Consider the following 115,343-nt stretch of genomic DNA (forward strand, 5'->3'; position numbering starts at 1 on the left):
GCGGGCGAAGACGAAATCTGGCTCTATTATACGGGCTGGAACAAAAGCGAAACTGCCAGCTACCGGCTGGGTATCGGTCTGGCCATCAGCCGCGATGGTGGGCTGACCTTTGACCGCAAATATACCGGGCCGCTGCTCGACCGGTCTATTTACGACCAGGTGTGGGTGGCGCAGCCCTGCGTGATCCGCGAAGGCGACACATGGCGCATGTGGTACCTGTCGTGCACCAAAATTGAAGTGATCGACGGGCATCCCGAGCCGTTCTACGACGTTAAATACGCCGAATCGAAAGACGGTCTCAAGTGGGAACGCACCGGGCATGTCTGCGTGGGGTACGATGACTTCACCGACGCCATTGGCCGGCCCACGGTATTTCGCGACGGCGACCTCTACCGCATGTACTTCTCCTACCGCAGCGCCACCAACTACCGGACCGACGTGCAGCGCAGCTACCGGATTGGCTGTGCCGAATCGAAAGACGGGCTGACCTGGACCCGTACCGACGATCAGGCCGGTATTGAACGCTCGGCCGAGGGCTGGGACTCGCTGATGATGGACTACTGTCACATCTTCCCGCACCGCGATCAGCTGGTTATGCTGTATAACGGCAACGGCTTCGGCGCGTCCGGATTTGGTTATGCGGTTAATCAGCCCGAACCATGAGCAGGATCAGCGCGTTAACCCAACTGGTCAGAATAGTTTTGCACGTCTCCATTGGCTAAGAAACCGCCCAGAGTCTGGGTTTTCGACAAGTTGACCGTTAAATTGCTTACAACATCCTAATACACTATGCAGGAAGTAGCTAAATACATCATCAAGGTAAACGCCGAAGTTAAGGACGGACAGATCGTACCCGAAATTCCGTTCGACGAAGTGATGCGGCTGGTGAACGAACCAAACATCGTCATCATTAAGACAGGCCTTCCAGAAGCAGCCTTATCGGCCGTTATCGAGCAAACCCGCCAGTGGGCCGCTCAGACGCCCCTGGCCGAAGGTCCTGATACGTTTGACAACAACCAGCACAAACAGCGGCTGCATATTGCCAAGATCCAAAAGGCTCCGCAGCTGTTCCACGACCATACGTTCGATGCCATTCTGGACCTCGAAGCGCCGTTCAAAGAAACCCTGCTGAACGTATTCGATCCGGTTCGTGGCTTCTGGAACGACATGACCGGCAACAACGAAGCGTTCGGCATCCGGCGCGGACAGCCCTATTTCCACCCGCAGGTTACCCACTACCCGCTGGGCGGCAGCTTCTTTGGTCGGCACTGGCACCCGCTCAACCCGCAGAAAGTTGGTATGATCCTGGCGCTGAACCAGTACGGTAAGGATTATACCTCGGGCGGTACGGGTTACGTGATCAACGACCATATCGTGGAAACCGAAGGGTACCAGGACATGGGCGATATGATCCTGTTCCGGTACGACCTGCCCCACTGGGTTAGCCCGTCGAGCTTTGCCGACCGGTTTAGCTGGGAAGATCCGGCCGGGCGCTGGGTGGCCATCCTGCCTTTCTACGATCCATGGGGTACGCCTGCCGATAACGAGGAGCCGCAGGGCTGGAAGAAACAAATTACACAGGCGAAAGAAGTAGCCGTTTAATGAAAGTCAGCGTTCTCATTATTACCTATAACCAGAAGCGGTTCATCCGAAAAGCGATCGACAGCGCACTGGCTCAACAAACATCGTTCCCGATCGAAATACTGGTGGGCGATGACTTTTCGAATGATGGAACGCGAGACATCATCCGGGAGTACGAACAGAAACATCCGGGCCTGGTGATCGGGGTATTACACCCGCGCAACATGGGTAAAAACGGGGGTATCAACTTCCTGGAAACGCTGAAGCGGGCCCGGGGCGAATACTACGCGTTGATGGATGGCGACGACTATTGGACTGATCCGCTGAAACTGCAGAAACAGGCCGATTTTCTGGATGCCCATCCCGATTACTCGATGGTGTTTCATAACGCGCTGATTACGTACGAAGACGGCACGCCCGAACACGTACTGAACGGGCCCGACACGAAACCGTTTTTTACGGTCGACGACCTGATCGGCGAAGATGAAATCTGGTTCATGGCTACGTCCAGTACCATGTACCGGAACAGTATACGCGAGTATCCGGCCTGGTTCAGCGAGTCCGTCAGTGGCGACATTCCGCGGCTCATTCTGAAAGCGAAACAGGGCAAGATCGGCTATCTGCCCGATCTGATGTCGGTATACCGGAAAAATCAGGGTGGTACCAGTTTCACAGACCGGTATGACAACGAAGTGTTCCTGCGTAACCGGATTGCTATGTACGAGAGCATCAACCGCGAACTGGATTACCAGTATGACCGGAAGCTGCAGCGGAATATAGCCCGGTATTACAAGATGATGCTGAACGCCGAACGGTACCGCCATTCGTACACGGCTCGTTTGCCCATCGTCGGTAAGTACATAACGCTGGCCCGACCCGGCTGGCGCGAGGTGAAAGATATGATTCGCGATTACGTGCTGCCCCCGGCGGTAGCCCGTACCTACAGCAAAGTGGCTCTCGGGTTATACCGGATTCTAAATAATTAAGCGTACGTCAGTCGCTTTTTGGTTGTCAATTGGTTGATTAGTACCTTGTAAACAGATTTTAAACGTCAGGACGCTATGAATTTTTTCAAGCAGGTTACCTACACTACGCTCGACGAGACCATACAGAACGTGAAAGAAGCCGTTCTGAACAATAGAGTGGTGCATCTGGCCGGGTTCAAAGAAGAACTGCCCGTACACGATTTCTACAGCCGCCTTTCCGAAACCATCGGAAAAATCCATGCGGCCGATGAAGACATCAAAACGGGTCAGCAGACCGGCAACCGCTGGATCGACATCACTTACGATCCGCAGATTCCGGACCGCTACCGGTCAAGCAACACGCGCCAGCCCCTGCATACCGACGACTCGTACGTAGAGTTGTACGGCGAAGAGGCCGTCAACTTCTTCTACTGCGCATCGCGGGCCAAAATTGGCGGAGCCACCACCTTCTTCGAGCTGGACGAACTGGTCGAGTGCCTCAAACTCGACGGTGAAGATACCCTGCTCGACGAACTGCTGCGTACCGACGTTGTCCACGAAAAAGGGGGCAGCCGAAAAGTGCGTAAGATTATCGATAAGGACGAAGAAGGCTATCTGGCCAACTACAACTACTACTGTATCTCGAAAGAAGAAAACAGCCCCGAAGTGCTGGATCTGGTTGAGCGGTTCCAGAATTTCATGGAGTCACGCGTTCATAATGCTGGTCTGGTCATGCCGCTGCAGTTGCAGAAAGGTGAGGCTGTGTTCTTCCACGATGACCGGGTGCTGCACGGACGTAACGCGTTCTTTGCCGAGTTCCCCGGCCAGCGTAGCCTGATCAAAGGTAAAATCATTCTGACGCCGGCTACCGAAACGGTATAAATTCGCTTTTTCGTTTCAGCAGGTCGGACCGTATGAAGTTGTTCATACGGTCCGACCTGCTGAAGCATTTATATGAGCAATCAACAAACCAACAGATACGGCTCGCGTATTGGCCTGGGTACCTGGCAGTTCGGCGGACCTAATGTGCAGAACGGACGTGCTACCGGCTGGGGAGACATTGACGAAACGGCGGCTGTTCAAACGGTTCATGTCGCGCTGGAACAGGGCGTTCGCTTTTTCGACACCGCCGATAGCTACGGAGCCGGCCAGTCGGAACGCTTTCTGAAACGGGCGCTCGCCAATCGGCCCGACGCCATCATCTGCACCAAGTTTGGCAATGTACTGACGCCAGCCAGCCAGCCCCAGGATTTCAGCCCGGCCTACCTGCACAAAGCGGTTGAGGATAGCCTCGACCGTCTAGGCCGCGACCGGCTCGACATCCTGTTGCTGCATAGCCCACCCGATAATTTCGACTGGTCGACGTACGACCCGGCTCCCTTCGATCAGCTCATTCAGGCCGGCAAGATTGGTGCGTACGGCGTCAGCTCAAAGAGCGTATACGGAGCGCGTCGGGTAATGGAAGCCGGATTCGGCTCGGTGCTGGAGGTGATCTACAACGCCCTCGACCGGCGCGCCGAAACGGTGCTGTTCGACACCCCCGAAGCCGGTTCATACACCTTTATTGGTCGCGTACCGCTGGCGTCTGGTTTTCTGAATCCCACTTATCTGACGCAGGAGCCCAGCTTCCCGCCCGATCAGTATCGCCACTATTTGCCTGACCGCGACCGTAACTGGCTGCTTACGTCGGTCCGTAGCCTGGCGTTTCTGGAGGAGCTGCCCGGCGGACTGGCTACATCGGCGCTGCGCTTCTGCCTGTCGAACGAGGCTGTGTCCGTCATTATCCCGGGCGCGCGCAACGCCCATCAGGTAGCCGCCAACTGTGCGGCCGAGGCCCTCGGGCCACTGCCCGACGATATATTGGCACGAATACGGGAGGCCGTACCCGATGTGCCCGATCACTGGAAACCGGCTGTACACTAAACGAGACTTAGAGCGGGGACCTGCCCGCGCCCGACTTTTATGAAATTAAGCGTCGTCATACCGGCCTATAACGAAGAGGAATCACTGCCGCCAACCCTGCGGGCGTTGTACCAGACGCTGGCCAAACACGGGATTCCGCACGAAATATGCGTAACCAACGATAACTCGAAAGATGGTACGCTCCGGGTGCTGCAGGAACTGGCAGCCACTGAGATCCCTACGCTGGTCTATTTTACCAACCCGGGGCCCAATGGGTTTGGCTATGCGGTACGCTACGGACTGGAACGGTTTACCGGCGATTGCGTTGCCGTTTTCATGGCCGATCTCTCCGACGACCCGGAAGATCTGGTCAAGTTTTACAACAAAATGCAGGAAACGGGCGTCGACGCGGTTTTTGGCTCGCGCTGGGGCCGCGACGGGAAGGTAATCGATTACCCGGCCCTGAAAAAAGTCATTAACCGCGTAGCCAACTTTATCGTGAAGGTGGTAATGGGTATTCAGTACAACGACACCACCAACGCCTTCAAGCTTTATAAGCGTGAGACGATCGAGGGAGTGAAACCGTTTCTGTCTCCGCACTTCAACCTGACCGTCGAACTGCCGCTAAAAGCCATCGTGCGCGGGTATAGCTATGCCGTTGTCCCCAACAGCTGGACCAATCGTAAGTACGGGGAGTCGAAGCTGAAGATCAAGGAGATGGGCAGCCGCTATTTCTTTATCCTGATGTACTGCCTGATTGAAAAGTATTTTTCGAGGGGCGATTTTCGGAAGAAGACGAGTACCGCTCCGCAAACCGTTAGCCGGTAGGCCACTCCTGAACAAAGCCGTTTATCGCTTGAAGAACTCCTGCGCGCCCGGTATCTGATAAAGCGCCAGTGTCTGAACACAGGCCCACAAAACGGCGCTGCCCAGCATATAAAGCAGGATCTGGCCTCGTCCCAGGCGGAACGAAACGGCCAGGGCGGTGCCCCCAATTGGCGTCAGAATAAGCGGAGTCAGGAACGCGATACCCAGCAGGCCCGACCGTTTGTAGATACGAACCGCCAGTCGGGTCCGGCGGGTAAACCGTTTGGGAGTCTGTTTCCGAATTCGTTGTGAGAGCAGTTGAATAGCCGCCCCCGCATACGTGATGGCAATGACGCTCAGCATCATACCCACAATGGTGCAGAGCGCCGTCTCGATCCAGCTCAGGCCCAGGGCCAGCCCGGTGAGCGGACCACCAGCAAACTTGATGGTGCTGGCAATAGCAACAGATAAGTATTTGGCAAACTGCATGCGAGTTGGTCGGTGGCGACCCCGTGTGAAAAGGTGGTGCTGAAGTAAACTGCCAAATGTAGCCGTTGTTTTATCAATATGCCGATCATTTCTTCCGCGTATCCGGGTCCGCCTTCGTACCAATATAACGGTCATCTGCAAACGGTTATCCCCAGTCTTACCCGTAGCGTGAGCGGGGTCAGCTACGAACGCGAGCGGCTTGTCCTGGCCGATGGGGATTTCGTTGATCTGGACTGGCTGGATCAGGGCCAGAAACGGCTGGTCATCCTGACCCATGGCCTCGAAGGCGACAGCAACCGCCAGTACATGCGCGGTATGGCCAAACTGTTCGCGCAGCATAGTTATGACGTGCTGGCCTGGAACTGCCGCTCGTGTAGTGGCGAAATGAATCAGGCTTTCCGCTTGTATAACCATGGCGAAATTGGCGATCTGGGCGAGGTGATAACCCATGCGCTTCGCACAAAGTCATATACGCAGGTTGTACTGGTAGGCTTCAGCATGGGCGGCAATATCACCCTGAAATACCTGGGCGTACATGGCCATGAACTACCCGATGTGCTGACGAGTGGCATCGCTATTTCGTCGCCTACCGATCTGGGAGCCAGTGCGCTGCTGCTGGATCGACCCGGTAATCGGTTCTACCGGAACCGGTTCATGAAGAAACTGGCCGTCAAATTAAATCAGAAAGCCGACCGCTATCCGGGTCGGCTCGATATGACAAAACTCCGGCTGGTCCGGCGCTGGCGCGATTTTGACGATTATTTCTCGGCACCCGTCAACGATTACCGCGATGCCGACGATTTTTACGAGCAGGCATCGGCCGTCAATTTCATGGCTGGTATCTGTATTCCGACGTTGCTGCTGAACGCGCAGAATGACCCGTTGTTATCTCCTGAGTGCTCGCCCGACTGGCTGGCCCAAACCCATCCGCATATATTTCTGGAGACGCCCCGCTCCGGAGGACATGTCGGGTTTATGGTTGCCCGCGATGCGCATACGTATGCCGAACGCCGGGCGCTGGCTTTTGTCGCTGGCCGTTAGTTACCGGCAATCCGAATCAGATCTTCGATCTGGTTGATCACCGTGGCGTTCTCTGGCATGTCGATGTCCTGACCCACGATTTGATAGCCGGTAAAGAGCAGGCTCGATTCCGGGAAGGCTTTGGCCATGCGGTCAACAAACGGCTGCACTTCGTGATTCGAGGGTACCGACGTAATAGCCGTGAACATGTAATCGGGCTTGTGCACATTATATGCAAACACCAGCTCGTTGAACGGCAGGCTCTGGCCCAGGTAGATTACCTTGTTGTACCGTGCCCGTATGATGTAATTGGCGAAGAGCAGGCTGATCTCGTGGAGCTCACCTTCGGGCAAAAACAGCATGTACTTTTTGCCATTGGGGCGTTGTTTACTGACCTGACCATCGATAGCGACAATAATTTTCTGCCGAATGAGGTTGGTGATGAAGTGTTCCTGGGCTGGCCCGATCGAGCCCGTAACCCAAAGCGTACCGATGCGGCTAAGAAAGGGGTAGATGATATGAATCATCGTATTCTCGAAGCCGAACTGGAGAATATTGGTGCTGACGATTTTTTCGAACCGCTCTTCGTCGAGATCGATCATCGAAATGGTCAGCGCATGAATCTGGTCGGGGTAGTTAAGCTGACGGTCAGAGATTTTAATCACCTCCCGGTACATATCCTCGACCGACAGCTTCGAGATTTCGGATATTTTGTAGCCGTGATCTTTCAGCAGCGATATGTTTAGCACCAGCTTCAGGTCCTGATCATCGTAGGTGCGTATGTTGGTGTCGGTGCGTTTCGGCGTTATGATATTATAACGCTGTTCCCAAATGCGCAGCGTGTGCGCTTTGATTCCCGACAACTGCTCTAAATCCTTAATCGAGTAATTGCTCATGATATGTGAATGCTACGGAGAGACAAATTAACGAATGGCTACCGACAGCGCGGCTACCGGAACAAGCAGTGTAGGCGCGGTTGAGAAGCTTGGAACTGTGCTGGTCCTGTCGCGGTAAAATGCACGAAACCAGACCCTAATATTACTAATAAAATCAATATGATAACAGTAATAGCCGGAGTTTGTTTAACTATTTTTTCAAAAGAATCAACAAATAGTGCGCTACGAAGAATAAGAACTGAAACCCCAGGAGCCATTTGGCAATCCTGTTTTCTTTCCGAAATGGTAACGCATACCATATACTAAACAGTACGATCGATACAATCCACCAGCCTATGTAGTTCTGAAGCGGTACCGGCTGGTCAAACCAGGTCCAGAAGTCGAGGGAAATCGCGACTGGCTCGATGAACAGATCGAGGAGCACCATAGTAGTGGCAGCAGCCAGCGTTTTTACGTAGGCAGGAGCGGGAAGCCGGTCCCAGACGGAACCGCAGCAGTAGGAAAGGGTAAGCCAGTTCAGGCCAATGACCGGCGGCACCCGCCAGATTTGAAACCCCAGACCCTGACCGTATGCATACTGGCCGAAGATAAGCCCCGTATGGACGCCCAGTACTTCGATGAAATAACCGGTCAGGAACGCAACGAGTATGTAGACATAAAACGAGGGGCGCCAGTCTGTATGGTAGAGGAGCAATACGATCAGCGAGCTAATTAGCGTAAGCGGACTCAGCGGCCGGAAATAGTCGGCTAGCGCCGGTAGCTGCAGTCCAATAATACCGGCCAGATAGGCCAGCAGCAGTACAGTACGTATTCTGTAATGATATCGGGATGGTATGGGGAGACTGACTCTCATGAATGGGCAACTACCTGTACCGCCAGAAAGTTGGCCGGTGGGCATGAAAAAAGCCCCGACGAAGCAGGGCTTTATGAGGGTGAAAGACGGGGCTCGAACCCGCGACCTTCGGAACCACAATCCGACGCTCTAACCAACTGAGCTACAATCACCGTTTTGAGACTGCAAAAATAATAAATAATGAATAATGTACAACCGCTAATGAAGAATAAGTAGGCCTGTATTCCTCACCGTCTGCTGTACATTATTCATTCTCCGTTGGTTAGGCCTGTTTGCCCAGCTGATATCTTTTTTCAGCAGCGGCCCAGTCTACCACGTTGAAGTACGCCGAGATGTACTCGGGCCGGCGGTTCTGGTATTTCAGGTAATAGGCATGCTCCCAAACGTCGAGCCCAATGATAGGGAACCCTTTCGCTTCGGCGATATCCATCAGCGGATTGTCCTGGTTGGGGGTTGAGGTTACGGCCAGCTGACCGTCGGCGGTAACAATGAGCCATGCCCAACCCGAACCGAAGCGCGTGGTAGCTGCTTTGGTGAATTCTTCCTTGAAGGCGTCGAACGAACCGAATTTCTGGTTGATTGCATCGGCCAGTTCGCCCGTCGGCTGCCCGCCCCCGCTGCCCGAAATCGTGTTCCAGAACAGCGTGTGGTTATAGTGACCGCCCCCGTTGTTGCGAACAGCTACCGGAGCCTGGCTTATCGAAGCCAGCAGGTCTTCAATGGATTTGTTCTCGAGATCGGTGCCAGCAATAGCATTGTTCAGATTCGTCACGTAAGCATTGTGGTGCTTATCGTGGTGAATTTCCATGGTTTGCTTGTCGATATTTGGTTCCAGCGAATCACTGGGGTAGGGTAGCGGATCTAGTACAAAAGCCATTTTTAGGATACGTTAGATGGAAGTTAACTCGGTTGATTTAACAAGCCTCTTCCAAATTATGTTCTTAACCGTCGAAAAAAGTTCGTGAGCAGCTGTTCACTTTCGTCGGCCAGAATACCCGTTTCGAGTCGGGTTTTGGGGTGCAGGAGCGATGGCTGAATGCGGCTGTAGCCCCGTTTTGGATCGGCAGCGCCAATGACTAACCGGCTGATCTGGGCCCAGTACAAAGCCCCTGCGCACATAACACAGGGCTCCAGGGTGACATATAGCGTACAATCGGTCAGGTATTTACCCCCCAGCGACTGGGTAGCGGCCGTGATGGCCAGCATTTCGGCATGGGCGGTTACGTCGTTTAGCTGCTCGGTCTGGTTTTTGCCTTTCCCGATAATTCGGTTGCGACACACCACCACGGCACCAACGGGAATCTCGCCGTCGGCAGCGGCCTCCTCAGCCAGGCCAAGCGCAATTTCCATAAAATAGTCGTCCGACATAAGCAGTAAAGGGTTTCGGATCATCACGGACTGGTACCCGAAACCCTTTGGTTTATTGTTTGAGCAGTTTACGGACGGTTTGCCGATCGCCAACCTGAATCCGCAGGATGTACAAACCACTGGGCTGACTACTCATGTCGAGTTCGGTCCGGCGGGTGCGGGTGGTGGTTCGCAGAACGGGCCTGCCCCGCAGATCGGTGAGCGACAGAACGGCCGGATCGCGGGTGAGGGGCAGGTCCAGCTCTATGGTGAGCGTAGGGCCGGTCGGAACCGGGTAGGCTTTCACCAGCGGATCGAGCGGGTTATCGTCGAGAGCCAGCAGGGGCAGTACCGTAACCCGGGCCGTACCCGAAACGACACCGGCGCCACAATTGTTCGAGACGCTGGTTAGCCGGTAGGTGGTAGTTCGGGCCGGACGGGCCTCTACCACCAGTGGACTTATCGACGAGGTAGTCGAGTACGACCGGATACTGTCGGCATAAACGACCGACCAGGGGCCATCGCCCCCGAGGGTGAGCGTCAGGTTGGCCGGAACGCCTTCGTAGATGCTCTGGCTACCTGCCAGACTCCCCGATGCCAGAGCCCGGATGGTCAACGTCGATGGGCTGTTACTGCCGATGATACCTATCTCCGGATTAGTGGCCCGTACCCGAACCAGGTACTGCCCGCCCGCCAGGGTGGTTGGTATGGGAGCGGTTATGGGCGAGCCGGCCGTCGATGCGTTGAGCATTATCTTACGCGAGGTATCGGCTACGCTGACCAGTTCGGTCTGGAACACGTTGCCGCTGTTAAACGACCCGCCCGTAGTAAACGGAACCACGATGGATGTTCCGGCGCATAGCGTTGAACTGTTCAACGTACCGGTCTGGATGGTGGGTATTCGTACCGTAACGATGGCCGTAGCCGGATTGCCTGGCAGACCGGTTCCGCAGCCGTTGTTGACGTTGATGATCTGATAGGTCGTGTTGCCACGGGGCAATACCGATATGGTTGTGTCGGTCGTGAGCGAAGTGCCGGTAACGTTGTCGCTGAGGGTATAGCTATACGGTCCTGAACTCGTGAAGCGCAGCCGGATCTGAGCGCGCTGCCCCAGGTTAACGTTCGGTGTCAGCGTCGTCAGGGAGAGCGTCGGCACGGTGTTAACAACCACCCGAATTGTAGTCCGGGCGCTGGTACAGCCGTTGGCGCCAATCTGGTAAACGTAGAAAGGGTCGCCCTCGGGCACGATGTTGGTGTTCAGCGTAGGCGGAACCGGAGCCTCGGTCAGCGTCTGATCATAGGGGTTAATCCAGCGCAGGCTTCCGCCTACTTCGGCTGTGGCCTGTAGGGGCGTGGCTTTTTCGTTGACGCAGAACGTATACAGCGTTTTGGGAACAACGGGCAGCGGAGCCGTATTGACTGTAACGAGCAGGGTAGCGCGCGGACCTTCGCAGTTGTTGACGGTCTGGCTCACGTTGTAGGCCTGGGTGCCGGTGCGGTCGATGCTGGGGGTTGGGGCGTTGCCGAATGCATTGCCGTCGGTATTGTACCAGCGGAGATTCTGTCCGTTGGCCGTCAGTGGCTGTATGTTCTGCTGGGGCTGATCGCGCTGCGCCTGGCAGTAGGTGAGGTTGGTCACGCCTGGCTGCCCGGGCAGGGCGTTGATCGTTACGGTGAGCGTTGCTTTGGGTCCCTCACAGTTTTCGCCGTTCGTCTGCGACACCTTAAAGGTTTGTACCCCTACCGAACGGGTATCGGGCGTAGGAGCGCCACCCAGTGGATTGTCAGCTGTATCGAACCATTTCAGCCGCTCGCCCGAGGCCGTCAGCGGTTGAGCCGGTCCGTTATTACAGAAGGCAATCGGACTTACGCCCGGCTGGCCGGGTGTTGGCTTTACGCGTACGTTCAGGCTGGCTCGTGGCCCTTCGCAGCCCTCCAGCGTCTGACTTACGTAATACACTGTAGTGCCGACGTTGTTGCTGGTAATGGCCGGAGCCGAGGGTGATGCCGAACCACCAGTCTGGTTGGTACCATACCAGTTGGGCGACGCTCCGCTAACCAGACTGGCGGTCAGAGCTGGTGCTGACGAGTTCTGGCAGAACTCCAGCGAGCTGGTACCCGGTCGGTCGGGGGTGTCCTTGATCCGGATTTGTACCGAGGCCCGCTCGCTCTCGCAGCTGCTGACCGTCTGGGTCACGTAGTACGTCTGCGTACCAACCGCATTGCTGGCCGGAACGGTAGCCTGAGTAGAACCGGTGCCGCCGGTGGCGTTGGTGCCATACCAGCGCAGGCTTTGTCCGGTGGCCGACAGGGGGGGTACGGGTTGCCCTTCGCAGTAAGGCCCCGCTGCATCTACGGAAGGCGCAACCGGAATGGGGTTGGTCGTTACGGTGATTCCTATACGGCCTCCTTCGCAGCCGTTGAGGGTCTGGCTTACGTAGTAAATGACCGAGCCGGTTGTGGCAACAGAGGGAACGGGAGCGGTTGGCGAGGCCGTGCCGGTGGTCTGGTTAGTGCCATACCAGTTCGGCGTGGCGCCCGATGCCAGGGCCACAAACGTAGCCAGGTCAGGTGCTGTCCGGTTCAGACACGCACTGACCGGGCTTGTGACCCCTGGCTGAAGCGGACGTGGTTTAGTCAGTACCCGAATAGGTGCCCGCGGGCCTTCGCAGCCGTTCAGTGTCTGGCTTACGTAATAAGTGCTGGTGTTGGCTACGTTCGTTGACGGAATGGTAGCTACGCTGGTGCCCGTACCGCTGGTAGCATTAGTGCCGTACCAGTTCAGGGTGGCCCCGGAAACAGGCGTAGCTACCAGAGCCGCAACAGGCGTCTGGTTGAGGCAATAGTCGGGGGCTGCCGTGGTGGCGGGGGCATTGGGTGTGTCTTTCACCTCGACCGGAATAGCTAAACGGGTGCTTTCACAGTTATTCACTGTTTGCGTCACGTAATAGTTGGTGATCCCAATCTGGCTCGTGTTTACCGGGCTGGGCGTGTTGGACGGTGTACCGGCGGTGGCGTTGGTGCCATACCAGCGCAGGTTCTGACCTGTGGCCGACAAGGGCTGGGGCGTTGCTCCTTCGCAATAGGTAGCGGTGGTGGCGGTTGTGAGGGTAGGGGCTGCCGGATACGCATTGGTGGTAACGACCAGACCCGCCCGTGGCCCTTCGCAGCCATTCACGGTCTGGCTTACGTAATAGGTCTGGCTACCCACCGTCGATACCTGGGGGAGCTGGGTGGCGGTAGCTGTCCCGGCGGTCGCGTTGGTACCGTACCAGTTGAGCGTACCTCCCGGTGAAACTTGGGCCGATAGGGGGCTGGGCGTTTGACCCACGCAGTAGCTAACCGGGTTTGTCGCTGGGGCCGATGGTCTGCTCTTCACCGAAACAACAATGGCCGAGCGCTCGCTTTCGCAGCCGCCCACGACCTGACTTACATAATAGGTGGCCCCCGGCGCTACATTAGTTGCAACTGGTGCCGAAAGAGTGGGTGAACCGCTAACCGCGTTTGTACCATACCACCGCAAGGAGCCTCCTCCCGAGGGTGTGGCTGACAGCACCGGCGGTGTATCGCCCGAGCAGATGGGCGATGGGGTACTGACAGAAGGCGCTGATGGGCGCGCCCCTACCGTCAGCGTGCCCGCCCCTGTTGAGCCAATCCGAAACGGAGCGCTCGAAACGACCCGTATTTTATAACCCGAACCCACCGGCACACTGGCTGGAATCGAGGCATTGATGGTACCGCCGGTTGTAGTTGTGCCAACCGAAATGGAGCTCGAGAATGAACCGCTCGCGTCTGACAACTGGGCGGTAAACTGATTCGTGGCGCTGAAACTGCCCGTTGTCGTGAAGGTGACGGTTACGGTGCCCGCCGAGCAAAGGGTCGTTGAGGTAACGTTTGTGGTAATCGTTTGTGCCTGACCCGTAAACGAGACGCCAGCCAGACACACGCACAAAAGGAAATAACAGTAAAAAATGCGTCCTTTCATAAAAATGAATTCAAAGAAACTTTATTGACCTAAAGGTATTGGTTTATAGATTTATACTAGCCTCCAGCTCACAAAGGGTTACTTCCCGATGGGGCAAGGATTATGTGGAGAACTTTAGGTTAATGGGTTGATATGTAGCTGTTTATCTATATTTTCAGGTAGAAATAAACAGTTGAAATCATGCTATACGTCAGCAAGGATGGTGCCAGAAAGCTGACGGCCTGCTAGCCGGTAGCGTACGTATTTGCAGCTATTGAGAAGAGAGAAGAGAAAGCCCAGTCGTCCAGCTTATTGCTGTACTGCGCTGTAAATAACCTCATGAATTCGCCGGCGGAGTTTACTCGTATTGATGGAGTTGTTGCCGGCTGTGGGATAGATGCGGTTGGAGAGAAAAACGAAGATAAGCTCCTGATCGGGGTCGACCCAAACTACATTACCGGTGAAACCCGTATGGCCGAACGAGCGGGGCGAAGCCTGCGGAGCCATGTATACGCTGGTCGGGTTATCCGGGTTCGGTTTATCCCAGCCCAACGCCCGGAAGCTCCGGCTACTGAGTGTCTGGGTGAAAAAGGGTACTGTCATCGGATTCAGGATGCGCTGCTCGCCGTACTGGCCTTTCTGTAAATTCATCTGTAGCAGGGTCGCAATCTCGCGGGCGTTTCCAAACAGGCCGGCATGCCCCGACAAACCACCCTGTACGGCGGCCATTTGATCATGAACAGTTCCGACCAGGAGCTGATTCCGATAGTAGGAGTCCTGCTCGGTGGGGGCGCAACGCGGGTTTTTGAGCCGCTGCAACGGTGTGAAACCGAGCTGGTGCAGTCCCAGCGGTTTATACACGTTCTCGGTCACGAACTGATCCAGCGGCAATTTGCCAACGCGCTCTACTACTTTCTGAAGCATCAGAAAATTCAGGTCGCTGTAAACATAGGCTGGCAGGCCCGATCCGTCGAGCTTGCGCGACATCGGCGACTGAACCACCCATTTCCAGACCGAATCCCGCAGGGCCGGAACGCCCCAGAGCGTCGGGGCGATCTGAATGGTGTGCAGGCTGTCGGGCGTGGGGTTGTAGTAGTCGGCCTTCAGACCGCCGTTGGGGTTACGGGTACGATCCCAGGTAGTCGGATAGAAAGAAACCATGCCTGACTGGTGCCAGAGCAGATCCTGCAGGGTGATATTTTGTTTGTTAGTGCCCCGCAGTTCGGGCAGGTACAATGACGCTTTCTGGGCCAGGTCGATCTGTTTCCGGTCGTAGAGAACCATGACCGATTGCAGGGTAGCCAGTACTTTGGTCAGAGAGGCCAGGTCGTACAGGGTTTCATCGGTTACTTTTTCGGCGCCGGGCGAGTACGTCAGGGCGCCAAAATTCTTGCTGTAAACCACTTTTCCCTTACGGGCCACCAGCACCTGACAGCCCGGTACAACCCGATCCCGAACGCCAGACTGCGCAATGGCATCGATCCTGGCGAGTACCGCCGACTTCATGCCAACACTTTCCGGCGAACCCGCCGACAGGCGACCTTCCGGGTTGAGTACATGTCCCAGCCCAACTTTCAGATCGCCGGTCGAGATGGGGAGCATGCCGCGCGCCCCCAGCCCGCCGAAGAGGACCTGTGGTACAACCTGCTGCATGTCGTCGAGTTCCTGATAGGCGCAGACTACCGCGTCGGCCTCCGTAAACTGGGGCAGGCTGTAGGGTGAACCGAAGGCCGTAACCACCACTTTGAGGCCCCGTTGCTTCAGCCGGGCAATGAGGTCGGTCGAGGCTTTGGTAATGCCAAATTTGCGGCTGGCCGATTCGCTCATGCGGTGAAAACTCATCACAACCGTATTGGCATCGCCAAGCTGGGCCAGAATGTTGCTCACCTCCGTTTCCGATACGGGTTTGTCGCGAATGGCTATGGTCTGGAAGGGGGCATATTGGTTCAGCCGCTTCTGAAAAACATTGCCCGCGTCGGCCCCGATGGCAATCGACGCCAGCCGCAGGGTGTCGAGCCGGCCAAAAGGCAGCAACTCGTTTCTGTTCTGGGCAATCGTTACCGACTGTTCGCAGAGTTCCTGCTTCAGCAGTTCGGCCTCCGGGGCGTTCAGTTCAGCCGACAGGCCGCTCAGACTGATCGGTTTGTACTTGTTGAGGCCAACCCAGTATTTGGCGCGCAGGATCTTTTTAACTTTTTCGTCGATGAACTCCTGGGTGATGAGGCCCGTCTGTACGGCGTTCAGGATATGCAGCGTAGCTTCGCGTACGTTTTCGGGATACAGCAGAATGTCGTTACCCGCAATCAGGGCCCGAAGGTTCACGTCCATCGCCTTGGGCGACCGGCTGATACCACCCATGTTAAGGGCATCGGTAAACACAAGCCCGCGGAACCCCAGCTCTTTCTTGAGCAGTTCCGTCACAATTTTCTCCGACAGGGTTGCGGCCAGTGCCGGGGTGTTATCCATAACGGGTACGTGCAGATGACCCGTAACAACGCCCATCAGGCTATCGGCAATCAGTTTGCGGAACGGATACAGATCCACTTCGCGCATCTGCTCCGACGACCGGCTTACCGTAGGCAGGGTATGGTGCGAATCGGCGTTGGTATCGCCATGACCCGGAAAATGTTTGGCGGTGGCAATTACGTGCGTCTGCTGCAGGCCGCGCATGTAGGCCGACGCTTTCAGAGCTACGTTCTCTTTCGATTCGCCAAAGGACCGAACACCAATAACGGGATTGGCCGGATTGCTATTAATATCCGAAACCGGAGCAAAGTTGATATGAATACCCAGCCGCTGACACTGGCGACCGATTTCGGCGCCCATCCGGTAGATGACTTCGTTGTCGCGGATAGCGCCGAGGGCCATCTGCTTCGGAAATTCCATGGTGCTATCCAGCCGCATACCGAGACCCCACTCTCCATCGATGCCGATCAGGAGAGGGACTTTCGACAGAGCCTGATAGCGGTTGGTCAGCACAGCCTGGCGGTACGGGCCGCCCTGGAAAAAGATCAGCCCGCCAATGTGGTTGTTCTGGATCAGGTGATCGATGTATTGGTAGTGGTTTTCGTGGCGGTTCGAAAAGGTGGCCACCATGAAGAACTGACCTATTTTCTGCTCGGGTGTCAGCGTCTGAAAAACACTGTCGACCCAGCGCTGGCCACTATCGGGTAACGAAAAAACCTCGACTGGTTGAGCGGGCGCATAGGTACGAATGCGGATAGCCGGCGCAGCGGGTCGTGTACGAGTGACTTTGGCGTGAGAGGGGCGGGCCAGCCGATGCCAGACAGAGCGCCCCGGTTTGGTTAAGCCAAACGCAGTCAACAAACTGACAGACAGTAGACCGAGGATAAAGATCGGCCGTACGATGTTGTTACGCATGGATACACAATGGGTAAAATATGTACAGTCGGTTGTCGGTGGTTTTCGCGAAACCATAAAAGTAGCCAAAGACCGCCTAAAACCATAGCCAATGCCCGAATTGTCTAATCATTTAACGGAAAAAGGACAGCTTTCGATTTACTTCTATAGCGAAAGAAGGCATATCGGCACCGCACATAATGTGTGCCAGTGGTTTAGCTATCTTTACTTCATGAAACGAATCTGGATGGTATTGGGGGTCCTGCTGGGAAGCGCATTGCTTTGTTCGGCTCAGACAACGAGCCGCGCTTACAAGACTATGCTGGAAGCCATGTACAAGAAAACGGTACCGCTGGTCAGCGTTGAGGAGCTGAAAAAAATGAACAACGTAATACTGCTCGACACCCGGGCCAGAGCGGAGTACGACGTGAGTCATCTGCCCCACGCGCGCTGGGTAGGATACGATGATTTCGAGCTGAAGCGGGTGCAGGGAATTCCCAAAAATGCGAACGTGGTACTGTATTGCTCGGTGGGGTACCGGAGCGAGCGGGTCGGAGAGAAGTTGCTGGCGGCTGGCTACCAGCACGTACATAACCTGTACGGAAGCCTTTTTGAATGGGTGAACCAGGGTAACCCGGTTGTCGATAATCAGGGGAAGCCAACCCGGCGGGTGCATGCCTATTCGCGCCCCTGGGGTATCTGGCTGACTACGGGAGAAAAAGTATACGACTAGATCAGTACGTACGCGTTGGCCGCAGCCGGCTCAGGGTAACCAGTACCCGCCGACTCAGTTCAGCCTGCTCCACCGCCGACTGCCAGCAGGAATACGTTGCCGGTCTGGTTCTGGGCTTGGCAGCTGAGGCCGAGGTCTTGGCCCGCATCAGTTTACGGGCGGCAAACATGTTATGTGGATGCCCCATGCTCAGCGCTTCTCCACACAGGCCTATCAGTATGATTCCGACTAACAACAGGGTTTTCATGGCCGTTTCTCTAAGGACACTACAAAGATATAGGTTTAGATTGGTATCTTGCAATACATAGTACTAAATTTTTTCTCAAAAAGCGGTAATTTGGGGGTAGCTGCCCAACGGGTTTATTAAACGGTTGGGCAGCTACCGACCTGTTAGTCAACAACGATGCGTTTTACCGCGCCGTCTTCGTTCTGCGTTACCGTAATGAAGTAGGTGCCCTGGGGCTTTTTGCCCAGATCGATTTGTCCGACAAACTCGCCGGAGAAATCATTGAGTTCGCGACGCGCCACTTCTTTTCCTTTCGGATTTGTCACAATAATGGTTACGTTGCCTTTAGCCGGCGCCGTGAACCGTACATTGAGCTGATTCCGATCCGGATTGTTCGGATACGCGTCGAGACCGCGGATGGTGGAGGTTTTAGTGTTCAGGTTACGGGCCCAGTCTTCGAAAGGGCGGGCAAACTGCCGGTCGAAGTCGCGGGGAAACTGAAACCGGAACCGGTCCATACGATCGGCCAGCGAGTCGGCCCCCCGCCGAAGCTCAAACTCCCACTCCCGATTGCGGGGGCTGATGCCGGTGCGGGGTAGCCGGTCGCGCATGACCCAGGCGTCGCCGGGTTTGCCATCCGTACGATACCGCTCGCGGGTTACGATCCGGTCGCCCTCGCCGTCTTCAACGATGATGGTCATCTGGCGTTTGCCGCCGTCTTTCCGGGTTGCTTTGAGGGAGTCAACCAGTTTCATCACCAGTTTGTCGCGTTCGGGATCGGTCATGCCATCGATGCGGTAGGTGCGTTCGATCTCGCGTACTTCGTTGCCGTTGCGTTCAATGATGCGGACGTTTACGTCCCGGTCGACGGCTTTCTTATCCGATGATTCATTCTTTTGGGCGACGGCCACGCTACCCAGCGTACCCATCAGCAGTAGGACCGATGCGAACCGGTATCCGGCAAAAACTGTTTTTTTCATAGCAGTTTACAAGAATCAGACAAAGAAACGGTTAGGAACCTGACTGATAACCAGTCGGCTTGTTAAAGTTTGTTAAGGCGCCAGTTGGCGGCCCTTCGCTTCGTACTTTTACCAGGGCCACGTCTTTTTCTATAGATGAAGAAAGGCAGGTCAAGGTTGCATGAGCTAGTGAAAAATGTCCAAACAACGCATACAATGGATTGTTGCCCTGATGGCGGTGGGGTTGCTGGGTCTGGTTGGTTTGCAACTCTACTGGATCGGTAGTGCCCTTCGGCTGCAGCGGGAACAGTTTGCCTATAAAGTGACCGATGCGCTTCAGGAGGTGGTTCGAACCCTGGAACGGCAGGAGATTGTATACCATTACAAACAGCGCGTTCAGGCCCAGCAGCAGCAGGACCGCCTGATGGCCATTGCGCGCAAAGAAAAGAAAACGCCCGCCCCGGAAATCAGCCGGCCGCGGCCGCGCGCGGGGGCATCTGACCAGCTGGCCCAGCGGGGTCGCCCTGCCGAAGCACCCACTGCCGACCGGCCGGTTGTCGGGTTAAGTATGACCCCCGCCGGAGCCATGGTGGTTCAGTCTGACGTGCTCCACCCAACGGTACACCCGCTATCGGCCGAGCAGATGATGGTCGTTGAGGAGTTTTTTCGTCAGCAGGAGGTGCTGATGGCCGTTGGCGATTGGCAGACCCAGCTCCAGCAGCAGCAGCAGTTCGATCATTGGGTGGAGCGGGTGCTGGCCGATGAGCTGACCCAGATCAACAACTCCGTGCAGGCCACCCAGCGCGCCGACTCGCTGAAACGACTGGCGCGGCTACGCGCCAAACGGGCTCGTCAGGCCATACCCGAAGCCACGCGGGCTGGCCTGGCCGCTCGTCAGAAAGAAACCACCGCCGACAGCACGTCGAACCGCCGGCCCGTCAGCGCCAGTGCCGTAGCGTCGAACCGGACCGAAGCGCAGTCGCACATGATTAAAGACGTTCTGAAAGGGCTTCTGCTGTCAGACCGGCCCATCGAGGAGCGGGTGAACCGGCTGGCGCTCGATACCTTGCTGCGGCAGGCCCTGACCGAACGGGGTATCTCCATTCCGTTTGCCTACGGGGTGCGCACCCGGCAGCAGCCTGCTTTCCTGTTTACCTCGCTCAATACCGATGCGCACCAGTTCGAGAGTAACGGCTACAAGGCTGCGCTTTTTCCGAATAACCTGATCGAAACGGGTAACTACGTTTATGTACACTTTCCGACCCAGCAGCAGTTTATTCTGAGTCGGCTGGGGTTCACGTTTGCGGCTTCGGCCATCCTGATTCTGGTCATTCTGGCTTGCTTCTACATTGCTATCAGCACCATTGTGCGGCAGAAAAAACTGGCCGACATCAAAAATGACTTTATCAACAACATGACCCATGAGTTCAAAACGCCGATCTCGACCATATCGCTGGCCGTAGAGATGGCGCAGGAGGTAACCGCTCCGGGGCTTCAGTCGCGTACTGATACCGACGTTAGAACCCAGGAGCGCGAACGGCTCACCCGCTACATGGGCATTATCCGCGACGAAACCCGCCGGCTGGGGTCGCACGTGGAAAAGGTATTACAGATGGCCCTGCTCGACCGGGGTGAGATTCAGCTCAAACTCTCGTCGGTCAACGTACATACCGTCATCGAAAATGTGTTCAACAACATTGGGCTGCAGATCGAGCAGCGCGGGGGCGAGATCGAGATCGACTTCGAGGCCGACCGGGAAATTGTCGAAGCCGACGAAATTCACCTGACCAATATTCTGACCAATCTGGTCGATAACGCCATCAAGTACTCGCCCGAAGCGCCCCACATTACCATCAGGACGCGCAGTTTGCCCGATGCGCTGAGCATCGTTGTGGCCGATCAGGGCATTGGTATGACCAAAGAGCAGCTCAGTCGCATCTTCGAGAAGTTTTACCGGGTACCAACCGGCAACCGGCACGACGTTAAAGGATTCGGGCTGGGGCTGAGTTACGTTAAAAAGATGATCGACCAGCACAACGGTCAGATTCTGGTGGAGAGCCAGCCCGGTAAAGGCTCATCCTTTGAACTTATTATTCCGTATAAACTGAGCGAACGAACGAAAGAGTAAAGCCGGTTACCCGCCTGCCGCTCATCCCGCTTCTTTGCCCATCCCGCTTATGCCTACCATTTTACTCGTTGAAGACGATCCAAACCTGGGTCAGCTGGTGCAGGAATACCTGACCATGAAGGGGTATGACACCGACCGCGCCACTGACGGAAACCAGGGCCTGCAGCAGTTCATGGCCAAACCCTATGATCTGTGCATTTTCGATGTGATGATGCCCCGAAAAGATGGATTTACCCTGGCCAAGGAGGTGCGTATGTCGGAGCGTGACGTACCCATCATCTTTCTGACGGCCAAATCGATGCAGGAGGATACCATTCAGGGGTTCAAGGTCGGCGCCGATGATTACGTAACCAAGCCCTTCAGCATGGAAGAGCTGCTGCTGCGGATTCAGGCCATACTGCGCCGGTATCAGCGGTCGGCCGATGTGGCGGAGCCAACGGTTTACCAGATCGGCTCGTTCTCGTTCGATTATCCACATCAGCTCCTGATCCAGAACGGCACGTCCCAAAAGCTGACCAGCAAAGAATCGGAGTTATTAAAACTGCTCGCTCAGAACCTCAATCAGCCCGTTAGCCGTAGCTTTGCGCTGAAGATGGTCTGGGGCGACGACTCGTATTTCAACGCCCGCAGCATGGATGTGTACGTGACCAAACTACGGAAGTATCTGAAAGAAGACGCTGCCGTTCAGCTGGTGAATGTACACGGAGAAGGATTTAAATTAATTGTTTAGCGGTTCTCTGTATGCGGTTTCTGACACGTCAGACGGCGTAGACAGCCAGCAGCCGCCAACCAGAACCTATGAACTTGATCAGACGTCCCCGTCGGAATCGGCAGTCGGCCGTTATCCGCGATATGGTGCAGGAAACGCACCTGTCAGTCAACGATTTTATTTTCCCGCTCTTTGTGATGGAAGGGCAGAACATCCGCAGCGAAGTGGCGTCGATGCCCGGCATTTATCGGTACTCGCTGGACCTGCTGCTCGATGAGATCGGGCAGTGCGTTGACCTGGGTGTCCGGGCTTTCGATCTGTTCCCGAACCTGCCCGAAGCTAAAAAAGACAAGTACGCCACCGAGAGCTGCAACCCCGACGGGCTGTATCTACAAACCATCCGGGCCGTAAAAGACCGCTTCCCCGATGTCGTTGTCATGACCGACGTGGCCATGGACCCCTACAGCAGCGACGGCCACGATGGCGTTGTTGAGAACGGTAAGATCCTGAACGACCCGACTCTGGAAGTACTGGGTAAGATGGCGGTGGCGCAGGCGCAGGCTGGCGCCGATATTGTGGGGCCGTCAGACATGATGGATGGCCGGGTCGGCTACGTTCGTCAGATGCTCGACGTACACGGGTTCCAGGATGTGGCGATCATGTCCTACAGCGCTAAGTACGCCAGTGCGTTCTACGGCCCGTTTCGCGACGCGCTCGATTCGGCCCCTAAGTTTGGCGACAAGAAGACGTACCAGATGAACCCCGCTAACAGCCGCGAAGCGCTCATTGAAGCCGAACTGGATTTTGCCGAAGGAGCAGACTACCTGATGGTCAAGCCTGCGTTACCGTATCTTGATATAATTAAACTACTGAGCGATAATTATGAACTGCCGATCGCTGCTTATAACGTTAGTGGCGAGTATGCTATGATCAAAGCCGCTGCACAAAACGGGTGGCTTGACGGTCAGCGCGCTATGGCAGAAGCGTTGATGAGTATCAAGCGGGCCGGCGCTTCGGTTATTCTGACCTATTTTGCTAAAGAGATGGCTGAGCTGCTCAACGACCGATAGCGAAATAATACAAATTTTAATCGAAGTATAATGTTTATACGTTTGTAGAGTAGGTAGTTTTGTAGAGTTGTTGTGATCCTAGCTTTGCAACCTCTCGGCAAAACTACTTATGGTAAAAGTATACGCATTGGTATCAGTACTGTTTCTGTTGCTGGGCTGTGCTCAGTCGGATGAAGTAATTCCTGACAAAACGCCATTCACACCAGTTAAAGAAACAGAACAGTCTCCGCTGATCGTTATCCTGGGTTCATCGACCGCATCGGGCGTGGGGGCTTCTGACTATAAGCATGCCTGGGCGGGTTTATTCAGTGCTTACCTGAACAAAGGCAAAGTAATCAACCTTGCCAGAGGAGGCTATACAACCTATCACATCCTGCCCGATACCGACGCCCGCCCAACCAACCGGCCGCCCTCCGATACCGCGCGCAGCATCACCGCGGCTCTGAGAAGGCACCCCAGCGTACTGATCATCAGCATGACTACCAACGACGTTGCCAACGGGTACAGCGTGGATGAGATCATGAATAACCTGAGCGCCATTCGGTCGCAGGCCCTGGCCAATGGAGTAAAACGGGTTCTTATTACAACCAGCATGCCCCGCAGGCTAAACGCATGGGCTACGGCCCGATGGATTCAGCAGCGTGACCGAACGCTGGCTATCTATCCGTCAGAAGCCGTTAACTTCTTCGACCCGCTTGCCGACCCATCGGATGTCTTCAAAGATGAGCTGACCGTTGATGGTATTCACCCCAACGATAATGGGCATAAGGTGCTGTTCGACGAGATGGTGAAGGTGTTCGATCCTACGCCGGTTTACCAGCCCGTAGACCAATAAGCCACCGCCACCGGCTGGTTGCAATCGCTTTCACGAATAGCAGTGTAAGCGTGTAGATCAATAATCCACGCAATAGCGAAAGGATTACGAGCGTAAGGCCTGAATAGTCGGCTTGGTACGTGAACGCCCTCATCTGGGGAATAAGGTCTATTGCTCTCCCCAGCACGATCACAAAAAACATGTGATACAGGTAGATACCGAAGGATTCGGTACGCGGGTGCAGAAAGGGAAGTTTATGGAGGTAATTAACCCGGGTCAGCAGGAAAAATAAAGCGATAGCAAACAGCTGATTACTTAGGCGAAGGGAGTTGACCGGGTCGCCCGACTGGGCATTGAAAAGAATATAAATTTCGAGTAGAGCGAAACCGAATAAAGCAATCGTCAGGCCTGCCAGCGCTTTGGTTGATATATAAGCTCTACTCTTCATCACGGCATCTGTACTGCCAATTATATAGCCGAGCCATAAATAGAACAAGAAGCCAAACAGCGCATAGTTATGTCTGGCTGCGAGCCATCCGGTATACACATTTACAGCATATAACAGATTAACGGCAACCAGTATCCAGCCGAACCAGGCCCTGGCCAGATAAAGCCTGCATGCCAATAGAATAGCCAGCGAGAAAAAGTAGGTCGGGATGAACCAGTAGGGTGTATCGAGCAGAGATACTATCAGTTTATCGACAGCATACGACGAAAAATCGGCCAGTGAGCCAAACTCGCCTTTCGCAATATTGAACCCCAGTGATTTTAAATAATACAGACCAAATGCAATCAGGAAGGGGTACGCTATGGTCGTCAGACGGCGTCTGAAATAACTAATGGCAGACCCATCTTTCAATGTTTTTCCGATCAGGAACCCGGCTACAATAAAGAAATGCAGGGTGCCAAATCGCATACATTGCTCCAGGGTCAGGATGGCCGCTGCCTGGCCGTTTGTCATCAGGTTGGCCGTCGGAAACGCAAGTAACTGGTTTATGGGCGTAGAAGCGGGAGGAGCCGGGAACGTAAGACAATGCACCATCACTATAGAAAACATGGCAATCAGACGTACCCAGTTTATAAATGCATAGTCAGTTTTTAAAGGATTAGAGTCAATAGGATGTGTTTTAGTAGGTTGAGTCGTAGACAGCATAATGAGACTGGAAAAATGAACTGTTACCTTACTTTTGCTATACAGTACAGCATGATTCATTCTATCATATCTATGGACAACGTATGAATTTTCTGGCTAGTATGGTGTGCTTTAAGAAATGATTAAACATACGTAATGTTACTCAAATGGCAAGTATATTAATACTAAATGTACGTTTAGTAAATGAGTCTAACATCATTGATACTGACGTACTTATAGAAGATGGGCGGATTTCACAAATTTCGCCCCGCTTATCGGGGCGGGTGGCCGATCAGGTGATTGATGCGAAGGGGCAGTTTCTGCTACCTGGCGTCATTGATGACCAGGTTCATTTCCGCGAACCTGGTCTTACGCACAAGGCAACCATTGGGTCTGAAGCGCGGGCAGCTGTAGCCGGGGGAGTAACGTCGTTCATGGAAATGCCGAACACGGTTCCCAACGCGCTGACGCAGGAGTTGCTGGCCGATAAGTACGCCATCGCAGCCCGGACATCGCTGGCCAACTATTCGTTCTTCATGGGCGTGTCGAACCACAACCTGGACGAAGTGTTGCGTACCGATCCGCGTACCGTTTGCGGCATAAAAGTGTTTATGGGCTCATCGACCGGCGATATGCTGGTCGACGATTCGCATATTCTGAATGAGCTCTTTCGGCAGAGCCCTATGCTGATTGCTACCCATTGCGAAGACGAAGCCACCGTGCGCGCCAACACGGAACGGTATCGGGCCGAATACGGCGATCGGGCTACGGCCGAGCTGCACCCGCTCATCCGCGACGAAGAGGCCTGTCTAAGATCATCGTCGTTGGCCGTCGAGCTGGCCCAGCGTCACAATACCCGGCTCCACATTCTTCACATCTCTACCGCCGATGAACTCGCGCTATTCGACAATAGTGTTCCGCTGGTCGACAAGCGTATTACGTCCGAAGCCTGTGTGCATCATCTGTGGTTCGACAGTCGCGATTACGAGCGGTTGGGTAATCAGATCAAGTGCAATCCGGCTATCAAGGCGCCCCACCACAGAGAAGCTATTCTGGCCGCCCTGCTCGACGATCGGATCGACATCATCGCCACCGACCACGCGCCCCATACCTGGGATGAGAAAAGCCAGTCGTACTGGCAGGCACCGTCGGGCTTACCGCTGGTGCAGCACCCGCTGCTGATGATGCTTGAGTTTGCGCGGCAGGGCAAAATGCCGATCGAGACGGTGGTCCGGAAAATGTGCCACGCGCCGGCCGACTGTTTTCAGATTGCCGAACGGGGCTATGTGCGCGAAGGGTACTGGGCCGATCTGGTATTAGTCGATATGAATCAGCCGTTTACGGTATCGAAAGAGAACCTGCTCTATCAGTGTGGCTGGTCTCCGCTCGAAGGCGAGACCTTTGGTGCCTCGGTCACGCACACGATTGTATCGGGCGAGCTGGTATACCAGCATGGTCAGTTTGTGTCGGATCAGCCTGGCCAGCGCATGCTTTTTAACCGATAGAGGAGAAATTTTTTCAAAAAACACTTGCGTGATCCATTTCGGCGGCCGTATCTTTGCAGTCCCAACACGGGAAAGTGAATCTGCCGAAGTGGTGAAATTGGTAGACACGCACGTTTCAGGGGCGTGTGTCTTTACGGACATGCGAGTTCGAGTCTCGCCTTCGGCACATTGCAACCGCCTGTAAGTTAACTACTTACAGGCGGTTTTTTTTGATAAAGTTAAGTCTAGTGCGTTAACGAAATAGAGTATAACCTATTGATGTAAAGATGGTTATGAATAGAAATAACTTTGCGGAATAGTTATCTTATGAGATTACGGGAGGTGTCAAGGTTCGAAGAGTCGCTGGGTTTGTAGTTTGGTAATAATAATGAACTGTGGCAGATGAAGAAATCCATAGGCCAGGCCCCTGGTACGAATAGAGCGTGAAAGCCAAGAACCCATTAGACCCATTTCTGACGACCGGCTTTAATAAAAAGGTACTCCTTCTCAACAACGACACCAGACACGCCATCGACTTTACGATTAAAGTCAATATCTTGGACAACAACACCTGGACTATCTACAAAACCACTGCCGTGGGTGCCAAAGGCTACAACCACCATGAGCTTTTCGATAGATTTCTGGCCCTCTGGGTACAGGTCTCATCCAATAAGCCAGCCAGGAAAGTGTAGATATTCCTGATTTATAATTAGGGGTAAAGCCGTATGTTGAATCGCAGTTTTGTTGTGATGAACATGACGAAGTTCGTTTTTGCGGGACTCTTTTTGTCTTCGCTGGCCAACGCCCAGACCGCGCCCAAAGCGGGTACGGCAGCCATGCCCTTGCAGTACGTCGGCGAGCCTAAATTTGTGGATCACCGGCAGATGGACGGGCAGCTCCGCCCCATTCCCGGTACCCAGAACCGCCAGATCCTGCGCGCCAACCGCTCGCATCCACCCGAAACCAACCGGGCGGGCAACACCTACAACCACGCCCCGATGCTGGCCCATTGGAACGGCAAATTCTACGTGCAATACCTGGCCCATGAATACCAGGAAAACGGCACGCCGACCGAGACGTACCTGATGAGTTCGGCAGATGGGAAAACCTGGTCGGCACCGTCTTGCACCTTCCCGGCCATTGAGGTGCAGCCGGGGCAGTTCACGATTGCCCACCAGCGGATGGGTTTTTATGTGGCCACCGACGGTCGACTGCTCACCCTGTCGTTTTATGGCCTGCCCGACAACCCCAACAACGGACAGGGCATTGGCCGGGCCGTTCGTGAAATTTATAAAGACGGTCGGTTGGGGCCGATTTATTTCATCCGCTACAACGCCAACAGCAAAATTCCGCAACCGGCCCGTGCCAACTGGTTTCCGTTTTATAAAACCGCCCCCGATACCGGATTCATTACTGCCTGCGACGAACTGCTCAACAACAAGCTGATGACCCAGCAATGGTGGGAAGAAGACCGCAGCGACGACGGGTTTTATGCGCTGGCGGGAAACGACGAGTTTTCGGCCAAAGGATTCTGCTTTTTTCACCGGAAAGATGGCAAAGTCGTAGGCCTCTGGAAAGAAGCCTGGGCGGCCCTGAGCGACGATGAAGGCAAAACCTGGTCGAAACCCGTAGTGATCAGCTCGAAGCCCGAAGGGACTGCCAAAGAATGGGGGCAGCGGCTCGATAATGGCCGGTATGCGCTGGTGTACAACCCGTCGGGAACGGACGAGCGGCTTCCGCTGGCCATACTCACCAGTGACGATGGCATCACCTTTACCAACCTGCGGGTGGTTCACGGCGACATTCCGCCCCTGCGGTTCGCAGGCCGATTCAAAGATATTGGCGCTCAATATGTTCGGGGTATTGCCGAGGGCAACGGTAACCCGCCCGGCGATGATCTCTGGGTGGTGTACTCGGTGAATAAAGAAGACCTCTGGATCAGTAAAATTCCGCCCGAAGACCAGGTTAAACTCGTTGAAAAAGCCACTTATTCGTTTGATGACCAGCCGGTGGGGTCGGAGCCGGTGGGCTGGAATACGTATCAGCCGTATTGGGGCACTGTCAGCGTGGACGAAGAAAAAGGAAACCGGTTTCTGCTGCTTCAGGACGAAGAACCCTACGATTATGCCAAAGCCATTCGCGTGTTCCCGGAGACCCAAAAGCTGACCGTTCAGTTCACCCTGCTCGATTACCAGAACGGGCATCTGGAGGTAGATATTACCGATGGGGCTGGGCGCCGACCGGTGCGGATTTACGACCACATTGCCTGGAATTACCTGCTGGCCAACCACGGGCGGGGCATGCCGTACCTTCGGCGGCTCGATGCCCAAAAGGATCATACGGTCAGGCTGGATGTCGATGTTGCCAGCCAGACCTACTCGCTGACGCTGAACGACGAGGTGATTCTGAAGAAAGTCCCCTTTTTTGAACCGGTATCGTCGGTCGAGCGACTTGAGTTTCGTACCGGGCCGTATCGCCTGACCAACGCGTACTCGTCGGATACGCTGGCCCCCAAAGACGCGGGACTGCCCGGCGCCGACGAAAAACAGGCACGCGGCAACCGCTACAAAATCGATTCGGTGATCATCGACACCGCCCCCGTAAAATGATGTGGCAACGTACCTGGTTTATCGGTGTATGGGTCATCCAACTGGCTGTTTGTCAGGCACAACCGATTATCCGAATCGTGCCGATGGGCAACTCCATTACGCAGGGCGCAGGCGCACCCGGCGGGTACCGGAAACCCCTGCACGAGTTGCTCATCAAAGCGGGTTATGCCGTTGATTTTCGGGGACGGTTCACCACCAACAGCGACCGGCTGACCGACCCGGAGCACGAAGGCCGGTCGGGCTGGCAGATTACCGCAACGGCCTTTACCGACGGGGTTGCGCTCGACGGACAAACCCGCAGCGGCCTGCTCGATGATTTGCCGACCGCGCTGGATAGCAGCCTGCCGCCCAGCCCCACGCCCACCGTAGATGTGATTTTGCTCGAAATTGGCACCAACGACCTGCAACACCGGGTGGCTCCGCAGGGCGACTCGACCCGGATTGTGCCGCACGCGATCAGCCGCCTGACGACCCTGATTGGGGACATTCACCAACGGCGACCAACGGCTCAGGTGTTGCTGAGTACCCTCACGCCCATGACAACCCAATGGCGGGGAATCAGCGCGGCCACGGCCAGTCGGGTGCCGGTCTTCAACCGCCTGTTGCCCGCTCTGGTCCAGGTACTTCGTCAGGAAGGCGTACCGATTCGGTTGGTCGATCAGTACGCTAACTTCATAGCCGCCAATGGTACCGCCCAACACCTCATCGACGGTCTTCATCCTGATTCGACGGGCTACCGGCTCATGGCCAACACCTGGCTGGCTGGTATTCAGCAGGTGGTTGCGCCAGTAACGGCACCAGCAAAGGAATCCCCGTTCTGGTCGGTCCCGTTTCGGCAGGTACGTATTCCGTCCCGGCTGGATGGAGCGGTGCAGCCCGCTTTTTTCTACGCCAGTCAGCAGCCCCGCCCGCAGCCGCTGGTGGTGAGCCTGCATACCTGGAGTGGTGACTACAGGCAGGTTGATTCGCTGGCTCTGCTGGCCCGTAGGCGCGACTGGAATTATATTCACCCCAATTTTCGGGGGCCAAACCGAACGACCAACGCCTGTTGCAGCCAGTATGCGCTCCAGGATATGGAAGACGCCATCGATTACGCTATTGCCAACGGCAACGTTGATACGAGTCAGATTCACGTCATCGGGGTGAGTGGGGGCGGCTATGCTACGCTTTGTCTGTACATGAAAACCAGACGGGCCATCAACAGCTTTTCGGCCTGGGTGCCCATTACGAATCTCGTCGACTGGTATTACGAAACCATGTCGCGCGATCCAAAACACACGCAGGATATTCTGGATTGTGTGGGGCAGACGGGGAACAGCCTGAACGTACCCGAAGCCCAAAGCCGGTCGCCTTACTTCATGAAAACGCCCGTTGCCCGCCGTCGGCATAGTCGGTTGCACCTGTTTGCGGGCGTACACGACGGGTACACCGGGGCCGTGCCCATCACCCAGACGATCCTGTTTTTCAACAAACTGGTGAGCGATTTTACGGGATCGGCCAACCATCCTCAGCAAGTCGATGCCGCCACCATTCAGGCGTTGCTGACCCGGCGGGGCCACGACCGGCGAACCGGCGAAAAGCTGGCCAATGGTCGGGCGGTAATCCTGAAGCGATCCCTGCCAGCCGCCGACCTGCTCATTTTCGAGGGTACGCACGAGATGTTGCTCAACGAAGCCTGGAACGTGCTGACTAGACAGGCTCAGGTACGTTCGCGCTGAATACGATATGGGCAGCCCCTGGCGCCGTATTAAATCGACCCAGGCAACGATGCTTTTTGAAGCTGGCTACCAACTGCTGCTGCAGGCCGGCCCGACTGTGTTTTACAGGCGGAGCCAGCACACCAAACTATTGTTCAATGACAGTGCCTTTTAATCCGCTGCATACTGCCAGAAGTCCTTCAGCGGTTTTACGTAGATTCCACCATTCGATGTCGTAAGATACACCTTGCCCTCATATTGAGCCAGCCCCGTAATTGTACCTCTGAATTCAGGAACCCCGGTCAGCCGGAGTGTTTTGACTTGATTTGACTCAACGTCATATTCTTGTAATCTCTGATGGAGATAAACTGTAACCAATCGATTGTCGATCTGATGAAAAGACGAGAAGGTAGCTCCATACAAATTAGCATTCGTTAACTCATACAGACTTGACCAGCTTTGACCTTTGTCGGTTGATTTATATAGTCTTAACGGACTGTTCAGAGGGCCACCGACCGCATAGAGCGCATTGTTGAACAGAAACACGTTTTGTACACCTACTCTTGGCAAGACTGTTTTCAGTTGGCCAGTTGGACCAATTCGTTGCAACTCGCCCATGAGTGTACTGGCAATTAGATTGTCTCCCACATAGTTTCGAGCTGCTTCGACAAAAAGCAGATCCTCAAACGCATATAGGCCCCAGAACATGGGTACAAATGTTGAGTCACTTAACACAATCGGGTGGCCAATTTTACCATCTGGCGAGTTACGAACAGCTCTTCCGTTATCGTCTAATTGCAGGCAGTATAGATATCTAGGTGCTGTCACTGCGTCGAGTTCCACTACGAGTAAACCAGACGAGTTAATGGTAATGGAGGACCGCCGTGAAAAAGCTACGCGACCATTTGGGGTTACGGGAAGGTTAAAGTCGGCCAATCTAATCGTAAATGGTGGCTGATTGGGTTGTCGGTAGGGAAATGCCTGAATGGTATTCTCTGAAGTAATCGCATAAGCGACACCTTGGTAGAAGGTAGGCCGAATACTGCTCCAATAGTCATTGAAAAGTGAATAAATGTAGTGAGTAGGTTGTGGGTTATTTTTTCGAAGCAATGTGAATCCGTTCTGCTTCATCAAAATAAGTCCCGCACTATCAGCGTATACGCCTAGCGCTGTTCGATCTGATGAGCCAAACAGGGAGTCCACATTTTGCCAGTTAATTACAGCAGGCGCTTTGATAATCGGCACTAAATTGTCAGAAGAGGCCTGTTTACAGCTGATATGCCCCACAAAGAGCAACACCAGCCAGCTATATATTGCTGGTTTCATAAGGCTTATTAGTAGGAAGGTAAGCTTATATTCAAATCTATTTCTTTGAAAGAAAGGTAAATAAGTAAAATTACTTATCAAATAAACTGGTTTCGTTCACAAGTTAACTACAACTTTAAGTGACACAATTCTGGTCGTTCAAAACAGAATGTAGTGCCCAGCATACAAATAGAGAACCATACCAGAAATGGCACTGTTTGCAGAAGCGTTCTATAAAGAGGAATTACAGTGCTCGTCTAAAGGTAGAAAGGGGCTACTTCGATGGATGAGCAACCTTCTTTTAAAAAAGTTAAACAGCACTTTAGTCGAACTACGATCAGGCCCTATTCATTTACCGAACAGCGCTACGTACCCATTGATCAAACGCGTCAGTGGAAATAAAGAGTTGGTCCGGTTGTAAAGCCCTTAACTCCTCAACGTTGGTGGTTTCGGCCCAGGCCGCGCTAACAACGGAGATGCCAGCCTGTCTTGACGCGAGAATGTCGCTGGGGGCGTCGCCTACGTACCAGACCTGCCCGGTGTTTATATCAGGCCATTGAGACAGGATCGACCGGATACCATCCACTTTTCGGGGGCCGTGAATCCAACCCGTTTCGATAAAGTCGAAATAATGGCTGAGCTTGAAGTAACGCAACGAAATAGCTGTGCTTTGAGGGCCTTTGCCAGTGACCAGACCTAACCGAATTCCTTCGTTTCTGAGATGCTGAAGCAGTTCTGGTATTCCCGCAAACGGTGTTGGGCACAGTGCGTGCAGTTGCTCGTACTGCGTGATATAACTGGCGACTCCTTCCTGGTAGTGCGTTGGTACCAACGCCTGAATGGTTCCCTCTTCAGAAGGACCGAACGTGGCTATAATTTCCTGATCGGTGAGTACCCGATTAGCCAGCGGCTCAACGGCTCGGCGGAAGGCCTGAATACACAAGGGAAGCGTATTGGCCAGAGTGCCGTCCAAATCAAATACTAAGGCCTTGATGGGGTTTTTATGCATCTCAACGCAGTTTATTCAGTCAATCGAGGATTGAAAACGGTCCTTTCTGTCATCTCAATGAAGGAGGGATCTTTCCAAGCCGGACGTGATGTCAGCCTCACCCGAAGATCCCTCCTTCGGATGATAAAAAAAGAACATAATGGTTTGATTAGTAGTGGTTTACTTTAGTGGTCGTTGCAGCTCAGAGTATCGTTTGGCATTGTTTCCTGAACATACTACGCTTGGCCGGGGGGCAGAGACTGGCTCTGTAGCTGGGATACCCACTGGCAGAATAGCTGCCATTTGGCCATCGGCATGTCCCGGCTCGACGGCATGTAGGTGGCCGACGACCAGTTGGCGGGGTCCATCCGTTGCCAGATGAACGGCCATCCCCGGCTGAAATACGCTTCTGTGAACGGAGTAATCAGCGACGCCTTGGGAAACACCAGATCATAGGCCATCAGGAGTTCCTGATACAGAAAATCGAACGGGATGGGTTGGGGATAGTCCGGATGGGCAGGGTTGAGGTAGGGGCCGTAATCGGGCGCGGGCAATATCCGCAGGCTAACGAAGAAACCCGTTCTGATCAGGTCGGCCAAGAGGTTGTCGGAAACCGTAGCCGATGCCCCCGGATAGAACACATACATACAGTTAGCCGCCTGATCGGTAGGGAAGACGAGCGCCTGGCCATTCTGAAAATGGCTGGTTTTCAGAAACTGACTAACGGCCGCCGACGAACCGGATTGAGTGATGGTAAGCGCCATGATGGTCATGGGCACGGGTTCGGTCAGGGGCTGGCCGCGTCGGTAAACACTGACCCGGCAGGGCTCCTGCCCGGGGCCGTAGCTTCTGTACCCCCGGCTGGCATCCTGCCCCTGATCGGTATACAGACCCGACTCGTCGGCAATAGCCATGTACTCGTTTTCGAGCAGGTAGGTCGGCGGGTCGTCCGGATCGGGCCGGGCTGATCGGGCACGTATGGCTAGTAAGCCCTTGTCAACGTCTGCTTCGGTCAGCGCCAGCGACGGATCTATGACGATATCAAGAACCCCACCCGTTTGCAGCAGTCGTTCCCGGCTCAGGTGGTGAGTGTCTATCTGAAAGGTACCGAGGGTTACGTCGGCCCGGCCAGGTCGGATAAGGTCCAGCGAGAGGGCACCCAGCGGGTAAGTTTCGTACCGGAGCGGCTGTTGACTGAGTTGCGTTTCGGGAATGCTGCCCAGCAAGTCCAGGCGTACCCGGCCTTTGGCATGATCGACCCGGCAGACTACGGATGAAAGGGTTTTATCGGACAAATAAGGCTTGTCGGGTACTAGTATCCGGCCCATCGTCATCGACTTCAGCTCGCCTTCGTACCAGGGCGTGAGGCTCCCCGAAACAGTGGCCGTGGCCGGATTGGCTTTGGTACCCAGCGCCGAATAATCGGGGTGTTGGTTTTCCTGAACCTCGAACAGATTATAACGGATCAGCACCCCCGCCAGCGGCTCCTGCCGGTGATTGTATTCCTGAAACAGACGCATGAGTGGTGACGCCGGCCCACCATCTAGTTCCTTTAGGGGCAGGGCCATGAAAAAGGTACCCGAGCTGCTGAAGACCCCCGCCTGATTGACGATTCTGTGCAGATTCAAATGCCGCAGGGAGCCTTTGTAAGGTCTGCCTGACAACAACACGCTGTCCGGCTGCCGAACCCGGATCGAGTCGCAGAAGACCTGGCTGAACATGGCCAGGCTGGGCAATACGTCGATCATGACGGCCGTAGTCTGGCCGGCGTCGTTATCGAAGCTGATAACCGCATCCAGTAGCCGGGCGATGGTGGACGGACAGGTGGCCGACTCGGGTGTAAACAACTGCTCATCGGTTGTTGCTACGCTTCTTATCCGTACGTCGCGGAAGCCGAACTCCATGCCGCCGTAATAATTCCAGCCAGCTGGCAAATGGCCGCGGAGGGGTTTGCCCGTCCGTTTAATCGTAACCAGCTCGTATAGCGCGTGGTAAGCGGTGTCGAGCGGGGAGCTGCCCAGGGGCGTTGTGGCCCAGTCGGTGAATGTCTGGCGGGTGTTGATCGGCTCCAGGTCGATATACCGCTGATTGCCGTCTTCCCGGATGACCTGACCCGGCGGAACAGGCAAACCGCCCAGTTTATGGAGCGCGAGCAGATCGGTAGACAGGTAGATACGAGGGGGGAGAAAGGCCCTGATCTGAATGGGATCGTAGGTTACCAGCGGCAGCAGTATGTTGTTATTGGCCGTGCCGGGGTTAATGAAAGCCTGGCCCGAGAAGTTGACGCGCGGAAAATCAAACTGACTCATATCGACTCAAAAGATTACAAGCATTACGGTTATATTTATCGGCTGCCGCCACTGGCCTGCCAAAGCCCTGTTGCGGCCAGCTTCCGGCCTTATCCACGACCTGCCATGCAAGCAGACTTAGCCGACTACATCGACGTACTGACCCCCTGGCTGTCGACAGACCTGATTTCGGACGACTACCTGAGCCGCATCCGACAGATTGGCCGACGGCTACCGGCTTTATCGTTCGGTTGCTTCGAGTGCTGGCTTGGTCAGGATCAGATGCGGGTCGACCTGAACCTGGCCATTACGGGTAAGGTAAACGAGCACCAGGTGGTCATAGACTGGCTGGCCGCAACTTCGGACGCCGACGATGCCGGGCATCAGGCTGTTCTGGATAAGATACGATCTATTTGTGGTCTTTGGGGCGATAGCCGGTTTATTCTCCATCCGCATATTAAAGTAATCTGGCTGGTCTATGATATTACTGATCCGTTGCGCAGAGCGCCTGCCCCGTGGCTGTACATACATTTCAGAAGAAACCGACTGAGCGACGATGCGCTGGTACGACCCGAACTGGTTCTTCAGACCGTTACGCTCCTAAACGATCAGTACCCTCGGGAGCGGTTTCGGCCGTTTTTCGAGTCGATTGCGCCTGCTGTACAGATCTGTTCCATCGGCGCGCCAACCAGCCGCGACAAACAGGCACTGCGGGTGTATCTGATGATGCAATCGTTTTCGGACCTGCTACAACTCCTCATCGATCACCACTGGCCCGGGAACCTGGCTGAGTTTAGCCGGGTGATGAGTCCGTACGCAGACCGTAGCGATTTCTTTGGTCTTTCCATTGATATCAGACCTGAGCTTCAGCCCAGAATCGGTATAGAGTGCTGGTTTGCTGAAGATCAGGCGCAGGAGAAGCTGGCTGACTTCACGCGGCAGCTGGTGGCTGACAAGCTGTGCTCAACTCAGAAACGGGATGCGCTGCTCGGCTGGAACGGTCAGTTTGAGGTCCAGTCAAGCCCAGGCCTTTGGTCGTGGTATGACCCGGAAGCGGACGCCCCGCGGCATGATCCGAAGCCGACCGTTATCAGACGAATGGCGCAGTACGTAAAGCTGACCTATCAGCCGGGCAAACCCCTGCTGGCGAAAGGCTACCTTTACTTCGATCGCTCGGTCAGACGGCCTGACTAGCAGGGAACTCGTCGGTCAGGCAGCGGGTGCGTAGGGCAGAATAATCGTAAACTCTGTATACAAGCCCTGTTCGGTTTGTACGCGCAGCTCACCGGCATGGCCTTTGGTAATAATGTCATAAGCCAGATACAGCCCGAGTCCCGTTCCTTGCCCCGTTGGTTTTGTGGTGAAAAAAGGCTGGTATATTTTATTCAGCATATCAGCCGGAATACCAATACCATTGTCTCTGATCTGAAGTACCAGCCTGTTTTTTTCCAGAAATGTTCGGACCGAAAGCTGGGGTTGATACCCTGTTTGCGCTTGCCGGGCTTTTTCTTTTATGGCATAAAAAGCATTGCCATAGATGTTCAGCAATACCTGACCAATTTCCTGCGGGGCCAGTTCGGTAGGCTGTATGGTCGGGTCGAAATCTCTACGAAGTTCGGCGCTGAATAATACATCTTTGCTTCGAAGTCCCTGGAAAACAATCATTAAGTATTCTTCGGCGAGGTTATTAATATTGGTCATCCGCTTTTCGGCGGTTCCCATGCGGCTGTGCTCCAGCATTCCTTTTACAATCGCATTGGCCCGGCCGCCATGAGCCGTGATGCGTTTCATATTCTGTTTTAAATCCTCCAGAATAAAACTGGCTTCTGTCAGATCGCCTTTGCTCAGTTCCTGCTGTATTTCTTCGACCAGTTCAGTGTTAATTTCGGAGAAGTTATTGACGAAGTTCAGGGGGTTCTGAATCTCATGTGCCACCCCGGCGGTCAGTTCACCCAATGATGCCATTTTCTCGCGCATAATGAGCTGATCCTGCGTAGAGCGTAGTTGGTTGAGTGATTGGTTTAGCTCCTGGGTTCTCTCCTCTACTTTTTGTTCCAGTTCCCGATTCAGGGTAATCTGAAGCTGTTGATTCTCCTCGAACTGGTGAATGATGCGGGCCTGTTTTTCTTCATTTTCGCGCCGGAGCACATTAATCATATTGGCCAGCGCAAAAGCCAGCATAATGACCTCCAGCGCCGAGCCGGTGGGTAAGGCGTACTTGAACGTAAAGTCATTTTTGGGCAGCACGCCCAGCAACATCAGAATGACGCACAGTATACCGGTGAACAGGAACGAGAAACCAATGGAGAAGAAAAGAGCCGATGGATACCGGTCGCGAATACTACGTATACCCAGATAGATGATAAGCGGAAACGAGGCCAGGCCCAGTAGCTGGGTCATCGCAAACCCCAGTTCGAAGTAGATAAAGATCAGCAGACCCGAAAGAATATATAACCCGATCAGGCCGTTCAGGATGTTATTCCAGAAAGGATACCGCTGCTTTACATTAAGAAAACTCTGGACAAACAAGACATAGACAATTGCCAGCAAATTGGACGCTATCGATTCAAAATCTGAAAACCAGATCGAAAAATCATCGATGAATCCAAAAATAGAAATAAGATATCCTGAATTGCCCGCCGTGAAAAAGAAAGCGAAAAATAATACTAATAGATAGTACGCGTAGCTCTTTAAACGAGTCGAAATATAAATAAAGGCGTTGTAAATAAACATGACAATAAATACGCCGAGGAACATGAAAATAATCTGTCCTGAAAAGGCATTTGCGTCGTCGATTTTAGCGCGGGGGGCTGCAATGAAATTAAGCGTAAGCGGTACTTTTTCTATATTGAATTTGGATACTAATCGAACAATACATTCCTGCGTTTGTCCGGCTTTGAGCGGTAGTTTTATGTATACTTTATTCGCGTGCGGATAATCCCGTTTTCGGTATGGGTACAAATAGCCCGTCTCTTTGCGTAGTAGCTTATTTTCTGCTCCGTAAAAAAAACTAACAAAAGACCAGTTTTCGAAATCGAATATCCACTCTTTATCGAACGATGTATTATTTTTTACAGAAAATTTCAGCCAGTAAACCTGAATATTTTTGTTCCAGGGTGTATTATCTGCCGGTATGAACTGGCGGGTAAACGTAGGGTTTAAGACATCAGCAATGGTTAGTTTACCGGTAGTATCATTCAGGTAAGAAAAACCGGAAGAGATCGTGATTGGTTGATCCTGCTGTAACAGAATCGGTTGCGCCACCAAAGCCGTTGAAAAAAACAGACAGCAATAGAATAAATAGAGGTATCTCATAGGGTTACAATTTATACCACCGGTCTGGCATATCAGGGTGAGTCTTCGGAAAATATCAACATTCTTTCCTATTTTTTGGGGACCGATACCCATCATTTTTTTGCCGTTTCTGGCGATAGGGCGGTACACACAGGGCTGTAGTCGCGAACACACGGTAGCGGTTACGGATAGGGTTACTGGTAAAAGAGGGGTTGGGTGCTGGTTGAGGCAGGCAGGTCAATATCATCAAAAGGCGTATTCAAAGCAATGTATACTGGCAAATAGTTGAAAGAAGCCATCGGTTAAGCCGGGTTAATATCGATGCTGGATGCTGATTTCAGCCGCTTACGAAACGAATGGGCAACTTACTCAACCGCTCACACAAATATTTCCTTTTTTCTGGCTACTCCCTTTGATTTTACTACCGGCTTCTTACTTTTATACGCTTCATTTATAGGGCAATCGACGGTTCCTGACAGGTATTCGCCTGCGCAATGGTTGCTGATGTGTTTGGGCGGATTAGATCGACGGGTGATGCAGGCTAACTGCATACATCTGTATTTATTGAAAGCGATTAATTGTTTTTTATAGTCAATAGTTCACTAACCTAATTTGCCATAAACCATGAAAGATTCTGAAACCCTGAAAGACGCCCTGACACGCATAGGCGATGCCAAGTATGTTAAACACCTAACCCCCGATGCGCAGCAGCTAACCAAAGCTCAGATTACTGATTTTATGAATAGTAAAACGGATCAGGAATTTAAGCCGGAAACGATTAGTTCATTACGGAAATTTGCCAAGATGCGTATGAAGGATGGTAAAAGTATTTTTCCATACGAAAAGATGGAAAAACTGAAATATAATGAGTCCGACGACCACATGGGCGGAGGCACCTGGTAAACCAAATACGTATTCCCTGCTGATACTATAAGGTACAGACAGGGAATACGTGTTTATTGATTATTTACATTTAAGTGTATAATTAGCTAACTCTCTTTATATCGTTAACTTATCTGTATTATGCCTGCGAAAAAAGAGAAAAAAGTATCACTTAATTTTACCATGCAGCATCAACTGGGACATGCTATGTGCTGGGCTGCTGTGGGTACAAGCTGCGCGCTTTTTTATGATCCCGACAGTAAATGGACCCAGTGCAAACTGGCCAGTCAGTCAATTGGACCCAACACGGGCGATTGCTGTACTAATCCCGAAGACTCACCCTGCGATATAGTCTGGTATCTTCAGAATGATGAAAACATAGGGTCGTTCGTAACGGCCGGCATTGCGCGGGGCTATGAAAAAGGATTTATTCCTTACAAAAAACTCGTCGGCGAGCTGGATGCCGGCAGAATCATTGCGTTCCTGCTCCGGATGGATATCGATGGGACCATCAATAACAGGAATGAATTTTCCCATTTCGTAGCCATCGCGGGCTACGAGTGGACCGATTCGGAAGAAAACGTAACTATATATGACTCTTTTTTCGGTAAATCAGAAATGCCTTACAAAGAGTTTGTGACTAATTATAAATGCCATGGCGGCACGGTGCTGGGCCACGCTGTTAAAGATAGTCTGGTAGAATATACGTTCTTTTCGACCCCAACATCAACGCCTTAAGCCATGCCGATCCGACAGATACTCGCCCCCGAAAAATCAGTTGTCAAGTATACGGGCTGGCTCACCCAGCGAAAGCCGAAGTCGGTACAGCTCAAAAGAACCTTTACCTACGAGAAGGCCTTGCCGCATAAAGTCTACCACGCGCAGCTGAGCGATATCCTTTCCGAAGTTGGGTTTAGCCAGGCGGATGTTGTTTCTTGGCGACACCTGCATACGGATCAGCATGGTACCGTGGCTGTAGAGACCAAAGTTGGCAAAAGGGGGCAATATCATGTTCACGAGGTCCATTCCGGCCACATGGTCGATGCGTTGAAAGAGCTATATCCCGTTCTGAAAAAGAAGAAAGAACTCCGGACCAGCGATTATGAGTACTCGTTCCTGCGGCTCTTCTCGCTCAAAATTTGTGCCGTCTGGTTGCGGGCCGATAGCCGCGAAGCTGATTTTTTCGTACCGTTACCTCCCTGTTTTTACGGCTTAGAGCAGGATAAGCTGTATACCTACGCCGAGTTTACCGACATTGCCCGGAAAGCTATCCAAACGCTCCAGACCAAAACCGATACGTACGACCACCCGATGCAGGGGGGCTGATCAGCTACGCCAGCCATCGCTGAATCTGGCCGAATAAATAGCCGTACTCGTGCGGGCTCACAAAAGCCCCCAGGCCGACGATCATGGCCATCTGAAAAAAACCGATGCGCAGGAACACCCACAGTCCCAGGTGAAACAGGACGCCCAGCGCCACCACCGCCAGCCGACACTCATCGATCCAGATCAGGGTGAAAAGAGTGGTTTCGACGACGAGCGTGCCGTAGGTGGTTGCCTTATAAAACCAGGCCCGGTCCAGAATCGTCGGAACAACGAACCGATTCCAGATTCTGACGTGTAAGACTAGCTGGGTGGCGGTTCCGTTAAGCCAGCTATTGCCCTGTAGTTTGAAAAAGACGTTTTTCAGGTAGATGTTCGCCATAAAAAGCTGAATCATCAGCAGGGGCCAGGCTGGGGCTTTGGCTTCGGGCCGGAGCAGGTTCGGATAGTCCATCACCGAGAGCTGAGTCTGGGTCGGTGCGAAGATCAGGAACAGGCAGAAAAAGCGGTACAGCGCATCCCCCGAGCTAAGCACGTACATATTTCGGTTGTGGATAGAAACGAGCGTCACAAAACAGATCAGCGCGGCCAGCTGGGGCAGGATGCCGACGGTCAGGCAAAACCCGGCTATGGCCTGAACGCCCAGAACAACCTCTACCGACCGGGTGGTGGGCGGCATGTAGTTGAGGAGCGAAAAACGGGATGGCTGCTGAAGGGTGATGTACTCGTCGTAGCCAAACCAGCCGTCGGGACTTAACAGGAGTTTATAGACGCTGAGCCAGTTCCGGGTTTCAGTAAGTACCAGCATACCCGTCAGCACCCTAAATACGCACAGCGTCAGGCTGGACTGCTCGCTGAACAGCAGCTGATTCCAGCCCTCGGCCAGCTCGCCAAAAGTGATGAAAAGGAGTGTCATACGGCCGGTGTGCGAAGCTGTTCGATTACGTCGTGCGTATAAACTACCTGACTCATCCAGGGAATCAGCTGAAACGTGCCGTTGACCGGGGGCTCGTAGTACTGGAGTAGATGTACGCGGATGGCTGGATTGGCGGCATCCTGCTGCGGTCGGTACTGGCGAAGAACGTACCGGCAAATGGCCTCTTTGGGAATCGGGTCTTTCTGCGACAGCAACTGGTTATGCATCTTGATGAACCGGAAATGATCCGTCAGCTGATAGTCGTCTTTGAGGGTGTAGGGGGGGAGTTTCCAGGCCACAACGGTACCGTTGGCCAGTTCGATCTCGAACCCGATCAGGAAGTTTTTGGAGATGGGGCGGGGCGCAAACAACGACCAGTAATTGTCGAGCCCGGCCCAGCAGATATACCGGCCCAGCTTTGTGTGCAGCAGATCCCGAAAGAAATACCCTTCCGGCAAACACCAGAAGAGCAGAAACAGGCTCATCAGGATAACGAACAGGCTCGCCAGCGTTTGCTGAACCAGTACAAACCATTCCACAGCCGATCAGCGGTTAGTTTTAGTGTTACAGTCTGTATAGTAACAGATTGCGCGGAGAAAAACAAGCCCGGACAGCTGGTTGACAGGCTACGGTTTCCCGACCAGTATGTACTCTTTGCCGGCTTCGGTAGCCAGATCATATACGCTGACCCCGTTGGTTGCCTGCTCCGGCGAGCGGGTCTGGTACTGATTCTGGGGAAGCTTGAAAAACGGATTGGGGTTGCTGCCCGTAGCGGGGCGCAGTTGGGCATTGGCCGTGCCGGTGAGTGCATTAGGCACCCGCAGCCGACAGAGGCCGCCCAGCGACGAGCGAATCGCTACCCGGGTCAGTTTTCCGTTTTGCCAGCGCATCGCGACTTCGTAACCACCCCGTGCTTTGAGGCCGCTTACCTCGCCCGATGCCCAGGCGTCGGGCCGGGCGGGCAGCAGGTTGAGCAGGCCGTCGTGGCTCTGGAGCAGCATCTCGCCAATACCCGACGTGCCGCCGAAGTTACCGTCGATCTGGAAAGGCGGGTGGGCGCAGAGCAGGTTCGGGTAGGTACCTCCCCCGTTGGCATAGTCAGTGCCCTCCAGGCCGGTCAGGCGTAACAGCTCGCGCAGTAGTTTATAGGCATGGTTACCGTCATGCAGCCGGGCCCAGAAGTTGATTTTCCAGGATTTGCTCCAGCCCGTGCCGCCGTCGCCCCGAATGGCCAGTGTCTGACGGGCCGCGTCGGCGAGGGCGGGTGTTGTCAGGGGAGACAGCTCCCGGCCGGGGTGCAGGGCGTAGAGGTGCGACACGTGGCGGTGTTGCGGATCTTCGTCGGCCCAGTCCTTGTACCACTCCTGCAGGTTGCCTTTGCGGCCAATCTGTAAGGGAAACAGCTTTGCCTTTTTAGCCAGCAGCGTCTGCCGGAAATCAGCATCGACATTGAGTTGCTCGGAGGCCTGGATAACGTTGCTGAACAGATCCCAGACCAGGGCCATGTCCATGGTTGTGGCTACCGACACCGAGCCTTTCTCGCCTTTTTCGGTAACGAAAATATTTTCGGGGGTGGTAGCGGGTGCGGTTACCAGCCGCCCCTGACTGTCGGTAACGAGCCAGTCGAGACAAAATTGGGCGGCTTCTTTCATGAGCGGGTAGGCGTATTGCTGCAGGTAGGCCCGGTTGCCCGTAAAGGCGTAGTGATCCCAGAGGTGCTGGCTGAGCCAGGCTCCGCCCATGGCCCAGTTTGCCCAGGAAGGACTGCCTTTGCCCCGGTCGCCAACGGGGTTCGAGGTGGCCCAGATGTCTGAGTTGTGATGAACGGTCCAGCCCGACGCGTTGTAGAAATGACGGGTGGTTTCGCGGCCGGTTGTGGCCATATACCCAATCCAGTCGAGGAGGGGCGTATGCAGCTCCGACAGATTGGTCATCTCGGCTGGCCAGTAGTTCATCTCGGTGTTGATGTTGGTCGTGTAGTTGCTGCTCCAGGGAGGGCGTACGATGGGGTTCCAGATGCCCTGCAGGTTGGCCGGAATGGCGCGCGCAGCCGGGTTGCCGGGGCGTTTCGGACGCGAACTCGATATGAGCAGGTATCGCCCAAACTGAAAATACAGACTCTCCAGCTGCGGGTCGGCCGCTCCGCCTGCGTAGCGCTGCAAACGCTCGTCCATCGGCAGGTTGAGGGGCGGAGTCGCTGCGTCGGCCTGCAGCGAGAACCGCACCCGGTTGGCTAGTTGCTGGTAGTCGGCTACGTGGGCGCGGTACAGCGCATCGGCCGATTTGCCGGTTGCCTTAGCCAGGTAAGCCGCGGCCAGCTTTTTCTCGTCAAGACCGTCGCGGTCGGGACATTTGTCGAACCCGTTAAAACTGGTAGCCGCCGAAACGAGCAGGACCGCTTCGGTGGCGTTATCGATGCGCAGGCCGCTGGTGTCGGTCGATACTCGCCCATCGGTCGACTGGACGTTGATTCGCCAGTCGAAACGCATGCCCCGACAGCCGGCCGTGTCGGCATAGATCACCGGAGTCGGGTTGTACTGAACGTAGTTCGGATCGCTATGGGCCGGTGCTTTTCCCCGAACGGCCAGCTCGTTCCGGGCCATTATCTGTTTGGTAACGGGATGCGGGCTGGTGGCGGAAGCGGTCAGGCTCAAGGCCCCTTTCTTCGACGACCGGAGCCGGATAACAATCAGCTGGTCGGGGGCCGACACAAAAACAGTGCGGCTATAGGTAACCCCATTGATCGTAAACCGGGTCGTGGCGGTGGCATCGTCGATGTTCAGTTCGCGCGTATAGGCGGTTGGTTCGCCCGTGAGGGTTTGTTTGAGCCGCAGGTCGCCCAGGGGTTGGTAGGCTTCGGTGTAGAGGCCCTGTAGTTTGGTTGTCAGCCTGGCCGCTTCGGCATAGTCTTCCCGGAAAAGCGCTTCCCGAACCTGCGGCAGATAAGCCGCGGCACCCGGATTCGGCTTGCGGTTAACCGGCCCGCCCGACCATAAGCTCGACTCGTTGAGTTGCAACAGCTCTTCGGCTACTCGCCCAAATACCATCACCCCCAGTCGGCCATTACCAACGGGTAACGCTTCGTTCCAGTTGCGGGCGGGTTGTTTATACCAGATGGGCGATGTCGGCTGGCTAACGGCGGATAAACTGAGTAGCAGACCCGAAACGATGAGAAGGATGGGGGCAACTTGTACGATGGCCGGTCGGAACATAGGGCGAAAAACGGTAGGTTGACACCTGAACAAGACCAAACCCCGGGTTGCCTACTCTACTCCACCAGGCTTTGGCATAGTAGGGTCAGGGAGTCGGGCCTGCAGGATGCCCAACAAAAAAAGCGCCGTCCGTAGACCGCGCCTTTCAAAACAGGTAGTAGACCGGCTTAGGCCAGACTGGCTTCGGTCGTTTCTACGAGGTTGTGCTTCATCAGGTATTCGGCAATCTGAACGGCGTTGGTAGCGGCTCCTTTGCGCAGGTTATCCGCAACGCACCAGAAGTTGAGCGTGCGGGGCTGGGTTTCGTCGCGCCGGATACGGCCTACGAACACCTCGTCGCGCCCGTGGGCGGTCAGCGGCATCGGGTAGATTTTATTGGCCGGATCGTCCTGCACCACAACGCCCTCGGCATTCCGCAGCAGTTCGACCACATCGTTCAGCTCAAACTCTTCGTCGAACTCCACGTTTACGGCCTCCGAGTGGCCGCCAATGGTCGGAATCCGGACCGTGGTCGCGGTAACCCGGATCGAGTCGTCGCCCATGATCTTTTTCGTTTCGTTCACCATCTTCATCTCTTCTTTCGTATAACCGTTGTCGAGGAAAACGTCGATATGGGGCAGTACGTTGAGGTCGATGGGGTGGGGGTATACTTTCGGGATATCCGCGCGTCCTTCCCGTTCGGCAAACAGCTGGTCAACGGCCGCCTTACCGGTGCCGGTTACCGACTGGTAGGTCGATACAACGACCCGCTTAACCCGATACCGATCGTGCAGCGGCTTCAGCGCTACGACCATCTGGATGGTCGAGCAGTTCGGGTTGGCAATGATCTTGTCTTCGGGAGTCAGGGTGTTGGCATTGATTTCGGGTACGACCAGTTTCTTGGTCGGGTCCATCCGCCAGGCCGATGAGTTGTCGACAACCGTAATACCGGCTTCGGCAAACTTAGGAGCCAGGGCCAGCGAGGTGCTTCCGCCCGCCGAAAAAATTGCAATGGCAGGTTTGGCGGCAATGGCATCCTCAAAGCTGACAACCGTGTACGCTTTTCCCTTGAACTCAACCTGTTTACCAACCGAACGCTCGGAGGCAACGGGAATAAGTTCTGACACGGGGAAGTTGCGTTCTTCCAGTACTTTCAAGATTTCGCCACCGACAAGGCCGGTAGCCCCAACAACTGCGATTTTCATTGATAGAATGCGGATTGGTGTCCGCACGAATTGGTTTATACAGAAGGCCCGCACCTGCGCGCCATTTTCGCCCGCAAAAGTACGGTAAATTCGTTGATGGACAGGGTGTATTGTTCAGAAAAAATAGACAGACTGATTCCGCGGGCGGGATAATCGGCGCCGGGCTGTCAACAAAAAGCCCCGATCACGATGCAGCGTGATCGGGGCCCGGACTATGGACCGCAGGCATGGCGTTACTCTCCGCCAAACAGGAAACCCAGCGATAGGCCGAAAGCCGTGTTTTTTACTTTCTGATCGGCCGTGTTGGATATGTTGCTCAGACCGGGCGAATAAAAGCCGGTCAGTACCAGGCCAGACGGCAACTCATAGCCCACCGACACGCGTAAACCATAATCGAGCCGTTTGGCCTGGTCTTCACCCGATCCAAAATCGATCGGCGTTGTTTCATTCTGCCCTGCCAGCGAGCTGACAGTTTTTCCGCTTAGGCCGTAGGCTACATATGGCCCTGCTCCCAGGTTGATCCAGCCTGGTCCGGCATCCAGGCTGTAAACCAGCTGAAGCGGCATCTCGATATACGTCATGGTGCTCTTCACCGACGCATCCAGACTTCCCAATCCGGTAAGACCCCCCAAATCGCCCAGTAACTGTCCGATCCCTAGATCCGGTAGCTTGGCTCCTTTTACTGAATAGAGCAGCTGCGGCCGGAATGAAAGGTTGTCGGTAACAATAGCATCGAGCATGAAACCTCCATGATAACCCAGTATGCCCTTGCCGGACATGGGTTGACCGTCAAACGTATAAGCCTGATTAACAAGCTGCCCGCCCCCCGTTATACCCAGGCGAACCTGGGCAAAGCTGACAGTCTGAATTAGTAATAGGACAAAAAATAGGCGTGTAACTGGTTTCATGCGTGATGTGTAAGGTATGAACATGATAATTAATGGAATGGTAACTATACCTTGTGACGTAGAAAGTATACAATAGTAATGCCGTACTGCACGCTTGTGGATACAGTAGACAAAAAGATACCGATGTGTATCTGGGATAATCTAGAAGGTGTATAGCCTCTGCGGAGATAAACAGGCGGTCAGGCTGATGTCAGTATCCGTGATGTCGTCAATGGTCGTTACCGGCTCAAACAGTGACAGACCAACCCGCGCACAGTCAGAACGACATTCGGCCAGAAACCGGTCGTAATAGCCACCGCCGTAACCAACCCGATGTCCGCTCTGATCAAAAATCAGCAGCGGAACCAGCACCAGGTCAAGCTCGGTAGGAGAAACCGTGGCGCTGGCCGAAGCGGGTTCAGGAATACCCCAGCGATTCTGGATGAGGGGTGTTTCGGGGGTTAGTGGAGTATGGGTGAGTAGTCCGGTACCAGGTTCGGTAATAGAAACGACCAGCCGAACCGATGGGAAATCCTGCCAGATACGGTGAACGATGGGCCAGGTGTTTACTTCGTTCTGCCGCGCAATGGGCAGAAACACATGTACGCAGGAAACAGAAGGAGAGGAACCAAAAAACGTCTGGAAAAACTGGTCGGCAATGGCCGCACTGCGATCGCGAACCGCATCGGCCGACAGCGCCCGGCGCAGGGTCAGGAAGTGGGTTCTGAGGGCTGCCTTTTCCACGGTAGACCGTTGAAAACCGAAATTACTTAGCTCTCCAGACAGAGCTGCATCTGAAAGTTGAACGGATCAAAACTGGCCTGCATTTTTTTCAGAAACGCCCGGTCGTTGAGATAGAACGTCAGGAAGTTTTCGGTCCGCTCCTGCAACCCGCCGTTCGGGAACAGCTCGTTCTTGACCGCCAGCAGCTGCCGGATGCCCGTGTCCTGATTTCGCTCTTCGGCCCGGCGCATTTTTTTCTCCAGACGAGCCACTGCGTTAGCAAACCGCTTGGTTTCGGCCAGCACTGCTTTTTCGAGGGTCGGATCAACGATCTGCGCTTTATGCAGAATAGCGTCCAGCGCCTTGTTGATGGTCCGGTTTTCGTTGTCGAACTTCAGCGCATGACGCGTATGGGTATCGATGTAGTTATGCTTGAGGGTGAGGGTATCCTGAAACAACTCTTCCGGTGTCAGCCCCAGTTTGTGGATGCGCTTGGCCGTTACTTTAGGTACGTAAGTGGCAAAGTTGCGCGGCATCAGCATCGGAAAAGGCGTCTGGTAATGATCGAATACGCCTTTGAGCTGCAGCCAGTACGGCACCTCCGACGGGCCGCCAATATAGACCAGGTTCGGCAGGATCGTTTCCTGATACAGGGGGCGCAACACGACGTTCGGGCTGAAGCGTTCGGGATGCTCGTCCAGCAGGGCCAGCAGTTCCGGTTCCGTAAAGCGAATTTTGGTGTGAACCACCTTGTAAGCGCCGTTAGGAAGCCGTTCGATGCGTTCGCGCAGCTGATCGTCGAGATAAAACAGGTTGATGTCGCGCGGGGTGATAACGGTTTTGTAGCCCAGCTGCTCCAGCTGCTCGGTACGGGTGTGTACGAGGCCACCGGCCGTTTGCTGAAGCAGATCGTCGCGCATGATGGGCGCAAATACGCGTTTCAGAGCCGCATCGTCGGCATCGAGACAAACGAGCCCCTCGGCGCCGAACAGCTCGTTGATGAAGTACCGCACCGAATTGGCCAGGGTCTCCTGCCCAAGATACGCTTCTTCAAAGAGGGTTAGTTTCTCGGGTATTTCGCCAAACAGGGTTTTCAGTTCCCGCGGATCCATACGACCCACGGCCCCGCGTTGTTCGGTCTGCCAGGTATGCGTCCGGCCAAACAGCGAGAAGTGGTTGATTTCGGCAAAATCGTGGTCCTCCGTCGCCATCCAGTAGACCGGCACGAAGTTGTAGTCCGGGTAGGCTTGTTTCAGCTGTCGGGCCAGATTAATGGTCGTAATCAGCTTGTATATAATGTAGAGCGGCCCGGTAAAGATGTTGAGCTGGTGGCCGGTTGTAACGGTAAAGGTATTGGGCTGAAGCAGTATCGACAGGTCGGGCTTGCTGGCTAGTCCTTCGTACTGGCGCGTCAGCGCGTCGACCAGGACCCGGCGTTTGGATTCATCAACCGTTTTTTCAGCCATTTGCTCCCTGAACTGGGCTGGGTCTGGAAAGCGGTTGTAAAACGGGCGAAGACTTTCTTTTTTGGCGAGGTAATCGAGAAAGAGCGGAGAAAACTGGCCGGTTTGAACAAGCGGTAGGTACTGACAGTCCATGCAGGATTGGGATTTACGGACGCAACAAATGAAGAACCCGCAAGGTTCGGGAGGGCCTTGCGGGTTGAGGGAATACGCTACTTAGACCACGTTGCCGTACAGGTCGAACTCTTCGGCCCGGTCGATGCGGACGTTGGCAAAATCGCCCAGGCGTACGTACTGGCTGGCCGGAACCAGCACTTCATTGTCGACTTCGGGCGAGTCGGCCTCGGTGCGGCCGATGAAGTAGCCACCTTCTTTCCGGTCGAACAGGGTTTTGTAGGTCCGGCCTACTTTCTGCTGGTTCAGCTCGGCCGAAATGCTCTGTTGCAGGTCCATCAGCTCGTCGGCGCGTTCCTGCTTGATATCGGCCGGAATATCGTCGGGCATCGAGTATGAATGGGTGTTTTCTTCGTGCGAGTAGGTGAACACGCCCATCCGGTCGAACCGCATCCGGTCTACGAAATCGTAGGTTTCCTGGAACATGGCGTCGGTTTCGCCGGGATGCCCCACAATGAGTGTCGTACGGAGGGTGATATCGGGTACTTTGTCCCGGATGGTGTTAATGAGCGCTTCGGTTTTTTCGCGGGTGATGCCCCGGCGCATGAGCCGAAGCAGTTCGGTCGAGCCGGTTTGCAGCGGCATGTCCAGGTAGTTGCAGACGTTGGGCCGGTTGCGCATGACATCCAGCACCTCCAGCGGGAAACCCGACGGGTAAGCGTACTGAAGCCGAATCCAGTCAATTCCTTCCACGTCGGCCAGGCGGGCCACCAGCTCGTCGAGGTTGCGTTTTTTATACAGGTCGAGGCCGTAGTAGGTCAGGTCCTGAGCAATCAGAATCAGTTCTTTGGTGCCGCGCCGGGCCAGCGACCGCGCTTCGGTGACCAGCTCGTCCATGGACCGCGACACGTGCTTGCCGCGCATCAGCGGAATGGCGCAGAACGAACAGGGCCGGTCGCAGCCTTCGGCAATTTTCAGGTAGGCAAAGTGGGCGGGGGTGGTCAGCAGCCGTTCGCCCACCAGTTCGTGTTTATAATCGGCCCGGAGCGTCTTCAGCAGCCGGGGCATTTCGTTGGTACCAAACCAGGCATCGACGTCGGGAATTTCGACTTCCAGCTCGTCTTTGTACCGATGCGACAGGCAGCCGGTTACGTAAACTTTATCCACCATACCCGCGTCTTTGGCATCTACGTAGCGCAGAATCGTGTTTACCGATTCTTCTTTCGCATTGTCGATAAAGCCGCAGGTGTTGATAACGACAATATTGGCGTCGTCTTTTTTGGACTCATGCGTTACGTCCATGCCGTTGCCCCGGAGTTGCGTGAAGAGAACTTCCGAATCGACCAGGTTTTTCGAGCAGCCGAGCGTAACGATATTGATTTTATTGGTACGTATTCCTTTGGTTTTCAAAACAGGACTTATTAGCAGGCGGTTAGAGAAAAACTAACGCCCGGTGGTTGGACAAAGTTCGCCGATGGGGCTGTCGTTTTCGGGCTCGTACCAAATGGTCTTATGGCTGACCAGTACTTGAGCGGTACCGGAAAAATAGGATTCCAGTAAGTCGTCGGCCCTTAGAAACAGGTCATGCAGGCTAAACCGTCGCCCGTCTGTAAGGACAAACGTATAAAAAGCCCAGTCCGGTCTCTTATTGCTTCGGTGAGCAATGTGAGATTCGATAGACGAAACATTCTGTGAGCTGACGACAACAGATCCATCGGCCTCCGCAATGGTAATGGTCTTTAGCCCCGGATCGAAGGTTACGCGCTTGTCGCGAACTTGTTTCCACAGCCTGTATTGCTGGCTGAAAATGAACGCCACTAGCGCCACCGTAGCGACGCCCAACAGCATAAGAAACACCGCCCCCAGAACCTGATCAGGCTGGCGAACGAAGGTGGCTACCCCCATACCGATATATAGCAGGCCCATCAGCGGAAGTGGTAAAAGAAGTAGAACGGTGAACCGGGTGAAGAATCGATTACGATCCCACGTAACCGTAACGGACCGAACCAGCGGAGAGCCATCGCCCAGGCTCTCGCGGGTATGACGGAGCATGCGGAGGATGAAGAAAACGAAGGGCGCGAAAACGATCAGAAACAGCAGCAGGACGTTCATAGCCGCTAAAATACGGCACTATGCGAAATCTCTACAGTGATAGTAGACTGACGGTTCTTCTGTACGCTGACTGGGAAGATGTTATTCTGACTGTCAGACAGGTTGGCGTACAGGCCTTTCGGTTCGCGCACCATGAGGGTGTACTTCCCAACCGGCATACGAACGCAGAACCGGCCATTTTTGTCCGACTTCACCGTTTTGAGCGGTTTAACCCCACGCACGGACGTAATAAACCCGTTCTCACCCGCGTCGACCTGGCTGCTGTTCAGCAGGGGAAAGATAAGCACCTCGCGAATAACCGCTGCTCCGTTGGTACGGGCCGATGCCGGACCCACGGAAGGCATCATGTTTCCTTTTTTCTCGACCACGGTGCCGCAGATTCCTTGCTTGGTGGCTTTCTGACGGGACGCCTGCTGGGCTATAGCCGGAAGGGACAGGCTAACGTAGACGGCCCAGAAAATGAGGTATTTATGCATAGCGTTCGTTGACGAAAGCGAGAAAATTTTCGGATAGGCTAATTAGATGCAGTATATCCTCTAACGAAAAGTCGCCGTCTATATCATAATCGGCTAGCTGCCTTTGCTCAAACAGGGTCGCAAAGTCATCTTTATACTGCTCTGGAATTTCTCCGGATTTAATATAGTGTAGAGAAAACATTTCACGGGCAGACGAATGTCTCTTCGTAACAATATGTTTACTAGCCAGTAAACCACGAACAAGCCAGAAGAAACAGTAATAGCTAGAAGTAATGGCTCCGTTGGGAAAATCCGTAGCTACTAAAATTTTAGCATTTGCCAAGTAGCCAGTGGCCTTCCTAACGCAATTGCTCAGGTCGTCGCTCATAAATGCATTTCCCGTCTTTTTTAACTTCGCGGTAAAACATACGGTTTGACGTTAGAAATTGAGTTTTGGAGACAACGACGGTTGATATAGGAATCAGTGTTTGTAGATAGTACTCGTTACGGGCGGCTATGGTTGTATATACCTCTTTAGATGGCGACACGTTTTCGTCTGTCAAAACGATTAGGTAATCTACGTCAGATTCTTCGTTGTAGTCACCCCGCGCGTACGAACCAAACAAGATGACGCTATCCAGGCGTGGGCCATAGTAACGCTCCATGATGTTAATCACATCATTGTTCACAGCCGCCAGATCCGTCACGATGGCCATCCGGTTTGTTATTTTTTGAAGAACGAATCGACAAACTCCATCTTGTTGAATGTCTGCAGATCCTCGATTTTTTCGCCCACACCAATGTACTTGACGGGTATTTTGAACTGGTCCGAAATGCCGATTACTACGCCCCCTTTAGCCGTCCCGTCCAGCTTGGTAATGGCCAGTGCCGACACTTCAGTAGCTTTGGTGAACTCGGTAGCCTGAATAAACGCGTTCTGTCCCGTCGACCCGTCCAGCACGAGCAACACCTCATGGGGCGCGTCGGGGGTTACTTTCTGCATGACCCGTTTGATCTTGGTCAGCTCGTTCATCAGATTCACTTTCGTATGCAGTCGGCCGGCGGTGTCGATAATGACCACATCGGCACCCATTTCGGTTGCTTTTTTCACGGCATCGTAGGCAACGGCCGAGGGGTCGGTATTCATCCCGTGTGAAATGACCGGCACGCCCACCCGGTCGCCCCAGAGCTTGAGCTGATCGACGGCGGCTGCCCGGAAGGTATCGCCCGCGCCCAGCACCACCTGTTTGCCCCTTTTGTGGAACTGAGCGGCCAGCTTGCCAATGGTGGTCGTTTTGCCGACACCATTCACGCCGACAACCATAATGACGTAGGGCTTGATCGAAGCCGGCAGCGCAAAATCGTCGGCCACGTCTACGGTATTGTTGCTGGCCAGGAGCCCGGCAATTTCTTCGCGCAGGATGCGGTCGAGCTCGTCGGTGCCCATGTATTTGTCGCGCGCCACCCGCTCTTCGATCCGTCGAATGATCTTAACGGTTGTTTCGACGCCCACGTCTGATGATACCAGCACGTTCTCGAGTTCGTCGAGTACTTCTTCGTCGACGGTGGCTTTGCCGACTACGGCGCGACCCAGCTTGGCGAAGAAGCTATCTTTGGTTTTCTCTAACCCTTTGTCTAGATTTTCTTTCTTTTCCTTCGAGAAAAAGCCGAATAAAGCCATAGTTCGTAGTGAATGAGTTGTCAGTTAGGGAGCCGATTCAGGGGTGCAAACAGCCCAACAGTCTACTGATTGGAGGGGTGTACTGGATTCTTACCTGCTAGTTAACTGATTTGCAACAAAAAAAGTCCCACCGGGCCGCGTGGGCTGGGGGGACTTCCTGAAATTTTGCGCAAACGGTCTGTGTCGCAGACAACAGGCCGTTGTAGCTGAGAGTGGGCCTAGCTTTTGAGGGCAGCCTGTACTTCATCAACCGGAACCATTTCTTCTTTGAAGGTATAAGCGCCGGTTTTGGGCGACTTAACGGCTTTGATAATTTTGGCGAACGCCTTGCCGTTGTCCTTCGTCTTCAGGGTTGCAACTACCTTTTTTGCCATGACAGATGGTTAGTTTAGGGTTTACGGTTTTCAGTTTTCGGAATGGGCAGCCTGTGAGCTCCACCGTAACCAGAAAACTATAAACCAGAAACCTTATTTAATTTCTTTGTGCAGCGTTACTTTCTTCAGGAACGGATTGTATTTCTTCCGCTCGATACGAGCCGGCGTGTTCTTCCGGTTCTTGGTGGTAATGTACCGGGACATGCCGGGTACACCGCTGTCTTTTTGCTCGGTGCATTCCAGAATAACCTGGATTCTATTGGCGCCTTTCTTTGCCATTGCTCAGTTCGTTTTCTCGATAAGGAGCGCAAAGGTACGAAATGGGTTTTATTCTCCCAATAGCCTGACAAGAAAAAGTAATGATTTGTAGTTGATTAGACGAGAGCCGGCGCTGATTTTTGACTTTAGACCGTCCACTGCCGACCTTTGAGGAGCTCATGACAACCCAAACCATCCAATACGAGTACGCGCCGGGTCATTTTCGGGCGTCAGAACCGGCGGTCTATCGCCCCGATATGCTGGCCGAAGGGGAGATGATTCTCAACATGGGGCCGCAGCACCCCTCTACCCACGGCGTACTGCGGCTGGAGGTCGTTACCGACGGCGAGATTATTGTCGATGTGGTGCCGCACGTGGGGTACCTGCACCGCTGTTTCGAGAAACACGCGCAGTCGCTGCCCTTCAACCAGGCGATTCCGTTCGTCGACCGGCTCGATTACCTGGCGGCCATGAACTGCGAACACGCTTTTGTCATGGGCGTTGAACGGATGCTGGGCATCGAAAACGACATCCCCAAACGAACCGAATACATCCGGGTACTGGTCGCCGAACTGAACCGCATTGCCGCTCACTTTGTCGGCATCGGCACGTATGCGCTCGACATTGGTGCCTACACCCCTTTTCTGTGGCTCATGCGCGATCGTGAGCATATTCAGCGGCTACTGGAATGGGTCAGCGGAGCGCGGATGTTGTACAATTACATCTGGATCGGGGGCTTGTTCTACGACCTGCCGGTTGGTTTCGAGGAGCGCTGCCGCGAATTCATAGCTTACCTGAAACCCAAGCTGGTGGAGTTGCAGCAACTGGTTATCGAGAACGAAATCTTCGTGAAACGAACGGCCAACGTTGGCGTCTTACCGTTAGCGGTAGCCATCAACTACGGCTGCACCGGCCCCATGCTCCGCGGATCGGGGCTGCGGTACGACCTGCGCCGGGTCGATGGCTATTCGGTCTATCCCGAACTGGCGTTCGATATTCCGATCGGGCAGGGCCAGATGGGAACCGTAGGCGACTGCTGGGACCGCAATAACGTTCGGGTGCTGGAGTGCCACGAGTCGATCCGGATCATTGAGCAGTGCCTCGATCAACTCACCGGCCCTCACAAACGCACCCGCGATTACGATCCGCAGGCGGTGGTGCCGAAGAAAATACGGCCGAAAGCGATGGATTTTTACGCCCGTGCCGAGAGCGCCAAAGGGGAACTGGGCTTCTTCTTCCGCACCGATGGTCGTGCCGATGTGCCGGTTCGCTGCAAGGCCCGGTCGTGCTGCTTTCACAACCTGTCGGTTATTGGTGAAATAGCCAGGGGGGCTATGCTGGCCGATCTGGTGGCTATAACGGGTTCGCTCGATCTGGTTATGGGCGAGGTCGATCGCTAGTCGGCCAGCACCAGAATATCTTTTGTGTTGCGGCCGAGTCCGTCGTAGTCGAGGCCGTAGCCCAACACGAACCGGTTTTCAATCTCGAAGCCGACATAGTCCAGGTGAAGGTCTTTCTGCAGCGCCGATGGTTTGTACAGCAGCGTCACCAGCGCCATAGACGCCGGATTGGCGGCCTGGAACTGTTCGCAAATGTCGGCCATGGTCAGACCCGTGTCGACGATGTCTTCCACGATGAGCACATGACGGCCTTCAATGGATTCATTCAGGCCCAGAATTTGTTTCAAATGGCCGGTTGAGGTGGTAGACGCATACGACGCTACCCGAATAAACGTGACCTCGCAGGGAATATCGATACATTTGAGCAGGTCAGCGGTGAATACTACGGCTCCGTTCAGTACACCGATGATCAGCGGCTGCCGGTCGGCATAGTCGCGGCTGATCTGGCTGGCCAGTTCCTGTACGCGGTTCTGAATAGTATCGGCGGCAATAAACGGGACGAAGGTTTTGTCCTTGATGGTTAGCATGATGACGTCGGCGAAGGTCAAAGATACGGCCAGTGCCGGAAAGGGGGCTAAATTTCAGTGAAAAATACGCACGAGCAAACGGACCGACACCCGTTTACGTTCATAGATTGATAACGAATCAATAACGAATGAAGAAGACTCTGTTGACGGTATGGCTGACGGCGCTGGCCTTTTTAGCGCAGGCGCAACTCTATGATCCGTCGGCGTTTGATAAAAAGTACGATGGTCTCCTCAAGCACCCGGGCGTGCAGATCGAATCGGCGGAGGCCATCAACCAGATGTACAACTTCAAGTTCTACGAAGCCGACAAGGAGTTTCGATGGCTGCGGGTGCGCTATCCGAAACACCCGATGCCGTATTTCATGATGGGGCTGGCCGAGTGGTGGAAAATTGTGCCGAATACCGACGTTACGGACTACGACAACCTCTGCCATGCTTACATGGACTCGACCATCATCCTGGCCGAGCGGCTGTACGACGAAAGCGACAACAAGCTGGAGCCTTCGTTCTTCCTGGCGGCTGCCTATGCGTTTAAAGGGCGGCTGTACTCGGAACGGAAAAAATGGGCCAAGGCGACCCTGGCCGGTAAAAACGCGCTCAAGTATTTCGACAAGTGCAAGGGCAATGCTGACTTCAGCCCCGAACTGCTCTTCGGCGATGGGATGTACAATTACTATTCCCAGTGGATTCCGGAGAATTACCCCATTCTGAAGCCTATTCTGATGTTTTTCCCAAAAGGAAACAAGCAGAACGGAATCAAACAGCTGGAAAAAACGGCCAATTCGGCTTTCTACACCCGTGTCGAGGCCCGGTACTTCCTGCTTCAGATCTACAGTATGGAAAACCAGTACGACAAGGCCTACGAGATGGCCAAATACATGTCGGAGCAGTATCCGGATAACCCGTTCTTTGAGCGGTATTATGCGCGGTCGGCCTTTGTGCAGGGGCGACTGGCCGAAGCCGAGCGGATTTCCAAAAGTATGCTGGAGAAAATTGCGCGCTCCCAATCAGGATACGAAGGCGTCAGCGGCCGAACAGCGGCTTATATTCTGGGATACATCAACCAACTGTTTCATAAAAACCTGCCCGAAGCTAAAAAATATTATCAGCAATCGATCGATTTTGCCCGGCAGACCAACGCTACGAACGCAGGCTACTACTGGTCATCGGTGCTGGCACTCGGAAAAATAGCGACGGAAGAGAAAAATTACGATCAGGCCCAGCTCTATTTCAAAGAGGTACTGGACAAGTCGGATCGGAAGTCGAGCCAGCACAAGGAAGCACAGAAGCTGCTCGATGAACAAAAGAAAGCCCGACGCGAAGAGCGCCGAAAGCGGAGAGGATAAACGAAGTGATGAGTTAAGGGTGATGAGCGATGAATTAATTGAACTTTGCTCATCGCCCTTAACTCATCACTCATATCAGGGTATTGGCAAGACTTTGCTTTCTTTGAAGGTCGACATGATCACCATCGTCTGGGTGCTGGCTACCTCGTCTATTTCATTGATCACATCCAGCATCAGCGCCTGATACGAGGCAATATCTTTGGCAATAACCTTCAGCAGAAAATCGCCCGAGCCGGTAATGTGGTGACACTCGATAATCTCAGGAATTTCGTTGGCTTTATCGACGAACGACATGGTCGTCTCCTTTTTGTGTCCCGTTAGCGTAACCATAACGAAGGTGGTAACGCCGAGTCCTACCTTTTCCCGGTTGAGCTGGGCGTGGTAGCTCTGGATAATGCCCGAGGTTTCGAGTTTTTTGACGCGCTCCAGGGTAGGAGCGGGCGAAAGTCCGATTTCTTTAGATAGTTGGGCGTTGGTAATTTTAGCGTTGGCTTGAAGAATTTCTAGTACGTTGCGATCTATCTGATCTAACTTCTGGCTCGACATAACAAGGTGATCTGTTTGAAACTTGGTTGCAGAACGGCGCAAATCTACTACCTTTAAAGATAAAATAGTCTAAAAAGATATTGGTTTTCTGCTATAGGCAGAATAAAGATTGCTGACCCGTTACTTTAGCGGTACAAAACTACGCTAATTCGTTCGGACGCCAAATTACCATTTCAGCGTTTGGCTATCTTATTATGCGTCACTACCCGTTGCTGATTTGACTTGAAACGGGCGTCATCAACGGCTGACCGGAGCGCGTGTTTGGTGGCCCGTCCCTGCACCCGCGCCCGCCACATACGCCACGACGACGGCTTCATTTCGCGACGCATGAGCGCAATAACGGCCTGCTCCGGCAAGCCAAACTGGGCTTCGATCGCGTCGAACGGCGTACGATCTTCCCAGGCCATTTCAACAATTCGGTCAATGTCGGCTTCGGTTAGCGCAGCGATCAGGTCGGTGTCTTTCATATACTTACAACCAAGTAGGAAGCGAAACGTTTGCGGTAATGGATTAGTAAGCCATTAAAAATAATCAGTCAGCCAGAGAGGCCTGACTTCAGGCTGTACGAATCGCCGAAAGGCTCCCAAAAGGCAGAAAACCTATCCCGCATAACCCGGGTTATTGGCGTATGAAGATGCGTAAGAAAGCCGACCTGCCCACCAAGATCTGCCCCGTATGCAACCGGCCTTTTGCCTGGCGAAAGAAGTGGGAACGCGATTGGGAGAACGTCGTTTACTGTAGCGATGCCTGCCGGGCCGCCAGTAAAAGAGGCCAGGTTCAGGCCGGAGCGTAAGACTTCTGGCTGTTCTGTCGTTATTTTGGGGCATTGATTTTTATGTCTCCATGATGCGTTCTGTTGCTTTTCTTTTCCTGCTGTTTTGTCTGGTCCTGGTACATGCCTGTCGTCGGCCCGAACCGGTCGTTACCAAAAAACCGGCTGGTCCTCCCGTAGCGGCCAAACCCGCTCCAAAACCAGCACCTCCTAAACCAAAACCGGCTCCGTCGGCCGTTCTCGTACCGGCCGATACGCTCGAAGACGATGTTCCGCTGATCGGGCCGGTGCCGCCCAAACGGGAGTTTCGGGCCGTCTGGATTGCAACGGTCGAGAATATCGACTGGCCCAGCAAAAAGGGACTGCCCGTAGCCGAACAGCAGCGGGAGATCGTCGAGATGTTCGATATGTATCAGCAGACGAACCTGAACGCGGTGGTGGTGCAGGTTCGGTCGGCGGCCGATGCGTTCTACGCACGCGGGTCAGAACCCTGGTCAGAATGGCTGACGGGGCAGCAGGGGCTGGCTCCCCAGCCGTTCTACGATCCGCTCGATTTCATGATCGAACAGGCGCACCAGCGGGGACTGGAGTTTCATGCGTGGTTCAACCTGGACCGGGCTACGTTCGGCAAAACGGCCAGTGTGGCGCCCAGCAATATTGTTTATCAAAAACCCCGCTGGATGCTGGAGTACGGCGGGCGCAAACTGTTCAACCTCGGCATTCCCGAAGTCCGGACCTACATTGCCGGTATCGTCGCCAACGTGGTGCGCGAATACGATGTAGATGGCATCCACTTCGACGATTATTTTTATCCCTACGCCATTGCCGGCCAGACCCTGCGCGACGACAGCACCTATCAGGCCAATTACAACGGCATGAAAAAAGCCGACTGGCGACGCGACAACGTGAACAAACTCGTGGCCGAGCTGCGCGACTCGATCCGGGCCAACAAACCCTGGGTCAAGTTTGGCATCAGCCCGTTTGGCATCTGGAAAAATCAGAGCAATGACCCCGATGGTTCCGCTACCAACGGTGGGCAGTCGTACTACGATCTGTATGCCGATACGCGTAAATGGATTCGGGATGGCCTGATCGATTACATCGTGCCGCAGGTTTATTTCAGTTCGGAGTTTACGCGGGTGCCCTATAAAACGCTGGTTGAGTGGTGGACGCGCAACTCGGGCAAATGCCATCTGTACATTGGTCACGGCGCCTACCGGGTTGGGCGCGGGTCGGAACGGGATCCGGGCTGGGCGCGGGCTACCGAGTTTCCCGATCAGATGCGCTACAACCGGCTCCAGCGCATTGTGCAGGGGAGCGTGTTCTTCAGCGCCAAAAATCTGAAGCTAAATCCGCTGGCCATCCGCGATTCGCTGCAAAGTAATTTCTACCGGCATCCGGCGCTGGTACCGCCCATGACGTGGCTGGATAGCATCGTGCCTCTGCCCCCGCGCGATCTCAAAGCCGCCGATACGCCCGAGGGGGTTGAACTGTTCTGGCAGCAGTCGGCCGAGGCCGAAGATGGCGACGGAGCCAGTGCTTACGTCATTTACCGGTTCGAAGGGCGCAAACCCCGCCTGCGGCTCGATGATCCTCGCTATATCGTGGCGCGTTGTCAGGGCGAATCGACAACGCGTTTTGTAGACAGGACCGCCGATCCTAAAAAGAAGTATGTGTACGCGGTAACGGCCCTCGACCGGCTCAACAACGAAAGCCGTGAGGTAACCATCCGGGTTCGCTAAACCATAAACTCGCTCATCACCTCGCCAACGGGCCGGGCATCCGGAAAGAAGCCAACCAGCCGGAGCAGTATGCCTTCTACCACCGCGTCGGGGCAGGAAGCTCCGCAGGTGAGCAGTACCGTTACCGGCCGATCGGGCTGCGTTGAAGCCGTCAGAAAATTTTCGGTTACGATCTCCTGTTTGGTGTGGTTGTCGAAATGCCGGATCAGGGTCTCTGACAGAATTTTCTGCTCCGACTCAATGAAGTAGGTCGGCAGTTTTTCGGCGCAGAGTTCAACGATATGCGAGGTGTTGGACGAGTTGTAGCCCCCGGCCACGATGGCAAAATCGGCTTCGTAGGTCAGCAGCGCGTAGGTGGCGTCCTGGTTGTCGTTCGTGGCGTAGCAGAGCGTGTCGCGGGTGTTGGCAAAGTGGGCGTCGATCTGGTCGGGCTGGAGCGCATACTGCCGGATCATAACCTGCTTGAGGTAGTCGGCAATGCCCTGCGTGTCCGAAGCCAGCATGGTTGTCTGGTTCACAACGCCGATGCGCCGAAGGTCGCGGCCCGGGTCGAAGCCGTCGGAGTACTGGCCTGCAAATTCGCTGAAAAACTCGGTCGCCGAGGCCTCGCCAGTGATGTAACGAGCCAGCCGCTGCGCCTGCGCCATGTCCTTTACTACTACCGTCGGGGCGGCTTCTTTACTGTGCGAAAAGGTAGCCCGCGTTTCTTCATGCGTCGGTTTACCGTGTACCACAACGGTATAGTTCTTCTGACCGATCTGCCCGGCTTTGTTCCAGACTTTCTCGACAAACGGGCAGGTTGTATCGTATTTCGCTACATCGAGGCCAATGGCCGCCAGCTGTTGCTGAATTTCGAGGGTAGTACCGAAGGCGGGTATAATGACTACGTCATCGGGCGTCAGTTCGGCCCAGTTCACGAGCTGATTGCCTTTCGTGTCCATCAGAAAGCGGACACCCCGGCTCTGCAGGTCGGCGTTCACATCGGGGTTGTGAATCATCTCGCTCAGCAGGAAAATGCGTTTGCCGGGGTTTTCGGCAATGGCTTTATAGGCGATCTCTACCGCATTCTCTACGCCGTAGCAGAATCCGAAGTGGCGGGCCACCAGAAACCGGACCGGACCGAAGTCGAGCACGGTAGGGGTAAAATCACGCTTGAGCTTGTCCCGTCTCCGCCGGAATTCTTTCAGGGGGGTAATGATGCTGCTGCGGTAGTACTCGGGAATATCGAACGATTTCATTCGGCAGTCGTTAGGGGTCAGCGTATGGTTGCCAACTTCACGTCAAAATTAACCAGACTCATAGAATCAACAATCAGGCTGGCTCCTTCGTTCTGCCAGCGGCCCCCCAATCCTACACGATCTTATGCCCAAACGCCTGCTGAAATACAAAAACTACGACGTTCACAGTATTACTACCATCACATCAGACGGTCAGAAAAACGCCAATATTGCAACCTGGGTGATGCAAACGGCCATGGGAGGAACGCACCTGGTGGTGGCACTTTACAAAACCGATTATACCATTGAGCTGGTGCGGGAAAGCGGTATCCTGAACGTCAACCTGCTGGCTACCGACCAGACCAGCCTGATCCGGAAACTGGGCCAGCAATCGGGCCGTCCAATCCAGGGTGGCCCAATCCAGGGCGGCCCTGGATTGGAAGGAAAAAGGAAACAAACGGATAAATTCCGAACGTTGCCGTATGCACTCGATGAGCGGGGTTGTCCGTATCTGACAGAAGCCATCGGGTACGCCCAGTGTCAGGTGCTGCACACGACCGATTCGGGCGATCACGAACTGTTCGTCTGCGCGGTGCTGAAGCAGGTGGTGCTCAATCCGGACAAAGCTGTGATGACCAACGACTTTATCAAAGAGAAGAAGCTGGTTCGGGGCTGATTATGACCAGTTTCCGACCGAGAACTGGCCCAGAATATCGTCGAGGTATTCGCGGGAGTTGGCCAGCCGCGGCACTTTGTGCTGACCGCCTATTTTGCCGCGCTGTTTCATCCAGGCATAGAACGTGCCGCGCGGAACAACGTGGATGCGGGGCTGTTTCAGCACGTAATTGTTGTAGCGCTTGGCGTCGTAGTCGGAGTTGATCTGCCGGAGGGTTTCGTCCAGAATCTGGTTGAACTGCTGCTGATCATGAGGGTCCTGCGCGAACTCGATAACCCACTCGTGGCAGCCGTTTTTTCCGTTACCCATATAAACCGGCCCGGCGGTATAATCGGCAATAACGGCGCCGGTAGCCTCGCTGGCGCGGGTGATAGCGGCTTCGGCATTTTCTACAATGACTTCTTCGCCGAAAGCGTTGATGAAATGTTTGGTTCGGCCACTGACCTTCAGTCGATGGGGGTAGAGCGACGTAAACCGAACCGTATCGCCAACGCGGTATCGCCACAGGCCACCATTAGTCGATACGACCAGGGCGTAATTTTTGTCAAGCTCCACTTCGTCGATGGTCAGGGCTTTGGGAAACGGCTTATCGGCCTCGGCGGCTGGCACGAACTCGTAAAAAATGCCGTAGTCGAGCATCAGCAGCATCTCCCCAACGCGCGTCAGATCGTCCTGAATGGCGAAAAACCCTTCCGATGCATTGTACACTTCCTGGTACCGAACCGAATCGGACGGGAAAATCTGCTGACGGAACAAATCGCGGTACGGTTGGAAATTGACAGCACCGTGAACGAACAGTTCAAAGTTGGGCCATACCTCCAGAATATTCGATTTGCCGGTCCGGGCCAGAATCTTATCGATCAGCACCAGCCCCCAGGTCGGCACGCCGAGCATACTGGTCACGTTTACCTGGGAGGTGACTTCGGCCATGCGCTCCAGCTTGGCTTCCCAGTCGTCCATCAGCGCTACGTCGATACCGGGGGTACGGATGGCCTGGGCCCAGCTGGGCAGGTTCTTCATGACAACTGCCGACACATCGCCCGCCACGCCGTTCGTACCGGTTGGGTTGGGGTGCAGGCTGCCGCCAATGGAGAGGCCTTTGCCTTCAAAGGTACGGGTATCCGGGTTGTTGGCTACGTACAGGGCCATCATGTCTTTACCCCCTTTAAAATGGCTTTCGTCGAGCGATTCGGGCGTAACGGGGATGAACTTGCTGCGGGCGTTGGTTGTACCCGACGACTTGGAAAACCAGCGCACCGGCGATGGCCAGAGCACTTTCTGTTCGCCCCGCATCACCCGCTCAATGTAGGGATACAGCTCTTCGTAGCTCGAAACCGGCACCTGCTGCTGAAAATCCGCCACCGTCCGGATCGACTGGTACTGGTGGGCCCGGCCCCATTCGGTTCGCCGGCCCGCTCGGATCAGCTGGTCAAACACCTTCTGCTGCACCGCTCCCGGGTGTTTTTTCATGGCTTCGATGCGCGGCAGTCGCCGTTCGAGAAGCCATTTGAGCGTTGTGTTCAGAAGGGTCATGGTGCCAAAATACGAAAAACCGACCTAAACCTATTGGTCAGTCATACAAACTTGAAAAGACGGGGGTTAGTTTGGACTACCCGGGTTGGCGAGGGTAGTCAGAGTCCTTTTGCCCGGTCTGGATAATCGGTAATCAACCCATCGACACCCCAGGCTTTCAGCCGCTCCATGTCGTCGCGCTGGTTTACCGTCCAGGGAATTACGTTGATCTTCTGTTCGTGCAGCCGGGCAATTTTATCCTGGCTCAGGAGTCGGTAATAAGGGCTGTAGATATCGGGTTTGAAGCCCAGCTCTTCGAGGTTTTTTTCGGGACTACGCAGGTTTTCGACCAGGGCGGCCAGCCTGACGCGGGGATAAACGCCGGCCGCTGCCTGCTGCTGCCAGTGCTTCAGAATGGCGAAATCGAAGCTTTGTATAGTCACCCGATCAGCGGGTAGCTGCTTCTTCAGGATGGCCTGCACCAGGTCGCAGAAGGCCGCCGGCTGGGGTTGGCTTTTATCGTATTCCGACGACTCGCTTTTCAGCTCGATGTTGTACGAGAAAGCGGGCCCTTTATTTACTTTTCGGTAGGCTTCGGCCCGTTCGATTACCTCGCTCAGCAACGGCTTGTAGGTGTTCAGTTTCTGCTGCTCCGGGTAGGCCGAATTGCCGTTCGATCCGACGTCGTATCGCTTTATGTCGGCGTAGTTCATCTGGTACAGGATCAGGCTCTTCTGCTCGCTCTTGCTGACCGGCGTGCCGTCGGGTTTGATACTGAAAGCTGCGTTGAAATACGGCTCATGCGACACAACTACCTGACGATCCTTACTGATAACAACGTCCATTTCGAGGGTTGTAACGCCCAGGTCGAGGGCTTTCAGAAAAGCAGGAACCGTGTTTTCGGGCATCAGTCCCCGACAGCCGCGGTGGCCCTGCAAGTCGAAAGCCGGGGGGGCGGGGTCAACAAAAGCAGTAGCAGCCATGCAAAACAGAACCAGGATGAAACGCATAAACTAGTAGGTTGATCTGCCAAATGTACGGTTTCCGTTTAATTGGATCGCTCTCTGACCACCCGCGACGACTGCGAAAGATAGCCCCCGCCCCAGCCGGATTCAGGCAGCCGCTGGCCCGGTTTTGCCGCCTTGTCAGTACCGGCCTGGCGCCGGTATCGGATGGAATGATCAGCCAGTTGATACGCACGCAGGGGGCCATTGTTCTGGGTCGACACGTACAGCAGCTGCCCACTGGCCAGCAGCACAGCCCCCATCGCCTTGGCGTCACCATCGACCAGCAGGCCGGACTGGGCGGGCCGGAGCGGTTTCCAAGTACCCTGGCGCCCACCCAGCAGACAGAGGCCAAGGCCGGCATCCTGATACCCGGACAGGACTTCGGTGGCGTAGTCGTTGCCGATGGTGAGCAGGTCCAGCTGATTGTCGCGGTTGAGGTCGGTAGCCAGCGTTCCGAAGATAGGCGAGAACTGCGCTTCGGTGGGAAGCGGTTGCAGCAACAGCGTGCCGTTCCTGTTCTCGATATAGGCCGACGCCAGGTAGGTTGCCTGCCGGGTCATAGACTGGGCGCGCTCATCGCTGGTAAGCAGGTCGGGCAGGGTGAGTTTACCATAAGCCGCGTAGGAGGTCATCCGCTTCTTGAACGAAGGAATCTGGTCGATCAGGGCGTCGCGCGGGTGGAGCGGGTATTCCCTGTCGCCGTTGAACAGGCTGATGATGGGGTCGAGCGAGCCGTTTTTGTCGTAGTCGGCCGCGTAGACGGAGATGGGATGGCCGGGAGGTGCCTGCATTCGGCTGTTCAGACCCAGATTACCAGCTATGTAATCCAGATCACCGTCGTTGTCGAAGTCGCCGGGGGTGAGGCTGTTCCAGAAACCGGTAGCTGCCTGCAGGGCAGGTTGCTGAGCAGCCTGGTTCACGAGCGAACGCCCCTGCTTATTCCGGTACAGCGTGATGGGCATAAATTCGCCAGCCAGCAACAGGTCGGGCCAGCTGTCTTTGTCCACATCGGTCCATAAAGCGGCACAGACCAGACCCGCCCGGGCTAAACCGGGGGCCAGCTGGTCGGTAACGTCGGTAAACCGAACTGTTGGCGAAGACCGGGCACCTGCCGGAGGGGCGCTGTCGTTTCGGAGTATGTAACTGCGGGCTGCTTCGGGATACCGTTGGGGTACAACCCGCCCGCCAATGAACAAATCCAGGTCGCCATCCTGGTCGTAGTCGGCGGCCAGCACGCAGGAGCCGCTGGCCGTAGTCGGGGGAAGGGCACTGGCCGACGCCCGGAAGTGGCCGCGCCCGTCGTTCAGGTACAGGCTGTCCTGATACAGGGTTTTGTTCTGGCCAAACTCGGTGCTGCCGTGTACGGCATACAGATCCAGATCGCCGTCGCGGTCGGCGTCGAACAGCAGTACACCCGTTTCTTCGGGGATTTTTGCGGGTCGGTCGCGCCGGACAAACGGGCCGCTGGCCTGCTGCAGAAAAAAAGTACCACCCCGGTTGGCCGCTCCGGCAAGGTACAGATCGTCGAGCCCGTTGCCGTCGACGTCGCCCACGGCCAGCCCCGGGCCGATCTGCGAATGTTTGCGGGGCAGGGTGGCCTGCTGCTGTTTATAATCGACAAAGTCGTCTTCCTGATGCTGGTAGGTTAGCCCAAGCGCCTGCGTAACGTCGGTGAGCAGGGGTTGGGCGTGAGTCTGTAGCTGCATAAACGAAGCCGGCTGCGGCCGGGCCTGCTGCTGGTTGAGGGTCAGCGTCTGGTTGACCGGCAGGTTCCGCAGCGTCTGGCCACTGCCGCCCGGCCACCAGATCCGCAGCGAGTCGATCCGTTGGGCCGGTCCCAGGCCGATGTGCAGTTCCGACTCGACCGACGACTGGTAGCCACGCTGGCGTGTGTGTTCGAGGTAATGGCATTGTCCGCCCGCCCAGACGGCTACTTTAGCACCCAGCCCTTCGCGATTGCCCGGCCTGCCAACCAGGCTGATGCGTAGAAAGTGATGCGTAGTGGAGTCGGCAGCGGTTTCGGTCGTTTGGTTCCGGTAGAGAAAGGCCTCACCATTGATATTATTCATAACCAGGTCGAGGTCGCCGTCGTCGTCGAAATCGGCATAAGCCGTCCCGTTGGTGAACGAGTGCTCCGAGAGGCCCCAGCCGGAGGTAACGTCGGCAAAATGGAGGTTGCCCTGGTTGTGAAAGAGGAAATTAGGCTTGTCGACCGGTTCCAGGTCGGCAATGCGTTTGAGCAGGCTGGCGCGCCGGTCGTTGTCGGAGCCAAAGGTACCTTCGTCGCGGTTGTAGCTCGTGAAATCCAGGTCGGTGATGTCTTTGCGGTAGCCGTTAGTGATCAGCAGATCGCGCAGCCCATCGTTATCCAGATCGGCCAGTAACGCGCTCCAGCTCCAGTCGGTGGCCGACGTACCCGCCAGGTAGCCAATATCGGAGAAATGGGGCAGAGGACTCGGCGCCGGTTCTCCCGCTACCGGCTCTGCTACCCCCCCGCGGTTGAGCTGAAGCATGTTGCGGACATACTGGGGCTGGTAGCCCAGGCGCCGGGCCAGCTGAAACCGGTCGTAGGGAATGCTGGAGAACATGGTCTTCTGCCGGAGGTTATCGTTGGGCATCATATCAACAACCGCCAGATCGGTCAGTCCGTCGTTGTTGATGTCGGCCATGTCGGCGCCCATGCTGTTGTGGCTCTGGTGTTTGAGCAGCCGGGCAATCTGGTTCTCGAACCCGCCCTGCCGGTTGTTGATGAGCCAGACATCGTTGGACTGAAAATCGTTGGCAACGTAGATGTCGGGCCAGCCATCCAGGTTGATGTCGTTGACCACCACGCCCAGCCCCCAGCCTTCATGAACCAACCCGGCCTGATCCGAAACATCCGTGAAGCGAAGCGGGCCACCGGCCGGGGTGTCGTTGCGGAACAGCTTGTCGCGGCTGCGGGCACGTCCCTGGTTTTGCGGACCGCTTACGGTATTACGATTATAAATTTCCAGCGCGTTGGTCAGCAGGAACATATCCTGATCGCCATCCTGGTCGTAGTCCAGCCAGGTGGCCTGCGTCGAATAGCTCGAATCGGCCAGTCCGGCGGCCTGGGCCATCTCGCGAAACTGTGGAATACCGTCGGCGTTGTTGCCGGTGTTGATAAAGAGCAGGTTCGGTACGGATCGGTTGCGGTCGGGGTGGATGGTGGAGATGTACAGGTCCTGCCGCCCGTCCTGGTTGACGTCGGCTACCGATACGCCCGTACACCAGCTGCGCGTTTCTACCCCCGCTGGGCGGGTTACGTCTTCAAACGCAAAGTTGCCCCGGTTCAGGTACAACTGGCTCGACACCTGATTACCCGCGAAGAAAACGTCGGGCCGCCCGTCGCCGTTGAAATCGCCCACGCCTACGCCCCCGCCGTTGTAGATGTATTCGAACTCAAGGACGTTGAGCGAATCGGTTTCGGTGATGGTGTTGGCAAATCGAATACCGGTCTGACTGGCCGTCATCCGATCGAAGCGGGCGGTTCTGGACTGGCACCCGGCTAACCAGGCCGCAAAAACGATGAAGAGCAGTAAGCGCATAAGGCAATATAGGCGTACAAAAGCCTTCCCCGGCTGGAGAAGGCTTTTGTAGCGGCACGAAATGAAAGATAACTTAATAACCGGGGTTCTGATCCTGCTGGCTCAGACGGGCGTTGTTGTCCAGCTCCTGTTGCGGAATGGGCAGCAGCTCCTGCCGGTTTCTTACGAAGTAGGCAATAGGCTCGGTGGCGAGCTTGTTTTGGGCTCTCCAGCGCAGGATGTCGCGGTTCCGAATCTGCTCGCCCGCCAGTTCGACCCGGCGTTCGTGGACAATGGCCCGGAATACTTCGTTTTTGCTGTTGACCGGGTAATTGGTGGTCGGGTAGGCAGGCATCGCTACGCTCGGGCGGGTCCGGACCTGGTTGAGCAGCGCAATGGCCGCAGCGGTGTTGCCAGCTTCGTTTTCGCACTCGGCCATGCCCAGCAGTACGTCGGCGTAGCGGATGATTTTCATGTTGATCCCCGACGTGTAGAACGTCTCGGCGTTTTTGTAGAGCGCTGTATACTTCCGCCAGCTCACTTTCTGGCTTACCCCGTTGAACACTTGCGCATTGCCCTGAACATCGGCGTCGGCCAGTACACGGGTGCCATTGTTGAACGAGTCACCGATGAAGTAGAAGTTGAACTTGAGCCGTGGGTCGGTTTTGGCATCGCCCTTCGCTGTATTCTCGAATTCGGCCAGCAGCGAAGCCGACGGGATCAGGTTACGCCAGCCGATGGGGCTATACTCCTGACTGCGGGTGGTCGTTTCGTTAGCTCCGCCGTCGTTCCCGTCGCCGTCCCAGTTAAAGTCGCCAATTCTGGAGAAGCCGATCTCGAAAACCCCTTCGGCGTTGAACTTGCTTTCTTCCGTAAAATTATCCGTGTACTGATCGATCAGTCGGTACTGGCCCGAGCTGATTACCTTCTGAAACTGCGTACGAGCATTGGCGTAGTCGCCTTTCTGCATGTAGGCGCGTCCCAGCAGAGCCGCAGCTGCACCCGACGTGGCCCGTCCGAGGTCGTTACCGCTGTAGGAAGCGGGCAGGTCAGCCTGGGCAGCAGTCAGATCGGCAATGATGGCGGCATACACTTCATCGACAGAGGCTCGGGGCTTGGTGCCGTCAACCGCCGTAACAACGCTGGTATAGAGCGGCACCCCGCCCCACAACGTAACCAGCTCAAGATAGGCCAGTCCCCGCAGAAAACGGGCTTCGCCAACAGCCCGTTTGGCCAGGGTTGGGTTATCGTTGACCGTAGCTCCGTTATCGATAACGACGTTGGCCCGGTGGATGGACCGGTACAGCCCGTTCCAGACGGCGGCCGATACCGCGTTGTTCGGCAGCTGGGCGCCAATCAGAATCTGGTTACGGGGCGCTTCCAGCTGGCCACCGCCCGTTGCCATGTCGTCGCTGCGGAGGTCATGGGTGAAGAACCACTCGCGCCCGGTCAGGTTCAGACTTTGCCAGATGGCATAGACCGAGTTCACGCCGGAAACGAGCTGACTACCCGTTTTGTAGTAGATTTCGGTAGTTACCTGGTTGGGGTTGATCTTGTCCAGGCTACTGGTGCTACAGCCCATCAACAGGCTGAGGGCGACAACGCTGGTTGTTATATATTGACGATTCATTTCTGTAAGTAATTTATGGAAATGGCTGCTACTCTGTTTGTTGTGTGTACTTAGTCATTAAAAGCCGAGCTGAAGGCCAATCGTCATGGTACGAGCCTGCGGGAACTGACCGTAATCGACGCCGTTGGTCAGCGTTGCGTTGGCCCGTGAACCCACTTCAGGATCATAGCCTGTATACTTAGTAAACGTCAGAAGGTTAGTGGTTGATACATACAACCGGGCCCGGCTGAGCGTTCCGCGCGACCAGCTCTGCAGCATACCACCCGGCAGGTTGTAACCCAGGCTCAGGTTCTTCAGGCGCAGGTACGAACCGTCTTCCAGGAAACGATCCGACGTCCGGGTGTTGCCGTTCGGGTCACCGCTGACCGCACGGGGGATGTCAGTGTTGGTGTTCTCGGGCGTCCAGGCGTTGAGTACGCCGGTGCCGGCATTGAACAGCCGCAGCATACCTTCGGTCAGCACTTTCGTTCCGTTATAAATTTTGTTGCCCTGTACACCCTGGAAGAACAGCGCCAGGTCGAAATTGCGGTAGTTGGCATTGAAGTTAAAGCCGTAGTTGAACTTAGGCAGGAAGCTACCCAGGTTCACCCGGTCGCTGGCATCGATCGTGCCGTTACCGTCGACGTCAACAAACCGGACATCGCCGGGTTTCGCATTCGGCTGGCTGGCGCCCGACGTGACCTCGCCCGTGTTCTGGTAGATACCGGCCACTTTCCAGCCGTAGAACGACTGAATAGGCTCGCCGGCCACGGTGCGGGTAATGTCGTTGCCGCCGAAGTCGGCGTTCAGACCGGCAAACAGTGGCGATACGTTGGGGCCGAGGCTCAGCACCTTGTTACGGATGGCGCTCAGGTTGGCCGATGCGTTGTACCGGAAAGCGCCCTTCTGTTTGTTATAGCCCAGCTGCAGCTCCAGACCCTGGTTGCGCATGTTGCCGATGTTGACAATGGGCGACTGCGAATAGCCGATCGAGGGCGCAATGGGCTGGGGCAGAATAAGCCCGTCGGTATTCCGGATAAAGTACTCGGCTGTCAGGGTAATGCTGTTGTTGAACAGGCCCAGATCGACGCCCACGTTGCTCATTTTGGTGATTTCCCACTTCAGCGAGGTGTTGCCCAGACGATCGTAGAAAACCCCCTGCGTACGGACACCACCCAGAACGGCGTTGGTGTTCTGCGCCACCGCAACCTGCCAGTCGTAGTCGCCGATGCCGTTGAAGCCCAGCGAGCCATAGCTGGCCCGTAGTTTCAGTTCCGAGATAGCCGGCACATTCTTGATGAACGACTCCTCGCTGATTCGCCAGCCTACCGAAGCCGATGGGAAGTTACCCCACTTGTTGCCCGGAGCGAACTTCGACGAGCCGTCGCGCCGGATCGATGCGCTCAGCAGGTACTTGCCGCCGTATTCGTAGTTGACCCGGCCCAGATACGACAACAGGACGTTCTGGTTACGGCCACCCTGCAGACCCACACTGGTCGGCGACAGGGCCGAGATCTCCCGGATGTCGTTGGAAGGGGCCTGGCCGCTGCCGTTCAGGAAGTTGGAGTTGGCAGCCTGGCGCTCAGCTACCGCCACGGCGTTGAGGCTGTGTTTGCCAAAGGTGCGGTCGTAGGTCAGCTGGTTAGAAATCAGGGGCGATACGTAAACGTTGCGGTTGTCGGCGATCGTGGCCTGGGTGCGGGCGTTGAAGCTTTCGCTGTAGATGGGCTGGAAGGTAAAGTCGCGGTTCGACACGTAATCGACACCGCCCCGAATCCGGTAGGTCAGCCCTTCGATCAGCTTCACATCCAGATACGCGCTACCGAGCAGTTTGAACTGCTGGGAGTTGGTCCGATCCTGCAGCGCGGCCCGAACCGGGTTTTGCGGGTCAGACGCGTCTGCGCCATCGGGACCCCGATAGCCGCCGGGCAGGAAAGGATCCGTAACCGGTATGTAAGGCGTCATTCTGATCATATTCTGCACCTGCGTACGGCCGCCGGCGCTCACCTCACCATAGCGGTCACTGTAGGCCAGGGTCAGAGCCTGACCAAACGTGAACCGCTTGCTAATCGTATGGTCCGAGTTGAGCCGGAAGTTACCCCGCTTGTAGTTTGTACCGATCATGATCCCATCCTGGGTGAAGAACCCAACCGACGACAGGAACCGGGACCGCTCGTTACCACCCGACAGCTGAATGCTGTGCTGCTGAATAGCGGCATTCCGGAATACTTCATCCTGCCAGTTGGTGTTGGTCTGCGCGTAGGTCTGGGTAGCGCCCGTGTAGATGGGGTCGTTCATATTCAGGAAGCGACGGGGCCGCGCATCTACCGGCGGGCGGTTGGCCGCCAGGGCCGCATCATTCTCTGCATTTTGCAGCAGTGCCGTACCAAATTGCAGATACTGGTCGGTATTGAGCAGGTCGAGTTGCCGCCAGGCGCTCTGAACACCGGCGTAGCCGTCGTAGCTCACATGGAGCCGACCGTCGGCTTTGCCACGTTTGGTGGTGATGACGATAACCCCGTTGGCCGCCCGCGATCCGTAGATGGCGGCTGCACTGGCATCTTTCAGCACATCCACCGACTCAATATCCCGTGAATCGAAGTTGTTGAGGTCGCCGGTCGGGAAGCCATCGATGACGTAGAGCGGGTTAGAGGCAAACAGAATGGAGCCGATACCCCGGATGCGCACGATGGGCGACTCGCCGGGCGAACCGTTGTTCACAACGCTTACCCCCGGAACCCGGCCCTGAATGGCGCTTTCGATGCTGGGAACGGGAAGTTGCGTTACTTCCTGCGCGGAGATCGATGAAATAGCGCCCGTTACCGAGGCCCGTTTCTGGGTACCGTAACCAACAACAACTACCTCCGACAGCGCTTTCACGTCGTCGAGTAAGGTAACTGAAACCTGGCTGCGATCGCCAACCGGCACTTCCTGCGACACGTAGCCGACAAAGCTGAATACCAGTACCCCACGAGCCGGTACGTTGATGGTAAAGTTACCGTTGGGGTCAGTGGTAGTACCCCGGTTGGTGCCTTTCACCAGAACGCTGACGCCCGGTATACCCTGGCCGGTTTTGTCAATTACTCGTCCGCTGATATCGGCCAGAGGCTGGGAGGAGGTGGTAGTCCAGCCGATCTGTTCCAGTTTATCGAGCGTTCGCGACGGTATGCCCGTAGCTTCGGCGGGCTGGCTGGTGCCGGTCTGTACCTGTTCGATTTTCCGAAAAAGCCGGGGCTGTTTGTCTTTATTCGAAACGATGGCGTAGAAATTAGGCTGTATTTTCCGGAACGAAAGATCTTTTCCGGCCAGCAGCGTCGTGAGTTCGGTTTCCAGATTATTGACAGCATGGCGGCCCACCAGCACCTTGGTTTCGACCAGGCTGGATGGGTAAATAAATGATACGCGATAGCGTTGCTCCAGTTCGGTCAGCGCGTTCCGAAGCGTAAGCATGCGGGTGTCGCTCGCTCTGGCCTGTAAACTGGTGTACCGACTCGTTGACGCGAGCAGCTGTGCTCTGACCGATCCAATTCCGATCAGCAACAACAGCCACAGGGTAGATAGTATTTGCTTCATAACAGATTAATTGATTGATTATTGAATGAGTATTTGGTTGCCTTTCCGCGTGATACGCAGATCGAACAGGGTGGATAGGCCGTTCAGGATGGTCTCTACGGAGTTGTTGGGCACGCTGCCCGACAGGGTTTGCCGGCCCAGCTCCGGATTGGTAATAACGACGTCGACACCGTACGTTTCCCGCAGCATATCGGCCACTTCCTGCAGGGTGGTATCCTCGAAGCGGAGTTTGTCGGCCTGCCACGACGACTGTACCGCCGGGTCGACCCGTTTTCGGTAGTAAATCCGCTTGTTGATATCGGCGAAGACCAGGTCGCCGGGACGCATGATCAACTTCTCTTTAGCGCGTTTACCAACGTCGAGCCGGATTTTCCCATTAGTCAGTACCACTTTAGCCCGGCTGGCGCGGGCCAGCACGTTGAACTGCGTGCCAAGCACCTCGATGTTGAGCTTGTTGGGGAGGTGAACAACAAAGCGCTCGTGGTTTTGCTGGTGGGTAACCCGGAAGAAGCCTTCGCCATCGAGCCATACTTCGCGCGCCTGGCCAGGGCGCCACTGTTCGGCAAGCCGCAAGCGACTGTTGCCGTTCAGCGTTACAACGGAGCCATCGGAGAGGGTGAGGGTGCGAATTTTCCCGAAGGGCGTCTGGTGGGTCAGCTCGGCGGGCTGGCGCTGATTATATAGCCAGAAACTGCCGAGTGCGATCAGCAGGGCACCCACAAACACAGCCGCCCAGCGCATAGGCTGTCGCCAGCTGGTCAATGGTCTGATAGCTAGAGTTGGCTGGGCAGATAGTGATTGCCGGGCTTCGTTCAGGCGTTGCCAGAGCGGGTCCGCTGCCGGAGCTGAAAGGGGTGAGGTAGTTTGCCAGCTGGGCTGACCCAACTGCTTATCGAGTCGGTTTGCCAGGTACGCACGGCCCTCATCTGTATTGAACCAGGTCAGAACACGCTGGGCTTCTTCGGGCGTAATCTGGTTGGCAAAATACCGATTGAGTACATCGTCTGTCATAGGGTATAGGAGTCCATTTACTCACTATACACCACAGCGTTTCTAAAGTATTATTGGAATCAAAAAAAAAGTTCTGATTTTAATGATATAGGCTGCTCAGCACGGCAATCACCAGTGTAGGCAGGTCGGCATGATGCCGCAGGTAGTCGCGCAGAAAGCGACAGGCGTGGTAATAATGGATTTTAACCGTATTGATCGAGATGCGAAGTTGTGAGGCTACTTCTTCGTTGGTCAGCCCCACTTCGGAGCGGAGGGTGAATACCAGTCGGCGCTGGGGCGGCAGCAGCTGCAGGCCCTGACGAACAACCGAGCTGTATTCATTTAATGTAATTGACTCTTCGGTCGAGGTATCTGCTTCGGGCAAAAGTGCCTGCCGCTCAATATGCCGCAGAATGGCCCGCCTGTCGTCGCGAAGCCGGTTAATGATCTGGTTTCGCATGGCAGTAGCCAGATAGGCTTTTATCGACTGCGATGCGTCGAGCTGGGTTCGGTGCGTCCAGAGTTTCAGGTATACCTCCTGCAGCGCGTCTTCGGCCAGTTCCGGATCTTTCACGTACTGAACGGCAATACTGTACAGATAACGATAGTACCGTCGAAACAGCGTTTCAAAGGCTGTTTCGTCGTGTTGACTCAGACGATACGTTAGTTCGGCATCCGTTACTTCCATGATAATTCGGCAGTCGTTCTTAAACCACTAGCTCCTATAGAATTGATCGTAGACAAATGTAAAAAAGAATAAGTCTGGTTAGTATAAGAATACTTTTTATTTGCTGGGTGCAATCGTAAACTTGCACTTCCAATCGAGAATTTGCCCCACCTTACGCATGCGCTACGCTAAAGCTTCGCTCTTTGTTATTCTGACTGTTTTATTGGTTTACGCGTTGAATCGCCCCTGGGGTGTAGTGCCGGCATTCGGGCCTTTACTGAGTCCATTTGTGGGTTTCTGGCAGAACGCCGAGACCACTGAAGCCGCTGATGAAGAGCTGATCCTGAAAGGCACCCGGGCACCCGTTACTGTCGTATTCGATGACCTGGCTATTCCGCACGTGTTTGCGCAGAACGACCGCGACGCTTATTTCGCGCAGGGGTACCTGACGGCCCGTGATCGGCTCTGGCAGATGGAATTTCAGACACACGCTGCCGCCGGGCGCGTGGCCGAGATTGTGGGCGATCGGGCGCTGGAGCTGGACCGGTACAACCGGCGGCTGGGAATGGGGTTCGGCGCCGAACGATCCGTCAAGGCCATGCTGACCGATCCGCGCTCGCGGGAGTCAGTAGAAGCGTATACCGCCGGGGTCAATGCTTACATCAGCCAGCTCAGCCCGGCTCAGTACCCACTGGAGTACAAACTGCTCGGCTACAAACCCGAACCCTGGCAGGCTATCAAGTGCGCCTATTTCCTGAAATACATGTCGGGCGTGCTGGCGCTTGGGGCCGACGACCTGAACATGAGCAATGTGCTCCGCCGGATTGGCCCGGCGGCTACCGCCGATCTGTTTCCCGACTACCCGTTTCGCGAAGATCCTATCATTCCGGTGGGTACGTCCTGGGATTTCAAACCAGTTGCTGTACCGGCCACTCCGCCCAACGCGTTTACCAGCAGCGAACCGCTGGCGATGAAATGGCCCGATCACGACCCGGCTATTGGGAGTAACAACTGGGCGGTTGGTCCGCAAAAGTCAGCCACCGGCTATCCTATTCTGGCCAACGATCCGCACCTGTCGCTCAGCCTGCCGTCTATCTGGTATCAGATGCAGCTCGTTACTCCAACCATGAATGTATACGGGGCCACCATGCCCGGCGCACCGGGGGTAATTATCGGGTTCAACAAACAGGTGGCCTGGGGCGTCACCAACGTGGGGGCTGATGTACTCGATTTTTATCAGATACGTTTCCGGGATGCCTCGCAGCGGGAGTACTGGCATGACAACCGCTGGAAACCCGTTACCCGTCGTATCGAGCGAATCAAGGTGAAAGGGCAGGCCGACGTAATAGATACCGTATTGTATACGCACCACGGCCCCGTTATGTACATGGCTGGCCAGAAACCGTTCGCCAAAAATGTTCCGGTGGGGTATGCCGCCCGCTGGATCGCCCACGAAGAGTCGAACGATTTTCTGACGTATTACCTCCTCGACCGGGCTAAAAACCACGCCGATTATCGCGAAGCGCTGCGTTATTACGGAGCCCCTGCCCAAAACTTCGTGTTTGCCGATGTAGCCAGAGACATTGCCATCTCGCCCAATGGTCGCTTTCCGTTGAAGTGGAAAGATCAGGGTAAGTTTTTGCTCGACGGGACTAACCCGGCTCATGACTGGCAGGGCTGGATTCCGGCCGCGCATAATCCGCACGTTAAAAACCCACCGCGCGGGTTTGTCAGCTCCGCTAACCAGTCGTCTACCGACCCAACCTATCCGTATTACATCAACTGGCAGTTTGCTCCCTACGAGCGGGGTGTACGCATCAACCAACGGTTAGCGCGCATGCAACAGGCTACTCCCGACAGTCTGCGGCAGCTACAGAACGACAATATGAACGTGCGGGCGGCCAACGCTCTGCCCGTGTTTCTGAACTATGTACAGACGCAAAAGCTGACAGGCCAGCAGCCCAAGGCACTGGCGGTGCTGAAAGCCTGGCGTTACACCAATGATGTGAGCGAAATAGCACCGACCATCTTCACCGAATGGACGCGGCAATGCATGGACGCGGTCTGGAACGATAATTTTCCGAACAATGACTCGACCACTCTGCGCTACCCCAGCTTTGACCGTACGCTCCAGCTGGCCGAAAAAGACCCCAGTGCCAGCTGGTTCGACGATGTTAACACGCCCGCCCGCGAAACCATCAATGATGTACTGACGCAGAGTTTCCGCGCGGCTGTCGATTCGCTGACCCGGCAGCACGGCCCACTCGGTACGTCATGGCAGTGGGGGAAGCACAAAGCCACCCGCATCAGTCACCTGGCCCGGCTCGACGCCCTCAGCGCGCTGAACGTACAGATTGGCGGAGGGAATGGTATCGTAAACGCCACGACCGAGCGTACCGGCCCCTCCTGGCGGATGGTGGTAGCCCTCGGCCCGAAGCCGAGAGCCTACGGCGTTTATCCGGGTGGGCAGTCCGGTAACCCCGGGAGCCCACACTACCTCAACATGCTGGAAACCTGGCGTACGGGGCAACTCAACGAATTGCTCTTTTTGCTGTCGGCCGATGAGAAACATGCCCGAATCAGGCGCCGGGTTACTATAAAATAAGGTCACGATCAGATCAATATATCAATCAACGCGACTACGGGTCGTTTCTGGAATATGCGTCAAATTATTGCCATTGCCGTGCTGAGTTTGCTGGTGCAGCTCGTTTTTCCCTGGTGGAGTCTGGCTGTTGTATCATTTGCTATCTGCTGCTGGCGGAGTCCAGGCGCGGGACGGGCCTTTGTGTATGGCTTCGTCGGGGTGGGTATTGTCTGGCTGCTGTACGCCCTGATGATACAGCTCCGCACCGACGGGGTTTTTGTGGGGCGGATGAGCGAGTTGCTTTTTAAAACGAACGGAGGGGTGCTGCCGGTCCTGGTGACAACGCTGGTGAGCGGTCTGGTGGGTGGTTTAGCCGGAGTGGCCGGATTCTTTGTCCGGCAGGCCAGCGGAAATCAAATCGCAAATCGTATCTCCTAATCGTAAATCCCTATACCTTTGTAAGATAAACAAGTCACTAACTAATTCATTTATCGTGAAGAATGCTTCGTTGATTCTTAACGTCGTCCTGACGATTGCCGTAGCCGTACTGTATTACCTGCATTTTAAAGACCGCCAGCCCGAGACGACTGCCGTGACCAAGCCAGCCCAGGCCAAGGGGAAAGAAATTGTTTACGTAAACGTTGACTCGCTGCTGACCAAGTACGAGTATTTCAAAGACACGCAGAAAGTACTCGAGAGCAAACGCTTCCAGCTGGAAAACGATCTGGCCTCCAAAGGGCGCAACCTGCAGAACAAGGTGGCCTTTTTTCAGCAGCGGGCTGCTACCATGACGCAGGAGCAGGGCCGGGCTACCGAAGCCTCGCTTCAGAAAGAGCAGCAGGATATCCTGGCTTTCCGCGAGCGCGCAGCCCAGAATCTGGCTGCTGAAGAACAGGCGAAGAACAAGCAGCTTTACGACCAGATCTACGATTATCTGAACAAAGTCAACGCACAGAATAAATACCAGTTCGTGCTGGGCTACACCAAAGGCGGTGGTATTCTGTTCGCGAATCCCGATGCTGATCAGACAAAAACCATTCTGGACGGGCTTAACAAGGAATACAAAGACAAGCAGGCTCAACCCAAGAAGTAGCCGATCGGCTCAGGGCCAATCGACAAAAGGGAATTTGTCCAGAGCGGACGGATTCCCTTTTGCTGTTTTAGTCATCTCATGGGTAGGCGCCGTCCCAAAAAGTGGCACGATTATTGGGCCTGTTAACGACCTATTTTTTGTGGTGACACAGTATAGCCGTTAATTAAATTTCAGATTCGGCGTGACCCTAATTTTGTTTATTTCCCGGTATTCCTGTGGGTTAGGCATTGTTTTTGCTTAAAAATTAAGCAATCCTGTTTTGATGAGTCATTGCTTCTGACTGGAGAAAAGGCCAACACCGCCCGGGTTGGGCCGATGCCGTAACAAGTCTTGAGGCTGTGACTTCGTTACCACTCTTCGGGGTGTCAACATCGGCCTACCCAGGCGACCTTTCCCCGGCGAGACACTATTTTCGCCCGGCCTTGCAAACCTCCCTCCGCTTCCCGGTGTTTGTGTTCTTACCTGGCTACCTTTGTGGCCTTTTTCCGGTTTATATTTTTGGCGTTCATGCCTGACCAAAACAGGTCGGCACAGGAACTGGGTGTAAACTGCATCGCCTTTTCTGACCAGCATACTGGTCTAACCTTTGCACACATGGCCTCCGCTTCTATTGTTAAACAAGTTGATATCCGCAATCGCCGGGCTTCGTTCGAGTACTCGTTTCTCGAAACCTACACCGCTGGCATTGTGCTGACCGGCACCGAAATCAAATCGGTTCGGCAGGGAAAAGTAAATCTCCAGGATGCGTACTGCCTCATTAACGGGAATGAACTGTTTATCAGACAGATGAATATCTCGCTGTATGCAGAAGGGACGCATTACAACCATGAGCCGCTGCGCGACCGTAAACTCCTGCTCACCAAACGCGAAATCAGACGGCTCACCGAAAAACTAAAGGACCAGGGACTGACCATCGTACCTATCCGGATGTTCACCAGCGAGCGCGGTTTTGCGAAGGTCGATATCGCCCTGGCAAAGGGTAAAAAGCTGTATGACAAGCGGGATAGCATAAAGGAAAGGGAGGTCGAACGGGATCTCCAGCGCGAGCGATACTAATTTTCCACAAATCTTGTCGTTTTGTGGATAAGTCTGTAAATTGCTACCGTACAGAGGCATCCAAACGCGATATGGGCAGGAAAGTATTAGTCTTAAATCAAGATTACAGCGCACTCAGCATCTGCTCCGTTCCCAAAGCATTTTTGCTGGTTTACTTAGACAAAGCCGAACTCGTTGCCGAATCGGAGCAATTCATGCTGCGAACCGTTTCTGCCGAGTTTCCGATGCCGTCGGTTATCCGTCTGCATCGGTACGTGAATCTGCCTTACAAAGGCGTTATGCTAACGAGGCAGAATATATTCAAACGCGATGGGCACCGCTGTCAGTACTGCGGTACGCCGGAAGACCTCACGCTTGATCATGTTATGCCGAAATCGAGAGGAGGCAAAACCAGTTGGGATAACCTGGCTACCGCCTGCAAACGCTGTAACTCCAGGAAAGGAGATTACACGCCCGACGAAGCTAACATGAAACTGCGCCAGAAACCGTTCAAACCTACGTTTCTGGTTTTTTTACGCGAATTTTCGGGCTCCATAGAAGAAAGCTGGATGCCGTTTCTAGCCAGAAAAGAAAAAGCGTTTTTATAAAAAAACAGTAGCCAGACAGGGAGGCCGACAGAAAGGACGGGATAACCGCTTCTTTTCTGTCGGCCTCCCTGCCTTTTTTCCGGCCTGTCAGAACTTTTTGCCCGAAAAGATTGCTTACCTTTGCAGTCCTTTTTCAAGGATAACAATCTATAAACCAAAAGTCAGCGCGCCATTGACCCAGCGCCTGATGTACCGAGTGGGTCAGGAAACCATTTTTTATGAGCAAAACGCAGCAACGCGAACTGCCGGCATTTGATTGGGACCGGGCAGACAACAAAGGATTTGGAAGTGGCTATTCGGATGACGAGCGCAACCGGATGTTAGAACTCTACGACAACACCCTGTCGGAGGTTAAAGAGAAAGAAGTGGTGATGGGAACCGTAGTTGGGATCACAGACCGGGAGGTGCTGCTCAACATCGGATTCAAGTCGGATGGGTTGGTGCCAGCTTCTGAATTCCGGGATCTGCCGGACCTGAAGATGGGTGATGAAGTTGAAGTTTACGTAGAAAATCAGGAAGACCCGAACGGCCAGCTGGTGCTCTCGCGCAAGAAAGCGAAAGTAATCACCGCCTGGCAGAAAATCCAGAAGGCGCTGGACGAAGACCTCGTTATTGATGGCTTCGTAAAACGCCGGACCAAAGGTGGCCTGATCGTTGATATTTACAGTGTAGAAGCGTTCTTGCCCGGTTCGCAGATCGACGTGAAGCCGATCCGTGACTTCGATATTTTCGTTGGCAAGAAAATGGAGGTTAAAGTCGTCAAGATCAACTATGCAAACGACAACGTAGTTGTTTCGCACAAAGTACTGATCGAGAAAGACCTCGAAGCACAACGTGCCCAAATCCTGAACAACCTCGAAAAAGGTCAGGTACTCGAAGGGGTGATCAAGAACATGACCAACTTCGGTGTGTTCATCGACCTCGGTGGCGTAGATGGTCTGCTGCACATCACGGATATCTCGTGGGGCCGTATCAGCCATCCGTCCGAGGTACTGCACCTCGACCAGAAAGTCAACGTGGTTGTCCTCGACTTCGATGAAGACAAGAAGCGGATTTCGCTGGGTATGAAGCAACTGCAGGCTCACCCATGGGATGCGCTGTCGGACGATATTCAGGTTGGTTCGAAAGTAAAAGGCAAAATCGTGAACGTAGCCGACTACGGTGCGTTCCTCGAACTGATGCCGGGTGTAGAAGGCCTGATCCACGTGTCAGAAATGTCGTGGTCGCAGCACCTGCGTAACCCACAAGAGTTCCTGAAAGTAGGCGACGAAGTAGAAGCGCAGGTGCTGACGCTCGATCGCAACGATCGGAAAATGTCGCTGGGCATCAAGCAACTGACCGAAGATCCCTGGACCCGCCCCGAACTGCGGACCAAGTATGCCATCGGTACGAAGCATAAAGGCCTGGTGCGTAACCTGACCAACTTCGGCCTGTTCCTCGAACTGGAAGAAGGTATCGATGGTCTGGTACACGTGTCGGATCTGTCGTGGACCAAGAAAGTAAAACACCCATCGGACTTCATCAAGGTAGGTGAAGAACTGGAGGTTGTGGTACTGGAACTGGACGTCGACAACCGTCGTCTGGCCCTGGGTCACAAGCAGCTCGAAGAAAACCCATGGGATACGTTCGAGTCTGTGTTTGCAGTAGGTACCATTCACCGGTGCACGATCCTGAGCAAAAACGACAAGATGGCTACGCTCGAACTGCCCTACGGCATCGAGGGCTTCTCGTCGCTCAAGAATCTGGGCAAAGAAGACGGTACCTTCGCTGAAGTGGGTGAAAACCTCGACTTCAAAGTGACCGAATTCTCGAAAGAAGAGAAACGTATCATGCTCTCGCACACGAAAACGTGGCAGGAGAAAAACGAGCCGGTAAAAGAGCAGAAGCCGAAAGCCCCCAAGGCACCGTCGACTTCGACCTCCAACCAGTCGGATCGTGGTGCAACCCTGGGTGATCTCGATGCCCTGGCTGCCCTGAAAGAGCAGATGGAAGGCCGCAACTAAGACCAGTTCCTGTTGTCCTACCTAGATAGTATCGCCCCGGTATTCGACAATACCGGGGCGTTTTTTTGGCGTGACTTTTGCCTGCGATAGATAAATACCTATATTTGCAGTCCCGAAACGAAGAGTTATCATGTGTTCGGGTAGAATGGTTCCGTGGCCGAGTGGCTAGGCAGAGGTCTGCAAAACCTCGTACAGCGGTTCGAATCCGCTCGGAACCTCTCCGATTATGATTGCCATTTGGCTATTCTTTACAAAAGAAGCCGAATGGCAATTTTTTTTGCAGAACACCCAAATAAACAAATCGTTACCAGTCTGTGTGGCGAATCAGAATTGGCGCTGCTTAGAACCAATATAAATAAAATTGAGCCCTAAAAATATCTAAACCTTGATTTTTGCCTATACAGCAATCGTGTCGTACTTTTGTGGGCCAATGAAAAGTTAGTGGTGAATATGGTGATTAACACGTTAACTATACATCTCAAAATGAGTCGCTTGTCTAAGGTTTACGGGGTGTTTGCCCTGTCGCTGGCGCTGTTACTGAACGGTAGTCAGCTCAAGGCGCAGGACTCAGTTGCGGCAGCCGGCGGAGGTCCAGCCACAGCCACACCTGCTGGTGGGGGTGGTGGCGGAGACGCTGAAAAGGGAAAAACATTGTTCACAAACAACTGTGCACAATGCCATGCTGTAACTGAAGAAGTGGTTGTTGGACCCGGTTTGAAAGGAATTCAACAACGTGCCCCCAGTAAAGATTGGTTGCATAAATGGATTCGTAACTCATCGGCGCTGATTGCCGCTGGGGATCCATACGCCGTTCAGGTCTACAACAAGTTCAACAAGATTCAGATGTCGAACTTCCCGAACCTGACGGATGCCGACATCGATGGTATTCTGGCTTACATCGACCAGGCGAGTGCGCCCGCAACGGCTACCGTTGATGGAGATGGCAAAGCTCAGGTGCGTGGTGGCGGTGGGGCCTCGGCCGAGAACGGGGGTATCAGTTCGAGCCCGTCCAACCTGTTTACGTTTGTACTCGTTGCGCTGCTGGTTGTCATGCTGCTCGTGCTGGGCGTATTGCTGGTTATCGTAACAATCCTGTCGAAAGCGGTAACGCCGGTAGCTGCCGGCGACGGTACACAGACCGTAGCTCCGCTGGGGCAGCGTTTGAAAGAAGGTCTGTCCGGTGCGTTCAACAATCCGACGCTCCGCTCCGTTGTAATCTGGCTGTTTTTACTGGTTGTCGCGAAGGAATCGATCGATGGTCTGTACAGTGTTGGTATCCAGCAGGGTTATGCTCCCAAGCAGCCTATTGCTTACTCCCACAAGCTACACGCCGGTCAGTACAAGATTGATTGTAATTACTGCCATACCGGTGTAAACAAAGGAAAATCGGCAACGATTCCGGCTGCCAACATCTGTATGAACTGCCACGGCGTCATTAAGAAAGAGTCGCCGGAGATTCAGAAAATCTACGCAGCCATCGAGCAGAACCGGCCTATTGAATGGGTTCGGGTACACAACCTGCCTGATCTGGCTTATTTCAACCATGCTCAGCACGTAAACGTCGGCAACGTACAGTGCCAGACCTGCCACGGCGAGATTGAGAAAATGGAAGTAGTGGAGCAACGCTCTTCACTGACCATGGGCTGGTGTATTGACTGTCACCGCAAAACCGAAGTCAACACCAAAGACAATGCTTATTACGATAAGCTGGTTGCGTTGCACCGGAAAGAAAGCAAAGAGCCGCTCAAGGTAGCCAACATTGGTGGTCTGGAGTGTTCCAAATGCCACTATTAATCGTTTAACCTGCCGCACAAAATACGCATGGAAAATACAACCAAACGGTATTGGAAAGGGGTTGAGGAACTGCGCAATGACGCTACGTTCGTCAAGAACGCCAACAGCGAATTTGCCAATCCCGACGAGTCTTCCTCAGACCTCGATGGTCTGCTGGGCGGCTCGAACACCCAACGCCGTGATTTCCTTAAAGCAATGGGTTTTGGTATGGCTGCCGTTTCGCTGGCGGCCTGCGAGACACCAGTTCATAAAGCTATTCCGTACATTAACAAACCGGAATTTACGTACCCATCTATTTCAGACTACTACGCTTCAACCTTCGTTGATGGTGGTGATTACGCGGCTATCCTGGTAGAAACCCGCGAAGGCCGACCCATCAAAATTGAAGGTAACCCGCAGTCAAGCATCTCGAAAGGAGGGACCACCGCCCGCGTTCAGGCATCGGTTCTGTCTCTGTATGACATTGACAAGCTGAATGGACCACGCCGGGGTGATGCCGTCATCGACTGGGCAACTGCCGACCGTGAGATCATTAACGGTCTGAATACGGTTTCGTCGCGCGGTGGAGCTATTCGCATCGTTACGTCTACGATCTTAAGTCCAGCCACCAAGGCGGTTGTTGCTGACTTCGTAGCGAAGTACCCAACGGCCCGCCACATCATGTACGATGTGAACTCGGCATTTGGTATGGTTCAGGCCAACCAGGCTTCGTTTGGTAAAGCCGTTATCCCATCCTATGATTTCAGCAAAGCGCAGACGATCGTTAGTCTCGGAGCTGACTTCCTGGGCACCTGGATTGCTCCGCTGGATTTTGCCCGTCCGTACGCACAGGGTCGTAAGATCGGTGCCGTTGGTGGTGGCAAGAAAACGATGTCACGTCACTACCAGTTTGAGACCGGATTGTCGATGACGGGTGCGAACGCCGATTATCGGGGTACCTACAAACCATCGCAGGAAGGTCTGGTTGCGCTGGCGCTTTACAATAAAGTAGCTCAGAAATTGGGTGGTACGGCTGCGGGTTCTGCTTCTGTCGACGTACAATATCTGGACAAAGCGGCTACGGATCTGGCACGCTCACGCGGTCGGGCGCTGGTCGTATCTGGATCCAATGATCCAAACGTTCAGGTGGTGATAAACGCCCTGAATGGTCTGCTTGGCAGCTACGGCTCCACCATTGACCTCGATACACCACTGAATTACCGGCAGGGTAACGATCAGCAGATGAATGCGTTCATCGATGACGCGAAAGCGGGACGGGTAGGAGCTGCTCTGTTCTTCGGTGCTAACCCGGTATATGATCACCCACGTGGTGCCGAACTGGCTGAAGCCCTGCCACGCGTAAGCCTGTCTATTTCCTTTGCTGACCGCGCTGATGAGACCGCTTCGGTTTGTAAATACATCACGCCGGCTCCGCACTTCCTCGAATGCTGGGGCGATGCAGAACCCAAGGCTGGTCATTACAGCCTGATGCAGCCGGCTATCACGCACATCTTCAAAACCCGTCAGTTTCAGTCGAGTCTGCTCACCTGGGCGGGTCGGCCAAACGACTTCCAGACGTACCTGAAGAATTACTGGCGCACTAACTATTATCCGCAAGCTTCAGGCTTCTCGTCATTTGACGCTTTCTGGATCAAGTGTCTGCACGATGGCGTTTTTGAGCCCGCTAAAGGTCAGGCCGTTGCTGGTGGCGCTAGCTTTGCTGGTAACCTGGCCCAGGCTGCCGCTGGTATTACGCAACGCTACCGGCCAACGACGGGTATCGAACTGGCCCTGTACGAGAAAGTAAGCATCGGTTCTGGCTCAATGGCTAACAACCCCTGGCTACAGGAGATGCCTGATCCGGTTTCTAAAGCCTGCTGGGATAACTATGCAGCCCTGTCGCAGAAAACGGCCAATGATATGGGCGTTGCACAAAACGACCTGGTGACGGTTACCGTAAACGGCAAGTCGATTGAATTACCCGTGCTGGTACAACCCGGTCAGGCCGACAATACCGTATCGGTAGCTATCGGTTATGGCCGTGAAAAAGCGGGTAAAGCGGGTAACAGTGTTGGTAAAAACGCCTTCCCGCTCGCCAGTCTGACCAACGGATACCTGAACTTCTCGGCGGTTGGTGCTAAAGTAGAAAAAGCAAGTGGCAAGCGCGAGATTGCGCAGACGCAGACCCACGATACCGTAATGGGTCGCCGGGCGGTTGTGCAGGAAGCCAAGCTGACCGACTACGTGAAGAATCCGATGGCCGGTCGGTATACGCCCAGGGTTGAAACGTCTGAAGGACCAACCGATGCGACTAACATTACCCTCTGGCACGGCTACGGTAAACCCAACCACTCATGGGGTATGGTCATTGACCTAAACTCCTGTATCGGTTGTAATGCCTGCGTAATCGGCTGTCAGTCAGAGAATAATATCCAGGTAGTAGGCCGCGACGAAGTTATCATGCGTCGTGAGATGCACTGGATCCGGATCGACCGGTACTACAGCAGCGATGCTGATGCTGAAGATGTAAAAGCACTAGAAGTAGCTTCGGCCAATCCCGAAGTAACGTTCCAGCCTATGCTTTGCCAGCACTGCAGCAACGCTCCCTGCGAAACGGTATGTCCCGTTTTGGCTACGACCCACAGCACCGAGGGTCTCAACCAGATGACCTACAACCGTTGTATCGGTACCCGTTACTGTGCTAACAACTGTCCTTATAAAGTACGCCGTTTCAACTGGTTCAAGTACTTCGATAACGATAACTTTGATTACCATTTCAACAATGACCTCGGTAAAATGGTCATCAACCCGGATGTTACAGTTCGGTCACGGGGGGTAATCGAGAAGTGTTCGTTCTGCGTGCAGCGGATTCAGGAAGGCAAACTGACGGCTAAGAAAGAGCGCCGTCGGCCCATGCCAGATGAAATTCAGACTGCCTGTGCGCAGGCCTGCCCAACTGACGCCATCATTTTCGGCGACATGAACAACCCCGAAAGCACCATTTCCAAAACGCTGGAAGTAGAAATGAAGGGCCGGGCTTTCCACGTACTGGAAGAAATCAACGTGAGACCGCAAATCTCGTACCTGACAAAAATCCGCAACAAGGACGAAGAGCCCAAGCAGGAAACCCGTCAGGAGTCACAAGCCTAAATCACAAGCATGGTTTACGATTGACGAATTACGAGCTGAGTAAAACAACGTAATTCCACAAATTGTAAATCGTACATCGTCAATCGTACCTCGTAAATACAGTAAGTATATGTCGCATGTAACATCAGCCGTAAGAACTCCCCTTATCACCGGTGGTAAAACCTACGCCGATGTGACGGAGGATATCAGCCGTCAGGTTGAAGGGCGTCCCACCAGAGAGTGGACGATTGCCTTTACTATTTCGGTGATTGTGCTAATCTACGGAACCGCCTGCGTGTTCTGGACCTGGTGGGAAGGCTTGGGTGTCTGGGGGCTGAACAAAACAGTCGGCTGGGCATGGGACATCACCAACTTCGTTTGGTGGGTGGGTATCGGTCACGCCGGTACGCTAATCTCGGCCATTCTGCTGCTGTTCCGTCAGAAGTGGCGGACGGCGGTGAACCGGGCTGCTGAGGCTATGACCATCTTTGCAGTTATCTGTGCGGCCAGCTTCATCCTGATGCACATGGGCCGTCCGTGGCTGGCATACTGGGCACTGCCGCTGCCAAACACCTTCGGTTCGCTATGGGTAAACTTTAAATCGCCCCTGGTTTGGGACGTATTTGCCATCAGTACCTACTTTACCGTTTCGCTGGTGTTCTGGTACATGGGTCTGTTGCCTGACCTCGCTACCATCCGCGACCGGGCTCGCAGCAAAGTATCTCGCTATATCTACGGCGCTTTCTCGCTGGGCTGGAACGGTTCGGCTAAAACATGGGCTCGTTATGAGTACATGAGCTTGATTCTGGCTGGTCTTTCTACTCCGCTTGTATTGTCTGTACACACGATTGTAAGTATGGACTTTGCTACGTCGGTAATTCCGGGCTGGCACACAACCATTTTCCCTCCTTACTTCGTTGCCGGTGCTATCTTCTCGGGCTTTGCCATGGTGCAGAACCTGATGCTGATTATTCGGGTCGTGTTTAAGCTGGAGGATTACATTACGGTTGAGCACATCGAGTCGATGAACAAAGTCATCACCCTGACGGGATCGATCGTAGGGGTAGCTTATCTGACTGAGTTTTTCATTGCCTGGTATTCGGGCGTTGAGTTTGAAAGCTATGCGTTCATCAACCGCGCCACGGGACCCTACTGGTGGGCTTACTGGGCCATGATGACCTGTAACGTAATTTCTCCCCAGCTGTTCTGGTCGCGGGCTATCCGCCGGAGCGTTGTCTGGACGTTCACCCTATCGGTTGTTGTAAACATCGGTATGTGGTTCGAGCGCTTTGTAATTATCGTTACGTCGCTGCACCGCGATTACCTGCCATCGAGCTGGGCCATGTTCCACCCGACTCTGTTCGATATCAGTGATTATATCTTCTCGTTCGGTTTGTTCTTCACCCTGTTCCTGCTGTTTGCCAAATTCCTGCCGGTGGTGAACATGGCTGAAGTGAAAACAATCATCAAATCATCTTCGGAAAAACTGCCCGTTTCGGTATCGGGTGTTGCCAAAGGTGAGCGGGTTGCCAATCCGACGTTTAACAAAGATGTTGACTAATTGAATAGTTAAGCCTTCAGGCTTTCTTATCCTGGTGATAAAAGGCCTGAAGGCTCAAGCAGAAACAGACCAATAAAAAGTATGTCAGACGTAAATGGTAGCGGTAAGTTTCTAGTCGGCATCTATGACGATGACGATGTAGTTCTGAAAGCCGTTAGAGATGTAAAAAAAGCGGGTGTTCGAATCCACGAAGTATACAGCCCATTCCCAATCCACGGACTGGATGTTGCTCTCGGTCACCCACGCAGTCGGTTAGGCATTGCCGCTTTCCTGTTCGGTCTGTCCGGTACCCTTACTGCCCTAACCCTGACTGCCTATACGGAAAGCTTTGACTGGCCTATGATTGTAGGTGGTAAGGATTCCTACTCGCCTGTGGTATACGTGCCGGTGATTTTTGAATTGACGGTACTTTTCTGCGCCCTGGGCATGGTAGGCACCTTCCTGGTTTCGAATGGTCTCGGTCCCACAGTGAAGCCGCTCATGTACGATTTACGCACAACAGACAACAAGTTTGCGATGGCTATTGATCTTAGCAAAAACAACCTTGTTGAAGGCGACATTGAACAGATTCTGAAAAATTCAGGAGCTGCCGAAGTTAACGTTAAGCAGTTCTGATTCGAACAATGAGCAAGATTACGAAACATAGAAGCGTGGCTACCATCGCTATGGTCGGTCTCATCATTGCAGGCTCGGCCTGTAAGCGTGGGCATGACGATACGAATGTTGAATTTGCTCCGCAGATGTACGATGCTGTTGGCTATGAGCCTTATCGGCAAATCCGTCCCAACACGATAAACCCGGAAGGACTGAACATGCGTCTGCCCGCCCGGGGCACGGTTGCGCGGCCTAATTATCATACCCAGTTTGGAACTGGCGACAGCGCCACAACCGACCTGATGATTTACAACATTCCCAAAGACAGCATTGGGCTGGCAGAACGCGTATTGACAAACCCTATACTCGAAACGGAAAAAACGCTTGAGGAAGGTAAGGTTCTGTACGGCCGTTACTGCATCCACTGCCATGGCGAAGGTGGTAAAGGTGACGGGCTTGTTGGCAAGGAATACAAAGGTGTTCCCAGCTATTCAGCAGACGCCTACAAAACCATGAATGACGGACATATTTTCCATGTCATCACCCATGGTAAAGGACGTATGTGGCCCCATGGTTCGCAGATGACGCCCGAAGAACGCTGGAAGATTGTACAATACGTACACAAACTACAACAAGGATAATTTGATTGTTCCGCTTTCAACGCAGGCTTTGATCTACCGTACATACCTGCTTTTCTGAAACGCGAACCGAAAACTTATAACTATAAGAATGGCATCGGCTCACGCAATACCGTCGCTAGACGAACAATTCGAATTTACAGCAGAGTCCAAACGTCGCTTACTGATCGGCATTGGAGCCGGTGTTGCGTTGGTGGCAATCGGCGCTTATTTACTGGCTTCAGGAGTTGGTGAACATGGTACCCATGAAGTCGTTCATGGTACGGGCGCCAGCGAAGGTCATGATGGTGGCCACCATGCGTACAAGTGGACTAACCGCCTGTGGGCAAACGTTTGGTTGAACGCTATCTATTTTACGGGCGCATCGGTGATCGGGATGTTCTTCATCTCGTACAACTACCTGGCTCAGGCTGGCTGGTCGTCTGCTTTCAAACGTATTCCCGAAGCACTACCCGCTTACCTGCCGTTTATGGGAGTTGTGGTGCTGGCTGTTTTCTTTATTGCCGGCCATGACCTGTTCCACTGGACTCATGAAGGGCTGTACGATAAAGCCAGTCCGGACTATGATCCGATCATTGCCGGCAAACAGGGCTTTTTGAATACGCCTTTCTACCTGATCCGTGTAGTTCTGTACTTCGTGCTGTGGTACGTACTGTGGCGTATGCTTCGTAACTTCTCACTGCAGGAAGATCTGCATGGTGGCACCGAATATTACGAGAAGAGTATCAAGTTCGGAACCGCTTTCCTGGTTGTTTTTGCCGTTACATCGTCGACCTCAGCCTGGGATTTCGTCATGTCGATTGACACGCACTGGTTCAGCACCATGTTCGGCTGGTATACGCTGGCAAGCTGGCACGTAACGGGCCTGGCGATTATTACACTGACGGTAGTTACGCTGAAGGAACGTGGGTATCTGCAAATTGTGAACGATAGCCACCTGCATGACCTGGGTAAATTCATGTTCGCGTTCAGTATCTTCTGGACCTATGTTTGGTTTGCTCAGTTTATGCTGATTTACTACGCCAACTTACCCGAAGAAACGATCTATTATCGGGAGCGTTTCAGTGGTTACGGTGGTATTTATAAAGCGCCGTTTTTTATAAACATCCTGCTAAACTTTGTCTTTCCATTCCTTGTTCTGATGACAAGGGACGCTAAGCGTACGTACATCTTCCTGAAGCTGGCCGCCTGGGGCATTATCGTTGGCCACTACTTTGATTTCTATGTGAATATCATGCCAGGAACGGTTGGCGAACACGCTGGCTTTGGTCCGATCGAGTTTGGGATGATCCTCATCTTCGCTTGCGGATTTATGTGGTCCATTTCTACCCAGCTGACGAAGGCTAATCTGATTGCCAAAAATCACCCGATGCTGGAGGAAACCCTGCACCACGACATTTAACGATTAAACTTTCTGATCATGGTTTATATAGTCGCTCTGTTATCGGTTATATTCCTGGGGCTGGCCGTATTGGTTATATCCAGAATGGCAGCTGTTGTTAAAAGCACCAGAGGGCCAGTTGAAGAAGGACGCATAGGGATGAGCAATCGCATCAACGCTGCTCTGTTCATGGTGTTCTTTGTTGTAGGATTGGTTGGGGCCGTCTGGTCGTTCTGGTATGCATCGGACTACTTCCTGCCCGAAGCTTCGTCTCCACATGGTCGCCGGACTGACTTCCTGTTCTGGCTGTCTATGGCCATCATTACGGTCGCGTTCTTAATTACCAATGCCCTGTTATTTTTCTTCGCCTGGCGCTATCAGCACCGCGAAGGATACAAAGCGGCATACTACCCGGAAAACCACAAGCTGGAGCTGATCTGGACCGTCATTCCGGCGGTTGTGATGGCGGTCCTGGTGTTCACCGGATGGCGTGCATGGCGGGACATCATGTCCGAAGCTCCTGCCGATGCTCAGGTGTTTGAAATTGTAGGAAAGCAGTTTAACTGGATTGTTCGTTACCCGGGCGTTGATGACAACAAGCTGGGTGCTTACAACTATAAACTGATTGATAACAGCAACGATACAGGTATCGATTATACGGACCAGGCCTCTTTTGACGACTTTACGTCGACAACGGAGTTGCACATTCCTGTTAACAAACCTGTATTGCTGAAAATCCGGGCACGGGATGTATTGCACAGCGTATTTATTCCGCACATGCGGGTAAAAATGGACGCTGTGCCAGGTATGCCAACACGCTTCTGGTTTGTGGCTGACAAAACCACCGATGAAATGCGGAATATAACAGGTAATCAGGATTTCGGTTACGAGATTGCCTGTACTGAAGTTTGCGGACGCGGCCACTTTTCAATGCGTATCCGGTTGGTAGTAGAAGACGAAGCTTCCTGGCAGGCATGGTGCAAAGAGCAAAAGCCTTTGTTGTCATCGACGCCTGAACTGGCAGCCCGTATACCTGCTAATCTGAAAGCAAAAGCGGCCAAGTATTTGCCGGCTGATGCGCCTGCTGCTCCTGCAGACAGCACAACAGCCTCCACTCAACAGGGCGGTGGTGTTTCAATAGCCCGGACCACAATCCGTTAATCTTTAGACAACAAACCAAAATACTATGGCGACTGTAGCAGCTAACACGGCAACCGTGGCGCATGTAGCAGAACATGAGCACCACGAGCCGCAAAGTTTTTGGCGCAAGTACGTTTTTTCAGAAGATCACAAGACAATCGCTAAGCAGTACCTGATTTCAGGTATTATCTGGTCTGTTATTGGTATTAGCTTATCGGTTATGTTCCGCCTTCAGTTAGGTTTCCCTGACATGAAGCTGGAATTTCTGCGGCCGATTCTGGGTAACTGGATTAATGAGAGCGGTAAGCTTGATCCAGACTTCTACCTAGCTCTGGTGACGATGCACGGTACCATCATGGTATTCTTTGTATTGACTGCCGGTTTGAGTGGTACGTTCTCTAACTTCCTGATTCCTCTGCAGGTTGGAGCGCGTGATATGGCGTCAGGCTTTCTGAACATGTTGTCGTACTGGTTCTTTTTCCTGGCCAGTGCAGTTATGCTCGTATCGCTGTTCATCGAAACAGGTCCTGCCGCGGGTGGCTGGGTAGTTTATCCGCCACTGAGTGCTCTGCCACAGGCGCACCCCGGCTCACAGTTGGGTATGACCCTCTGGCTGGTCAGTATGGCCCTGTTTATTGTTTCGCAGCTGCTGGGTGGTATTAACTACATCACCACGGTAATCAACCTCCGTACACGGGGTATGTCGTTCAGCAAACTGCCGCTGACGATCTGGGCTTTCTTCCTGACAGCTGTTCTGGGTCTTATTTCATTCCCTGTGTTGTTGTCGGCTGCGCTGTTGCTGATTTTTGACCGCAGCTTCGGAACGAGCTTTTATCTGTCCGAAATTTACATTGGTCAGACCGGCGAGGCACTGCCAAACGTAGGTGGTAGCCCGATCCTGTTCCAGCACCTGTTCTGGTTCCTGGGTCACCCCGAGGTGTACATTGTACTGCTGCCAGCGCTGGGTATGACGTCGGAGATCATCGCTACCAATGCGCGGAAGCCAATCTTTGGTTACCGCGCCATGATTGCCTCCATGATGGGTATTGCCTTCCTGGCGTTTATCGTATGGGCACACCACATGTTCGTAACAGGGATGAACCCATTCCTGGGTTCGATCTTTATGTTCCTGACGCTGATCATCGCTGTACCGTCGGCGGTAAAAGCGTTCAACTACATCACGACGCTATGGCGTGGTAATATTCGGTTTACCCCAGCCATGCTGTTCTCGATCGGTCTGGTATCGTTCTTCATATCAGGTGGTCTGACGGGTCTGATTTTGGGTAACTCGGCACTGGACATTCAACTGCACGACACATACTTTGTAGTGGCTCACTTCCACCTGGTAATGGGTGCTGCATCGGCGTTCGGTCTGCTGGCGGGTGTATACCACTGGTTCCCAAAGATGTTTGGCCGTATGATGGATGAGAAGCTGGGCTACATTCACTTCTGGCTGACGTTCATTGGTATCTACCTGGTGTTCTTCCCGATGCACTATATCGGTATTGCCGGATTTCCACGGCGTTACTACGCCTTTACGAGCTATGACTTCACGAAGAATATCTTCACGGATATGAATAGCTTCATTAGTCTGGCGGCTATTTTCACCTTCACGGCTCAGTGGGTATTTATCTGGAACTTTGTATACAGCCTGTTCAAGGGCAAAAAAGCAACCCAGAACCCTTGGAAATCGAACACGCTCGAGTGGACTACGCCGATCAATCCTGGTCATGGTAACTGGCCTGGTGAGATACCAGCTGTTTACCGCTGGCCATATGATTACAGCAAGCCTGGCGCGAAGGATGACTTCATTCCTCAAAACGTGCCGTATTCGCAAACTCCAGAATCAAATCTTCCGCATGAGAATGAGTTGATTGGTTTGGAGAAAGAGATTGAGGCACAAAACCTGAATGACCAGTTCAAGCAACCTCACTAATAATCGTGAGCGGCAGTTCCGGAGTCTGGCTCTTCTGACAGTCATCATCGTATACCTGCTGGTATTGGCGGGTGGGATTGTCAGAGGAACCGGCTCCGGAATGGGCTGCCCCGACTGGCCGAAGTGCTTCGGCCAATGGATTCCCCCTACAGACGCTTCTCAACTTCCCGCCAACTATCAGCAGCTGTACGGCGCTAAGCTAAAGGGTGAGGTTGAGTTCAATGCCGTCAAGACCTGGATCGAATACGTAAACCGTTTGCTGGGTGTACTCTCCGGTCTGTTTGTTTTTGCCACACTGGTGGCCTCTTTCCCTTATTTACGAAAAGACAAGCCCGTTTTCTGGGGTAGTGTCGCTGCTTTTCTACTCATTGGCCTCAATGGATGGCTGGGTTCCCGTGTTGTTGCCACTGAGTTAGCGCACTACATGATTACGTTGCATCTGTTTTTAGCAGTGCTTGTCGTCTTTGCCTTGTTGTTCGTGTATGTGCGTGCCAGTGCTGCCAATTGGCAGATCCCGTTGCCAGGCGCTGGTAAGAAGTCACTGAATGGATTAGTGGTCGTGACAATTATTTTGTCACTAGGTCAGGTGCTGTTAGGAACGCAGGTGCGAGAAGCACTGGATGAAGTCGTAAAGCAACTCGGCTACAACCAGCGAGCCGAGTGGATCAATAATCTCGACTGGCGCTTTTACATACATCGGTCCTTCTCGCTTATAGTTTTCGGACTACACGTTGCTGTAATCAGCAAGGTGAGGTCAATCAGTAAGGCCGGGGTTTTACCCTCACTGACCATACTACTAATTCTTACCGTACTGGCCGAAATAGGTACCGGTGCTATCATGGGGTACTTCGAAGTGCCCGCTGCAGCTCAACCTATTCACCTGTTTCTGGCAATTATCATGATTGGGGTGCAGTTTATGATTTGGCTGCTTATAAACCCCGCTTTAAGTTCATCGAAACTGGCTATTCACAAGCTCAGTTTACAGACTACTTAACATGGAAAAAGTAATTGCTCTTCGTATCGTCAACGAGAAAGCGAAAGCCTATATAGAGTTGTTAAAACTGAAGCTGACACTGGCCGTTGTTTTCTCTGGTGTGTTCGGATATTGTTTGGCAGCTGATGTAATTGTATGGTGGAAAGTGGCTGTACTGGTAATAGCTTCTATTGCCATCACGGGGGCCGCTAATATCATCAACCAAATCATAGAAAAAGACTCAGATAAGCTAATGAAGCGCACAGCTGGCCGACCGTTGCCAACCGGTCGATTGTCAGTGAACGAAGCCGCCGGATTTGCGTTCATCCTTTTTTCGGCTGCCTGCCTGCTGTACGTCGAAGTATTCAATCTACGGGCGGCTGCACTGGCGGTTCTGTCTTTGCTATTGTATGGGTTTGTGTACACCCCCCTGAAACGGAAAGGCCAGATTGCCGTATACATTGGTGCTTTACCAGGCGCTTTTCCTCCCATGATCGGCTGGGTTGCCGCTACCAATCATTTCGGCTGGGCTCCCGGAATTCTGTTTGCCATTCAATTCTTCTGGCAGTTTCCGCACTTCTGGGCCATTGGCTGGCTCGCTTTCGACGAATACAAGAAAGCTGGTATTCAAATGATGCCTGGTAAAGCTAAAGACGAAAATACGGCCTTCCGGATCATGATTTACACCCTGTTCCTGATTCCGGTTGGCTGGCTGCCGTATGCCCTGGGAATGACCGGAATTAATTCAGCCTTTATAGCCATGATCGGCGGAATCTTGTTTCTGGCGCAAACGTTTCATTTAATGAGGACCTGCACCGATAAAGCAGCATTACAGATGATGTTTGGATCATTACTGTACCTGCCCGTTGTGCAGATTGTTTATCTGTTAGACAAACTATAAGGCCCCATGAGTGAGATCGTAAAGGATATAGCGGTTCTGGAAGAACCCGAAGAAACCCTCTCAATGAATCCCCGGAAGTTCATTCTGTGGTTATTCATCGTGAGTATTATCATGTTGTTTGCGGCTATGACAAGTGCCTATCTGGTACGCAGAGCCGAGGGTAACTGGCTGGAGTATACAATTCCACCCATATTTTCGTACAGCTCGGTGGTGTTGGTGTTGAGCAGTCTGACTATGCATTGGGCCTACGTGTCTGCAAAAAAAGATAACTTCAACAGCCTGAGGACAGCGATAACTATTACTTTTGCACTTGGAATGGCTTTCCTGTACATGCAGTTCCAGGGCTGGGTCGAACTAGTTGAACAAAAGGTCTTCTTTGTTGGTAACCCGGCCGGTTCGTTCATGTACATATTTACGGGCCTGCACGGCTTCCACCTCATTTCCGGCCTTATCGTGCTGGTGTTTGCGCTGGTAGCCGCTTTTCGGCTTCGTATTCATGCGAAAAGCTTAAACCAGATTGAAATTGCCGCCACGTACTGGCATTTTTTAGACATTCTGTGGCTGTACCTGTTTTTCTTTTTAGTCTATTTTCATTGATAATCTCTTAAACGATGGCGGCTACTGCGACGACAAATACCGTAGCAACTGACTCAGCACAAACGTTCGACAAGAAAGCCTGGATGGGCGGTGTCGAGCCGATGAATGCCAGTTATGGCAAGTTGATGATGTGGTTTTTCCTGATTTCAGATACGTTCACGTTCTCAGCCCTGCTGGTAACCTACGGTCTGATTCGTTACAGTTATCCAGCCTGGGACCCAGCCATCTATGGCGAAGTATTCAAGTTCTCGAACTTGTACTGGCCAACACCTGAGAAAGTGTACAATGCGGTTCCGTTCCTGCACGGTATTGATGCGCCACTGATTTTTGTGGGTATCATGACTTTTATCCTGATCTTCAGCAGCGTGACCATGGTACTGGCCGTTGAGGCTGGTCACCGGATGGACCGTAAGGATGTGGAGAAATATATGCTCTGGACAATCCTGGGTGGTATTACCTTCCTTGGAAGCCAGGCGTGGGAATGGTCGCACTTTATCCATGGCACCGAGACCGGCACCGTAATCAGCGAACTGGTAAACGGGCAAACCGTACAGCGGACTATCTTCGGCGCTAACCTGACCGAGAACCAGTATGGCCCCCCGGCCTTTGCCGATCTGTTCTTCTTCATTACGGGCTTCCATGGTACGCACGTATTGAGTGGCGTTGTGCTGAATATCCTGATTTTCTACCGGGCCGCCACCGGCTTGTACGATCGTCGTGGTCACTACGAAATGGTTGAAAAGGTAGGTCTGTACTGGCACTTTGTTGACCTGGTTTGGGTATTTGTCTTTACGTTCTTCTATCTGGTGTAAGCATCACTACAGCAATGACTGAAAATACACACTATCACGACGATCACGGTCACGGTGGTACCGAGATTCAACCCGCCAACACGGGAGTTATCTGGCGCACATTCTGGATTCTGGCAGCTATTACGGCTGTTGAATTTACACTGGCCTTTCTGATGCATGCTGGCGGGTTCCGCACGTCGCTCTTCATCATCATGACGCTGGTTAAAGCGTTCTACATTGTAGGTGAATTTATGCACCTTCGCCATGAAGTGAAAAGCCTGATCTGGGCTATCGTTGTACCAGTAATCTTTATCGTCTGGTTATTGGCAGCCCTACTCACAGAAGGCGGGTCCATTTTTGAACTTAGGTAAGTCATGACGACTACACGAAAAGCCGGGATCCTGCTCGCTACGCTGCTGGTCCCGGCTTTGCTGTATCTATTTTTGCGGTTTCGTACGCAGAATCACTACGTTTTACCACGTTATCTGCCAAAAATCGACTCGGCCCGGGGCGAACCCCTGATTGGTAAGGTTACCCAGGCAGATGGTAGTCAGATAACCGACACCATTTACAATCACATCCCGCCTTTCAAACTCATCGATCAGAATGGGAAAACGATCGACCAGTCGGTCGTAAAAGGGAAAATCTACGTTGCCAGCTTTTTCTTCACCCGCTGCGGAACGGTATGCCCCAAAATCTCATCGCAGCTGACCCGGGTGCAGGACATATTTGTGAACCGCTCCGATCTGGTTTTTTTGTCTCACTCGGTCGATCCTGAACATGACCGTCCAGCCCAACTGAAGGCCTACGCAGAACGCTATAGAGCCATCCCGGGCAAGTGGTATTTTCTGACAGGATCTAAGGCCGACATCTATGACCTGGCGCTGCATGGTTATTACCTGCCGGTAGTTGATGCCGGGGTCAAAGAGGGCAAGCCGGACGAAACTTTTATTCACAGCGAAAAGTTGGTATTAGTAGATAAAGAGGGCATTGTCAGAGGGTTCTACGACGGAACAGACAAAGAAGATGTAGATCGGCTGGTACTCGAAATCCGGGTGCTGCTGGACATCTACAGCAAAGATACCTGACGCCGACTGGAACGCTAATTGAGTGATGATTCCATCTGATTTCCCACTATACACGCATGGAAACGCTACAATCGCCGGTGCAGGAGCAGAAGGCTAATCGGATCATTAATGTATTGTCAATCGCCATTCCGGTAGCGGTGGCAGTACTGCTGGGGGTCCGGCAGAAAGTTGACTTGGGAAGCTGGACAACCTACCTGCCCCATATTAACGCTGTCATAAATTCAGCTACGTCGTTGCTCCTGATTATGGGGTTGTATTTCATCCGGCAGAAAAATGTTGCTGCACACAGGCGGACAATGCTAACCGCTTTTACCCTAGGTTCGTTGTTTCTGGTGAGCTATGTTTTATACCACCTGACCAATGAGTCGACGCCCTTTGGCGGACAAGGCTGGATCAGGCCAGTATATTACTTTCTGCTGGTGTCGCATATTGTCCTGTCGGTCGTAGTTGTCTGGTTTGTGTTGAGGGCTGTTTACTTTGCGGTCACCAACCAAATCAGTAAGCATAAGCAAACGGTAAAATGGGCATATCCCATTTGGTTATACGTGAGCACAACGGGTGTGATCGTATACCTGCTGATCAAGCCGTATTATCTCCACTAAATCACCGTAAGCCGTGAAAAACTGGAAAACCTGGTTTGTATTTGTTATTCTTCTGGCTGTAGGGCCTGATCTGATGGCCCAGTGTGCTATGTGCCGCGGAACGGTAGAAAGTACCGTCAGCAACGGACGAAGCGTTGTGGCGTCAGAACTGAACGTCGGCATTTTGTATTTGTTGGTTATTCCATACCTACTGGTCGCCAGCATCGGTTACCTCTGGTACAGGAATAGTAGACTGGAGCATGGAAAACGTCTCGAAATTGCAGGCCGTGTCAGAAGGGCGTTGTCCCAGGTGTAGGAAAGGGAAAATCTTCAGCAGGCCCTTTTATTCACTGCGCGGTTTCGACGACATGTATGAATTCTGTCCACATTGTGGGCTGAAGTACGAAGTAGAGCCGGGGTATTTTTACGGCGCTATGTTCGTAAGCTATGCCATATCGGGTGGTGTGGCACTGGTGCTGGGATTTCTACTGTTTTATCTGGCAGGAGATCCCGGTGGCTGGGTATACGTAGCCGTTATTGCACCCGCCATGGTTTTGATTGCACCTGTCAACTTCCGGTTTTCGCGGGTACTGTGGCTGCACTACGTGGCAGGAATAAAGTACCAGCCCGGACTATAAACTGTTTTTTGCCGGAAAATCATAAGCCCGAAATCCATTTTGTTCGCAAAACGGGTTTCGGGCTTTATTTTTTTTGAGGTTCATGCAACCCGAGTGTGTCTATTATGCATCTTGCCAATGAACCTGAACTCGTATGCTACGACTTATACCGTTTTTCTCGACTGAAACGCAACTGATTGCGGCCCTAAGACGGGCCGAAGGTCGGGCGCATAAGGTTGTTTATGAACGGTATGCAGGCAAAATGCTGGCGGTATGCACGCGCTATTGTGCCAACCGGGCCGATGCCGAAGAGGTTATGATCGATGGGTTCATGCGTGTGTTCGAAAAAATTGACCAGTTCCGGGAAGATGGCAGCTTTGAAGGCTGGATCCGACGCATCATGGTCACCGAATCACTAATGTTCCTGCGAAAATCGAAGCAATGGCGGCAGGAACTCCCGCTCGACGATGTAACAGTCGAGCCGGATTATGAATGGGCCGATGCGTCGCTGAATGAAACGGATTTGTTGCGAATGATCGCTCAGTTGCCCGATGGCTACCGAACGGTCTTTAACCTTTATGCTATTGAAGGCTATTCTCATGCCGAAATAGCCGATACACTCGGCATTTCGGAGGGTACTTCAAAATCACAGTTGAGCCGGGCCCGGATGATGTTACAGACGCTCGTTAAAAAAGCGGAACTGGGGGCATCGGGGCAGGCCCAGATCAGGAAAGACACTTATGAAAAAACACAACGAACACTCGGCCGATAAATCACCTGTCGACGACTTGTTTGCGCGTCGATTGCGGGATACAGCCCTGCCGCCTACTGAAGGCGGCTTCGAGCGGTTACAGGCTCGCATGAACGCTCAACACCAGAAAACACCGGTAGTACCGATCTGGAGCAAGCCGGCCCTACAGCGTTACATGGCGGCTGCGGCCTGCGTGCTGCTGGTATGTTTGTTCGGCTGGTTGTATTTGTCAGCGGACCAACCCGGAAATAGTCAAACCGACGGGCAGGTCGCTGCGGCCAAAACCGCTAAAAAGAGCCAACCCGAAAGCAGCGCACCGGCTGCCGAACGCGCCGGTGAAGTCGATCTGGCCAAAACCGAAACAACTACACAGCCCGAAACCGGTCCGGCTACCGCCAATTCGGTCGAGCCGACAGCAAACCAAGTGGCGGGTAACGATGTCCTGCCCGACGCTGGCCAGGTCAGGCAACTCCAACAGCAGCCAGTGGATATGCCACAGCCTAAACAGCCGGTCGAAGCGATCAGCGAGCCTATGGTGGCGCAAAACAAACCGGCTCCTACAACCGAGCCAGACCGGCTGGAAACGACACCGGTCGAGCCCCGGCAGGCCTCTGCTCCCGAACGGGCCGTAGCATCAGCTAAACTGGCTGAGCGGGTGCTGACCGTAACGATTGCCGAACCTGAGCGGCTGGTAGCGGCACGGCAGGTGGTGAAAAGCTCGGCTGATGAGGGTCAACCGGAGGGGGAAGAAATCCTTTCAAAGGAGGCCAAAGGAGGTAATTTCTGGCAGCAGGTTCGGCGGGTGAAGCAGGGCGAGATTTTTGCCAGACAAGACGCCGGTACCGAAGAGCGGAGCCTGCTCAGCCGGGCCTACAATGGCCTCAAGCACTCTATCGATAAAGACAAACCTACCAAACAATGAACCGACTCCTATACGGGACTTTCGTTGTCCTGGTCTTACTGCTCAGCATGAGCGCGCAGGCAAAACCGGTCAGCCCGGCCGACTCGCTGGTGATCCGATTCGCGAACCGGACCCGGATGGTTATCTATGCACCTGATAAAGCCGGTATTCAGGCCCTGTCCAATTATGATCTCAATAAAATTGTCCGGGAAATGAGCATGCAGCTCGATTCGGTTCCCGGCGGGCCGGCGGCTATCAAACGCGATGGTGATCAGTATCTGAAAGATACGGTGCTGGTGGTTACTAAAACCAAAGACGGGGTCAGGATTGTAGTAGGCGATACCGACGGAGCCAGTGCCGACTCGACCCAAAAAAAATCAGAGAATAGCCGGACCGATCGGGATTATAAGGAGACCCGCCGGCGCAACCGGGGCGACTTCGGACGCCTGAATTTTGGCGGCAGCATCGGGCTTAACAATTACGTCGTACAGAGCGACGTTCCGGCTTATCCGGAAGATAGTTATGACCTGAGGCCCATCGGATCCCGATATTTTGCTTTGTCGGTTAGCTCGACACCGACCCTGATCCGGGGCAAGCGGGCGTCGCTGAAGCTGTACTACGGCCTGGAACTGGCCTGGAATAACTTCATGTTTGAAGGCAACAACTATGCGGAGAAAACAACTACCGGTGTTGCGTTTCCCGACGCCCAGCGCGACCTGCGTAAAAGCAAGCTGACCGTATGTACCATTGGTATACCGGTCGTTCCCAGGCTCACCTTCTACGACAGTCGTAATCGTCGGGCAGGTCATATCGGGATCGGGATGTATGGAAATTACCGGCTCGACAGCTACCGCAAGATCAAAGAAGCCGATGGGAGTAGAGATCGTCGTCACTCAAACTTCAATCTGTCAGACTTCCGCTATGGAGTCATGACGCAACTGGGCATACGGAATACCGAATTTTTCGTAAAATATGACCTGAGCCCCTTGTTTGAAGCAGGCCTTGGTCCCGATCTGAGAGCCATCAGCTTTGGAATTAGCTTCTGATTGATGCGTAACGTCATTTCAATTATCGGTTGTGGCTGGCTCGGCGCGCCCCTGGCCGATCAACTCCTGGCCGAAGGATACCAGGTTCGGGGCAGCACGACTTCTGACGAGAAAGTCGACACGCTTCGTTTGCGGGGCATCGATGCCTATAAACTGCAACTGGGTCCCGAACCGGTCGGTAATCTGGAGGCTCTGCTGAATGCTGATACGGTTGTTATCAATGTACCGCCCAAAGCAGGCAAACTCGGCGATGACTTTCATCCGCAGCAGGTGGCTCATCTGACCGACGCAATCCGGTCGGCGAAGGTAGCGCATGTCATTTACGTCAGTTCGACATCCGTGTACCCCGAACTGAGCCGCACCCTAGACGAAGCCGATGTAACAACCGAAGACCAGTCTGCCGCTCCCGCGCTTGTACGGGCCGAAAAACTGGTGCAGCGCCTGCAACCCGGTTGTAAGGTAACCATCCTCCGGTTTGGGGGCCTGATGGGCTATGATCGTATCCCCGGAAAATACGTAGCCGGCAAAACCGTTGACAGCGGAGCTGTACCGGTCAACTACCTGCATCGTGACGATGCGGTGGGTATACTTACGGTTGTAATAGACCAGGCCATTACAGGCGTTTTTAACGGCGTTGCCCCCGAACACCCGACGCGTGAGGCCATTTACCGGAAAAGCTGCGCTGATTTTGGCTACGCGCTGCCAATCTTCGTTACCCCTCAACAGCCCATCCCATACAAGTTGATTGGTACGAGCAAACTGCAACAGCAGATACCGTATACATTCCGGTTTCCTGACCCGCTCCAGTTCCCCTACGGCGCGTAGAATAACGTTGTCTGTTACGACCGTAGTAACTGCCGCATCCGGCTCAGGAAGAACCCACCCGGAGAAGTGGGCCGCGAGGCAACAGCCCGGTTCATAGCGGCCAGGAAGAGGAAATAGCCCTGGCCATACCACGCTCTGAACCGGTCGCTAACCTGCGGGTCGTGCTGAGGCAGATAGTCCAGTAAGGTATCCAGGTCGAAGCGGTCAGCGGCTGTGCCCACACCGGCCCGTTGCCCGTCGAGGGCATTACCGGCCTGCTCAAAATGGTTGGGCTGAGGAATCATCAGGGCGGGCTTACCAAGGTAGGCGGCTTCGCAAACAGACTCGAAGCCGGCCGTGGTGACAACGGCTTTACAACGGGCCATGTAATCCAGGAAGCGCTGGCCATCGATGGCGTGATAGGTCAGCGTCTCATCGACAGCATGATCCGCTTCCTGAATACCGCTATGAAAGCCATGCATTGGAACCTTCGGGTTTCTCAGGTGCGCTTTCTCCAGCTCGCTACGCAGGCCGGGCTGGGTGACGTAGGCCAGCAGGAAATCACCAGCAACGGGCTTCAGTTCGGTAACTTCGCGCCGGAGCAGGGGAGGAACAACGCGCACCCGCCGTTCGGGGGCATCGGCCTGCTTGTCGAATGATAAGGCCAGCAGCTCCTGAGCGCCAAAGCACGTGAGTCGGGTGTTGAGCTTGAACGCCTGTTCGTATAACCACTGATGTCGGGGCCGCTGAAAGTTAGGATGGAACGCCAGATATTGATGAGCCACACAAACCATAGGGACCGATGGTTTCATCAACGCGTAGGTTAAGCCGCCCAGCATCTCGTAAAAATTGACGACTACATCGGGCCGCAGCGTCTCGATAGCTTTTCGCACCTGTTTCAGACTGCGCCAGAAGGGCCTGACAGATCGGATGGCCCGCAGCGTTGTCTTTGTTGGTTCCAGCGCGTTGGTACCCGCGTTATAGACCAGACCCGGGCTGAAAACGGGGGTTATGGGAGCCGCGAAAGCTGAGCTGAAAAAATCAGGAACGTTCCGGTTTTCTGTCACGCCAACCAGGGCACCCACGACCTCATGCCCGGCCGTTTGAAGTATCTGGGCCAGAGCCAAGGCCTGTGTCAGGTGCCCACGACCTTCGCCCTGGACTAGAAAAAGAACTCGCATACTGGTTGGGGAGATGAGGTCTAACCGATTTAGGCAACCGGTTAGACCGGGTTTATGGTTAGACAGCCGGTTCAGACAAAGCCTTCTGCGCTTTGCGGGCGGCTTTTTTTACCCTGGCCTCTTCGTCGTCCTCGTCAGATAGATCAGATGTGTAATAGAGCAGACTCCAGTTGCCGTCGTGGTCTTCGACCAGCGCGCTCAATGATTCGACCCAATCGCCCGAGTTCATATAGATGATACCATCGAAATTATGAATGGCGGGTTGGTGAATATGGCCGCAAATGATACCGTCGCAGTTTCGGGCGCGGGCCAGCTCGGTCAGCTTCTGCTCATAGTCCGATATGTAGTTGACGGCCTGTTTGATTCGTCCTTTTATCTGCTGCGAGAGCGAGTAGTAGGGCAGACCACGCCAGTTACGGTATTGGTTATAAAACTTATTGACCCAAAGGAGGAATGTATAACCAATGTCGCCCAGGTACGCCAGCCACTTCATCTGCGAGGTTATCGAATCAAAGACATCGCCGTGGGTAACGTAAAATTTGCGGGTGCCCGAGCTGAGGGTGTAATCTTTACGGATCGAGAAATTCTTGCCTACCTTCAGCGGCATCACCTGGTCCAGAAAGTCGTCGTGGTTACCCCGCAGATAGACAACTTTGGTATCGTAGTGAACGATTTGCTTTAAAACCGTTTTAAAAAAGGCAGTATGTTTTTTCTTCCAGGTGCTGTACTGTTTCAGTTGCCAGCCATCAATGATGTCGCCGTTCAGAATCAATTTCTGGCAGGAGTAATTGCGCAGAAACTCGGTCGCTTCTTTGGCTTTCGACCCGGCGGTACCGAGATGAATATCAGAAAGCACAATGGTTCGGAACTGTGTACTTGATTTCATGGACGAAGCTACCGTTCATTCATGAAGTAGTATTTACCACATTGTTACCAAATTGGTAAATATATAGCCATTAACAGATGGTAATTCACATTGACTTAATAAGATAATTGATGGAAAACCCCGTATTGATTTTTGGGGCAGGAAGCCTCGGACTGACTGTATTAGACCTTTTTCAGCGAAATACCGTCGTTGTATACGGCCTGCTGGATGACAATAAAGACCTGCACGGAAAAGAGTTTGGCGACGTTTCGGTGCTGGGCGAGACGGACGATGATGGGTATCTGAAGCTGATTGGACAAAAATGTGAAGCGTTCGTTGCCATCGGCGACAGCCGGGTACGGAAGCGGATCGTGAAAATGCTGAATGAACGGCGGAAAGTACAGCCCGTCAACGCCATTCACGATACGGCGGTTGTGTCGGCTTTAGCCACCATAGGCCACGGTAACCTGATTGCGGCCCGAGCTGTTGTGAACGCGTTTGCCGAAGTCGGCCAGCACTGCATTATTCAATCAGGCGCTGTTATCGAAAGCCAGGCGAAGCTCGGCGATTACGTGCAGGTAGGAACTGGCAGCGTAATCAGCAGTGGGGCCATCATTGAAGAGGGGGCCTTTATTGGCGCCGGAGTTACGATCGTTGCCGGGGTAACAATCGGTAAAAACGCCCGCATCGGGGCCGGGTCGGTCGTCATCGAAAACATCGACGCCAGCGCTACCGTATTCGGCAACCCAGCCCGCAAACTGTAGAGACGCGATCGCCCCGGCCATCGCGTCTCCGATGCGTTAGCCATAAAAAGTATGACCACGTAAGAACGGCCTGCGCGTCAACGATTCGTTGATACGCAGGCCGTTCCTGTATAAAATACTAAAAGTGCTGAGGTGTATGAGACGCGAGTGACTTTATTGCTGACGCGTATGAGACGCAAAGGCCGGATCGCCGGTGCGATTGCGTCTCTACTCGACGTACATGACCTCGTTGGTCAGGAAATCCTGATAAGTTTTCTCGAGGCCGTCTTTCAGTTCGGTGGCGTGTTTCCAGCCCAATGAGTGTAGCCGGGAAACGTCCATCAGCTTGCGGGGCGTACCATCGGGCTTATCGGTGTTCCAGCGGAGTTCACCTTCGAAGCCAACGATCTCTTTGATCAGTTCGGCCACTTCGCGAATCGTAACGTCTTCGCCGGTTCCGATGTTGACAAACAACTCATCGTCGTAATTCTCCATCAGGAAGAAACAGGCATCGGCCAGATCGTCGGCATGCAGAAATTCGCGCCGGGGTGATCCGGTTCCCCATACTTCTACGGTAGGCAGGTTATTCACCTTGGCTTCGTGAAATTTGCGGATCAACGCCGGCAGTACGTGCGAGCCATTCAGGTCGTAGTTGTCGTTTGGGCCGTAGAGGTTGGTAGGCATAGCCGAGATGAAATTGCAGCCATACTGACTCCGATACGCTTCGCACAACTTGATACCCGTAATTTTGGCAATGGCATACGGCTCGTTGGTTGGTTCAAGATACCCGCTGAGCAGGTACTCTTCCTTGAGCGGCTGTGGCGCCAGCTTCGGATAAATGCACGATGAGCCCAGGAACAACAACTTCTTCACCCCCGTTTTATAGGCGCTGTGAATGATGTTCGACTCGATCATCAGGTTATCGTACAGAAATTCGGCACGATAGGTGTTGTTAGCCAGAATACCGCCAACTTTGGCAGCGGCCAGGAATACGTAATCAGGGCGTTCGTCAGCAAAAAAATCGGCTACAGCCGCCTGATTCCGCAAGTCCAGTTCGGACGAAGTACGGGTGATGATTTGAGAGTAGCCTTCGGCCTGGAGCTTTCGGACAAGGGCCGAACCGACCATGCCCCGGTGTCCGGCCACGTAAATGCGAGCCTGTTTTTCCACGACGGTTGATTATGAATGAACTACCGGACCATCCGGCTGAGTATATACAAAATAGTAAGACCTGACAGAGCGTTTTATAAAGACCAGCGCCTGCTTTTACACAAAGCTAACAAACATCGTTTATCAATCGTTTGCCAGACCTATGTTCGCCAAAAATTTCAAATATTATTATATAATAAGTTTACTGAATATAATAATTGTAAATAAATCTCAGGCCCAAACGACTGCGCCGGCCTCGCTGACAACTGCTTCTAAACCAGTTCTTGAGCCGTCGGGGGCTGCTCCATCTCCTTTTTCCTCATTTTCGTCGGTATCATCAACCATGACAACGCTGGGTGTTCCCACCACTTCTTCGTTGAAAGAACAGAAGGATGCCTATCTGTCAACGATTATCCCGGCCGATCTGGGTCTTAAGGTGAAACAGCTCAAGAAATTGAAGGCTGACCGGAAAAGCAAGAAAAAATTATTGAAGACTGAATACGAGGGGCTCTCGATCGTGAAGGCCTATACGAAGATGGGAAGTGGCGATCGAACCATCGTAGAAGAGTTTTCGATTCTGCGCAGTAACGATGCCGCCAAGCCACTGCCTTATGTCCGCGACATCTACCGCTATTATCAGCGAAGCGCCCGGGTATCGAGTTCCATCATTCGCGACGAAGGAACCGGACTGCTCCTGCACGGACCCTATAAACGATACCAGAACGGCGAGCTGGTTGAGGAAGGATTTTATTACGCCGGCATGAAAGACGGCCGCTGGGAAAAATACGACAGCAAATTCATGCTGATCGATAAAACTTACTGGCGTCAGGGCGTACCGGCCGACTCAAAATTGACCTATTACGACTCGACCCATCATAAGATCAAAGAAATCGTACCGGTCGAGTACGGTAAAATTACCGGCACCTACATGGCCTTCCATGAAAACGGCGCTCTGGCCGAAGAAGGTAAGTATGACAATGGCGTAAAAATAGGCCGCTGGACAGAATTCTACCCCAGTACGCCGGGCGGTCGCCGAATGCGCCGGAAGATCGTTCAGCACGGCAGCAGCCAATGGGACGCCGACTTTGAGCCGATCGTACTGACGGAGTGGGACGAGAAAGGGAAAGTGACCTTTGAGCGGGCCAAAGAAAAGACGATTCTGGAAGACGAAACCGAAAACTAAGCTGACACCCTACTTGAAAACGCCCTTCGGATCAGGGTGTTTGGCCAGCAGATCGTTGAGGTAATTCAAATCCAGCTGCGAGAGGTCGAGGTTGCGGGCCTGATGGAAATAATCCCAGGCTTTGGCGTAATCCGCTTTCAGGTAGCTAACCAGCGACAGTTTCTGAAAAGAAGTGGCATTGGCGGGGGTCAGTGCTACGGCCCGCTGCAGGGCTGCTTCGGCCTCGTCGAGCATTTCGGGAGAGGCATGTTCCTGGTGATATTTGATCTGCACCGTGGCCAGATCCGTCATCAGTACGGCATTGCTGTCGGCAACGCTGAGCCCGCGCTTCAGCATCCTGATTGCGTCGGGCAACTGGTTTTTCTGGTAGCAGACAACCCCCAGGCCCCAGTACGCATCGGCATTTTTGTCGTTCAGCAGCCAGGCCAGGTTGAAGCGGTGAGCCGCGGTATCGAGTTGACCATCGGCCACGTAATCCCATCCCCGCGCGGCAAAAAAATCGCTGGCTTCCGGACGACTGGCGAAATTCTGGTCGCAATCATTCAGAAAATGTACTTCCTGATCGATCTGCTCGGCTGTTTTAGGCCGTTCGCCAAAAAGTGGAAGGGTATTGATTGCCCCGCCCGAAGCCTCTGTAGTGGCTTCGGTGGCATGAGCGCCCGTTTCCGTCTGCGCGGTTGCTGACGATTGCGAAACACCCGACGTACTGTTGTTGCGGACTGATGTAATGAGCTGTTTGGGTTGAGCTGCCGAAATCAGGGGCAGAACAACGAGACTTAGCTGCATCAGATTCATTCGAACACGCATAACGGTCAGCACACCAGAGGAGTAGTATGTTCCGGTAGAACGAAGAAGGCAACCAAGTTAGTACATTTTTACGGAATTAACGGCGATTGCCGCGGCCCCCCGAGCGTTTCGATCCGCCTGGTTTAGAACCTGCTGCTGCGCCGGTCCGGGGGCGCGGGCCCGTAGAGCGCGACGCTGGTTTGGCGCTGCTGCCAGGGCGACTCGTGCCAGTTCTGGATCGGGCCGGTGCCATATTTTTTGCTTTCTTTTCGTGGAAAGCGCCCAGAAACGTCGGATCTTCTTTCCGGCGTTGTTCGTCGACTTCGCGCAACAGGGCCTGCTGCTCGTCGAAAGGCGTTTCGGTAATCTCGACGACCCTCGGAATAGGAACGCGCGGTATCGTCATCCGGATAATCTTTTCGATCTTCTGAACGTGATACTCTTCGGCTATGGTCATAAAGGTGATAGCCTCGCCGGTATGATTGGCGCGGCCCGTGCGGCCGATGCGGTGTACGTAGTCTTCGTAGATGAGCGGCACGTCGAAATTAATGACGTGGCTGACTTCGACGACGTCGATACCACGGGCTGCCACATCGGTCGATACCAGCACCCGGATGTTGCCTTCCTTAAAAGCTTCCATCGAGTTGATACGGGTATTCTGGCCTTTGTTGGCATGAATGACCCGAATCTGATCCGACTCAATCACTTTACGGGCCAGAAACTTATAAATATTGTCGGCGGTGCCTTTGGTTCGGGCAAATATGATACCCCGTGTGAAATCGTCGCGGGTAACGAGGTAGTCGAGCAGATTGATTTTGGTCCGGAAGTTCGGCACCTGATAAAGAACCTGGTTTACCATCGCAGCCGTTGAAGCCTGTGGCGTAACCTCAACCTTGATCGGCGCTTCGAGAAACTCTGACGACAGGCGCTCAACGCGTCCGCCGAAGGTTGCCGAGAAGAGCAGGTTCTGCCGCTTCGACGGAATAACCTCCAGAACGGCCCGGATCTGGGGCATGAATCCCATATCCATCATTTTGTCGGCTTCATCGAGGATCATCGTCCGGATGTCTTTGGTAACGATATGCCCGAGTCGGTACAGGTCGATGAAGCGACCAGGAGTGGCCACCAGAATGTCTACGCCCTGGCTCAGCGTTTCGATCTGTTTTTTAGGGCCTAAACCGCCATACAGAGCCAGGTGGCGCAGGTCGGTATATTTGGCCAGCTGGCTTATGGCTTCGTTGATTTGCAGTGCCAGCTCGCGGGTAGGAGCCAGAATCAGCGCCCGTGGATGGGTGCCCTGGGCGTATTTCACTTTCATCAGCAGCGGCAGCAGATAAGCGGCCGTTTTGCCGGTACCTGTCTGCGCAATGCCCAGCACGTCGTGATTGCCCAGACTCAGCGGAATGGTCTTTTGCTGAATAGGGGTCGGCTCGGTATAGCCTAAATCGGCTACTGCGTTCAACAACTGCCGGTTGATCTCAAACTGATCGAACGATGTAATCTCCATGATGCAAATCAATAATGGGGGGCCATGCGTTGGGCTGGCTGCATACGTGCAACAGCCAAAACGCACTGACGCCTACAGGTAGCGCTTTAAAATTCGCTCTACGCCACTAACGTAACCTGACCCAAACAGATTCACATGTACCAGCAAAGGATACAGATTATAAATGCCCACCCGCTCGTCGAACCCCCGGTCGAGGGGGAACGCTTCGTTATAGGCATCGTAAAAACGCTGATCGAACCCGCCAAATAATTTGCTGAACGCCAGCTCGGCTTCCCGAAACCCGTAATAAACGGCCGGGTCGATCAGGGCGGGGGTGCCCTGTTCGGTAACCATCACATTGCCAGACCATAAATCGCCGTGGAGCAGGGCCGGCCGTTCGTTGGGAAGCAGGTTGGGGAGTTGCTCGCGCAGCCGGAAGAGAGCTTCGTAATACGGTTTGGTCAGTAGCCCCTTGTACAGCGCCATACCGGCCTGGGGCAACAGCCGCTGATCGAAGAAAAAGTCAAAACCGCTGCTGGTGAGCGTGTTGGTTTGCGGAAGCGAGCCGATGAAATTATCGAAATGAAGCCCAAACCGGGGCTGGGTGTGCGAGTGCATCTCGGCCAGTGACTGCCCCAGCATCTCCCAGTACAGCTGATTTGGCTTACCCGACGAGATAAACTCCAGGATCAGGTACGATTTACCCTGGTGCTGCCCGCAGCCCATAATTTCCGGAATAGCCAGCGTATCGGTTCGACGGAGCAGGTTCAGCCCCCGCGCTTCCGTTTCGAATGGATTGAACGCGCCCAGCGTCGTCTGGCTGTCGGCATGATTCCATTTTACAAAAAAAACGCCTTCCGACGAGAAGACCTGAGCCGCCATGTTGATGTCGCCCCCCGATAAAAACTGGGTCTCGATGACATCGACAGTACGGCCCAGCGTCTGAAACAGAATGCTCTCGAAAAAGGAAAATTGTTCGTCTCCCCAAAAATTCATACACTTTGGCTGCAAGAAAGTATCTTCGGGCGTCCCGGACCGACAAGCGCTGTTTCGGATGAACAGACGGCTGGCAGACAAAAAAGAGACAACCCAAGGGCATGAACGCACAACTACAACGTCTTTATTCAGCGGCTCAGCAGGCCGATCGCCGGATTATCGGACTCATGTCAGGAACCTCCCTCGATGGTCTCGATATTGCCTTGTGCCTGATTTCAGCGAGCGGTCCGGCCACCCGGGTGAAGCTCGAACAGTTTATGACAGTGCCGTACGACGAAGGTCTGAAAGACGAGATTCGTGCCATCTTTGCTAAGACACAAATCGACTTCGAGCAACTTTGTTTACTAAATCCATACATAGGGCAGCTACACGGCCAGATGATTCTGGATGCACTGCGTACCTGGAACATCGATCCCCGGGCGGTTGATCTGGTGGCCAGCCACGGCCAGACCGTATACCACGCGCCCAAAAGTCAGCATCGGCGGGCGGGCTTTCCGAACGCAACCCTGCAGATTGGCGACGGCGATCATGTAGCGGCTGTAACGGGTATTATCACGCTGAGCGACTTCCGGCAAAAACACGTGGCCCACGGGGGCGAAGGCGCACCGTTGGCCGTATACGGTGATTATTTCATGTTATCCAAAGCCGGTGAAAATCGAATCTTACTGAACATGGGCGGTATCGCTAACTTCACCGACCTGCCGGCCACTGAAGATGCCAGCGCCGTTTTTACGACCGATACCGGACCCGGTAATACGCTCCTCGATGCCTACGCCCGCCGACTGCTGAACCAGCCGTACGATAAAGACGGCGCGCTGGCAGCCAGTGGCCAGGTAAACGATGGGTTGCTGGCGGCTCTGAAAGATAACCCGTTTTTCGATGCCCCGTTTCCCAAAACGACCGGCCCCGAAGTCTTTAATACCCAGTACGTCGACGCGGCTCAGGCGCGTAGCCGTACCACCGACCTGGCACCCGCCGATCTGATGGCGACGCTGGTTCAGTTCAGTGCGGATACCATTACCGATGCCATCAGCCGCGTCCTGCGCGCCGGTGAATCATACGTGGTGTATATGAGTGGGGGCGGTATGCATAACCCGGTGCTGACCAGCGCCATCCGGCAACGCCTGCCTGCCTGTAGCTTCGGATATACCGACGACCTGGGTATCAATGGAGACGCCAAAGAAGCGGTTTTATTCGCCGTTTTGGCCAACGAATGCGTGGCGGGCGGTACAACCTCCTTCGGGAATCGGCAGGGCGTACCGAGTATCACTATGGGGAAAATTAGTTTGCCGACCTGATCAGTGCCCTACGCCTTCGGGCGGAACACCTTCATCTGCTCTTCGTTGGTAGTCAGAAACGGCCCGCCAATCAAGTCGATACAATACGGAATGGCCGGAAAAACGACCGACAGGCACTGGCCGATGGCCTTTGGCTTGCCCGGCAGGTTAAGTATCAGCGTCTGGTCGCGGATACCCGCCGTTTGCCGCGACAGAATGGCCGTGGGTACATAGTTCAGACTTTCCTGGCGCATCAGTTCACCAAAGCCGGGCATCATTTTCTGACAAACGGCTTCGGTCGCTTCGGGGGTCACATCGCGGGGCGAGGGGCCGGTGCCGCCCGTGGTAACGACCAGACAGCAGCCCTCGCTATCGGCCAGTTCGATAAGGGTTGCTTCGATCTGGTCCTGCTCGTCGGGAATAACGCGGTATACCGGCTCCCAGTCGCAGCTAAGCCAGTCGGTCAGCAGCGCCACAACGGCCTTGCCCGGAATATCCTCGTACACGCCCGCGCTGGCCCGGTCCGAGATATTGATTACGCCAATACGTATCATAGACTAGTAAAAACAGAGAGTCGGTTTACGTGCCTGGTATTCGACTACCCGGAAACCAGGCCGCCGAACACCAGCCGCGTAAACCGACTATGATGAACTGAAACTAAGGTTTCTTACGCTTCAGGGCCAGGTCGTGGGCCGTATCGTAATACGAACGGAGGTTCGTCCAGTCGAAGACCTCCGCAATGCTCTCGACCCGGTTCCGCTGCTGAATACGGTCACGCTGGGCCATTTTCACGAAGCGAAACAGGACGTTGGTCAGCTGGTCGGCGGCTTCGTTGAAGTTCTGGGTCCGGCGGTTGATGACATAGATCCCGCGGTTTTCGTAGTCCCGCATGATCTGCATGATAAAGTCGCCGAAGCCCGACTGATCGCTCGTGACTGTCGGAATGCCGCGCACGACACACTCCAGCGGAGTATAGCCCCAGGGTTCGTAGTAGCTCGGGAACACCCCCAGGTGGCAACCACGCACAAACTGGCTGTAGTCCAGTCCGAACAGCGGATTGGTAGAGGCAATGAAGTCGGGATGGTAAACGATCTTGACCCGATCATACTCATTATTAACGAGGTTGGCCTGCTGGATAAACCGCGTCATGTCGTCTTCCTGCACGAGGTTGTGCGTCACGAAAGGCGGTAGCTGCTTGTTCTTCCAGCTCTGAACCGTTCGCCGGAGCCGGAGCCGCCAGTACTCATCGACAAACGTGTTGAGGTCGGGGAGGGCGTTGGCACTCTGTCCCGAAGCGGCTGCATGAAAGAGCCGTTCGCCCACCTGTTTTTCGATGCTCTCGCAGGTTTCCTGAATCTCGTCGAGTAAAGCCCGGGAGTGAAGCACGTCGGGGTTGATAGATGTAAAGGGCTGCTTTGTAACCATGAACATCACCACCGTCATGTCCATGTTAGCCTCGCGCATGCGGTAGTTGAGCCGCGCCAGGGCCTCCAGCGTAATGTCGTATCCTTTGTTGGTGAACTCGAAGCGGCCCGAGGTAAAGAAGTACAGGGTCTTTTCCAGATCGAACGAGTAGTTCTGGAAGAAATGGCCCATCACGAACTCATGGATCTTATCCTTATACTTGACGTGCAGATTCTGGAACTCGTGGACAGCCGCAAAGCGGGTGATATTCAGGCCGTTTGGCAGAATGAGGTCTGTTTGCCGGCCCAGGAAGACCTCGCACTCGCGCGAGGTCACATCGCTGACGGTGGTAAACACGTGGGCCTGTTGAGCGGCCAGCCGCTCAATGGTTGCCTGGGTTTCGATACCGTAGTGG

The 115,343-nt window shown here is 54.0% G+C and carries 103 protein-coding genes and 3 tRNA genes (2 of these 106 running past the window's edge); 56 read left to right on the forward strand and 50 right to left on the reverse strand.

Going from position 1 to position 115,343, the window contains the following annotated elements; genetic code table 11:
- The 6 genes from EQG79_RS23625 to EQG79_RS23650 all read left to right on the forward strand — a co-directional run.
- On the forward strand, positions 1-663 hold the 3' portion of the coding sequence (locus EQG79_RS23625) for a glycoside hydrolase family protein (protein ID WP_077922169.1). 288 nt of this gene lie to the left of the window's left edge; 663 of the gene's 951 nt are visible here — the last part of the coding sequence; its start codon lies off the left edge, out of view; it ends in the stop codon at positions 661-663.
- Between the two features lie 126 nt (positions 664-789).
- Entirely contained in the window at positions 790-1,602 is an 813-nt protein-coding gene (locus EQG79_RS23630) for a hypothetical protein (RefSeq protein ID WP_077922168.1), read from the forward strand.
- Positions 1,602-2,567, forward strand: a complete 966-nt coding sequence (locus tag EQG79_RS23635; RefSeq protein ID WP_077922167.1) for a glycosyltransferase family 2 protein — start codon at positions 1,602-1,604, stop codon at positions 2,565-2,567. Before EQG79_RS23630 ends, EQG79_RS23635 begins: the two co-directional genes overlap by 1 nt.
- A gap of 75 nt (positions 2,568-2,642) precedes the next feature.
- Positions 2,643-3,428, forward strand: coding sequence for a TauD/TfdA family dioxygenase (locus tag EQG79_RS23640; RefSeq protein WP_077922166.1), 786 nt, complete (start codon positions 2,643-2,645; stop codon positions 3,426-3,428).
- 72 nt (positions 3,429-3,500) lie between these two features.
- Positions 3,501-4,469 (forward strand): aldo/keto reductase, encoded by a 969-nt coding sequence (locus EQG79_RS23645; protein WP_129604734.1) that lies wholly within the window; start codon positions 3,501-3,503, stop codon positions 4,467-4,469.
- A gap of 39 nt (positions 4,470-4,508) precedes the next feature.
- Positions 4,509-5,276 carry a glycosyltransferase family 2 protein gene (locus EQG79_RS23650; protein ID WP_129604738.1) on the forward strand — a complete coding sequence of 256 codons (768 nt, stop codon included), beginning with the start codon at positions 4,509-4,511 and terminating at the stop codon, positions 5,274-5,276.
- A gap of 21 nt (positions 5,277-5,297) precedes the next feature.
- On the opposite strand, the gene EQG79_RS23655 is transcribed toward EQG79_RS23650, so the two are convergent.
- On the reverse strand, positions 5,298-5,744 hold the full coding sequence (locus tag EQG79_RS23655) for a hypothetical protein (RefSeq protein WP_077922163.1): 447 nt from the start codon (positions 5,742-5,744) through the stop codon (positions 5,298-5,300).
- A 78-nt stretch (positions 5,745-5,822) separates the two neighbouring features.
- Between EQG79_RS23655 and EQG79_RS23660 the strand changes: the two genes are divergently transcribed.
- On the forward strand, positions 5,823-6,785 hold the full coding sequence (locus tag EQG79_RS23660; RefSeq protein WP_129604740.1) for a YheT family hydrolase: 963 nt from the start codon (positions 5,823-5,825) through the stop codon (positions 6,783-6,785).
- On the opposite strand, the gene EQG79_RS23665 is transcribed toward EQG79_RS23660, so the two are convergent.
- The 7 genes from EQG79_RS23665 to EQG79_RS23695 form a co-directional block, all read right to left on the reverse strand.
- A complete protein-coding gene (locus EQG79_RS23665) occupies positions 6,782-7,660 on the reverse strand; it encodes a MerR family transcriptional regulator (protein WP_077922162.1) in 879 nt (292 codons plus the stop codon). The genes EQG79_RS23660 and EQG79_RS23665 overlap by 4 nt on opposite strands.
- A 190-nt stretch (positions 7,661-7,850) precedes the next feature.
- The gene (locus EQG79_RS23670; protein WP_129604746.1) at positions 7,851-8,513 is read right to left on the reverse strand and encodes a carotenoid biosynthesis protein; all 663 of its coding nucleotides are present in this window, start codon (positions 8,511-8,513) and stop codon (positions 7,851-7,853) included.
- Between the two features lie 77 nt (positions 8,514-8,590).
- Positions 8,591-8,666 (reverse strand) — tRNA-His (locus EQG79_RS23675).
- Between the two features lie 109 nt (positions 8,667-8,775).
- Entirely contained in the window at positions 8,776-9,390 is a 615-nt protein-coding gene (locus EQG79_RS23680) for a superoxide dismutase (RefSeq protein ID WP_129604752.1), read from the reverse strand.
- A gap of 56 nt (positions 9,391-9,446) precedes the next feature.
- Positions 9,447-9,881, reverse strand: coding sequence for a nucleoside deaminase (locus EQG79_RS23685; RefSeq protein ID WP_077922474.1), 435 nt, complete (start codon positions 9,879-9,881; stop codon positions 9,447-9,449).
- A gap of 52 nt (positions 9,882-9,933) precedes the next feature.
- Positions 9,934-13,845, reverse strand: a complete 3,912-nt coding sequence (locus EQG79_RS23690) for an Ig-like domain-containing protein (RefSeq protein WP_129604757.1) — start codon at positions 13,843-13,845, stop codon at positions 9,934-9,936.
- A gap of 288 nt (positions 13,846-14,133) precedes the next feature.
- Entirely contained in the window at positions 14,134-17,205 is a 3,072-nt protein-coding gene (locus tag EQG79_RS23695; RefSeq protein ID WP_129604762.1) for a glycoside hydrolase family 3 N-terminal domain-containing protein, read from the reverse strand.
- Positions 17,206-17,416: 211 nt separating this feature from the next.
- On the opposite strand from EQG79_RS23695, the gene EQG79_RS23700 reads away from it, so the two are divergent.
- Entirely contained in the window at positions 17,417-17,917 is a 501-nt protein-coding gene (locus tag EQG79_RS23700; RefSeq protein WP_129604767.1) for a rhodanese-like domain-containing protein, read from the forward strand.
- A gap of 1 nt (position 17,918) precedes the next feature.
- On the opposite strand, the gene EQG79_RS23705 is transcribed toward EQG79_RS23700, so the two are convergent.
- Both EQG79_RS23705 and EQG79_RS23710 read right to left on the reverse strand, forming a co-directional pair.
- Positions 17,919-18,164 (reverse strand): hypothetical protein, encoded by a 246-nt coding sequence (locus tag EQG79_RS23705; protein ID WP_077922156.1) that lies wholly within the window; start codon positions 18,162-18,164, stop codon positions 17,919-17,921.
- A 143-nt stretch (positions 18,165-18,307) separates the two neighbouring features.
- Positions 18,308-19,123 carry a T9SS type A sorting domain-containing protein gene (locus EQG79_RS23710; protein ID WP_129604773.1) on the reverse strand — a complete coding sequence of 272 codons (816 nt, stop codon included), beginning with the start codon at positions 19,121-19,123 and terminating at the stop codon, positions 18,308-18,310.
- Positions 19,124-19,298: 175 nt separating this feature from the next.
- Here EQG79_RS23710 and EQG79_RS23715 point away from each other — a divergent pair, with 175 nt between their 5' ends.
- The 4 genes from EQG79_RS23715 (at position 19,299) to EQG79_RS23730 (ending at position 23,844) form a co-directional block, all read left to right on the forward strand.
- Positions 19,299-21,230 carry a sensor histidine kinase gene (locus EQG79_RS23715; RefSeq protein ID WP_077922154.1) on the forward strand — a complete coding sequence of 644 codons (1,932 nt, stop codon included), beginning with the start codon at positions 19,299-19,301 and terminating at the stop codon, positions 21,228-21,230.
- Positions 21,231-21,279: 49 nt separating this feature from the next.
- Positions 21,280-21,960, forward strand: coding sequence for a response regulator transcription factor (locus EQG79_RS23720; protein WP_077922153.1), 681 nt, complete (start codon positions 21,280-21,282; stop codon positions 21,958-21,960).
- Between the two features lie 68 nt (positions 21,961-22,028).
- Entirely contained in the window at positions 22,029-23,009 is a 981-nt protein-coding gene (gene hemB / locus EQG79_RS23725; RefSeq protein ID WP_129604779.1) for a porphobilinogen synthase, read from the forward strand.
- Positions 23,010-23,118: 109 nt separating this feature from the next.
- Positions 23,119-23,844 (forward strand): SGNH/GDSL hydrolase family protein, encoded by a 726-nt coding sequence (locus tag EQG79_RS23730; RefSeq protein WP_129604785.1) that lies wholly within the window; start codon positions 23,119-23,121, stop codon positions 23,842-23,844.
- On the opposite strand, the gene EQG79_RS23735 is transcribed toward EQG79_RS23730, so the two are convergent.
- Positions 23,813-25,036, reverse strand: a complete 1,224-nt coding sequence (locus tag EQG79_RS23735; RefSeq protein ID WP_129604791.1) for an acyltransferase family protein — start codon at positions 25,034-25,036, stop codon at positions 23,813-23,815. The two genes, EQG79_RS23730 and EQG79_RS23735, sit on opposite strands and share 32 nt — an antisense overlap.
- 86 nt (positions 25,037-25,122) lie before the next feature.
- Here EQG79_RS23735 and EQG79_RS23740 point away from each other — a divergent pair, with 86 nt between their 5' ends.
- A complete protein-coding gene (locus tag EQG79_RS23740; RefSeq protein WP_129604796.1) occupies positions 25,123-26,460 on the forward strand; it encodes a dihydroorotase in 1,338 nt (445 codons plus the stop codon).
- An 82-nt stretch (positions 26,461-26,542) separates the two neighbouring features.
- Positions 26,543-26,626: transfer RNA gene (locus EQG79_RS23745), tRNA-Leu, on the forward strand.
- A gap of 274 nt (positions 26,627-26,900) precedes the next feature.
- On the opposite strand, the gene EQG79_RS31115 is transcribed toward EQG79_RS23745, so the two are convergent.
- The gene (locus EQG79_RS31115; protein ID WP_165358945.1) at positions 26,901-27,062 is read right to left on the reverse strand and encodes a hypothetical protein; all 162 of its coding nucleotides are present in this window, start codon (positions 27,060-27,062) and stop codon (positions 26,901-26,903) included.
- Positions 27,063-27,194: 132 nt separating this feature from the next.
- On the opposite strand from EQG79_RS31115, the gene EQG79_RS23750 reads away from it, so the two are divergent.
- Both EQG79_RS23750 and EQG79_RS23755 read left to right on the forward strand, forming a co-directional pair.
- Positions 27,195-29,048 (forward strand): sialidase family protein, encoded by a 1,854-nt coding sequence (locus EQG79_RS23750; RefSeq protein ID WP_129604799.1) that lies wholly within the window; start codon positions 27,195-27,197, stop codon positions 29,046-29,048.
- On the forward strand, positions 29,045-30,766 hold the full coding sequence (locus EQG79_RS23755) for a GDSL-type esterase/lipase family protein (protein ID WP_129604802.1): 1,722 nt from the start codon (positions 29,045-29,047) through the stop codon (positions 30,764-30,766). The genes EQG79_RS23750 and EQG79_RS23755 overlap by 4 nt, the downstream gene beginning before the upstream one ends.
- Before the next feature lie 150 nt (positions 30,767-30,916).
- On the opposite strand, the gene EQG79_RS23760 is transcribed toward EQG79_RS23755, so the two are convergent.
- The 3 genes from EQG79_RS23760 to EQG79_RS23770 all read right to left on the reverse strand — a co-directional run bounded on the left by EQG79_RS23760 (position 30,917) and on the right by EQG79_RS23770 (position 35,347).
- A complete protein-coding gene (locus EQG79_RS23760; protein ID WP_129604804.1) occupies positions 30,917-32,071 on the reverse strand; it encodes a hypothetical protein in 1,155 nt (384 codons plus the stop codon).
- 331 nt (positions 32,072-32,402) lie between these two features.
- Positions 32,403-33,059: an HAD family hydrolase gene (locus tag EQG79_RS23765; RefSeq protein ID WP_129604806.1), complete on the reverse strand. Its 657-nt coding sequence runs from the start codon at positions 33,057-33,059 to the stop codon at positions 32,403-32,405.
- 215 nt (positions 33,060-33,274) lie between these two features.
- Positions 33,275-35,347, reverse strand: a complete 2,073-nt coding sequence (locus EQG79_RS23770; RefSeq protein WP_129604809.1) for a hypothetical protein — start codon at positions 35,345-35,347, stop codon at positions 33,275-33,277.
- Between the two features lie 105 nt (positions 35,348-35,452).
- Between EQG79_RS23770 and EQG79_RS23775 the strand changes: the two genes are divergently transcribed.
- Entirely contained in the window at positions 35,453-36,520 is a 1,068-nt protein-coding gene (locus tag EQG79_RS23775; protein ID WP_129604811.1) for a hypothetical protein, read from the forward strand.
- Between the two features lie 15 nt (positions 36,521-36,535).
- On the opposite strand, the gene EQG79_RS23780 is transcribed toward EQG79_RS23775, so the two are convergent.
- Positions 36,536-38,737 (reverse strand): sensor histidine kinase, encoded by a 2,202-nt coding sequence (locus tag EQG79_RS23780; protein WP_317126264.1) that lies wholly within the window; start codon positions 38,735-38,737, stop codon positions 36,536-36,538.
- A 507-nt stretch (positions 38,738-39,244) separates the two neighbouring features.
- On the opposite strand from EQG79_RS23780, the gene EQG79_RS23785 reads away from it, so the two are divergent.
- The 3 genes from EQG79_RS23785 (at position 39,245) to EQG79_RS23795 (ending at position 40,828) form a co-directional block, all read left to right on the forward strand.
- On the forward strand, positions 39,245-39,523 hold the full coding sequence (locus tag EQG79_RS23785; protein ID WP_129604816.1) for a polysaccharide deacetylase family protein: 279 nt from the start codon (positions 39,245-39,247) through the stop codon (positions 39,521-39,523).
- A gap of 162 nt (positions 39,524-39,685) precedes the next feature.
- On the forward strand, positions 39,686-40,240 hold the full coding sequence (locus tag EQG79_RS23790) for a hypothetical protein (RefSeq protein ID WP_165358947.1): 555 nt from the start codon (positions 39,686-39,688) through the stop codon (positions 40,238-40,240).
- A 3-nt stretch (positions 40,241-40,243) separates the two neighbouring features.
- Positions 40,244-40,828: a hypothetical protein gene (locus EQG79_RS23795; protein WP_129604818.1), complete on the forward strand. Its 585-nt coding sequence runs from the start codon at positions 40,244-40,246 to the stop codon at positions 40,826-40,828.
- A gap of 4 nt (positions 40,829-40,832) precedes the next feature.
- On the opposite strand, the gene EQG79_RS23800 is transcribed toward EQG79_RS23795, so the two are convergent.
- From EQG79_RS23800 to rpmG, 15 genes are all read right to left on the reverse strand, one after another.
- A complete protein-coding gene (locus EQG79_RS23800; RefSeq protein ID WP_129604821.1) occupies positions 40,833-41,741 on the reverse strand; it encodes an HTTM domain-containing protein in 909 nt (302 codons plus the stop codon).
- Positions 41,738-42,280 carry a hypothetical protein gene (locus tag EQG79_RS23805; RefSeq protein ID WP_129604823.1) on the reverse strand — a complete coding sequence of 181 codons (543 nt, stop codon included), beginning with the start codon at positions 42,278-42,280 and terminating at the stop codon, positions 41,738-41,740. The genes EQG79_RS23800 and EQG79_RS23805 overlap by 4 nt, the downstream gene beginning before the upstream one ends.
- Before the next feature lie 87 nt (positions 42,281-42,367).
- Complete coding sequence (locus EQG79_RS23810; protein WP_129604826.1) at positions 42,368-44,953, reverse strand: glycoside hydrolase family 95 protein; 2,586 nt, start codon at positions 44,951-44,953, stop codon at positions 42,368-42,370.
- Positions 44,954-45,120: 167 nt separating this feature from the next.
- Positions 45,121-46,137: an aspartate-semialdehyde dehydrogenase gene (locus EQG79_RS23815; RefSeq protein WP_077922134.1), complete on the reverse strand. Its 1,017-nt coding sequence runs from the start codon at positions 46,135-46,137 to the stop codon at positions 45,121-45,123.
- 233 nt (positions 46,138-46,370) lie between these two features.
- Positions 46,371-47,045, reverse strand: coding sequence for a porin family protein (locus EQG79_RS23820; RefSeq protein ID WP_165358948.1), 675 nt, complete (start codon positions 47,043-47,045; stop codon positions 46,371-46,373).
- A gap of 141 nt (positions 47,046-47,186) precedes the next feature.
- The gene (locus EQG79_RS23825) at positions 47,187-47,768 is read right to left on the reverse strand and encodes a 5-formyltetrahydrofolate cyclo-ligase (protein WP_129604830.1); all 582 of its coding nucleotides are present in this window, start codon (positions 47,766-47,768) and stop codon (positions 47,187-47,189) included.
- 26 nt (positions 47,769-47,794) lie between these two features.
- Positions 47,795-49,345: a bacillithiol biosynthesis cysteine-adding enzyme BshC gene (bshC, locus tag EQG79_RS23830; protein WP_129604833.1), complete on the reverse strand. Its 1,551-nt coding sequence runs from the start codon at positions 49,343-49,345 to the stop codon at positions 47,795-47,797.
- A gap of 81 nt (positions 49,346-49,426) precedes the next feature.
- Positions 49,427-50,734 carry a 30S ribosomal protein S12 methylthiotransferase RimO gene (gene rimO / locus EQG79_RS23835; RefSeq protein WP_129604835.1) on the reverse strand — a complete coding sequence of 436 codons (1,308 nt, stop codon included), beginning with the start codon at positions 50,732-50,734 and terminating at the stop codon, positions 49,427-49,429.
- Between the two features lie 33 nt (positions 50,735-50,767).
- Positions 50,768-51,436, reverse strand: coding sequence for a hypothetical protein (locus tag EQG79_RS23840; RefSeq protein ID WP_129604838.1), 669 nt, complete (start codon positions 51,434-51,436; stop codon positions 50,768-50,770).
- Between the two features lie 5 nt (positions 51,437-51,441).
- Positions 51,442-51,912 (reverse strand): hypothetical protein, encoded by a 471-nt coding sequence (locus EQG79_RS23845; protein WP_129604840.1) that lies wholly within the window; start codon positions 51,910-51,912, stop codon positions 51,442-51,444.
- Positions 51,905-52,279, reverse strand: a complete 375-nt coding sequence (locus EQG79_RS23850; protein ID WP_129604842.1) for a HEPN domain-containing protein — start codon at positions 52,277-52,279, stop codon at positions 51,905-51,907. The genes EQG79_RS23845 and EQG79_RS23850 overlap by 8 nt, the downstream gene beginning before the upstream one ends.
- Positions 52,251-52,607, reverse strand: a complete 357-nt coding sequence (locus EQG79_RS23855; protein ID WP_129604845.1) for a nucleotidyltransferase domain-containing protein — start codon at positions 52,605-52,607, stop codon at positions 52,251-52,253. The genes EQG79_RS23850 and EQG79_RS23855 overlap by 29 nt, the downstream gene beginning before the upstream one ends.
- 8 nt (positions 52,608-52,615) lie before the next feature.
- Positions 52,616-53,572 carry a signal recognition particle-docking protein FtsY gene (gene ftsY / locus EQG79_RS23860; protein WP_129604848.1) on the reverse strand — a complete coding sequence of 319 codons (957 nt, stop codon included), beginning with the start codon at positions 53,570-53,572 and terminating at the stop codon, positions 52,616-52,618.
- Positions 53,573-53,790: 218 nt separating this feature from the next.
- Positions 53,791-53,946, reverse strand: coding sequence for a DUF4295 domain-containing protein (locus EQG79_RS23865; RefSeq protein WP_012929818.1), 156 nt, complete (start codon positions 53,944-53,946; stop codon positions 53,791-53,793).
- Positions 53,947-54,039: 93 nt separating this feature from the next.
- The gene (gene rpmG / locus EQG79_RS23870) at positions 54,040-54,225 is read right to left on the reverse strand and encodes a 50S ribosomal protein L33 (RefSeq protein ID WP_012929817.1); all 186 of its coding nucleotides are present in this window, start codon (positions 54,223-54,225) and stop codon (positions 54,040-54,042) included.
- 158 nt (positions 54,226-54,383) lie between these two features.
- Here rpmG and EQG79_RS23875 point away from each other — a divergent pair, with 158 nt between their 5' ends.
- Positions 54,384-55,604: an NADH-quinone oxidoreductase subunit D gene (locus EQG79_RS23875; protein ID WP_129604850.1), complete on the forward strand. Its 1,221-nt coding sequence runs from the start codon at positions 54,384-54,386 to the stop codon at positions 55,602-55,604.
- Here the strand turns inward: EQG79_RS23875 and hpt are convergent.
- Complete coding sequence (gene hpt, locus EQG79_RS23880; RefSeq protein ID WP_129604854.1) at positions 55,601-56,131, reverse strand: hypoxanthine phosphoribosyltransferase; 531 nt, start codon at positions 56,129-56,131, stop codon at positions 55,601-55,603. The two genes, EQG79_RS23875 and hpt, sit on opposite strands and share 4 nt — an antisense overlap.
- 128 nt (positions 56,132-56,259) lie before the next feature.
- Between hpt and EQG79_RS23885 the strand changes: the two genes are divergently transcribed.
- Complete coding sequence (locus tag EQG79_RS23885) at positions 56,260-57,477, forward strand: tetratricopeptide repeat protein (RefSeq protein WP_077922124.1); 1,218 nt, start codon at positions 56,260-56,262, stop codon at positions 57,475-57,477.
- 75 nt (positions 57,478-57,552) lie between these two features.
- On the opposite strand, the gene EQG79_RS23890 is transcribed toward EQG79_RS23885, so the two are convergent.
- Both EQG79_RS23890 and EQG79_RS23895 read right to left on the reverse strand, forming a co-directional pair.
- A complete protein-coding gene (locus EQG79_RS23890) occupies positions 57,553-58,023 on the reverse strand; it encodes an Lrp/AsnC family transcriptional regulator (RefSeq protein ID WP_077922123.1) in 471 nt (156 codons plus the stop codon).
- A gap of 173 nt (positions 58,024-58,196) precedes the next feature.
- Positions 58,197-58,490, reverse strand: coding sequence for a TIGR03643 family protein (locus EQG79_RS23895; protein ID WP_077922122.1), 294 nt, complete (start codon positions 58,488-58,490; stop codon positions 58,197-58,199).
- Positions 58,491-58,651: 161 nt separating this feature from the next.
- Here EQG79_RS23895 and EQG79_RS23900 point away from each other — a divergent pair, with 161 nt between their 5' ends.
- Complete coding sequence (locus EQG79_RS23900) at positions 58,652-58,816, forward strand: DUF2256 domain-containing protein (RefSeq protein WP_129604857.1); 165 nt, start codon at positions 58,652-58,654, stop codon at positions 58,814-58,816.
- Between the two features lie 53 nt (positions 58,817-58,869).
- Positions 58,870-60,537: a glycoside hydrolase family 10 protein gene (locus EQG79_RS23905; RefSeq protein WP_129604985.1), complete on the forward strand. Its 1,668-nt coding sequence runs from the start codon at positions 58,870-58,872 to the stop codon at positions 60,535-60,537.
- Here EQG79_RS23905 and EQG79_RS23910 read toward each other — a convergent pair.
- Positions 60,534-61,775, reverse strand: coding sequence for a 4-hydroxy-3-methylbut-2-enyl diphosphate reductase (locus EQG79_RS23910; protein ID WP_129604860.1), 1,242 nt, complete (start codon positions 61,773-61,775; stop codon positions 60,534-60,536). The two genes, EQG79_RS23905 and EQG79_RS23910, sit on opposite strands and share 4 nt — an antisense overlap.
- Before the next feature lie 124 nt (positions 61,776-61,899).
- On the opposite strand from EQG79_RS23910, the gene EQG79_RS23915 reads away from it, so the two are divergent.
- Positions 61,900-62,430 (forward strand): flavin reductase family protein, encoded by a 531-nt coding sequence (locus tag EQG79_RS23915; protein ID WP_077922118.1) that lies wholly within the window; start codon positions 61,900-61,902, stop codon positions 62,428-62,430.
- Here EQG79_RS23915 and EQG79_RS23920 read toward each other — a convergent pair whose 3' ends face one another.
- The 7 genes from EQG79_RS23920 to EQG79_RS23950 form a co-directional block, all read right to left on the reverse strand.
- On the reverse strand, positions 62,431-63,963 hold the full coding sequence (locus EQG79_RS23920; RefSeq protein ID WP_129604863.1) for a GH3 auxin-responsive promoter family protein: 1,533 nt from the start codon (positions 63,961-63,963) through the stop codon (positions 62,431-62,433). It abuts the gene before it with no gap.
- A gap of 98 nt (positions 63,964-64,061) precedes the next feature.
- Positions 64,062-64,952: a glycerophosphodiester phosphodiesterase family protein gene (locus EQG79_RS23925; RefSeq protein ID WP_170315664.1), complete on the reverse strand. Its 891-nt coding sequence runs from the start codon at positions 64,950-64,952 to the stop codon at positions 64,062-64,064.
- 38 nt (positions 64,953-64,990) lie between these two features.
- The gene (locus tag EQG79_RS23930; protein ID WP_129604864.1) at positions 64,991-68,515 is read right to left on the reverse strand and encodes a VCBS repeat-containing protein; all 3,525 of its coding nucleotides are present in this window, start codon (positions 68,513-68,515) and stop codon (positions 64,991-64,993) included.
- 73 nt (positions 68,516-68,588) lie between these two features.
- On the reverse strand, positions 68,589-70,124 hold the full coding sequence (locus EQG79_RS23935; protein WP_077922115.1) for a RagB/SusD family nutrient uptake outer membrane protein: 1,536 nt from the start codon (positions 70,122-70,124) through the stop codon (positions 68,589-68,591).
- Positions 70,125-70,181: 57 nt separating this feature from the next.
- Positions 70,182-73,676, reverse strand: a complete 3,495-nt coding sequence (locus tag EQG79_RS23940) for a SusC/RagA family TonB-linked outer membrane protein (protein WP_077922114.1) — start codon at positions 73,674-73,676, stop codon at positions 70,182-70,184.
- An 18-nt stretch (positions 73,677-73,694) separates the two neighbouring features.
- Positions 73,695-74,687 (reverse strand): FecR family protein, encoded by a 993-nt coding sequence (locus EQG79_RS23945; RefSeq protein WP_077922113.1) that lies wholly within the window; start codon positions 74,685-74,687, stop codon positions 73,695-73,697.
- A gap of 79 nt (positions 74,688-74,766) precedes the next feature.
- A complete protein-coding gene (locus tag EQG79_RS23950) occupies positions 74,767-75,354 on the reverse strand; it encodes an RNA polymerase sigma factor (RefSeq protein WP_077922112.1) in 588 nt (195 codons plus the stop codon).
- Between the two features lie 157 nt (positions 75,355-75,511).
- On the opposite strand from EQG79_RS23950, the gene EQG79_RS23955 reads away from it, so the two are divergent.
- The 28 genes from EQG79_RS23955 (at position 75,512) to EQG79_RS24090 (ending at position 103,879) form a co-directional block, all read left to right on the forward strand.
- The gene (locus tag EQG79_RS23955) at positions 75,512-77,938 is read left to right on the forward strand and encodes a penicillin acylase family protein (RefSeq protein ID WP_129604867.1); all 2,427 of its coding nucleotides are present in this window, start codon (positions 75,512-75,514) and stop codon (positions 77,936-77,938) included.
- Positions 77,939-77,992: 54 nt separating this feature from the next.
- Entirely contained in the window at positions 77,993-78,355 is a 363-nt protein-coding gene (locus EQG79_RS23960; RefSeq protein ID WP_077922110.1) for a hypothetical protein, read from the forward strand.
- Between the two features lie 55 nt (positions 78,356-78,410).
- Complete coding sequence (locus EQG79_RS23965; protein ID WP_077922109.1) at positions 78,411-79,010, forward strand: OmpH family outer membrane protein; 600 nt, start codon at positions 78,411-78,413, stop codon at positions 79,008-79,010.
- Between the two features lie 594 nt (positions 79,011-79,604).
- The gene (gene smpB, locus EQG79_RS23970; RefSeq protein WP_077922108.1) at positions 79,605-80,066 is read left to right on the forward strand and encodes an SsrA-binding protein SmpB; all 462 of its coding nucleotides are present in this window, start codon (positions 79,605-79,607) and stop codon (positions 80,064-80,066) included.
- Positions 80,067-80,137: 71 nt separating this feature from the next.
- Positions 80,138-80,653 (forward strand): HNH endonuclease, encoded by a 516-nt coding sequence (locus EQG79_RS23975; RefSeq protein WP_077922107.1) that lies wholly within the window; start codon positions 80,138-80,140, stop codon positions 80,651-80,653.
- Between the two features lie 218 nt (positions 80,654-80,871).
- Positions 80,872-82,656 (forward strand): 30S ribosomal protein S1, encoded by a 1,785-nt coding sequence (rpsA, locus tag EQG79_RS23980; protein ID WP_129604871.1) that lies wholly within the window; start codon positions 80,872-80,874, stop codon positions 82,654-82,656.
- 147 nt (positions 82,657-82,803) lie between these two features.
- Positions 82,804-82,874, forward strand: a tRNA-Cys gene (locus tag EQG79_RS23985).
- Positions 82,875-83,139: 265 nt separating this feature from the next.
- Positions 83,140-84,450, forward strand: coding sequence for a c-type cytochrome (locus EQG79_RS23990; RefSeq protein ID WP_236648804.1), 1,311 nt, complete (start codon positions 83,140-83,142; stop codon positions 84,448-84,450).
- Between the two features lie 27 nt (positions 84,451-84,477).
- A complete protein-coding gene (locus EQG79_RS23995) occupies positions 84,478-87,579 on the forward strand; it encodes a TAT-variant-translocated molybdopterin oxidoreductase (protein WP_129604874.1) in 3,102 nt (1,033 codons plus the stop codon).
- Between the two features lie 109 nt (positions 87,580-87,688).
- The gene (gene nrfD / locus EQG79_RS24000) at positions 87,689-89,119 is read left to right on the forward strand and encodes an NrfD/PsrC family molybdoenzyme membrane anchor subunit (RefSeq protein WP_077922104.1); all 1,431 of its coding nucleotides are present in this window, start codon (positions 87,689-87,691) and stop codon (positions 89,117-89,119) included.
- Between the two features lie 81 nt (positions 89,120-89,200).
- Positions 89,201-89,734, forward strand: coding sequence for a DUF3341 domain-containing protein (locus EQG79_RS24005; RefSeq protein ID WP_077922103.1), 534 nt, complete (start codon positions 89,201-89,203; stop codon positions 89,732-89,734).
- A 50-nt stretch (positions 89,735-89,784) separates the two neighbouring features.
- Positions 89,785-90,354 (forward strand): c-type cytochrome, encoded by a 570-nt coding sequence (locus EQG79_RS24010; RefSeq protein ID WP_369822708.1) that lies wholly within the window; start codon positions 89,785-89,787, stop codon positions 90,352-90,354.
- 88 nt (positions 90,355-90,442) lie between these two features.
- Positions 90,443-91,753, forward strand: coding sequence for a quinol:cytochrome C oxidoreductase (locus tag EQG79_RS24015; RefSeq protein ID WP_077922101.1), 1,311 nt, complete (start codon positions 90,443-90,445; stop codon positions 91,751-91,753).
- An 18-nt stretch (positions 91,754-91,771) separates the two neighbouring features.
- Positions 91,772-92,893 (forward strand): cytochrome c oxidase subunit II, encoded by a 1,122-nt coding sequence (locus EQG79_RS24020; protein ID WP_077922100.1) that lies wholly within the window; start codon positions 91,772-91,774, stop codon positions 92,891-92,893.
- A 25-nt stretch (positions 92,894-92,918) separates the two neighbouring features.
- Positions 92,919-94,808 (forward strand): cytochrome c oxidase subunit I, encoded by a 1,890-nt coding sequence (locus EQG79_RS24025; RefSeq protein WP_077922099.1) that lies wholly within the window; start codon positions 92,919-92,921, stop codon positions 94,806-94,808.
- Positions 94,783-95,802, forward strand: a complete 1,020-nt coding sequence (locus tag EQG79_RS24030) for a COX15/CtaA family protein (protein WP_129604877.1) — start codon at positions 94,783-94,785, stop codon at positions 95,800-95,802. Before EQG79_RS24025 ends, EQG79_RS24030 begins: the two co-directional genes overlap by 26 nt.
- A gap of 1 nt (position 95,803) precedes the next feature.
- Complete coding sequence (gene cyoE, locus EQG79_RS24035) at positions 95,804-96,682, forward strand: heme o synthase (RefSeq protein ID WP_129604880.1); 879 nt, start codon at positions 95,804-95,806, stop codon at positions 96,680-96,682.
- Positions 96,683-96,688: 6 nt separating this feature from the next.
- Positions 96,689-97,279 carry a cytochrome c oxidase subunit 3 gene (locus tag EQG79_RS24040; protein ID WP_077922096.1) on the forward strand — a complete coding sequence of 197 codons (591 nt, stop codon included), beginning with the start codon at positions 96,689-96,691 and terminating at the stop codon, positions 97,277-97,279.
- Between the two features lie 14 nt (positions 97,280-97,293).
- Positions 97,294-98,091 carry a cytochrome c oxidase subunit 3 gene (locus EQG79_RS24045; protein WP_077922095.1) on the forward strand — a complete coding sequence of 266 codons (798 nt, stop codon included), beginning with the start codon at positions 97,294-97,296 and terminating at the stop codon, positions 98,089-98,091.
- Positions 98,092-98,105: 14 nt separating this feature from the next.
- Positions 98,106-98,441: a cytochrome C oxidase subunit IV family protein gene (locus tag EQG79_RS24050; RefSeq protein ID WP_077922094.1), complete on the forward strand. Its 336-nt coding sequence runs from the start codon at positions 98,106-98,108 to the stop codon at positions 98,439-98,441.
- 3 nt (positions 98,442-98,444) lie between these two features.
- Positions 98,445-99,158, forward strand: coding sequence for an SCO family protein (locus EQG79_RS24055; RefSeq protein ID WP_129604883.1), 714 nt, complete (start codon positions 98,445-98,447; stop codon positions 99,156-99,158).
- A gap of 56 nt (positions 99,159-99,214) precedes the next feature.
- Entirely contained in the window at positions 99,215-99,760 is a 546-nt protein-coding gene (locus tag EQG79_RS24060) for a DUF420 domain-containing protein (RefSeq protein ID WP_077922092.1), read from the forward strand.
- Positions 99,761-99,773: 13 nt separating this feature from the next.
- The gene (locus tag EQG79_RS31375; protein ID WP_077922091.1) at positions 99,774-100,055 is read left to right on the forward strand and encodes a hypothetical protein; all 282 of its coding nucleotides are present in this window, start codon (positions 99,774-99,776) and stop codon (positions 100,053-100,055) included.
- Between the two features lie 52 nt (positions 100,056-100,107).
- Positions 100,108-100,377: a DUF983 domain-containing protein gene (locus tag EQG79_RS24070; RefSeq protein WP_240699436.1), complete on the forward strand. Its 270-nt coding sequence runs from the start codon at positions 100,108-100,110 to the stop codon at positions 100,375-100,377.
- Between the two features lie 133 nt (positions 100,378-100,510).
- A complete protein-coding gene (locus EQG79_RS24075; RefSeq protein WP_077922089.1) occupies positions 100,511-101,128 on the forward strand; it encodes an RNA polymerase sigma factor in 618 nt (205 codons plus the stop codon).
- The gene (locus EQG79_RS24080; protein ID WP_129604889.1) at positions 101,097-102,029 is read left to right on the forward strand and encodes a hypothetical protein; all 933 of its coding nucleotides are present in this window, start codon (positions 101,097-101,099) and stop codon (positions 102,027-102,029) included. The genes EQG79_RS24075 and EQG79_RS24080 overlap by 32 nt, the downstream gene beginning before the upstream one ends.
- Positions 102,026-103,054, forward strand: coding sequence for an outer membrane beta-barrel protein (locus tag EQG79_RS24085; protein WP_129604892.1), 1,029 nt, complete (start codon positions 102,026-102,028; stop codon positions 103,052-103,054). Before EQG79_RS24080 ends, EQG79_RS24085 begins: the two co-directional genes overlap by 4 nt.
- A gap of 3 nt (positions 103,055-103,057) precedes the next feature.
- Positions 103,058-103,879, forward strand: coding sequence for an NAD(P)H-binding protein (locus tag EQG79_RS24090; RefSeq protein ID WP_129604895.1), 822 nt, complete (start codon positions 103,058-103,060; stop codon positions 103,877-103,879).
- 14 nt (positions 103,880-103,893) lie between these two features.
- On the opposite strand, the gene EQG79_RS24095 is transcribed toward EQG79_RS24090, so the two are convergent.
- Both EQG79_RS24095 and EQG79_RS24100 read right to left on the reverse strand, forming a co-directional pair.
- Positions 103,894-105,039, reverse strand: coding sequence for a glycosyltransferase family protein (locus tag EQG79_RS24095; protein ID WP_129604898.1), 1,146 nt, complete (start codon positions 105,037-105,039; stop codon positions 103,894-103,896).
- A gap of 58 nt (positions 105,040-105,097) precedes the next feature.
- Entirely contained in the window at positions 105,098-105,925 is an 828-nt protein-coding gene (locus EQG79_RS24100; protein ID WP_129604901.1) for a UDP-2,3-diacylglucosamine diphosphatase, read from the reverse strand.
- 110 nt (positions 105,926-106,035) lie between these two features.
- On the opposite strand from EQG79_RS24100, the gene EQG79_RS24105 reads away from it, so the two are divergent.
- Entirely contained in the window at positions 106,036-106,668 is a 633-nt protein-coding gene (locus EQG79_RS24105) for an acetyltransferase (RefSeq protein ID WP_129604904.1), read from the forward strand.
- Between the two features lie 207 nt (positions 106,669-106,875).
- Here EQG79_RS24105 and fcl read toward each other — a convergent pair whose 3' ends face one another.
- Complete coding sequence (fcl, locus tag EQG79_RS24110; protein ID WP_077922082.1) at positions 106,876-107,817, reverse strand: GDP-L-fucose synthase; 942 nt, start codon at positions 107,815-107,817, stop codon at positions 106,876-106,878.
- A gap of 322 nt (positions 107,818-108,139) precedes the next feature.
- On the opposite strand from fcl, the gene EQG79_RS24115 reads away from it, so the two are divergent.
- Complete coding sequence (locus EQG79_RS24115) at positions 108,140-108,979, forward strand: toxin-antitoxin system YwqK family antitoxin (protein ID WP_129604907.1); 840 nt, start codon at positions 108,140-108,142, stop codon at positions 108,977-108,979.
- Positions 108,980-108,988: 9 nt separating this feature from the next.
- Here EQG79_RS24115 and EQG79_RS24120 read toward each other — a convergent pair whose 3' ends face one another.
- The 3 genes from EQG79_RS24120 to EQG79_RS24130 all read right to left on the reverse strand — a co-directional run bounded on the left by EQG79_RS24120 (position 108,989) and on the right by EQG79_RS24130 (position 112,247).
- A complete protein-coding gene (locus EQG79_RS24120; RefSeq protein ID WP_077922080.1) occupies positions 108,989-109,786 on the reverse strand; it encodes a tetratricopeptide repeat protein in 798 nt (265 codons plus the stop codon).
- A gap of 76 nt (positions 109,787-109,862) precedes the next feature.
- The gene (locus tag EQG79_RS24125) at positions 109,863-111,272 is read right to left on the reverse strand and encodes a DEAD/DEAH box helicase (RefSeq protein WP_077922079.1); all 1,410 of its coding nucleotides are present in this window, start codon (positions 111,270-111,272) and stop codon (positions 109,863-109,865) included.
- Between the two features lie 72 nt (positions 111,273-111,344).
- Positions 111,345-112,247 (reverse strand): fructosamine kinase family protein, encoded by a 903-nt coding sequence (locus EQG79_RS24130; RefSeq protein ID WP_129604912.1) that lies wholly within the window; start codon positions 112,245-112,247, stop codon positions 111,345-111,347.
- Positions 112,248-112,348: 101 nt separating this feature from the next.
- On the opposite strand from EQG79_RS24130, the gene EQG79_RS24135 reads away from it, so the two are divergent.
- Positions 112,349-113,545 (forward strand): anhydro-N-acetylmuramic acid kinase, encoded by a 1,197-nt coding sequence (locus EQG79_RS24135; RefSeq protein ID WP_129604919.1) that lies wholly within the window; start codon positions 112,349-112,351, stop codon positions 113,543-113,545.
- Between the two features lie 8 nt (positions 113,546-113,553).
- Here EQG79_RS24135 and mog read toward each other — a convergent pair whose 3' ends face one another.
- Both mog and EQG79_RS24145 read right to left on the reverse strand, forming a co-directional pair.
- Positions 113,554-114,078 carry a molybdopterin adenylyltransferase gene (gene mog, locus EQG79_RS24140; RefSeq protein ID WP_077922076.1) on the reverse strand — a complete coding sequence of 175 codons (525 nt, stop codon included), beginning with the start codon at positions 114,076-114,078 and terminating at the stop codon, positions 113,554-113,556.
- 103 nt (positions 114,079-114,181) lie between these two features.
- On the reverse strand, positions 114,182-115,343 hold the 3' portion of the coding sequence (locus EQG79_RS24145; protein WP_077922075.1) for a glycosyltransferase. The gene runs 659 nt beyond the window's last position; the window shows 1,162 of its 1,821 coding nt (coding positions 660-1,821); its start codon lies off the right edge, out of view; the stop codon is at positions 114,182-114,184.

Origin of the sequence: Spirosoma sordidisoli (genome assembly GCF_004138325.1) — a bacterium.
In the GTDB taxonomy this organism is placed as follows: Bacteria; Bacteroidota; Bacteroidia; order Cytophagales; family Spirosomataceae; genus Spirosoma; species Spirosoma sordidisoli.

Coding starts and splice junctions, on each gene's coding strand:
- EQG79_RS23630 (WP_077922168.1), top strand. CDS start 790: ATGCAGGAAGTAGCTAAATACATCATCAAGGTAAACGCCGAAGTTAAG.
- EQG79_RS23635 (WP_077922167.1), top strand. CDS start 1,602: ATGAAAGTCAGCGTTCTCATTATTACCTATAACCAGAAGCGGTTCATC.
- EQG79_RS23640 (WP_077922166.1), top strand. CDS start 2,643: ATGAATTTTTTCAAGCAGGTTACCTACACTACGCTCGACGAGACCATA.
- EQG79_RS23645 (WP_129604734.1), top strand. CDS start 3,501: ATGAGCAATCAACAAACCAACAGATACGGCTCGCGTATTGGCCTGGGT.
- EQG79_RS23650 (WP_129604738.1), top strand. CDS start 4,509: ATGAAATTAAGCGTCGTCATACCGGCCTATAACGAAGAGGAATCACTG.
- EQG79_RS23655 (WP_077922163.1), bottom strand. CDS start 5,744: ATGCAGTTTGCCAAATACTTATCTGTTGCTATTGCCAGCACCATCAAG.
- EQG79_RS23660 (WP_129604740.1), top strand. CDS start 5,823: ATGCCGATCATTTCTTCCGCGTATCCGGGTCCGCCTTCGTACCAATAT.
- EQG79_RS23665 (WP_077922162.1), bottom strand. CDS start 7,660: ATGAGCAATTACTCGATTAAGGATTTAGAGCAGTTGTCGGGAATCAAA.
- EQG79_RS23670 (WP_129604746.1), bottom strand. CDS start 8,513: ATGAGAGTCAGTCTCCCCATACCATCCCGATATCATTACAGAATACGT.
- EQG79_RS23680 (WP_129604752.1), bottom strand. CDS start 9,390: ATGGCTTTTGTACTAGATCCGCTACCCTACCCCAGTGATTCGCTGGAA.
- EQG79_RS23685 (WP_077922474.1), bottom strand. CDS start 9,881: ATGTCGGACGACTATTTTATGGAAATTGCGCTTGGCCTGGCTGAGGAG.
- EQG79_RS23690 (WP_129604757.1), bottom strand. CDS start 13,845: ATGAAAGGACGCATTTTTTACTGTTATTTCCTTTTGTGCGTGTGTCTG.
- EQG79_RS23695 (WP_129604762.1), bottom strand. CDS start 17,205: ATGCGTAACAACATCGTACGGCCGATCTTTATCCTCGGTCTACTGTCT.
- EQG79_RS23700 (WP_129604767.1), top strand. CDS start 17,417: ATGAAACGAATCTGGATGGTATTGGGGGTCCTGCTGGGAAGCGCATTG.
- EQG79_RS23705 (WP_077922156.1), bottom strand. CDS start 18,164: ATGAAAACCCTGTTGTTAGTCGGAATCATACTGATAGGCCTGTGTGGA.
- EQG79_RS23710 (WP_129604773.1), bottom strand. CDS start 19,123: ATGAAAAAAACAGTTTTTGCCGGATACCGGTTCGCATCGGTCCTACTG.
- EQG79_RS23715 (WP_077922154.1), top strand. CDS start 19,299: ATGTCCAAACAACGCATACAATGGATTGTTGCCCTGATGGCGGTGGGG.
- EQG79_RS23720 (WP_077922153.1), top strand. CDS start 21,280: ATGCCTACCATTTTACTCGTTGAAGACGATCCAAACCTGGGTCAGCTG.
- hemB (WP_129604779.1), top strand. CDS start 22,029: ATGAACTTGATCAGACGTCCCCGTCGGAATCGGCAGTCGGCCGTTATC.
- EQG79_RS23730 (WP_129604785.1), top strand. CDS start 23,119: ATGGTAAAAGTATACGCATTGGTATCAGTACTGTTTCTGTTGCTGGGC.
- EQG79_RS23735 (WP_129604791.1), bottom strand. CDS start 25,036: ATGAATCATGCTGTACTGTATAGCAAAAGTAAGGTAACAGTTCATTTT.
- EQG79_RS23740 (WP_129604796.1), top strand. CDS start 25,123: ATGGCAAGTATATTAATACTAAATGTACGTTTAGTAAATGAGTCTAAC.
- EQG79_RS31115 (WP_165358945.1), bottom strand. CDS start 27,062: ATGGTGGTTGTAGCCTTTGGCACCCACGGCAGTGGTTTTGTAGATAGT.
- EQG79_RS23750 (WP_129604799.1), top strand. CDS start 27,195: ATGACGAAGTTCGTTTTTGCGGGACTCTTTTTGTCTTCGCTGGCCAAC.
- EQG79_RS23755 (WP_129604802.1), top strand. CDS start 29,045: ATGATGTGGCAACGTACCTGGTTTATCGGTGTATGGGTCATCCAACTG.
- EQG79_RS23760 (WP_129604804.1), bottom strand. CDS start 32,071: ATGAAACCAGCAATATATAGCTGGCTGGTGTTGCTCTTTGTGGGGCAT.
- EQG79_RS23765 (WP_129604806.1), bottom strand. CDS start 33,059: ATGCATAAAAACCCCATCAAGGCCTTAGTATTTGATTTGGACGGCACT.
- EQG79_RS23770 (WP_129604809.1), bottom strand. CDS start 35,347: ATGAGTCAGTTTGATTTTCCGCGCGTCAACTTCTCGGGCCAGGCTTTC.
- EQG79_RS23775 (WP_129604811.1), top strand. CDS start 35,453: ATGCAAGCAGACTTAGCCGACTACATCGACGTACTGACCCCCTGGCTG.
- EQG79_RS23780 (WP_317126264.1), bottom strand. CDS start 38,737: ATGATGGGTATCGGTCCCCAAAAAATAGGAAAGAATGTTGATATTTTC.
- EQG79_RS23785 (WP_129604816.1), top strand. CDS start 39,245: ATGAAAGATTCTGAAACCCTGAAAGACGCCCTGACACGCATAGGCGAT.
- EQG79_RS23790 (WP_165358947.1), top strand. CDS start 39,686: ATGCAGCATCAACTGGGACATGCTATGTGCTGGGCTGCTGTGGGTACA.
- EQG79_RS23795 (WP_129604818.1), top strand. CDS start 40,244: ATGCCGATCCGACAGATACTCGCCCCCGAAAAATCAGTTGTCAAGTAT.
- EQG79_RS23800 (WP_129604821.1), bottom strand. CDS start 41,741: ATGACACTCCTTTTCATCACTTTTGGCGAGCTGGCCGAGGGCTGGAAT.
- EQG79_RS23810 (WP_129604826.1), bottom strand. CDS start 44,953: ATGTTCCGACCGGCCATCGTACAAGTTGCCCCCATCCTTCTCATCGTT.
- EQG79_RS23815 (WP_077922134.1), bottom strand. CDS start 46,137: ATGAAAATCGCAGTTGTTGGGGCTACCGGCCTTGTCGGTGGCGAAATC.
- EQG79_RS23820 (WP_165358948.1), bottom strand. CDS start 47,045: ATGAAACCAGTTACACGCCTATTTTTTGTCCTATTACTAATTCAGACT.
- bshC (WP_129604833.1), bottom strand. CDS start 49,345: ATGGACTGTCAGTACCTACCGCTTGTTCAAACCGGCCAGTTTTCTCCG.
- EQG79_RS23840 (WP_129604838.1), bottom strand. CDS start 51,436: ATGAACGTCCTGCTGCTGTTTCTGATCGTTTTCGCGCCCTTCGTTTTC.
- EQG79_RS23845 (WP_129604840.1), bottom strand. CDS start 51,912: ATGCATAAATACCTCATTTTCTGGGCCGTCTACGTTAGCCTGTCCCTT.
- EQG79_RS23850 (WP_129604842.1), bottom strand. CDS start 52,279: ATGAGCGACGACCTGAGCAATTGCGTTAGGAAGGCCACTGGCTACTTG.
- EQG79_RS23855 (WP_129604845.1), bottom strand. CDS start 52,607: ATGGCCATCGTGACGGATCTGGCGGCTGTGAACAATGATGTGATTAAC.
- ftsY (WP_129604848.1), bottom strand. CDS start 53,572: ATGGCTTTATTCGGCTTTTTCTCGAAGGAAAAGAAAGAAAATCTAGAC.
- EQG79_RS23865 (WP_012929818.1), bottom strand. CDS start 53,946: ATGGCAAAAAAGGTAGTTGCAACCCTGAAGACGAAGGACAACGGCAAG.
- rpmG (WP_012929817.1), bottom strand. CDS start 54,225: ATGGCAAAGAAAGGCGCCAATAGAATCCAGGTTATTCTGGAATGCACC.
- EQG79_RS23875 (WP_129604850.1), top strand. CDS start 54,384: ATGACAACCCAAACCATCCAATACGAGTACGCGCCGGGTCATTTTCGG.
- hpt (WP_129604854.1), bottom strand. CDS start 56,131: ATGCTAACCATCAAGGACAAAACCTTCGTCCCGTTTATTGCCGCCGAT.
- EQG79_RS23885 (WP_077922124.1), top strand. CDS start 56,260: ATGAAGAAGACTCTGTTGACGGTATGGCTGACGGCGCTGGCCTTTTTA.
- EQG79_RS23890 (WP_077922123.1), bottom strand. CDS start 58,023: ATGTCGAGCCAGAAGTTAGATCAGATAGATCGCAACGTACTAGAAATT.
- EQG79_RS23895 (WP_077922122.1), bottom strand. CDS start 58,490: ATGAAAGACACCGACCTGATCGCTGCGCTAACCGAAGCCGACATTGAC.
- EQG79_RS23900 (WP_129604857.1), top strand. CDS start 58,652: ATGAAGATGCGTAAGAAAGCCGACCTGCCCACCAAGATCTGCCCCGTA.
- EQG79_RS23905 (WP_129604985.1), top strand. CDS start 58,870: ATGCGTTCTGTTGCTTTTCTTTTCCTGCTGTTTTGTCTGGTCCTGGTA.
- EQG79_RS23910 (WP_129604860.1), bottom strand. CDS start 61,775: ATGAAATCGTTCGATATTCCCGAGTACTACCGCAGCAGCATCATTACC.
- EQG79_RS23915 (WP_077922118.1), top strand. CDS start 61,900: ATGCCCAAACGCCTGCTGAAATACAAAAACTACGACGTTCACAGTATT.
- EQG79_RS23920 (WP_129604863.1), bottom strand. CDS start 63,963: ATGACCCTTCTGAACACAACGCTCAAATGGCTTCTCGAACGGCGACTG.
- EQG79_RS23925 (WP_170315664.1), bottom strand. CDS start 64,952: ATGCGTTTCATCCTGGTTCTGTTTTGCATGGCTGCTACTGCTTTTGTT.
- EQG79_RS23930 (WP_129604864.1), bottom strand. CDS start 68,515: ATGCGCTTACTGCTCTTCATCGTTTTTGCGGCCTGGTTAGCCGGGTGC.
- EQG79_RS23935 (WP_077922115.1), bottom strand. CDS start 70,124: ATGAATCGTCAATATATAACAACCAGCGTTGTCGCCCTCAGCCTGTTG.
- EQG79_RS23940 (WP_077922114.1), bottom strand. CDS start 73,676: ATGAAGCAAATACTATCTACCCTGTGGCTGTTGTTGCTGATCGGAATT.
- EQG79_RS23945 (WP_077922113.1), bottom strand. CDS start 74,687: ATGACAGACGATGTACTCAATCGGTATTTTGCCAACCAGATTACGCCC.
- EQG79_RS23950 (WP_077922112.1), bottom strand. CDS start 75,354: ATGGAAGTAACGGATGCCGAACTAACGTATCGTCTGAGTCAACACGAC.
- EQG79_RS23955 (WP_129604867.1), top strand. CDS start 75,512: ATGCGCTACGCTAAAGCTTCGCTCTTTGTTATTCTGACTGTTTTATTG.
- EQG79_RS23960 (WP_077922110.1), top strand. CDS start 77,993: ATGCGTCAAATTATTGCCATTGCCGTGCTGAGTTTGCTGGTGCAGCTC.
- smpB (WP_077922108.1), top strand. CDS start 79,605: ATGGCCTCCGCTTCTATTGTTAAACAAGTTGATATCCGCAATCGCCGG.
- EQG79_RS23975 (WP_077922107.1), top strand. CDS start 80,138: ATGGGCAGGAAAGTATTAGTCTTAAATCAAGATTACAGCGCACTCAGC.
- rpsA (WP_129604871.1), top strand. CDS start 80,872: ATGAGCAAAACGCAGCAACGCGAACTGCCGGCATTTGATTGGGACCGG.
- EQG79_RS23990 (WP_236648804.1), top strand. CDS start 83,140: ATGAGTCGCTTGTCTAAGGTTTACGGGGTGTTTGCCCTGTCGCTGGCG.
- EQG79_RS23995 (WP_129604874.1), top strand. CDS start 84,478: ATGGAAAATACAACCAAACGGTATTGGAAAGGGGTTGAGGAACTGCGC.
- nrfD (WP_077922104.1), top strand. CDS start 87,689: ATGTCGCATGTAACATCAGCCGTAAGAACTCCCCTTATCACCGGTGGT.
- EQG79_RS24005 (WP_077922103.1), top strand. CDS start 89,201: ATGTCAGACGTAAATGGTAGCGGTAAGTTTCTAGTCGGCATCTATGAC.
- EQG79_RS24010 (WP_369822708.1), top strand. CDS start 89,785: ATGGTCGGTCTCATCATTGCAGGCTCGGCCTGTAAGCGTGGGCATGAC.
- EQG79_RS24015 (WP_077922101.1), top strand. CDS start 90,443: ATGGCATCGGCTCACGCAATACCGTCGCTAGACGAACAATTCGAATTT.
- EQG79_RS24020 (WP_077922100.1), top strand. CDS start 91,772: ATGGTTTATATAGTCGCTCTGTTATCGGTTATATTCCTGGGGCTGGCC.
- EQG79_RS24025 (WP_077922099.1), top strand. CDS start 92,919: ATGGCGACTGTAGCAGCTAACACGGCAACCGTGGCGCATGTAGCAGAA.
- EQG79_RS24030 (WP_129604877.1), top strand. CDS start 94,783: ATGACCAGTTCAAGCAACCTCACTAATAATCGTGAGCGGCAGTTCCGG.
- cyoE (WP_129604880.1), top strand. CDS start 95,804: ATGGAAAAAGTAATTGCTCTTCGTATCGTCAACGAGAAAGCGAAAGCC.
- EQG79_RS24040 (WP_077922096.1), top strand. CDS start 96,689: ATGAGTGAGATCGTAAAGGATATAGCGGTTCTGGAAGAACCCGAAGAA.
- EQG79_RS24045 (WP_077922095.1), top strand. CDS start 97,294: ATGGCGGCTACTGCGACGACAAATACCGTAGCAACTGACTCAGCACAA.
- EQG79_RS24050 (WP_077922094.1), top strand. CDS start 98,106: ATGACTGAAAATACACACTATCACGACGATCACGGTCACGGTGGTACC.
- EQG79_RS24055 (WP_129604883.1), top strand. CDS start 98,445: ATGACGACTACACGAAAAGCCGGGATCCTGCTCGCTACGCTGCTGGTC.
- EQG79_RS24060 (WP_077922092.1), top strand. CDS start 99,215: ATGGAAACGCTACAATCGCCGGTGCAGGAGCAGAAGGCTAATCGGATC.
- EQG79_RS24070 (WP_240699436.1), top strand. CDS start 100,108: ATGTATGAATTCTGTCCACATTGTGGGCTGAAGTACGAAGTAGAGCCG.
- EQG79_RS24075 (WP_077922089.1), top strand. CDS start 100,511: ATGCTACGACTTATACCGTTTTTCTCGACTGAAACGCAACTGATTGCG.
- EQG79_RS24080 (WP_129604889.1), top strand. CDS start 101,097: ATGAAAAAACACAACGAACACTCGGCCGATAAATCACCTGTCGACGAC.
- EQG79_RS24085 (WP_129604892.1), top strand. CDS start 102,026: ATGAACCGACTCCTATACGGGACTTTCGTTGTCCTGGTCTTACTGCTC.
- EQG79_RS24090 (WP_129604895.1), top strand. CDS start 103,058: ATGCGTAACGTCATTTCAATTATCGGTTGTGGCTGGCTCGGCGCGCCC.
- EQG79_RS24095 (WP_129604898.1), bottom strand. CDS start 105,039: ATGCGAGTTCTTTTTCTAGTCCAGGGCGAAGGTCGTGGGCACCTGACA.
- EQG79_RS24100 (WP_129604901.1), bottom strand. CDS start 105,925: ATGAAATCAAGTACACAGTTCCGAACCATTGTGCTTTCTGATATTCAT.
- EQG79_RS24105 (WP_129604904.1), top strand. CDS start 106,036: ATGGAAAACCCCGTATTGATTTTTGGGGCAGGAAGCCTCGGACTGACT.
- EQG79_RS24115 (WP_129604907.1), top strand. CDS start 108,140: ATGACAACGCTGGGTGTTCCCACCACTTCTTCGTTGAAAGAACAGAAG.
- EQG79_RS24120 (WP_077922080.1), bottom strand. CDS start 109,786: ATGCGTGTTCGAATGAATCTGATGCAGCTAAGTCTCGTTGTTCTGCCC.
- EQG79_RS24125 (WP_077922079.1), bottom strand. CDS start 111,272: ATGGAGATTACATCGTTCGATCAGTTTGAGATCAACCGGCAGTTGTTG.
- EQG79_RS24130 (WP_129604912.1), bottom strand. CDS start 112,247: ATGAATTTTTGGGGAGACGAACAATTTTCCTTTTTCGAGAGCATTCTG.
- EQG79_RS24135 (WP_129604919.1), top strand. CDS start 112,349: ATGAACGCACAACTACAACGTCTTTATTCAGCGGCTCAGCAGGCCGAT.
- mog (WP_077922076.1), bottom strand. CDS start 114,078: ATGATACGTATTGGCGTAATCAATATCTCGGACCGGGCCAGCGCGGGC.